Origin of the sequence: Micromonospora sp. NPDC049101 (assembly GCF_040648675.1) — a bacterium.
Lineage (GTDB): Bacteria > Actinomycetota > Actinomycetes > Mycobacteriales > Micromonosporaceae > Micromonospora.
This window is the reverse complement of the sequence record NZ_JBEZED010000004.1, coordinates 1-114,732: the sequence shown is the minus strand read 5'-3', so window position 1 is coordinate 114,732 and position 114,732 is coordinate 1. Positions and strand designations below refer to the sequence as shown.

Genomic DNA, 114,732 nt, shown 5'->3' with positions numbered 1-114,732 from the left:
GGCCAGGATGGCCACGTGCGAGCAGAGCCGCTCGACGACCTCCATCACGTGACTGGAGAAGATCACCGTGCCGCCACCTGCCGCGTAACGGGTGAGGATGTCCCGGATCAGCGCGGCGGAGACCGGGTCGACCGCCTCGAACGGCTCGTCCAGCACCAACACCCGAGGGCCGTGCAGCAGCGCGCAGGCGAGGCCGATCTTCTTCTTCATGCCCGCCGAGTAGTCCACCACAAGCGTCCGGCCGGCATCGCCGAGCGCCAACACGTCAAGCAACTCCGCGGCCCGCTGGTCGACCACCGCCGGGTCCATTCCCCGCAACAACCCGTTGTACGCCAGCAGCTCGGCCCCGGTCAGCCGGTCGAACAGGCGGACACCGTCGGGCATCACGCCGAGCAGCCGCTTGGCGGTCACCGGATCCTGCCAGACGTCGTGCCCGAGCACCCACGCCGAGCCGGCGTCCGGCCGCAACAGCCCGACCGCCATCGACAGGGTGGTGGTCTTGCCGGCGCCGTTCGGGCCGAGCAGGCCGTAGAACGAGCCGGCGGGGACGTCCAGGTCGACGCCGGCCACCGCGATCGTGCCGTCGAAGCGTTTGGCCAGGCCACGTAGTGCGAGCGCGGGGTGCTCAACAGTCATGTGCCGACGTTATCCGTCGATCGCCACTTCCGCCCTCCGGCGCCAGACGGACGCGCGATCATCCGGTAGTCGCATCCGCCGTCGCGACGAGCTACAGGCGGACGGTCTCGGGGGTGTGCAGGCGCAGCATCGTGGCCGCGACGTCGGCCGGGGCCCGACGTCGGGTCGCCATCGACACCACGACCATCACGGTGAACGCCAGCGGCACCGTCCAGGCGGCCGGCTGGGTGGTGAGCGTGGCCGGCCAGCCGGACAACGGCGGCCCGAGCACGGTGACCAGCACCGCCCCGATCGCCGCGCCACCGCCGACCACCACACCGGCGGCGGCGCCCACGTCGGTCAACCCACGCCACCAGATGCCGAGCACCAGCAGCGGGCAGAAACTCGACGCCGCGACCGCGAAGGCCAGCCCGACCACCTGCGACACGTCAAGTCCGGAGACGTGCAGCGCCAGCAGCGTCGGCACCGCTCCGGCGAGCACCGTGGCCAGTCGGAAGCCGCGTACCGAGCCCTGGCCGAGCACATCCGTCGAGATCACGCCGGCGACGCTTGTCAGCAGCCCGGACGAGGTGGAAAGGAACGCCGCGAACGCGCCCGCCGAGACCAGCGCGGCGAGCAGCCGCCCCACTGCCCCGTCGCCGAGTGCCGCACCGGGCAGCAACACCACCACCGCGTCGGTCTGCCCGCTGACCAGCAGTTGCGGCGTGTAGATCCGGCCGAGCACCCCGTAGAGGGTGGGTAGCAGATAGAAGACGCCGACGAGGGCCAGCACGACCAGGGTGGTCCGGCGTGCCGCCGCGCCGTCGGGGTTGGTGTAGAAGCGGACCAGCACGTGCGGCAGCCCCATGGTGCCGAGGAACGTGGCCAGGATCAGCGAGTACGTGGCGAACAGCCCCCGGTCGTCGTTGCCCGCGGCGCTGGGCAGCAGCCAGTCGCTGGCGCCGGTGGCCACCCCGGACACGTCCGGCACCGGGTCACCGGCGGCGAAGGTCAGCTCGTCGCCGGGGCGTACCTCCCGAATGTCACCATCGGGCAGGGTGAGGGTCGCGCGGTGCTCGACCACGACGGTGGTCGCGGTCCGGAACGTCGGCCCGTCGGGCGGCGTCACCGCCGGGCGGCCGTCGGCCTGCCACTGCAACGCCAGGAAGATCACCGGTACGGCGAGCGCGGTCAGCTTGAGCCAGTACTGGAACGCCTGCACGAAGGTGATGGCCCGCATCCCGCCCAGCGCCACGTTGGCGGTGACCACGGCGGCCACCAGCAGGGCACCGACCGGGTACGGGGCGCCGGCGACCGTGGCCAGGGTGAGCCCGGCACCCTGGAGTTGTGGCACCAGGTACAGCCAACCGATGAAGATCACGAACGCGGTGGCCAGGATGCGCAGCCGACGGGACCCCAGCCGCAGCTCGCAGAAGTCGGGCAGGGTGAACGCACCCGAGCGGCGCAGCGGCGCGGCCACGAACAGCAGCAGTGCCAGGTAGCCGGCGGCGAAACCGACCGGATACCAGAGCACGTCCACGCCGTACTTGAGGACCAGACCGGCGATGCCGAGGAAGCTCGCCGCCGACAGGTACTCCCCGCCGATGGCTGCGGCGTTCCAGGTTGGGCTGATCGCCCGGGACGCCACCAGGAAGTCGGACGTGGTCCGCGCCAACCGCAGCCCGTAGAAGCCGATCCCGACGGTGACCAGGGTGACCGCGACGATGGCCGGGACCACGAAGTCGTTGCCCACCTCAGTGCTCCGGCCGCTGCACCAGATCGGTGAAGTCCTGCTCGTTGCGCTCGGCCAACCGCACGTACGCCCAGCCCACCCCGATCAGGAACGGGAACGAGGCCACCCCCAGCAGCAACCACGGCAGGTTGACGCCGACGACTGTGGTCCGGCCGAGCGAGGGTGCGATGGCGAACAGCCACGGCAGCCCACCCAACCCGATGACCACCACCAGGGAGAGCCGCAGCGCCAGCGCGAGCTGGGCCCGGACCAGGCCGCGGACCAGCGCCTCGCCGACCTGGGTCTGCTGGGCCAGCTCGGCGCGGGTCCGCTCGGCGCGGGTGTCCTGCCGGCTGATCTCGGCCAGCACGATCCGGGCCCGCCGGGGCGGCGGTACCGCACCGCCCGACCCCACGTCAGGGAGTTGCTTGGCCACCCCGGCAGTCTTGCCCGCCGCGCGCGATTGTCAAGCGGTGGCCCTCACCAGCGTCGCGTACCGGGGCAGTCGGTCACATCGGTGACTGTCGGGATCGTGGCGAGGTCCCGTCGTGCCCTCGCCCGGCCGAGGTTCGCCCCCCACAGGCCATCGCGGGGCAGCTCGGCGGCGATCTCCCCCAGTGCGCAGACGCGCATCGGCTCGGGCAGCCGAGCCAGGGCCGGTACGGCGTCCGCCGACAACCCGGACAGGTAGCTGACGTCCAACCGGCCGGTCTCCAGGTACCTGTCGACGTTGCGGTCGGCGATCAGCCGGTCTGGGTTGACCAGCGCCAACCCGAGCAGCGCCAGCACCGCCGTGCCGACCACCAGCCGGGGCAGCCAGGCGGCCCGCAGCCGCACCACCGCCACCCCGACCAGGACGAAGAGCAGCCCGAGCCAGAGTTCGACTGTCGTCACGAAGAGCCGGAGCCGGGTCGCGCCGTACGCGTCGGCGTAGACCTGCATCCGGTAGAGCGCGGAGGCGACGACCACCAGGCTCAGCGCGGCGAGCGTGCCGAGCAGTACGCGAACCAGCAGCCGGTCCGCTCGGGTGGCCGTCGGTGCCCGGCGGGCGGCGATCGCGATCACCAGCAGGGTGAGCGCGGTGACGGCGAGCAACTGCCAGAAGCCGCCCCGGGCGTACTGGGCGTAGGTGAGCCCGGCCGTCCGCAGCACGTGCCCCGCGCCGCCGAAGAACACCGTGAGCTGGACCAGCACGAACGCGGCGAACAGGGTGTCGAGCAACACCAGCGGCAGGGTCCACTCCAACCGGTGGGCCGGTCGGGACGGCCCCGGCCGCAGGCCCTCCAGGTCGGGCGGACGACTGACCAGGTACGCGGCACCGAGCAGACCACCACCGATCAGCCCCAGACGCACCAGCCAGCCAACGACACTGGCCGCCGAGATGTCCGGCAGGAGACCGGTGACCAGATCGGCGAAGACCGCGTCGGCGGAGGAGAAGAGCAGACCGAACAGCAGCAACAGACCGGCGGAGATCGCCAAGCTGGTCAGGATGCGGCCGAACCCGATCCCCGCTCCGGCCGGGCGGGTGTCGCGCAGTCCGCGTACCGCCCAGGGGAGCGCCCGTACCGTCGCGGCCGGCGGCAGCGTCGCGGCGACCAGCATCCCGAGCGGGCTTCGCCCGCCGGTCACCGCGAGTGTCCCGGTCACCGCCGCCGCGACCAGGCAGAGCGCGAAGAGCCAACCGGCCGCGCGGACCGTGCCGACGGCGACCAACGCGATCGTCGCGGCGGCCCAGACGACCTGTGCCGCCCGCCCCGGTGCCCCCGTGGCACCGGGACGGTCAGCCGCCCCTGCGGTTGGCGGTGCGGTCGCGGTCACGGCCGACGTGCTGCTCGCTGGCGCTGCTGGCGCGGTCGGCGCACCCGGCGCGGTCGGCGCTGTTGGCGAACCTGGCGCGGTGACGCCCGCTGGCGGGGACGGCGTCCGGGAACGGGCGACGCTGGCGCTGACCAGGGCGGCGGTGCCGGCCAGTGTGGCCACCAGCCAGCCCAGGCCGGGACGAACCATCGTGAGCGTGGCGGCACCGACGACCGCCGCCATCGCCACCGCCGCCAGGACCAGCGGACGGGCGGCGCCGGACGGCCCCGGCCAGCGACGCTCGAACAGTGACGGTGGCCTGGGCTGGGCCGGCGCGATCGGCCACGGTTGGGGCTGACCGACGGCCGGGCCCGGTCTGACCGGCGGATTGACCTGCGGTGCGGTCGGTCCGCTGGCCGGAAGCGGGGTGGAGCCAGGGCTGGTCATGCGACCTCTTTCCGGTGTGACCCGTCGCTGGGGATGGTGACCTGGATGCGGCAGCCGGGCCGATCGACCCGGTGCGGTGGTGTGACGGGGTCGAGGACGGCGATCCGACCGCCGTGCAACTCGACGACCCAGCGGGCGATGGCCAGGCCGAGCCCGGTCCCGCCGCCGGCGGATCGATCGCCTCGGGTGAACCGTTCGAAGACCCGGGACCGCTCGCTCGGCGAAATGCCCTGGCCCTCGTCGCTGACCTCGAAGCGGAGCTGGTCGGCGTGTTCCTCGGCGCTCAGTCGCACCGTGCCGCCGGGTGGGCTGTGCCGTGCCGCGTTGTCGAGCAGGTTCGCGAAGACCTGGTGCAGCCGCCAGGGGTCGGCGTAGACGGTCAGCGGAGCCGGCAGTTCACGGAGCTGGAAACGCACATCCAGTGCGGCGCCGACCGCGCTGGCGGTGGCATGCTCCACGGCCTCGTCGAGGAAGTCGTTCACGTCGATCTGTACCCGGCGCAGTGGCACCACCCCGGCATCGAGGCGGGACAGGTCGAGCAGGTCGGCGACGAGGTGCCCGAGCCGTTCGGTCTGGGACAGCGCCGAGCGCAGCGCGGCCGGTTCGGGATCGGCCACCCCGTCCACCATGTTCTCCAGCACGCCCTGCAGTGCGGTGATCGGCGTACGCAATTCGTGTGAGACGTTGGCGATCAGTTCACGTCGACGCTGGTCGGCGGCGTGCAGATCCTCGGCCATCTTGTTGAACGCCTGAGCCAGCTCGCCGACCTCGTCGCGGGACGTGGCGCGTACCCGTCGGGTGTAGTCGCCCCGGGCCATCGCGCCGGCGGCCGCCGTCATCTCACGCAGCGGCGAGGTCATCCCGTGGGCGAGCACCTGCGAGGTGACAAGCGCGATGCCGATGCTGGTGATCGCCGTGCCGGGCGGGAGCCAACCGACGCCGTACCAGAAGTAGCCGATGGCCACGGCCCAGGAGGCGACAAGCAGGACGCCGAGCTTCATCTTGATCGAGCGGACCGGGTCCAGTGGACGGGGTAACACCCGGTCCAGCCAGCCCAGCAGCCGACCGGTCACGCGGGCACCTCCAGGGCGTACCCGACGCCGTGGACGGTCCGGATCAGGTCGGCGCCGAGCTTGCGCCGCAACGCCTTGATGTGGCTGTCCACCGTGCGGGTGCCACTCCCGTCGACCCATCCCCACACGTCGGCGAGCAGCCGTTCCCGGGGAAGCACCGTGCGGGGTCGACCGGCGAGGTGGACCAGCAGGTCGAACTCCGTCGGCGTGAGGTGCACGTCCGCGCCGGCCCGGCGAACCCGCCGCTCGGCCTCGTTGATCTCGATGTCGCCGAGGTGGATCGCGGGCGGTGCCGGGGTGGCGGCCCGCTCCACCCGCCGCAGCAGGACGTGCACCCGGGCGGCCAGCTCCCGCATCGAGAAGGGCTTGGTGAGGTAGTCGTCCGCGCCGACCGCGAGCCCCACCAGCAGGTCGGTCTCGTCGTCGCGGGCGGTGAGCATCAGCACCGGCACCGGCCGGTCGGCCTGGATCCGGCGGCACACCTCCAGGCCGTCGAAGCCGGGCAACATCACGTCGAGTACGACGAGATCCGGCTGGCCGGTGCGGAACTGCGCGACGGCGCTGGGCCCGTCCGCCGCGACCTGCACCGTGAAGCCCTCGGCGCGCAGTCGGGCGGCGATGGACTCGGCGATGGTCCGTTCGTCCTCGACGACCAGTATCCGGCGTTCCTTCATGGGTCCCGACTGTAGGGAGCCGCCGTGGAGATCAGTGGGTCACGTTGTGAATAACCTGTGGAGAACCGTTCACGCCTGTGGATAACTCCGCCACCGTGCCGGCTGGCGTGGGTGAACTCCCGAGGCTCGTTGTGGACGACCGGGTGAGCTGTCAGGGTGGTCCGGTAGAGAGGAGGTGTGACGGTGACGAACCCTGCCCGGCCCGGCTGGGGCGACGCCTGGACGGTGGACGACCTCCAGAGCCTCCCCTCGGACGACCAGGTCTACGAGATCTTCGACGGGAGTCTGCTCGTGTCCCCCCATGCGGACGTCTTCCACGGCGCGGTCGCCAACCGCCTTCGCCGGCTCCTCGACCGGCAGGCCCCTGCCGGTGTGCTCGTCGGTCAGGACATCGGCGTCAGTGCCAAGCGCTCGTCGTACTTCGTGCCGGATCTCTTCGTCGCCGGTGAGAGCGCACTGGACAGCGGCGGTGCCGCGCTCGACCCGGCCGACGTGCTCCTCGTCGTCGAGGTGATCTCACCGAGCAATGCTGGTCGAGACCTGGTGCTCAAACGTCACGAGTACGCGGCCGTCGGCATTCCCCTCTACTGGCTGGTCGAGCCCCGGAAGCAGACTCTGACCGTGCTGCAGAACGGCACGGGCGGTTACCGCGAACAGGCCGTTGTCCCGGTCGGCGAGGTCTACCGCACCGCGCAGCCGTTCCCTCTCGCCCTGCCGCTGGCCGACATCTTCTGACCGGACGTGAAGCGGGGCCGGTGGCAGCGCCACCGGCCCCGCTGCTTGAACCCGTCAGCTGGTTGGCACGACCAGGTCCACGGTCACGCTGCCGCTGGCCGGAATGGTGAACCGGGCCAGCTTGCGGGTGCCGTCCGGTTGGGTCACCAGGTAGCGGCCGTCGAACTGCTTGTCACCGAGGGTGACGTTGTAGGTGAAGAAGATCCGCTGCGGCCCCTTGACGCGGATGCTGTACCGCCCGTCGGTCAGCCAGGTGCTGCCCGCGATGTCACCGGTGTCGACGTTGCGAGCGATGACGAACCCACTGGTGAACGGGGTGCCGTCGGGCGTGCGGAAGGTGCCGGTCAGCTCGGCGCCCTGGTCGAGCTGGACGTTGTGCGTGGCGGCCGCACCGGCGGTCACCGGCACCGGGGTGGCGGTGAACCGGCTGGGCTTGTCGCCGGACCACTCGCTCGCGTACGGGTTGGCGCCGACCACCACCGGCCAGGCGTACGGGCCGAGCCGTTCGAGGGTGTAGACGCCGTGCTCGTCGGTGGTGGCGTCCTGCGCGCCGACCCCGGGGTGGGCGGTCAGCACCGACACGTTGGCGTTCGGCACCGGCTTGCCGGCCGGGTCGGTGACCGTGCCGGTGACAGTGCCGGCCCGGTCCAAACTGATCTGCGGGCCGGTGGCGACCTGGCCGACGGTCGCGGTGACGACGGCTGCCTCCCGCTCGTCGCCGGTGCCGCCGTTGACGCCCACCCACTGGCGGCCGTAGTTGCTGTCCCGCGGCACCGCGAAGAGCTTGTAGTTGCCGGCGTCGAACGGCCCCACCGTGATCTTGCCGGTCTGGTCGCTGCAGTAGCCGTAGCCGTCCGAGAGCTTCGCCTGCTTCGGTAGGAACGTGTCCAGGCAGATGTCCGGCACGGGCCGGCCGCTCTGCCGATCGAGGACCGTGGTGCTGATGAGCGCGCCGGGACGCATCTTCACGGTCAGCTTGGTGTCGCCGTCCGCCTTCACCCTTACCCCGGTCACCTCGCGGTTGAAGTGCAGCCGGTCCGGCACGTCCAGGTAGATGGTGTGGCTGCCCTGCGGCAGGCCGGTGACGGTCACCGTGCCGGTGCCGTTGCTGCAGACCGACTGGGCGCAGAAGTTGGCGATGGGCGCTCCGCTGACCGAGTCGACCGCTCGCACGGTGACCGAACCGGTGCCGAGCAGGCTGTCCGTGATCCTCGTCTGCTGCCCGCCGCGTACCTCGACGGGGTCGGCTTCCTCGGAGATCAACTTGCCGCGGTAGTACTGATGGCGATCACCGGCGTACAGGCCGACGAGGTACGAGGTCGGCAGTAGTTGCACGGTGAACTCACCGTTCGCGTCGGTCTCCGTGTACGCCCCGACGCCGCCGCCGCGGGTGTTGATGCTCACCTGGGCATCGGCGAGCGGGGCACCGGCGGCGGTGGTGAACCGGCCGCTGAGGGTGCCCGCCTGCAGCGCTGTCTCGTTGACCACCGTCGCCTCGTCCGCCTTCACCTGGAAGACCGTGGCGCTCTCCTGATCGAGCTTCCCGGGCACGTACTGCACCTGGTCGATGCCCTCGATCGGCTGGAGGCTCAGCACGTAGCGGCCCGGCCGGGTGGCGAAGGTGTACCGACCCTGCTCGTCGGTCAGGCCCCCGGTCACGGCGCCCGTGTCGACCTCGCGGGCGTTGACGGGCAGGTTCGGCATCGGGTCGCCCGCGGTGTTGACGATCCGACCGGTGAAGGTGCCGACGGCGAAGAGCTGGTCGTCGGCCCGGGCGGTGCCACCGGCGGTGACGGTCACCGGGTCGGCGGTCCAGATCGTCGCCTGCTGGCGGTAATACTGCCCCGGCTGTTCGAGCGGGAAGTAGCCCACCAGGTACGGGCCGGCGGGCAGCCCGGCGACTGTGAAGTTGCCGTCGGCGTCGGTGTTGGTGTCGTCGACGTAGTTGTAACTCTCCGGGTCGTAGACGAGCACCTGGACCTCGGCGGCGGCGGCCCCGGTGCTGGTGGTCAGTCGTCCGCTGACCGCACCGGTGGCCGCGGCCTGGGCCGGGGTGGCGCCGGACAGCACGAGTGCCGCCACGAGGGCACCGGCCAGCAGGGCGCGGCGAGCTGTGGTTAGCTGCATCGATGTCCCAATGTGAGGGTGGTGGGGCGACCTGAGCAGGCTTCGCCCACACCGACCCTGCGCCCCGTACGGAATCGGCAACCGGAGGATAGGCGATCGGCGATATCTGTCGGCAGGGCCGGTCGGGCGGATCCGCCCGACCGGTCATCCCTCCTCAGGGGACTGTCACTCCAGGCCGACGCGCTCCGGCCGGGCCGAGGCGGAGCCGAGCCAGGTGTGCGGGTTGCCGTACCAGCACCAGCCCAGCTTCGGTGCGCCCTGGCTGATCCAGAGCGCCGGCACCCGCTTGTCGCCGCAGCGGGAGCCGACGAGCGAGAAGCACCTGTTGCTCGCCAGCGCCGCCGGGTGCAGGGTGATGAACGCGAGCCCCTCGTCGATGCTGAGTGGCAGCCGACCCTGGGCGGTGATCCCCTCCATCGCGGTGACCGGGGGCAGGTTGCGGAACTCCTCGCCCCGATCGACGTCGAAGAGCAGGTACGCCGGCCCCGCCGGCACCTCCAACTCCTTGATCGGGTCGAAGCGGGGCAGGTCGTCCTCGGCGTAGTTGCGGTCAACGACGCCGGGCTTGCGCTTGCCGGCCAGGGTGGTGCGGCCCACTCGTTCCGGCACCCCGACCAGGTCCCTGGTGATCACCAGCAGGAACGGCACCCGGGCGTCGGTGGGGTCGGGCAGGCCGACGGTGCCCTCGACCGCCCTGGCCCGCAGCGGCGCGACCAGGTCCCGGAAGGCGCTCTCGGACAGCCCGGCCAGCTCCGGGTAACCGAGTTGCACCAGGTGGTCGAGTTGACTGTCGAACTCGGTGGCGGCGTCGAACACGGCGGCTCCATTCGTCGTCCAGCAAACGTACCGTACGACGTACGGGGAGTCGGGGTTATTCCCGCCGCGGCAATCCGGCTCAGCGGCCCCAGTCCTGCTTCGCGGCCCGGACCAGCTTGTCCTTCAGCTCCCGGGTGTGCCGCCGACTCACCGGCAGCTCGGCGGCGTCGATCACCACCACATAGCCGGAATTGACCAACCGCAGCTCCGCGATCAACTTCAACTGCACGAGGTACGACCGGTGCACCCGGACGAAACCGGCATCGGCCCACCGTTCCGCGAGCGTGGCCAGCGAGACCCGTACCAGGTGCGACCCCTCCGCGGTGTGCAGCCGGGCGTAGTCCCCCTGCGCCTCCACCCACCGCACCGCCGACCGGGGCAGCATCCGGGTAGTGCCGGCCAACTCGATGGGGATGGTCGGGTCCTCCTCGGCGCGGGCCAGCGCCGCCGGGTGCGACGGCACCACCCGCGAGCCGATCACCCGGCGCAGCGACTCGGCCAGCCGATCGGCGCGCACCGGTTTCCGCACGTAGTCGGTGGCACCCAGGTCGAAGGCGTCCACCGCGCCGTCGTCGTACGCGGTGACGAACACGATCGCCGGTGGCCGGGCGAAGCGGCGCAGCACCCGCGCCAACTCCATGCCGTCCAGGCCGGGCATCCGGATGTCCAGGAAGACCACGTCCACGTCACCGTCGCGCAGCAGCCGCAGCGCCTCGGTCGCGTCCCCGGCGGTGTGCAGCCGGGCCACCCGAGGGTCGGCCCGCAGGTGGTACGCCAGCTCGTCGAGCGCGGGCGGTTCGTCGTCCACCGCGAGCACCCGGAGAAAGGCAGCAGTCACGAGCCTGCCCGTACCCCGGGATGGAACTTCGGCACCCGCATGCTCACCTTCGTACCCGAACCCAGCCCGGTCTCCACGACCAGGCCGAACCGGTCCCCGAAGACCGACCGCAGCCGCTCGTCGACGTTGGAGAGGCCGACGTGCTGGCCCGTGTCGTCGCCCGGATCGGCGGAGCCGCGGGCCAGCTCGGCGATGCCGGCGGTCAGCGTGGCCGGGTCCATTCCCACTCCGTCGTCCTCCACCGTGATGTGACACTCGGCACCCGCGTCCCGGGCCTCGATGCTCACCATGCCCGTGCCCGGCTTGCGGGACAACCCGTGGCGGACGGCGTTCTCCACAAGTGGCTGGAGGCAGAGGAACGGCAGCGTCACCGGCAGCACCTCCGGGGCGATCTGCAAGCGCACCTGCAACCGGTCGCCGAACCGGGCCCGCTCGATGGTCAGGTAGCGGTCGATCGAGCGCAGCTCCTCGGCGAGGGTCGTGAACTCCCCGTGCGCCCGGAACGAGTACCTGGTGAACTCCGCGAACTCCAGGATCAACTCCCGGGCCCGCTCGGGATCGGTGCGGACGAACGAGCCGATCGCGGTCAGCGCGTTGTAGATGAAGTGCGGACTGATCTGCGCCCGCAACGCGCGGATCTCGGCCCGGGCCAGCCGCTCCCGGGACGAGTCCAACTCCGCCAGGGCGAGCTGGTTGCCGGCCCAGTGCGCGGTCTCCAGGGTGGCCTGCACCAACCCCGGGGCCGGCGGACTGTCGGCGACGGCCACCAGCGCGCCGACCACCCGGCCGTCCGCCCCCTGCAGCGGGGCGACCACCGCCCCCCGGATCGGGCAGTCGACCCGGTCGCAGTGCAGATCCTGCTCACCCAGCACCGCCGAGCGGCCGCTGTGCACCGTCCGCTGGGCCGCCGCGAGCAGTTGCCCGCCGTGGTGCGTGCCGCGCCCGTCGAGGGCCAACAGCCGCTCGGCGTCGGTGAGCGCCAGCCCGACCGCGCCCACCAGGGCCCGCAGATGACGTACGGCCTTCGCCGCGCCCGCCTCGCTCAGCCCGGCCCGCAGCGGCTCGGCCGCCAGGCCGGCGGTGTGCAGCACCTCGTAGGTGGCCCGCTGGGTGGCGGTGGCGATGCCCCGGCGAGCCCGCAGCCGCAGCACCGCCAGCAGCGCCGCCGTCAGCGCGGTGACGAGTGAGACGACGCCGACCACGGCGGAGAGGTTGGCAGCCACGCAGCGATTAGTACGCGCCCTTGCGGGCGAGCACCACCCCGACGGTGCGCCACAGGATGCTCAGGTCGTACGCGAGCGACCAGTTGTCGACGTAGTAGAGGTCCAGTCGGACCGACTCGTCCCACGACAGGTCGGAGCGGCCGGAGACCTGCCACAGGCCGGTCATGCCGGGGCGGACCAGCAGCCGCCTGCGGACGTCGCCCAGGAAGTCGCCGTCGTCGGCCGGCAGCGGGCGCGGCCCGACCAGCGACATCTCACCCCAGAGCACGTTGATCAACTGCGGTAACTCGTCCAGCGAGGTGGCCCGGAGGAAACGTCCCACCGGGAAGACCCGGGGATCCTGCTTCATCTTGAACAGCATGCCGTCGGTCTCGTTCCGGTCGACCAGGCTGGCCAGCCGGTCCTCGGCGTCGACGTACATGGTCCGGAACTTCCACACCCGGAACGTACGCCCCTCGTGCCCCACCCGCGGCTGACGGAAGAAGACCGGCCCACGGTCGGAGATCCGGATCGCCACGGCGATGGCCAGGAAGAGCGGGACCAGCAGCAGCAGGCCGAGGCCGGCGGCGACCCGGTCCATCAGGTTCTTGGCCAGCAGCGCCGGCCCGGAGAGGGTCGGCTCCTCGACGTGCAGCAGCGGCAGACCCTCGATCGGCCGGATGTGCACCCGGGGCCCGGCGATGTCGGTCAACTGCGGGGCGACCACCAGGTCGACACCGGAGCCCTCCAACTGCCAGGCCAACCGGCGCAGCTCGCCCGGCTCGGCGCTGGCCGAGCCGCAGACGGCGATGGTGTCGCCACCGACCTCACGGACCAGGGCCAGGACGTCGCGTCCGGCGTACACGGGGACGGGGGTCGGCATGCCGCGGGCCGCCGCGTACCCGTCGGTGATGTGGATGGCGACGGGCATCAGCCCGGCGGCCGGGCTGCGGGTGACCGCCGCGTAGACCTCCAGGCACTCCGGCAGGGTGCCGACCAGCACCATCCGGTGCGCGGCCTGGCCGGCCCGCCGCCGGATGTAGTGCAGCGCCCAGCGGGCCACGAACCGGCCCCAGAGGATCAGCAGCAGCGCCCCGAGCAGGGCCGTGCCGACCGTCCAGCGGGACAGTTCGGTCTTGGTGGCGAAGGCGAGGAACGAGACACTCGCGGCGACCGTCACCCCGGCCCGGATCACCCGTTTGAACTCGTCCGGACCCAGCCCCAGGTAGCGCCGGTCGTACCCCCGGTTGCTCCAGAGGATGACCACCCAGCCGAGCGGCAGCAGCAGGTAGGAGACGGTGTGGAACCAGGTCGGGTCCTGCTGGGTGCCGGAGAACCCGGAGGCGGCCTGATCGAACAGTTGGATCGCGATCCAACTGGCGAACGCCGCCGCGCCGAAGTCGAGCAACAGCAGGGTGGCGATGTACGGGCGGTGCCAGCGGGAGACCCGGCGGCGCGACCTCGTCCACGCCGACCGAGGAACGCCGTTGTGAGACGGCGGCGTCGGCGGCTGGATCTCGAAGCTGTCGACGTGCCGCACGAGTCTGCTCCGGCCTTCGTTGGATACCGGGCGCTGGAGGCTTGCCGTCACCTCACCCATGTCCTCCCGCATGACACGGGCCGCTCACTCGGCGTGAGGGCCCGGGTCGCCCACCGTCCCAGTCTCCCACGCGGGCTCCGACCGGTCGCCGCCCCGAACGAGATTGGCGACCGATGGTGCCGGTGCGATCTGGCCGGCTCCGCACCATTTCAGAAGCCGGGGACCGGGCCACTATACCGATGGATGCGCGCATGGCCAGAACGGCGGACCGGAGGTTCCGCTCACTGTGGGCGATTCCGCTGCGTAGTCGTGAAGTGGAATTACTCACCGTACGAGTCGGGACAACCGACGGTCAGCGAGGGGCTTTCCACCGGTCTGGCATGTTGCGCAGTACTGGAGGCTGGAATCGGCGAACGAGACCTCCCGCACGGTGTCCCCGCAGACGGGGCAGGGCAGCCCGGTGCGGGCGTGCACCTTCAACCCGGAGCGCTTCTCGCCCTTCAACTCCGCGGCCCGCTGACCGAGGGACCGCTCCACCGCGTCGCCGAGCACCTGCCGGGTGGCCGCGTGCAGGCCGGCGAGTTGGTCGTCGGTGAGCCGGTCGGTGATCGCGAACGGGGACAGCTTCGCGGCGTGCAGGATCTCGTCGGAGTACGCGTTACCCACCCCGGACAGCACCGACTGGTCGGTCAGCACCCCCTTGACCTGCCCCCGTCGACTGCGCAGCCGCTCCGCGAAGGTGGCCAGATCGGCAGCGAGCGCGTCCGGGCCCAGCTTGACCACCCCGGGCACCGCCGCCAGGTCGGTCACCAGGTACGCGGCGAGCTTCTTCTGGGTGCCGGCCTCGGTGAGGTCGAACCCGGAGCCGTCGTCCAGGCGTACGCGCAGCGCGATCGGACCCTTGCCGGGGCGCAGCGGGGCGGTGGCCGGGAACGCCTCCCGGTAGTGCAGCCAGCCCGCCCGGGCCAGGTGCACCACCAGGTGCAGGTCGCCCTCGAAGAGCACGTCGAGGAACTTGCCGTGCCGGCTGGCGTCGACCACCGCCCGGCCGGCCACCGCGGTCGGTGCCGGTTCGTACGTCTTCAGGGCGCTGATCGCGGCGATCTCCAGTCGATCGACGCGCCGGCCCACCGCGCGCTGTCGCAGGTAACCCGCGAGCGCCTCAACCTCCGGTAGTTCGGGCACGACCCAACGGTAGCCTTTCTTCCCGTGAGAATCGTGGTGGCGCACAACCGGTACCGGGAGGCCCAACCCTCCGGTGAGAACACCATCGTCGACTCGGAGATCGCCCAGCTCACCGCCGCTGGCGTCGAGGTGCTGCCCTTCCTCCGCAGCTCGGACGAGATCCCGTCGATGTCGAAGGTGGCGAAGGCGCTGCTGCCGATCTCGCCGATCTGGGCTCCGCGCGCCCAGCACGACCTGAGCCGGCTGCTCACCGAGCACCGGCCGGACGTTCTGCACCTGCACAACCCGTACCCCCTGCTGTCGCCCTGGGTGGTGCGGACCGCGCACCGCCACGGCGTGCCAGTCGTGCAGACGGTGCACAACTACCGGCAGGTCTGCTCGTCCGGGATCTACTTTCGCGACGGCGTGATCTGTCAGGACTGCAAGGGTCGGGCGCTGGGAGTGCCGGCGATCAAGCACCGCTGCTACCGCGACTCGGCGGCGCAGAGCGCGCTGATGGCGACCACCCTGGCCGTGCACCGGGGCACCTGGCGCTCGGTCGATCGGTACGTCGCGCTCACCTCGGCGATCGCCGACCACCTCCGCGACTACGGCATTCCGGACGAACGCATCGTCGTGAAGCCGAACTCCGTCCCCGACCCGGGTCGGCCGGCGCCGCTCGGTGACGGGTTCCTCTACCTGGCCCGGCTCTCGCCGGAGAAGGGCGTCGACCTGCTGCTGGACGCCTGGCGGCGGCACCCGGTGGGTGCCCTGGGCACGCTCCGCGTGGCGGGCGACGGGGAGCTGCGCCCGCTGGTGGAGGCCGCCGCCGCCGAGCGACCCGACGTGGTCTACCTCGGCCAGCTCGACCGGGCCGGGGTGCGCGCGGCGGTCGAGGCGAGCGCCGTGGTGATCGCCGCCTCCATGTGGCACGACGTACTGCCCACCGTGATCATCGAGGCGATGGCGAGTGGCCGGCCGGTGCTCGGCACGGCGTTGGGCGGCATTCCGTACCTGGTCGGGGCCGACGCCCCGCACGAACCCGCCGGCACCGGCCCTGCCGAGGTCGCCTCCGCTGTCGTCGGCGGCGGGTCGCCCATGCCTTCCGGCATCGAGGTGGGCGAGGCCGGCTGGGTCGTCGCACCGGAGGCGGCCGCGCTGGCCGCCGCCCTACCGGTCGCCCGGGCGGGTGCGGCCGGGCTGGCCCTGGCCGCCCGCGCCCGCTACGAGCGCACCTTCCACCCTGACGTGGTCACCAAACAGCTCATCGACATCTACGCAGGCGTAGCCCGAACCCCCAACCGAGTCTGACCCCGTGCCGGGCGGCCCTGCGCTGCCCCACGGCATGACAGAACGCCCGCCACCGCCCCGTCGCCCGCCACTGCCCCGGCGCCCGCCACTGCCCCGGTCGCCCGCCACTGCCCGGTCGATCATGGAGTTGTGGTGGGCGACAAAGCGCTCGTATAGCGTCAAATCAGGCACCACTACTCCATGATCGACGAGCCCGAGGTTCGCGCGGGGGCGGGGGCGGGGTTAGCGGGGGGAGGCGCGGGCGGAGAGGGCGATGCTGGCCAGCAGGAAGCCGCCGTTGACGATGCGGACGGACGTGACCTTCCCCGGGCCGCTGGACCGGGCCGGGGTGCGCGCCGCCCTGAACGGAGCCGGGGCTGCTGCGTCTAGGGTTCGCAGAGCGTTCGTTTCGGGAGTGCATCACCTGGGCGGCGGTGACGCCGGGCGGACACGACCCCGTCCAGCTCGTGATGATCGCGTCTCGGACCGGGCCTGGTTCCGTTGCGGCGGCCTGGAACAGCGCACCTGTTGACCGGAGGTGGGCGGCCAGCTCCGCCGGGCCGTTGGCTTGAATGGCAGCCCGATCGACGCGAGCCGGAGCGTATGCCATTCAGCGGTGTCCGGCGGCGCGAGCCACCGGCAGGTCCCGTCCGGCTGGTCGGTCCGGATGCCGGGCGGCGGCCCGCCTGTGCCGAAAGCATTGACAGGAGGTTTTCCCTTACCGGCCCTCCGCCCGTTGTTGGCGGAGTTGTTCGAGGATGGCGCTGTCGGCTTCGAGGTCCGGGTGGTCGACCTGCCGGTCGAGGTCAACGACGTGTTCGAGTTCCTGGATCGCCTGGTCGAGGTCACCGCCTGCCCGGTGGGCCATCGCGATGTTGTACCGGGTGACGGCTTCGCCGGCCCGGTTGCCGACCTCCCGCAGGATGGGGAGGGCTTGGTGGTAGTGGTCGAGGGCCTGCTGCCGGTCCTCTAAACCGTCGTACACGTGGCCGATGTTGTTGAGGGTGGTGGCTTCGCCGGCCCGGTCGCCGACCTCCCGCAGGATGGGGAGGGCTTGGTGGTAGAGGTCGAGGGCCCGCTGCCGATCCCCCAACCCGGCGAACACGTGGCCGATGTTGTTGAGGGTGGTGGCTTCGCCGGCCCGGTCGCCGACCTCCCGCCGGATGGGGAGGGCTTGGTGGTAGTGGTCGAGGGCCTGCTGCCGGTCCCCTAAACCGTCGTACACGTGGCCGATGTTGTTGAGGGTGGCGGCTTCGCCGGCCCGGTTGCCGACCTCCCTCAGGATGGGGAGGGCTTGGTGGTAGTGGTCGAGGGCCTGCTGCCGGTCCCCTAAACCGTCGTACACGTGGCCGATGTTGTTGAGGGTGGTGGCTTCGCCGGCCCGGTCGCCGACCTCCCTCAGGATGGGGAGGGCCTGGTGGTAGTGGTCGAGGGCCTGCTGCCGATCCCCCAACCGGTTGTACGCGCTGCCGATGTTGTTGAGGGTGGCGGCTTCATTGGCCCGGTCGCCGGCCTGCTGGTACATGGTCAGGGCCTGCTGGTAGTCCTCCAGTGCCGGCCAGGGCCGACCGGTCGACGCCCGCGCCCAGCCACGCTGATAGAGGGCACCGGCGTCCGGGCCGAGGGTCAGGGTCGCGGTGGCCATGGCCTCGACCGCGACGAACCGCGAGGTACGCAGCCACACCCGACACACCCGGTCACCGAGGTCCCGGGCGATCGCCGGCTGCTGACCGGCGACAGCAAGCCGATGCACCTCGACCCATCGGGCGAGCTCCCTTGGGTCAGTGGCCATCGGCGGCGGCGGGGTCGAGGACCCAGAGTTGATAGAGGGACTGGGCGGCGGCGGCGCAGGCGTCGGTGTGTTCGTCGTCGGTGAGCAGGGGGCGGACGAGGGGGTGCAGGATGTTGGAGACGTAGTAACGGGGCTGGCGGCTCTCGGGGTCGATGCCCTCTTCGAGCAGGCCGAGTTGGACGGCCCGCTGGATGTGCCGGGTGGCGTCGGGGTGTTGGTGCAGGGCGTGGACGGTGGCGGCGGGTACGGGTAGCTCGACGACGTTGATCCTGGCGAGCATCCGGCGGAGTTCGAGGGGCTGGGAGTCGAGCAGGTTGTCGGCCAGGACTGTCTCGCGGCGGAACCGGTTGGCTTCGTTTTCGATGGCGGTGAGCAGGCCGTCGATGTCGAGGGTGGCATCGTTGACGATTCGGTTGAGCCAGTCGAGCAGCCGGGGGTTGCCAGCCGCGGCCTTGATCGCCCGGTCGCGGATGGCAGTGTCGATCGTGGATTCGGGGCGCAGGTTGGTCAGGTTGGCGATCTTCTTGGTCTGCTCGACGAGGGTGAGGGTCTCCAGGGCCTCGACGGCGATGGTGGTGCCGGCCGGGGCGGGGAAGCGGTAGCGGCTGGTGATGATGACGCGGCTCGGGCTGCCGGTGTCGCGGATCGCGGTGAGCAGGGCGGGCAGGATCTTGGCCATCGCCGGGGCGAGCACGCGGCTGCCGTCGTCGCGGGTGTCGAGGTTGCCGGTTTCGAAGTCGTCGAACACGAACAGGCAGGGTGTCCCACCAAGTAGCCCGTCGGCGTCGAGCAGGTACCGCAGCCGGGTCAGGAGCGGAACCTGCTCGTTGTCGAGAATTTTGCCGGCCTCTTCGGACTGCTCGACGCTGTCGAAGCGGATCTTGCTGGTCAGCTCACGGAACTTGATGGCGTCGACCCGGCCGTACCAGACGGCGTGCTGGTGGATGGGCATGCGTTCCAGGAGCCGGGAGGCGAGGCTGCTCTTGCCGAGCCCACCCATGCCGGCCAACAGCAGGCCCTGCGCCGCGCCGGGGGTGTCGGCGGGTTGCCGGAGGGCGCGCAGGCACCGTTGGATGAGTCGACGCCGGCCGACGAACTCGGCGCGGGAGGCGACCCGGGACAGTTGGGTCTGCGGGTCCAGGAACTGCTGGTCGACGGCGCGTACCTGCGACCGTCTGCGGCCCCGGGTGTGCAGCGGGGTGACCATGGGCGTCAGCGGGGACCGGTCGGCGTAGACCCGGAGCAGATGCCAGTAGCTGCTCTTCCTGTCGTGGAACAGGTGACGGCGGGCCTCGACGACGGCCCGGTCCAACGATTGGCCGTCGGCCAGGGCCTGGTAGAGCGCGGCGGCGAAATCGGTGGCGGAGGCGTCCCCGACCGGCAGCGCCCAGCCGAGCACCGCAGGAGCACCAGCCTGCACCAGGCTTTCGCTCATCGACGGGAAAACCCCACCGTCGGGGGCGTCAGCGGTCAGGCAGCCGGAAACGAACACCAGCCGCGGCCAGTGCCCCTGCATCGCCTCGGCGATCTGGTCAGCCGTCGCACTCGAGGGCGCGCCGAACTCGTCCTCCACCACGAAGACCGGCTCCCCGCCGTCGGTGGTGGCGTGCCCGCTCAGGTGCAGCACGTCGAAGTGACCGGGCCCGTAGTCGCGGCTGAGGAACCGGAGCCCCTCCAGGGTGCCGCTCTCCTCGACCACCAGATCGGTGCCGGTCCGTCGCGTCGCGGCCAGGATCGCGGCCTCCTCGGCCTCGAACTTGAGCACCGGCTCGACGCCTTCGGGCGAAGCCGCCATGAACAGCACCCGCAACGGCCGGTTGCCCGGCGTGACCGGGCCGGTCAGCGCCGCGTGGGTGCCGACCGCACGGACCGGCAGCAGCGGCGCCCGCCCGGCCACGGTCAGGAACGCGCCGTCCCGCGCGAGCAGTTCCCAGGGCAGGTGCCGCAGCCGCTGCTCGGCGGTGATCCGCAGCACCGCCCCGGCCGGATGGGCCAGCATCGAGGTCAGCCACCGCTGGTCACCGTCGAGGAACTCCGCCAGCCGCGCCCCCAGCTCAGCCAGCCGGACCGCGCCGTACACCTTCTGCGCGGCGGCGTCGGTGCTGTAGTCACGCCGTACCAGCGTGATCAGCTCATCGACCGCGGCCCGGTCCAGACCGCGGGTCCGGGGCGGCTCGCCGTCGGCGGACAGCCGCAGCTCGTAGTAGTTCGAGGTCTGCGCGAAGACCTCCAGTTCGAAGGTGCCCATCTGCCCATCCCGTCGTGGCGGTCAGTTCAGTGCGGCCCGGTGCCGTCCGGCCGCATGGCGATCTCCAGCCGCGCCTGGCTGCCTTCGGCCAGCTCGATCCGGGTGCCGTCCGGCAGCAGCACGGTGACCCCGGCGCCGTCCCGGCGGCGGGCACTCCACCACTCGGTGATCGTCTTGGCCACCTCGACCCCGGAGAACACCAGCCCGATCACCGCGATCACCATCTCGGCCGACCGCTGCACCTGAACCGGCGACACGCTGTCGTCCGGCCCCACGGCCCCGACCAGCGCCGCCCGCAGCTCCGCCGCCCAGCTCGCGGCCTGCGCCCCGGACACCTCCACCGTGGCGTTTCGCATCGCCCGCACCCTCCCCCGACACGCCCGGTCAAGCCGGCCCAGGACCGCCCATCTCTGGCCCAGGCCACGCGATCAACGGGTGGACCTTGGCGGCCACTGTACGTTTCATTCGCGTCCCGGGACCGCTCGGTGAGCCCGGCTCAGGTGACGGGTTCCCGACTCGCTGACCGCATCCCGGCCATCGTGGGAAGAACAATGACGGCCGATGCCACCGCCGTACGCCGGTGGTGCCACGGTCCGACCCTCGGCAACCGCCGCGTCGGCACCGGGAGTAGCAGGAAGAACGAGGTGGATCGGGCATGGAGGATCGGGAACCGCCGGGACCGCGCGCCGTCGCCCCCGCTGCGGCGACCACCATTGCCCGACACGTGGAGGTGCATCGGCTTGCTGTCGCCGGTCAGCAGCCGGCGATCGCCCGGGGCGTCGGTGACCGGGTGGGTCGGGTGTGGCTGCGTACCTCGCGGTTCGCCGCGGTCGAGGCCATGGCCACCGCGACCCTGACCCTGGGCCCGGATGCCGGCGCCTTCTATCAGCGTGGCTGGGCGCGGTTGTCGACCGGTCGGCCCTGGCCGGCGCTGGAGGACTATCAGCAGGCCCTGACCTTGTACCAGCAGGCCGGCGACCGGGGCAATGAAGCCGCCACCCTCAGCAACATCGGCGGCGTGTACCACGGTTTGGGGGACCGGCAGCGGGCCCTCGACCACTACCACCAGGCCCTCCCCATCCTGAGGGAGGTCGGCAACCGGGCCGGCGAAGCCACCACCCTCAACAACATCGGCAGCGCGTACAACCGGTTGGGGGATCGGCAGCAGGCCCTCGACCACTACCACCAAACCCTCCCCATCCAGCGGGACGTCGGCGACCGGGCCGGCGAAGCCGCCACCCTCAACAACATCGGCCACGTGTACGCCGGTTTAGGGGACCCGCAGCGGGCCCTCGACTACTACCACCAGGCCCTCCCCATTACGCGGGACGTCGGCAACCGGGCCGGCGAAGCCGCCACCCTCAACAACATCGGCAGCGCGTACGCCGGGTTGGGGGATGGGCAGCGGGCCCTCGATCACTACCATCAGGCCCTGCCCATCCATCGGGAGGTCGGTGACCGGGCCGGCGAAGCCGCCACCCTCAACAACATCGGCCACGTGTACGACGGTTTAGGGGGCCGGCAGCGGGCCCTCGACCACTACCACCAGGCCCTGCCCATCCATCGGGAGGTCGGTGACCGGGCCGGCGAAGCCACCACCCTCAACAACATCGGCCACGTGTACGACGGTTTAGAGGACCGACAGCGGGCCCTCGACCACTACCACCAAGCCCTGCCCATCCGGCGGGAGGTCGGCGACCGGGCCGGCGAAGCCGTCACCCGGTACAACATCGCGATGATTCACCGGGCGGGCGGTGACCTCGACCAGGCGATCCAGGAACTCGAACACGTCGTCGATCTCGACCGGCAGGTCGACCACCCCGACCTCGAAGCCGACAGCGCCATCCTCGAACAACTCCGCCAACAACGCGCGGAAGACAGCGGTTCTGAACCGCCTGCGGGACCGTGAGGGCAGCGCTGCCGACGACGAAGGCGAGATGCCCTGATGCCAACGGGTGGCGTTCCGTCGACGCAGGGCCCTTACAGGGAGGCGCGGGCGGAGAAGGCGATGCTGGCCAGCAGGAAGCCGCCGTTGACGATCGTGAAGGCGACGAGCACCCAGAGGACCAGCGCGGGGGCCACGGCGAGCACCAGGGCGGCCACGAAGATCACCGCGCCGTAGTCGCGGACCAGCTTCACCAGGCGTACCGGCAGTGAGGTCGAGGTGACCATGCTGGCGGCGTTGGGGCCGGCCTGCATCACCGAGGTGACCAGGTTGACCATCCAGGTGCCGGCGAAGGTCGCCACCAGCCAGGTCGGGGTCGACGGCTCCTGCGCCACGGCGGTGGCGGCGAGCGCGGCGACCAGGGCGATCTGCGCGGCCACGTCGCAGAGCACGTCGACCCGGGCCCCGGCCGCACTGCCCTGGCCGGTCACCCGGGCGAGCTGCCCGTCGGCGCAGTCCAGGGAGTACGCCACCTGCCAGCCGACCAGGGCGAGCAGGCCGACCACCCAGGCTGGTACGTCCCCGTCGGCGACCGGACCGGCGAGTGCCACCACGGTGACCGAGGTGGCCAGCCCGAGCACCAGGTTGGTGATGGTCAGCGCCGTCGGTCGCAGGCCGAGGCGCTGGGCGACGAGCGCGAAGACGGCGCCCAGCCACTGGCTGATCGACTCGCTGAACAGGCCGCCGCCCCGGTTCACCCGGTGGAAGTCGGCGATGGTGGGACGGGGGTCAGCCAAGCTGGTCGCGGATTGCACCGGCGTAGTCTGCCAGCCGGTCCCGGGTCTCGGTAGGCGACAGCGCCAGGTGTTCGAGGATGGTGTACCGGTCCGGTCGGGTACGCGGCGCGAACTGCACCGCCTCCACGAACTGGTCGTCGCTGAGCGCCACCTCGGCGGGGAGCCGGGGCAGACCGTGCCGGGCCAGGCAGGCCGACATCTCTCCGAAGCGGCGCAGGTCCCCGCGCAGCCAGGTGCAGAACAGCGCGCCCAGCCCGGCCAACTCGCCGTGTGAGGCGGTGCCGGGGAAGAGCGCGTCGACGGCGTGCATGATCTCGTGGCAGCCGCCACTGCACGGGCGGCTGGTGCCCTCGATGGCCATGGCCAGGCCGCTGGAGATCAACGCGTCGGCCAGCACGGTGACGAAGGCGTCGTCGGCCATGTCGCCCGGGTGGTTGAGCACCGCTTCGGCACCCGCCCGGGACAGCGAGGCGGCGAGCCCGTCGAACGGTTCGACGCGTACCCGGCGGGCCAGCTCCCAGTCGGCGAGCGCGCTGATGTTGCTGATCACGTCGCCGATGCCGGCCCGGTTGTGCCGGTCCGGGCCGCTCTCCACGAAGTCCAGGTCGACGATCACCGCGATCGGGATGTGCACGCCGTAGGAGCCCTTGAGCCCGTCGGTGATGAGGCTGGCCACCGGGGAGGCGATCCCGTCGTTGGCGAGGCTCGTCGCCACCGACACCATCGGCAGCCCTCGGCGGGTCGCCGCGTACTTGGCCACGTCGATGGTCTTGCCGCCGCCGATCCCGACGACCGCGTCGTACGAGCGGGCACGGAGTTTGCCGCCGAGGTCGTCGGCGGCGTCCAGGGTCCCCCCGGAGACGGTGAACACGTCGGCCGTTCGCAGGGACGGTCGGATCAGCTCCGCGATCTGGGTGCCCTGGCCCGGGCCGACCACCACCGCGACGTCACCGCCGGCGGAGATCCGCCCGTCGGAAAGGATCGCCGCCAGGTCGGCCACCGCCCCCCGTCGCACGTCGATGTGCAGCGGGGTGAGGACGCTCCGAGCTAGTAGCGGCACGCGATCTCCCGCGCGCGGGCCAGGTCGGCGTGGTTGTCGACCTCGACCCACGGGACGTCACCGATCGGCGCCGCCCGCACCTCCCCGCCCCGGTCGGCGAACTCCTGGTAGCCGTCCTCGTAGTAGAGGTTCGGGTCCCGTCGCCAGGTCGCCTCCAACGCGTCGGCGAGGGCGTCGGCGACCTGCGGTTCGATGAGCGTCGCGCCGATGTACTCTCCGTACGCCTCGCCCGGGTCCATGATCTTGGTGATCCGGGTGAGCTGGCCGGCCGCGTCGAAGGTGGTCTTCATCTCCTCCTCGGCCAACGCCTTCAGCGTGTCCACCGCGAGCAGGATGCCCGGCCCGCGCTCGGCGAGCAGGGTCTTCTCCACGCTCACCGGGTGCACGGTGTCGCCGTTGACGAGCAGCACCCCACGGGCGAAGTACTCCCGGGCCAGCCAGAGCGAGTAGGCGTTGTTCCACTCCTCGGCCTTGTCGTTGTGCACCAGGGTCAGCGTGACCCCGTACTTCTTCTCCAGGTCGGCCTGCCGCTCGCGGACCGCGTCCGCCGCGTAGCCGACCACGATCACGATGTCGGTGAGCCCGACCTCGGCGAGGTTGCCCAACGCGATGTCCAGGATCGTGGTCTCGCCGTCCACCGGCACCAAAGCCTTGGGCAGGGTGTCGGTGTACGGGCGCAGCCGTCGTCCCGCCCCGGCCGCGAGCACCATTCCGATCATCGCGACATCCTCCCTAGTCCTGCTCCCCGTCACCGCTGGAGGATAGCGCCGGCTGACCTCGCCGCTGGGGCCAACCGGGTCAGCCGGGCAGTGCGGCCAGGTCGGCGAGCATGGTCAGCCGCTCGTCCGCGCTGAGCACGGAGTACGGGCCGGCGGCCCGGCGGTCGGTCTCCAGCTCGATGGCGAGCCGTTCGGGGCCGGCCGGCAGGGCGGCGACGCTCGACGCGGTGTGCCCGGCGGCGGCCCAGGCGGCGGCGTGCGCGTCGGCCCGGTGGTAGCGCAGCGTGCCGAGCCGGTTGAGCAGCAGCACGCCCGATCCGGTGCCGTCCGGCTCGTGCGGAGGCGCCAACGCGGCGAAGGCCGAACCACCCCGGTCGCCCTCCTCGTCGGCCAGCACCAGCGCGTACGACAGCAGTCGACCGAGCACCGCGACCAGCCGGGACACCCGCTCGTCGTGCCCGGCCCACAGCTCCTCGGTGACCTCGGCGTGCACCTGGTACAGCTCGGCGAGGAAGGCCGCGCCCCGCTCGGTGGCGGACAGTGCGCCGTCCGGGCCGCGGTGCAACATCCCGTGCGCCACCTGCTTGTCCACCGTCCGGCGGACGACGACCGGATCTCCGTACCGGGTGATCGCCGCGAAGCCCGGGGCGTCGACAGTGCCACCCGGCGCCGCCAGCCGGGTGCGCAGGTCCACCAGGAAGCCGCTCGCGGTCGGCCCGCCGTACCGCTGGCTCAACTCGGCGCCTCCGCCGTCGCGGCCGGCCAGCATGCCGGCGCGGAAGACCCGGTCCACGGCCGGGGCGAGCAGCCCGGCGACGCGGTGCGGCGCCAGCTCGACGGTGTTCACAGACCGATCGACCGCAGGACGGCGAAGCCCTCCTCCGCGATCCGCCGGATCAGCCCGTCGTTGACGTCGCGGTGCTCGTCCAGCGCTGTCACCTCGTGCTCGGCCAGCCAGCGGTACTCGGTGTGCTTGCCGACCTCCAACGTCGGGCGGTCGAGGTCACCGTCGACACGGACCAGAAAGTCGTACTCGATCCGGGCCAGGCCGTCGTCGCCCACGTAGGCGTATTCGCCCACCTGGCCCAGGACGTGGGAGAGGACCCAGCCGGTCTCCTCGGTGATCTCCCGACGGAGTGCCTCGTCGATATCCTCGCCCGGCTCCAGGTGGCCGCCCACGATGTCCCAGCAGTTGGGGAAGAGGCGTCGGTGCGGTGAGCGGCGCTGGAAGAAGATGCGGCCGTCGTGGTCGACGATCAGCGCGCCGGCGCAGCGCAGGGGCTCGGTGGACACGATCCGACAGTAGCGAGCGGCCGGCGGTACGGCGACGTTCGGTCTTGTCCCGGAAACATCCACGGACGACCATGTCCGTACCGGGGGCCACCGTCCCAAAGGAGTGATCTGTGATGCAGGTACGGGATGCCATGTCCAGCCAGGTCCTCGTCGTCGGTCCGGAGCACACGCTGCGCCAGGCGGCCCGGATGATGTCGGCCCGCGGTGTCGGGTCGGCGGTCGTGATCGACCCGGATTCCGAGGGCGTCGGGATCATGACCGAACGCGACGTGTTGAAGGCCATCGGCGCCGGCCTGGACTGCGACGTGGAACGCACCAGCGCTCACCTGACCTGGGACGTGGTCTACGCGGGCCCGGAATGGACGGTGGCCGAGGCCGCCGCCGCGATGGCCCGGGGCGGGTTCCGGCACCTGGTGGTGCTGGACGGCCGCGAGGTGGCCGGGGTGATCTCGGTGCGGGACATCATGCGGGTCTGGGCGGACAGCCAGGTGGCCGCCAGGACCTGAGCCGCGCAGGTGTGGCCGGCCGGATCGACGGGTAAGGATCCCCTGCGGGCACGGAGATGCCGTGGTCCGCGGGGGAGGTCTCCGATGCGTGACGCGGAGCAGCTGGTCGAGCAGCAGTACGCCATGCTCCTGCGTCGGGACGTGGCCCGTCTACCGGATCTCTACGCCCCGGAGGCGTTCTACGCCATGCCGGGCGTGACGGTCCGCCCGATCGAGCTGCCCGCGCTCCTGCGCACCTGGACTGGCGCCTTCGGGGACCTGCGGGTCGACCCGCTGGGCGCGGTCCGCACCGGCGGTGGCGCCGCCGTGGAGCTGCGTCTGACCGGCACCCACACCGGCACGCTGCATTCGCCGTACGGCACCGTCGCGCCCACCGGGCGGCTGGTGAGCTGGGAGGTGGCCGACGTGGTCCGGGCTCGGCACGGCCGGATCACCGCCTGGCGCTCCTACTTCGACTGGAGTCAGCTTCTCGACGCGATCGGCGTGCAGTTTGAGGGACTGTCCCGGGTGGCGCACCACGACGCGCTCGCCCTTCCGGTCTGATCTGCCGCCGACCGGTGGAGTCGGGTCACCCGTCCGGTGGCTCAGGATGCGGACATCGCCGTGCCGTCCGCGCGTCCCCCGCCGCCGCCCGTACGCTCAACATCCATGACCGCCGAGCAGTTGATCTCCTTTGCCCGTGGGGCTCCCTCGCTGGACATCGTCGATGTCGAGGGGCTCAAGGCCGCAGCCGTCCGCGCCTTCGACGCCGACCCCGCGGGGGTCACGGCGTACGGCACCTCCGTCGGTTACCTTCCGCTGCGGAAGTGGATCGCCGACAAGCACGGCGTCCAGGCCGACCAGGTGCTGGTCACCAACGGGTCGCTTCAGGCCGACGCGTTCCTCTTCGACCACCTGGTCCGCCCCGGCGACGCGGTGGTGGTGGAACGCCCGACGTACGACCGGACGCTGCTCAATCTCCAGCGGATGGGCAGTGAGCTGCACTCCATCGCGGTCCAGCCGGATGGCCTCGACACCGCCGAGCTGCGCAAGCTGCTGGAGTCCGGGGTCCGGCCCCGGCTCGCGCACGTCATCCCGAACTACCAGAACCCCGCCGGCATGACGCTGTCGCTGGAGAAGCGTCGGGAGTTGCTCGACCTCGCCGCCGAGTACGAGTTCACGATCTTCGAGGACGACCCGTACGCGGACGTCCGGTTCCGGGGCGAGGCACTGCCGTCGATGCTCTCGCTGGACACCCGCAACGTGGTGGTGCACGCGTCGAGCTTCACCAAGACCGTCTGCCCCGGCGTCCGGGTCGGTTACCTGGTCGGCCCATCGGATCTGATCGCCGACATCGCCAAGAACGCGACGAGCCTCTACATTTCGCCGGGCATGGTGTCCCAGGCGATCGTGCACGAGTTCTGCGTCTCCGGTGACATCGACCGCTCGATCGAGACGGTACGAGCGGCGCTGGGTGAGCGGTCCCGGGTGCTCGCCGAGTCGTTGCGCCGGCACCTGCCGCAGGCGCGGTTCGTGGAACCCGACGGCGGCTACTTCCTCTGGGTCGAGTTCCCGGAGGACGTGCTTGTCGACCGGCTCGCCCCGGCGGCCGCCGAGCGTGGGGTCGCGGTGGTCAAGGGCAGCGACTTCGTGCTGGACGGTGGGCGGCACGCGCTCCGGTTGGCCTTCTCGGCGGTGACCGCGGACAAGATCGACGAGGGTGTCCGTCGGCTCGCCGAGGCCGTGGAGGCGGTCCGCAGCTGAGTTGACTGTCGGGTTCCCGACAGAAAGGCGACGTCGGCCGCCTCGGGACTCCCGCCCGGGCGGTCGGCGGCCCACAATGCTGCGAGCGTCACCCTTCAGCTGTTGCGGACGTCACCGCCCGGTCTCCGGGCTGGCCGCGAGTGGGGTGACGCGGCAGCACAACCTCCCGCCCCCACAGGTGCCGGGTGGGCCGTGTCGTCCCCGCACACCCCCCGATGCGGCCCGGCCCGCCCGGCGCCGCCCCACGCGACCGCCGTCACAGGCGTCCCGGAGCCCGGTCGGCGTAGCCTGCAAGCCGCAGCCGAGCGTGGGAGGTGACGCGATGACGGATCGGACAGAGCGGGACCGGACGGCACCGTCGTCCACCGGCCGGGTGTTGCGACCTCGGGCGTGGCCCTCCCCGGTCCGGGCGATGACCCGGATCCTCAACGCCGACGGTTCGCCGCCTGCGCCGACCCCCAGCGGCACCGGCCGCAGCGCGGTGGTCGACTGCGCGCTCTACGTCGACGGCAAGCGGCAACCCGGCGACTGGACGTACGCCGAGGCGCTGACCGCGGCCCGCCGGGAGGAGCACGGCTTCGTCTGGATCGGTCTGCACCAGCCCGAGTTGGCCGAGATGACCGCCATCGCGGAGACCTACGGGCTGCACGAGCTCGCCGTCGAGGACGCGGTGAAGGCCGAGCAGCGCCCCAAGCTGGAGCGGTTCGGCGACGTCGTCTTCCTGGTGCTGCGGACCGCGCGGTACTGCGAGCACGCCGAACTGACCGAGAACTCCGAGGTCGTGGAGACCGGGCAGGTGATGCTCTTCATCGGCCCGAACTTCGTGATCAGCGTCCGGCACGGGGACGCCTGCCGGCTCGCCCCGATCCGCGCCGACCTGGAGACCAAGCAGGAGTTGCTGCTGCACGGCCCGTGGGCGGTGGCGTACGGGGTGACCGACCGGGTGGTCGACCTCTACCTGGAGGTCGCCGACCAGATCGAGGACGACCTGGACATGCTGGAGGCCGAGGTCTTCGATCGGCAGGGCCACGGGCGGATCCAGCGGATCTACCAGATGAAGCGGGAGTTGGTGGAGTTCAAGCGGGCGGTGGTGCCGCTGCAACGGCCGCTGATGACGCTGACCTCGCAGGTCAACCGGGACGTGCCCAAGGAGATCCGCAAGTACTTCCGGGACGTGCAGGACCACCTGAGCCGCACCGTGGAGCAGGTGAACTCCTACGACGACCTGCTGAACTCGATCCTCCAGGCGCGGCTGGCCCAGGTCACCGTCGACCAGAACAACGACATGCGCAAGATCGCTGCCTGGGCCGGTATCGCCGCGGTGTGGACCGCCATCGCCGGCATCTATGGGATGAACTTCGACAACATGCCCGAGCTGAAGATGACGTACGGCTATCCGGTGGTGCTGGCCCTCATGCTCGGCGTCTCACTGGCGCTCTACCGGTGGTTCCGCCGCAACGGGTGGCTCTGACCGCGCGGCGACAGCACCCGGACCACTCCGCCGCCCGACCAGCGCGCGGTGATCCACTCGCCTTTCAGGAAGTCGCGGCATCCCGCGCACCTGGACACCCCGACTTCCTGAAAGCCGAGTCGATCATGCAAGGGCCCCCGCGGAAGCGCCGCGCCCGCGGAAGCGCCGACGAGCGGGGGCAGCCCGCTCGTCGGCGCTCGATGCGCTGTCGCTGTGGTCAGCGGCGGCCGTTGGTGCGGGCGGTGTCCTTGTCCTTGCCCAGCGCCTTGGTGAGGTCGTCGGTCGGCCGACCGGAGACGTCAGTGGCACCCTCGGCGACCGACGGGACCTTGTCCGTCGGGCGGATGCCGGTCTGCTTGGCCGGGCCGGTGGTGCTCGCGCTGGTGCCGCCGGCCACCGCCGAACTGCCGGCGCCGGTCATCCCCGCGGCGCCGGTCATGGCCGCCCCGTCGCTGCCCTTGGTGGCGGACGGCGTGCGCACCTCGATCGAGTCGACCTCGTCACGCATCGGTTCGAGGCTGCCGCGGGTCGGGTCGTACTCGGCCCACTCCTGCTGCTCCCGGCGGCGACGCAGGGCCACCGCGCCGGCCAGGCCGGCGACGACACCTGCTGCCAGCAGGCCGGTCATCATCGAGCCGCGACGGCGCGGCTGCTTCTTCTTACCGGTGATCCGCATGGTCTTCGACTTGGCCTTCCTGGTCAGCGGCCCTGCCTGCGCGGCGCCGTCACGGGCCGCCACGGCCAGCGGTGCCAGCGTGGTGAGTGTCGTCCCCCAGCCGGTCGACGCCTGGTCGCGAACCCTCGCCGCGGCCGGCCCCACGTAGCCCCGGGCCACCTGGACCCGCGGGCCGACGGTCGCTCCGGCACCCTTCGCGGCGTGGTTGGCTGCTTGCATCAGGTGGCTGATGCTCTGGTTCAGCTCGGCCTTTGCCAACTGCCCCTGGGACTTACGCCGCCCGAATCCAAACACGGTCCTACCTCCTGGGAGTTGTTCCTTCGTCATCCTCCACCAACGGATGCCTCCGCGATGCCAGATCGGGCACATGGGAGGATCCGCATGGAACTGACCAACGAGTGAGGAGTACCCGTGGCCGAGGCTGTCTACGCCACCCTGCACACCAACGCTGGCTCGATCCGGCTGGAGCTCTTCCCGAACCACGCGCCGAAGACCGTCCGCAACTTCGTCGACCTGGCCGAGGGCAACCGTGAGTACACCGACCCGCGCACCGGTCAGCCGGGCAGTGGGCCGTACTACGACGGCACCATCTCGCACCGGGTGATCAGCGGTTTCATGGTCCAGATGGGCGACCCGACCGGCACCGGTCGGGGCGGGCCGGGCTACAAGTTCGCTGACGAGTTCCACCCGGAGCTGCGCTTCGACCGGCCCTACCTGCTGGCGATGGCGAACGCCGGACCGGGCACCAACGGTTCGCAGTTCTTCATCACCGTGTCCCCGACGCCGCACCTCAACAACCGGCACACCATCTTCGGCCAGGTTGCCGACGAGCAGTCGGTGAAGGTCGTCGACTCGATCGCGAGCACCCCGACCGGCCCGAGCGACCGTCCGCTGCAGGACGTCGTCATCGAGCGGGTCGAGATCGAGCGGTCTGCTTCCTGACCGACCGGCGAGGTACCTTTGCTCGCATGATTGAGCGCTCCGGAGCACCGCACCGGCCGGCGTCGGTGGATCGCGCGTCGGTAAATGGCGCGTCGGTGGACGGAGGGTCGGCCCGGTGAGTGAGTCTCCGCCGACCGCCCCGGTCTGCTACCGGCACCCGGGTCGGGAGACCTACGTGCGGTGCACCCGCTGCGACCGGCCGATCTGCCCGGACTGCATGCGGGAGGCGTCCGTCGGGCACCAGTGCCCGGAGTGCGTCGACGAGGGACGTCGCAGTGTCCGGCCGGCGCGTACCGCCTTCGGTGGCGGTATCGCCGGCCGGCACGGCTACGTCACCAAGGCGCTCATCGCGCTGAACGTGCTGTTCATGGTGCTGTCCATCGCCTCGGACCGGGGCGGGGACGCGGCGGCGGGCGGTTCCGGCTTCGGCGGTCTGCTGGGCGGTGACACGCCGCTGACGCTGTGGGGCGGTGTGCTCGGCTACGCCTCGTACGTCCCCCTCGGGCCGGTGCACGGGGTCGCGGCCGGCGAGTGGTATCGGCTGATCAGTGCGATGTTCCTGCACTACGGCCTGCTGCACCTGCTGCTCAACTCCTGGGCGCTGTGGGTGATCGGCCGGGAGTTGGAGGCGGCGCTCGGTCGGTGGCGATTCCTCGCTCTCTACCTGATCGCGGGCTTCGGCGGCAACGTCGCGGTCTATTTGTTCAGTGCGCCCAACCAGCCGCCGACAGTCGGCGCGTCGACTGCCATCTTCGGCCTCTTCGCCGCGATGTTCGTGATCATGCGACGCCTCGGTCTCGACACCTCGTCGATCGTGCCGGTCCTCGTCGTCAACCTGGTCTTCACGTTCGCCGTGCCGAGGATCTCCATCGCCGGGCACCTCGGTGGGCTGGTGATCGGGGCGCTGACGGCGGTGGTGCTCGCGTACGCGCCGCGTGGTCGACGCACGTTGGTGCAGGTCGTCGGCTGTGCGGTGATCGTGCTGCTCCTGCTCGGTGTGGCCGTCTTCCGCACCGTCTACCTGCTCGGCTGACTCAGCCGGGCGAGGTCGGCCGGGCGGCCCGCAGCGCGGCGGCCACCTCCTCCGGGGTCGCGCCGAGGTCGTACCGACCGAACAGGTGCAGCGAGTCGCCCGCGTCGATCTCCAGGGTTTCGCTTGTCAGACCCAGCCGTGGCCGCCGGTCCACGGCGATCTCCTCGACCGCCGACCAGGGCAGCAGCCGTCGGCCCGCGAATCCGTGGATGACGGTGAGCCCCGCCGGGTCCACCGCCAACCGGACCGGCGCGACCAGGTCGCGTACCGCCCAGCCGGCCAGCGTGGCGGCGGCCAGGACGGCCACCACCAGGCGGACCGGGTCGCCGTCGGCGAAGAGCAGGCCGAGCGCGACAAGCAGAACCGCGCCGGCCAGCTTTGCCGCCGGCAGGGTCGCCGGCACCCGCCACTGCCGCACCGGGGGGATCTCATCCACCCGCCCAGCATGCCAGCGGCGGCCGGGTGTCGGGGGTACGGGCATCTCGACGCCTGCCCGGATGAGCGAGCCGTGGACGACGTAGGATCGGGACAGCCCACGTTACCGGGGAGTAAACATGAGTGACGCGGTCATCGTCGGCGCGGTGCGCACCCCGGTCGGACGGCGCAGGGGCAGCCTCGCCGAGGTCCACCCGGTCGACCTCTCGGCGCACGTGCTGCGCGCCCTCGCCGAGCGCACCGGGATCGACCCGGCCCAGGTCGACGACGTCTACTGGGGCTGCGTGTCCCAGGTCGGCGAGCAGTCGTGGAACGTCGCCCGCAACGCCGTGCTCGCCGCCGGCTGGCCCGAGACGGTGCCCGGCACGAGCCTGGACCGGCAGTGCGGCTCCAGCCAGCAGGCCCTGCACTTCGCCGCCGCGACTGTGCTCTCCGGCCAGGCCGACCTGGTGGTCGCCGGCGGGGTCGAGTCGATGACCCGGGTGCCGATGGGCTCCAGTGTGGCCGGCGGCATGCCGTTCAGTGACCAGCTGCGCGCCCGCTACCGGGGCGTCGAGGGCTTCGCCGACGATGCGCCGCTGCCGTTCAACCAGGGGGTCGGGGCCGAGTTGATCGCCCAGCGGTGGCGGCTCTCCCGTACCCAGCTGGACGAGTTCGCGCTGGCCAGCCACGAGAAGGCGGCCGCCGCGCAGGACGCCGGCGCGTTCGACCCGGAGCTGACCCCGGTGCCGCTCGCGGACGGGGGCAAGTTCGCCGCCGACGAGGGCATCCGCCGGGAGACCTCCCTGGAGAAGCTGGGCGAGTTGGCCACCCCGTTCCGTGCCGAGGGCGTGGTGACGGCCGGGTCCGCGTCCCAGATCTCCGACGGCGCCGCCGCCCTCGCGGTGACCACCTCCGACTGGGCCAGCCGGCACGGCCTGCGCCCGCTGGCCCGGATCCACACCGCCGTGGTCGCCGCCGACGACCCGGTCACCATGCTCACCGCGCCCATCCCGGCCACCGCGAAGGCGCTGCGCCGCGCGGGGCTGGGCATCGAGGAGATCGGGGTGTACGAGGTGAACGAGGCGTTCGCCCCGGTGCCGCTGGCCTGGCTGGCGGAGACCGAGGCGGACCCGGAGCGGCTCAACCCGCGTGGCGGGGCGATCGCCCTTGGTCATCCGCTCGGCGGTTCCGGTGCCCGGATCATGACCACCATGCTCCAGCACATGCGGGACAACGGGATCCGCTACGGCCTGCAGACCATGTGCGAGGGCGGCGGCATGGCCAACGCGACGATCGTCGAGCTGGTCTGACTCCCCCGACGCCGTAAACGCGCTCGCGTCGGCGCGGGCGGGCCGCCTAGGGTGCCTTGCGTGACGACGAACGCTGATCCGCACGCCGCGCCCTGGTCCACGGAGCAGTGGCAGGCGAGGGCCCGGTCCTGGGTCGACGCGCGGCTGAGCGAGTCCGGCCGGCGGGTGACCGGGCCGGTGGAGCCTCGGGTGCGCCCGTGGTCGCTGGTCTGGCGGGTGCCCACCGACGACGGCCCGGTCTGGTTCAAGGCCAACAATCCGGGCACCGTGCATGAGGCGGTGCTGATCGCGACGCTCGCCCGGTGGACGCCGGCACGGGTGCTGACGCCGATCGCGGTGGACCCGGCGCAGGGCTGGTCGCTGCTGCCCGACGGTGGCGAGTCGTTGCGGGACGTGCTGGCGCGCGAGCCCGATCTGGCGCACTGGGAGCGGGCGCTGCCCGGGTACGCGGCGCTCCAACTGGCCACCGTGCCGCATGCCGACGAGTTGGTCGCCCAGGGCGTGCCGGACCACCGCCCCGAGGTGCTGGCCGGGCTGTTCGCCGAGCTGCTCGATGATCGCGAGTCGCTGCTTGTCGGTGCCGAGGGTGGGCTCAGCCCGGATCTGCACGAGCGGCTGCGGGCGGAGCTGCCGTCGTACGCCGAGCGGTGTCGACGGCTCGCCGACATCGGCATTCCGGCCACCGTGCAACACGACGACCTGCACGACGGCAACGTCTTCGCGGCCTCGGACGGCTACCGCTACTTCGACTGGGGCGACGCCTCGGTGGCGCACCCGTTCGGCACGTTGCTGGTGACCCTGCGGTCCATCCGGTACGCCGAGTCGTTGGCGGCCGACGACGCCCGGTTGGCTCGGTTGCGGGACGCCTACCTGGAGGCGTGGACCGACAGGTACGACCGCCGGACTCTCGTCGAGGCCGTCGACCTCGCGATCAACCTGGGGGCGGTGAGCCGGTCGCTGTCCTGGCGTCGCGCCCTGGACACCGTCGACAGCTCCCGCGCCGAGTACGCCGATGCGGTCCCCGGTTGGTTGGCGGAGCTGTTCGCCGCCAGCCCTCTTCAGCCTGATTCCTGACCATGATCCGTCGACGTCGGAAATCGGACAGCCAGTGCGACCCCCGGCGTGGAACTTCCAAAATTGCATCGTGACCCACGTCACCCCGCCGGGGAGGTCGTTGGGCAGGTCATGGACGTCTTCTCCCGAACGTTCCTTCCGGCCGCCACCGAGGCTGGCCTGGCCGTGCAGACCGTGAGCCGGCACATGCCGGTCTTCCGGCGCTGCGTCGGCTCCGGTGACGCCACCATCCTGGTCACCCGTTGCAGCCGCCCCGACCGTCCGGTCACCGGCGACTACCTGTTGCTGCTCACCCACCGTCGACTGGTGGTGACCCAGCAGACCCGACTACTGCACCGTCTGCGCCTGCATCTCAACACCGAGTTGCGCGAGCTGAGCAACGTCACCTGGAGCCCGGACCCGCGACTCCAGTCGGTCGAGATGGCGGCCACCGCGATCGACGGGATCCGTGAGCGGTTCCTGATCCGCACCAGCCACCCGAAGCAGGTCTGGCAGCTCGACGCGCTGCTCAACCAGGCGTTCCGGAGCCGCCTGCGGCCGCCCGGCGCGCGGGTCGTCGCCAGCATCGGCGACGCACCGGCCGGCGCGCGGCCCGGGATGTTCGCTCCGTCCTGGTGACCTGACACCCGGCCACGCCTTGCCGCACCTTTACCGAACTCGTACACACACCGATCGCGTCGAGCGTTCGCCGTCGGCAATCATGGGCCGGTGACCGTCGAACCGCCGCACCGCGGGCTCGTCCTCGTGGTCGAGGACGAACCGGCCATCGCCGACCTGGTCCGGCTGTACCTAGCCCGGGACGGATTCGGCGTCCACCTGGAACGGGACGGTGCCGCTGGCCTGAGTGCCGCCCGCCGGTTGCGTCCGGTGGCCTGCGTCCTGGACATCGCGTTGCCGGGCCTGCCCGGCACCGAGATCTGCCGTCGGCTGCGCGAGGTCGGCGACTGGACCCCGGTCATCTTCCTCACCGCCCGGGACGACGAGGTGGATCGGATTGTCGGCCTGGAGTTGGGCGCCGACGACTACGTCACCAAGCCGTTCAGCCCTCGCGAGTTGGTCGCCCGGGTGCGCGCGGTGCTGCGCCGGGCCGCCGGTGGCCCGGAGGGCGCGGACCGGCCGCGTGTCGTCGGCCCGGTGACGCTCGACCCGGGCCGCCGCACGGTCACCGTCGCGGGCGCGCCGGTGCAGCTCACCTCCACCGAGTTCGACCTGCTGGCCCACCTGATGGCCCGGCCCGGTCGGGTCTTCACCCGGGAGGAGCTGCTGGCCGGGGTCTGGGGTTACGCGGCACACGCCGGCACCCGCACCGTCGACGTGCATGTCGCCCAGGTGCGGGCGAAGCTCGGCCCGACCAGCGTGATCCGCACCCACCGCGGCGTGGGGTACGCGGTCGATGCCTGATCATCCCGCGCGCGTCGAGTCACCGACCATGTTCCTGCCGGTGGTCGGTGCCGGCCCGTCGGCGGCCCCTCGTCGGGGCCGGTTCGGCCGCACCCTGACCGCCCGGGCGGTGCTGGTGACCTGTGCGGTGGCGTTGGTGTCGGTGCTGGTCACCGCGATCGTCGCCGTGCCGTTGGCGATCCGCGGTGCGGAGCGGAGCGAGCAGGAGGCGCTCGCCGCGCAGGCCCGGCTCGCCGCCGAGGTGCTGCGGACCCGCCTCGACCGGGGCCGCACCGCGGACGAGGAACGCCTCGTCCAGCAACTGCGTGACCAGGGCATCAACGCGTACCTGATCCGGCGTGGTGCGGCCGACCGGCCGGGTCTGCCGGCCCGGGTGGTGCAGCGCATCGGGCAGGGGCGCAACGTGTCGGCCCGGCGCGCCGTCAACGGCGAGCGCGCCCTGGTCGAGGGCCGGGCGTTGGCCGGCGGCAACGGGGTGGTGCTCTCCCGTCCCCTGGCGAACGGGCTGTGGGCCCAGGTGCTGCGCAGCCTGTGGCTGCCGCTGCTGGCCGGGTTGGCCGCCGGTGTGGTGGCCGGGCTGCTGCTGGCCCGCCGGCTGGCCCGGCCGATCCGCGTCGCGGCCACCGCCGCCGCCCGGCTACGCGCCGGCGATCGCGCCGTCCGGGTGCCGGTCGAGCCGCCGGACGAGGTCGCCGACCTGGCCGAGGCGTTGAACGGACTGGCCGGCGCACTGGCCACCAGTGAGGGGCGGCAACGGGAGTTCCTGCTGTCCGTCTCGCACGAACTGCGCACCCCGTTGACCGCGATCCGGGGGTATGCCGAGGCGCTCGCCGACGGGGTGCTCGGCGCGGACGACACCGTCGACACCGGCCGGACGATGCTGGCCGAGGCCCAACACCTGGACCGGCTGATCGGTGATCTGCTGGCGCTGGCCCGGCTGGAGGCCGCCGACTTCCCTCTCGAACCGGTGTCGGTGGACCTGACCCGGCTGGCCCTGGACGCCGAGCCGACCTGGGCCGGTCGGTGTGCGGCGGTGGGCGTGCCGTTCCGGGTGGAGACGCCCGGTCAGCCGGTGCCCGCGTACACCGATCCGGGGCGCATCCGGCAGGTGCTGGACGGGCTGCTGGAGAACGCGCTGCGGGTCGTACCCCCGGGGTCGCCGGTGGTGCTCGCGGTCCGGCCGGCCGGTGCGGACCCAGCCGCCGGCGGCGTGTTGGAGGTCCGCGACGGCGGGCCGGGCTTCACCGACGACGACCTGGCGGTGGCGTTCGAGCGCGGCGCGCTGCACCAGCGTTACCGGGGGGTGCGCAAGGTCGGCAGCGGGTTGGGGTTGGCGCTGGCGGCCGGGCTGGTCCGGCGGCTGGGCGGGGAGATCGCCGCCGGGCACGCGCCGGAGGGCGGGGCCGCCTTCACGGTCCGGCTGCCCGGCGATCCTTACCTGGCTCGAACATCGGCCTGACGCTCCGCTCGTCGTCGCGGGAGAGGCTGGGACCTCCACGGACGAGAGGAAAAGCCATGCCACGTTGGGGATTCGCCACCGGCACCACGGCGCTGCTCGCGGCGGTCGCGCTCGGTGTCAGCGGCTGCGGTGCGGCCGAGGTGGCCAGCCAACCCGCGCGGGAGGCCGCCGTCGAGGTCGCCGCCGCGATGGGCGTCGAGGGCCAGGCGCTCACCGCCATGGGCTTCGACGCGGACGACCTGGACGTGCGGACCATCGCCGCGCCGGCCACCCCGACGCCCGGCGCCTCGCCCACCGCAAAGGACAAGGCCCGGGAGAAGCGGGGCGAGGAGCTGCGCAGGCGCCACCAGGCCCGCGTGCAGTTGCGCAAGAACACCCTGCACGGCGAGGCCGTGGTGAAGAACAAGGACGGCGGTACGCAGACCGTCGCCGTGCAGCGCGGCGAGGTGACCGCTATCGACGGTGACTCGATGACCGTCAAGTCCACCGACGGCTTCACCATGACCTGGACCTTCGGCGACGACCTGCGAGTCGTCGAGCGGCGCGCCACGGTGCAGCCGAGCGAGGTCAAGGTCGGCGCGACGCTCGGCGTCGCCGGCGCGAAGGACGGCGACAAGGGCGTGGCCCGGCTGATCCTCATCCCCCGCGCCAAGTGAACGAGGGGTCCCCGGTCGACTCGGGGACCCCTCCATCCGTCAGTAGACGCGGGAGCCGATGAAGTCGTCGTGCCCGTAGCCGACCGGGTTGGCGGCGGTACGGGCCTCGTACGACCACTGCTGTCGGGTACTGCTTCCGCAGGTGGCCAACCGCAGGCGGGAGCTGCCCAGCAACGGGTTGTCGAACGCCACGCAGAGGTTGCTCGCCGCCGCCGGCCGGAGCTGGTTGCCGACGAACACGAACTGCTGGGCGCCGGTGCCGTTGCAGTCGTAGATGTTGATCGCGGTGCCGGCGGTCATCGAGCTGTTCGACACGTCCAGGCAGCGGTCGTGGGACAGCTCCGAGTGCAGCGACCGCCGGGTCGAGTCGTACCAGAAGCCCTGGTTACGCCCACCGTGGCAGGCGTGCGGCTGCTGGACTGTGCCGTTGCGGGAGTCGTAGCCCCGGCCGTCGACGCAGGTGCCGGTGGCCAGGTTGCGCAGTTGCCTGAACTCCAGCAGGCCCGGGTAGAGCACGCCGCCGCCGGTGCTGGCCGGGTCGACGCAACTGGCCCGCTCCTGGCCGGAGTTCCAGAACTGGGTGATGCACTGGGCGAACATGCCGTGCCCCCGGGCGTTCGGGTGGAACGACTGGCGGGCGGCGTTCTCGTTCCAGATCCCCACCTCGATGAACAGGCCGCGGACCGAGGTGTTGTCGGTGCACACCTCGTGCCCGTGGAAGAGCCGGCTGGCGTCCAGGTAGCGGGTGCCGGTCGCGGTGGCGGCCGCGCGCAGCGCCGACTCGAACAGCGGCACCGCCTTGTTGCGGGCGAACGCCGCGTCGGCCAGGTAGAGCAGACAACCACCGGAGTACCAGCCGGGGAAGTTCGGGTTGTCCTCCACGTCCGGGCTACCCGGGCTCGGGTACGACATGAGCACCAGTTCGTAGTCCGAGCGTAGGTAGCCGGCGTTGGTCATGGTCTGCCGGATGTCGGTGAGCGCGTCGGTCACGGCCTGCCGACTGCCGTCGGTGCGGATCGTCCACTGGTCGGTGTAGGTGGGATAGCAGGCTCCCTGGAAGAACACCCGACGGATGGCGCAGTCGGTGGCGACCGGGCCGAACTGGATGGTGCCGTCACCGTTCGCGCCGACCACCACCCAGATCAGCTTCACGTGCGTGTTGCGCGCCTTGATGCCCAGGTAGTCGCCCTGGTTCAGCTCGTTGTGCTGGGTCGGGCCGCCGGCGATGAGGTTCCACGGGGTGGCACCGGAACAGGCGATGTTGTACTGCGTGTCCGACGGGATGCCGGTGCGGAAGACCGCCTGGTCGTACGAGCGGTCACACCAGTTGCCGTCCTGGTGGGTGCCGGGGACGTAGTTGCCGACACCTTCGCCGGAGATCTCGCTGTCGCCCATGGTGACCAACGCGGTGCGGCGTTGCTCGATCGGGCGGATCGCCGGGCTGCCGTAGAGGGCGGTGGCCTCGGCAGCGCGGACGGCCTCGAGGTTGGCGGGGAGTGGTTGGACGGCCGGTCGGTCGGCGGCGGGGGCGGCCGGTCGGTCGGCGGCGGCGGGGGCGGCAGGTCCGGCGAGCATCGGTAGCACGAGAGCGGCGACGGCGACGACCACGGTGCTGGCCCGTCGTCGGGTCGCGCGTTCGGGCCTGGCGGGGATTGCAGGCATCGACGCACTCCTTTCGGCTCAGTCGCGGGACGTCGACTGAGTTACCAGACGGTAACGTGCGGATCAACCGATGTGAATGCGTCTCGGATCCTTGCGCGCGGGCTGCCGAACCGCCCGGATCGGACGATCCGGGCGCCGGCCGCCTGGCGGTGCGGGTCCGGTCCGAGTGTCCGGCCGGATCAGCGGCCGGGTGGCAACGCGTAGCCCACGTAGTCGCGGAACTCCAACCGCCAGCCGGCCGGAACGAGCTTCGCGCAGGCCGCCTTGGCGCCGGTGCAGACGATCGCGTCCACCGAGGTGGGGTCGGCCGGCGGCCGTTCCGGCAGCACCGACTGCAACGACACCAGCTCCGGCGAACGGCCGTCCGGCTGGCGCAGCAGCAGCCACCACGGGTACTCCCAGTTGTCGTTCTGCTCCACCAGCCCGATCCGCCGCGCGCCGCTGTCGCGGACCGCCCCGGCAGCCCAGCGGAACTCGTCGGCCCACTGCGGGCGGCGCAGGAACCGGGTGTCCCAGTCCGAGGTGGTGAAGACCGAGCCGGAGCCGACGAGTCGGCGCGGGAAGCCGTACGACAGTGCGAGCATCCCGGCCAGCGCCGAGGTGACCAACACGACGACCACCGTCAGGGTGGCCAGCGACCGTCGCCGCCCACCCGGGCCGGCCGTGTTCGTCACGTTCCGGGCGGCGCTGGCGCGGCGCCGCAGGAGCGCGTCCAGCCACAGCCCGGCGAGCGGCACGGCCAGCACCAGGGCGTAGAGCAGTAGCCGGTTGCCCCACGGCTGCCATTTGATCATCGCGGTGTGCAGCAGGACTGTCGCGAGCACCACCACCGCGTACGCGCGCAGCGGTCCGACCTGCCCGCTGTCGATCCGGCGCGGTCGGGCCAGCGCGACCACCGCGCCGATCAACGCCAGCGCCCCGGCGATCGGGAACGCCACCCGGTCCTCGTCCGGGTACCAGGCGGGTTCCGGGAAGATCTCCCGGCCGAACGTGATCGCCCGGTCCTGGGGGTCGACCCCGATCGCGTCCGCGCCGCCGATGATCGCCTTCCCGCCGACATCACGCAGCGGCGCCAGCGGCGTGTCGAACGCGGTGTGCCCGATCCGCAGCGCGTTGACCAGGATCGACGGCGGGTCGTGCCGTTCCATCGGGATCGACTCCCGCAGCCGGGGCGGGCCCAGCGGATGCCCGAACTCGGCAGTGACCCGGGCCAGGAACGGGCCGACCACCACGGCCGCGACCAGCAGGATCAGCACGGAACCACCGATGACGCGCGCCGCGCCGGCGACCGGGCGGGCAGTCGACCCCTCGGCAGCCGGTGCCCGGCTGGCCAGGGCCAGTCGGAGCTGCGCCAACCCCCAGAGCACGAGCAGTGGACCCACCGCGATCAGGCCACTGGTCTTCGTCACCGCGGTCAGCCCGGTGGCCGCCCCCAGCCCGAGCAGGGTGCCCCAGCCGGTCCGCCGACGCAGCCCGTCCAGCACCAGCGTCGCCGCGCAGGCCACCCAGGCCGCGCAGACCAGGTCGGTCTGCGTGCTTGTCGCCTGGAGCACCACCATCGGCGTGGTGGCCAGCACGAACGCGGTCAACAACTGAGCCCGCCGGCCGCCGCCGAGTTGCGCGGTGATCCGTGCGGCCACCAGCAGGCAGAGCACCCCGGCGGCCCACTGCACCAGGTTGTGCAGGTGGTCCCCGGCGGTCAGCAGGCGCAGGTGCAGCAGCAGGTACTCGGCTCCGGGCGGGATGGTCACCTGCCGGTGGATGGCGGTGGGCCAGAAGTCCAGGTCGCCCTGGGCCACCCAGTGCTCCACCTTCGGCAGGTGGTACGTCTGCGAGTCGAAGTTGTTCGGCTCGGCCAGCAGCGCGACGAGCAACTCCACCAGGACCAGCCCGCCGACCGTGCCGGCGAGCAGGCGCTCGCCCCGCCCCGCCGTACGCCACCTGTCCAGTGCCCTGGCGAGCAGGCCGCCGCGGGACCGACCGACCGGCCGGTCCCCGCGCCCGGCTGGGCCCTCGTCGATGCTCGGCGCGGGCAGCTCCGGACCGACGCCGGCGGCCACCGCCGCGCCGACCGGCACCCGTCGGGGTGTCGCGGCGGGCTGCCGCGCGGCGGTGGCGTTCCGGCGCCAACGCACCCGTGCCGCCGCCGCGCAGGCGAGCAGGAAGAGCAGCCAGGCGGCGACGAACGCCGGCCGGGTCAGCGCGTGCGACGCGCCGAGCACCTCGACGACGAGCACCGCGTACGCCCCGCTGAGCAGGGCGGCGCGCACCACGGCGAGCCGCAGCGGTGCCACCCCGGCGGCCCCGCGCGGCCTCGTCACGACGGTGAGCAGGAGCACCGCGGCGGCAGGCACCACCGCGAGCAGGGAGCCGGCAGCCGACATGGCGGGAAGTAAACACCATCGGTCTGGGACTGCCACGTCGACTGCCCGGCGGTGGCGGCCACCGTCGCGCTGACCAGCCGGGCTAGGCTATGCCCGACGTGTCGTCGCCACCGTGGAGATTCCCGTGAAGCTCTCGATCCTCATGCCGGTCTTCAACGAGGAAGAACGCATCGCGGATGCCCTCAAGCAGGCATTGGCGGTGGACTACCCGTGCGAGATCGAGCTGGTCGTCGTCGACGACGGGAGCCGGGACGGCACCGGCGAGGTCCTCGGTCGCGCCGACGACGCACGCCTGCGGGTCATCACCCACCAGCGCAACGCCGGTAAGGGTGCCGCCATCAAGACGGCCGTCGACAGCGCCGAGGGCGACTACATGGTCATCCTCGATGCCGACCTGGAGTACGACCCGCAGGACATCCCCAAGCTGCTCGACCCGGTGCTCGACGGGCGCGCCACAGTCGTCTACGGCAACCGCACCTTCGGCAGCCACAGCGCCTACAGCTTCTGGTACGTGATGGGCAACAAGGGCGTCACGATGGCGGCCAACGTGCTGTTCAACTCGTACATCGGTGATCTGGAGACCTGCTTCAAGCTGATGCCGGTGGCGCTCTACCGGTCGCTGGACGTGCGCTCGCGCGGCTTCGGCATGGAGGCCGAGGTGACCGGCAAGCTGCTGCGTCAACGGATCCGTCCGTACGAGGTGCCGATCAGCTACCGGGCACGTGGCCGGGAAGAGGGCAAGAAGATCACCTGGAAGGACGGCGTCGAGGCGATCTGGATCCTCGGCCGCGAGCGCGCACGCCGCCGTCCCGCCAAGTCAGCCGCGCGTTGAGCCCAGGAACGCGCTGATCGACCGCCGCAGACCGGCGGCGTCCAGGCCGTGCCACCGGGTGTGGTCGGCCGGGCTTCCGTAGCGTCGCAGGTCGGTCCGACCCACCCCGAGCGCGAGCAGCCGATGCGGCACGTCCGCCATCGCCCGGCTGACGAGGGCGCTCGACGTGCCCGCCAGGTACGGCTCGACGAGCACCACCTCGGTCCCGGCGAGCGCCCGTAGCCCGAGGGTGTCGAGCGGCCGGGGCGTGTGGGTGTACGCGACTGTCACGTCCATCGCCTCGGTCGCCGCCAACGTGGCATCGAGCATCGGCCCGACGGCCACCACCAGCGGCGCGCCCGGCCCGCCCCGCCGCAGCACCCGCAGCCGGTCCGCATCCGGGTACGCCTCGGCGTTGCGCTGCTCACTGAGCCGCAGGTAGATCGGGTCGTCACCGGTCGCCGCGTGCCGGAGCAGCGGCGCGACCTCGTCCGGGTGGCCGGGCACCCGCACCGTCCAGCCGTCGCCGAGCGAGTCGAAGAGCGCCACGTCCCCGGGCGACTGGTGGGTCCGGCCCTCCGCCGACCCGTCGTACGACGCGCCGATGCTGACCAGTACCGCGCCCATGCCCTGGTGGTCCAGATCCAGCTTGATCTGCTCGTACGCCCGATCCACCAGGAACGTCGCGTACGAGTGCACGATCGGGCGGAGCCCGGTCAGGGCGAGCCCACCGGCCACACCGATCATCAGTTGTTCCCGGATGCCGACGTTGAGCACCCGGTCCGGGTGCCGGTGACCGGCCGCCGCGAACTGGCTGGCCGAGATGTCGGCCACCACGAGTGCGGTACGCGGGTCCTCGTCGAGAAGGGCGGCGGTGGTGTCGATGAAGGCGTTACGCATGACTGTCATCCCCTGCTCTCGACCCGGGCGACCACCAGGTGCGGCAGTCGTGGCCGGTGCCCGGTCAGCGCCGCGTACAGGGCGGTGTGGTCCCGGCCGTCGACGGTGTCGGCGGTCCAGCCGTTGACGGTGAACCGGCTGGCGATCCCGCCGGCCCAGCCGTGCGTGGCGGACGAGTTGTCGACGACGATGGCGGTGAGGCTGTCCAGGCCGGTCGCCCCCGCGTACGCCATCGCCTCGTGGTTGGCGCCCTCGTCGAGTTCGGCGTCGCCGAGCAGCACATACACCCGGGGGGTGCGCAGCCCCTGGGCTCGCAGGCCGAGGGCGGTGCCGACGGCCAGCCCGAGCCCGTGACCGAGTGAGCCTGAGCCGATCTCGACGCCGGGCACCAGCACCCGGTCCGGGTGGTGGCCGAGCCGGCTGTCCGGCCCGGCCAGGTCGTCGAGCCAGGCGTCCGGGATGAAGCCGTGCGCGGCGAGCACCGCGTAGTAGGCCGCCGGCCCGTGCCCCTTGGAGAGCAGGAACCGGTCCCGCTCCGGGTCGTCGGCGGTGTCGGGGGTGACCCGCAGCACCCGGTCGTAGAGCACCTGGAGCACGTCGATGGTGGAGTGCGCGCTGGGCGCGTGCTTCTCGTCGCCGGTCAGTCGTCGGATCAGCCCGGGAAGCCGGGCGCCGGTGTCGGTGGTCAGTGTGGTGGTCATGCCACTACTGTGTGACTTGAAGTGGACTTCAACTCAAGGGCCTGGTGATGCAGGATCTACTGACCATCGGCGAGTTGTCCGCCCGCTCCGGTGTGGCGCCGTCGGCGCTGCGCTACTACGAGCGACTCGGGCTCATCCGCGCCGACCGTACCGGCGGCAACCAGCGCAGGTACGCCCGCGCCGAGTTGCGCCGGGTCGCCTTCATCCGGATCTCCCAACAGGTCGGCGTCTCGCTCGACGAGATCCGGGCGGCGTTGGAGTCGCTGCCCGAGGCCCGCACGCCCAGCCCGCAGGACTGGGCGCGGCTCTCCGCGAGCTGGCGCGGCCGGTTGGACGAAAAGATCCGGCTGCTCACCAACCTCCGCGACGACCTGGACGGCTGCATCGGCTGCGGCTGCCTGTCCCTGCAACGCTGCACACTCAACAACCCGGGTGACGCGCTGGCCGGCGAGGGGCCGGGCGCCCGTCTGATGCTGCCCCGCCCGGCGGACGACACGCTCGTCTGATCACCCGCGGGTGAGCAGCACCTTGCCGAAGTGGTCGTTCGACTCGACGAGCCGGTGGGCCGTCGGCGCCTCGCTCATCGGCACCCGCCGGTCCACGATCGGTCGGACCGTGCCGGCCTCGATCAACGGCCACACCTCGTCCCGTACGCCCTGGACGATCTCCGCCTTCTCGGCGAGCGGTCGGGAGCGCAGTGACGTCGCCGCGACGCTGGCCCGCTTCGTCAGCAGCGCGCCGAGATCCAACTCGGCCTTGCGCCCACCCTGCATCCCGATCACCACCAGCCGGCCGCCGGTGGCCAGCGCGGAAACGTTCCGGCCCAGGTAAGACGCACCCATGATGTCCAGGACGACATCCGCACCCCGACCGTCGGTGACCCGCCGGACCTCCTCGACGAAGTCCTGCTCCCGATAGTCGATCGTGTGGGCCGCGCCCAACTCCCGCAGCCGGGCGTGCTTGGCCTCCCGCGCGGTGGTCAGGACCGTCGCGCCGAGAGCCGCCCCGAACTGGACCGCGAACGTGCCGATCCCGCTGCCCCCGCCGTGCACCAGCAGCGTGTCACCCGCGCCGAGCCGACCCACCTGGATCAGGTTCGACCAGACCGTGCAGGCCACCTCCGGTAGCGCCCCGGCGTCCACCGGGTCGCAGGCCGGCACCGGCAACAACTGCCCGGCGGGAACCGCGACCCGCTCGGCGTACCCCCCACCGGCCAGCAGCGCGCACACCTGCTGCCCGACCGCCCACCCGGAGACCTCCGACCCCACCTCGGTGACCACCCCGGAGCATTCCAACCCGGGGTACGCGGACGCACCCGGCGGCGGCGGGTAGTGCCCCTGCCGTTGCAGCAGGTCAGCGCGGTTGACCCCGCTGGCCCGCACATCCACGATCACCTCGTCGGGGCCCGGCTCCGGGTCGGGCACCTCGGCCCAGACCAGCGCGTCGGGTCCACCGGGCTGCGGAATGGTGATGGCTCGCATGAGCCCAGTCTTCCCGATCTCGTCGGGTGCCGCAGGCGCACCCGTTGAGCCCACTGTGGACGGCCGAGATGGCCTGGTCGCCGCGTTGGGGGAGGGACGCCGGGCCGACCGGCGGGAGTCGTGGCAGACTGTGCGTGGCCGTACACCCGCGGGTGGCGGCCCAGGAGGGTTCGCCTAGTGGCCGATGGCGCTGGTCTTGAAAACCGGTAAGGCAGCGATGTCTTCGTGGGTTCGAATCCCACACCCTCCGCCCCTCTGGACAGCAAAAACGCTCCCTGACCAGCGCGAACCCTGGCCAAGGGGCGTGTCTATGTGCGGTGAGTCGGTCTCACTTCGTCCCGCTCGGGGCCGTCCTCCAGCCTGCTGGCGAAAGTGTCCCGGAACGGCAAGGGCCTTCGCTGGTGCCGCTTTTGCGGATTTCTGGCACGGTTGACTTTGACGTTACGTCAACCTCTAACCTTCATTTCACACCGACGAGTTGACGGGGTGACTGAGGTGGATTGGTCGATCCAGGACATCGCGCGCATGGCCGGAACGACCAGTCGCACCCTGCGCCACTACGGCGACGTCGGTCTGCTTCGGCCGAGCCGGATCGGCCGCAACGGGTACCGGTACTACGACCAGGAGAAGCTGCTCCGGTTGCAGAGGATTCTGCTGTTGCGGGAGCTCGGCCTTGGGCTGCCCGCAATCGCCGAGGTGCTCGACGGGAGCCAGCACACAGTCGAAGCGCTGCGCACCCACCTGAAACTGCTCGAGCAGGAGCGCGAGCGGATCGGGAGGCAGATCGAGTCGGTGAAGACGACCCTGCACAAGACGGAAGGAGGTGAACCACTCATGCCTGAGGAGATGTTCGCCGGTTTCGACCACACGCAATACGAGCAGGAGGTCACCGAACGGTGGGGCCGCGAGGCCTACGCGAAGGGTGACCGGTGGTGGCGCTCACTCAGCCCGGCTGAGAAGCTGGCGTTCCAGCAGCGCCAGGTCGAGATCGGGCGGGACTTCGGCGCGGCGCACCGCGCCGGGGCGGCGGCCGACAGCGACCAGGTGCAGGCGACCACCCAGCGGCTGTACGACTGGCTGTCGGGGACGTCGACGACCCCGACCAAGGAATACTTCATTGGGCTCGGCGAGCTGTACGTGTCCGACGCGCGCTACACGGCCGTGTTCGACAACGCCGAGAACACCGTCGGCACCGCGACGCTGATACGCGACGCGATGCACGTTTACGCCGAGCGCAACCTGTAACAGGTGAGCGGGGCTGCAGACCCGCTCACTGTGCCCCGCCGTTCGTCGCGGATCGCCTGGTCCACGCCTCGTAGCTGAGGAGGGCGACGAGGAACGCGGTGAGCAGGCCGAGTGCGGCCAGACCGGGCAGGTATCGACCGACGGGCAGCAACAGCAGCGCCAGACCGGGCGCCACATACTGCTCCAGCCGCACCGACTGGCCGCTGAGACCCAGGAAGATCGCCCTGCCCACGAGGTACAGGGCGGCCCCGCCGAACAGCGCGATGGCCGGGACCCAGTTCAGGGTGGCGTGGGATTTCTCGTGCGCCAGGGCGGCGAGCACCTCCTCGACTCCCAGCGCCACGTAGATCGTCCCGGCGAGCAGCGGGAGGTGGGCGACGCTGTAGGCGTTGCCGGCCACGAAGCCCCGTCGCAGCCCGGGCGCCATCGTCAGCGCTCGTTCGGCGTGCGCCGTGTTCGCGGAGTACAGCCAGTACAGGCAGATCGTGAGGACGAGGGTGAGCAGCGCCGCCACCAGGGTCGGCGTGCGGATCATCCGAGTGCCGATCCCGGCACCGACCGAGATCAGGGACTCACCGAGCGCGATGATCACCACGAGGCCGTGCCGCTCCACGAAGTGACCGGGGCTGCGTACCGGCCACCCGCTCACCAGCAGGGCGAGCACCCCACCGCTCATGTCGACGATGAGTGCCGCCGCCCAGAGCAGGAGCTGCGCGGTGCCGCCGAGCACGGCCCCGAGGACGAGCGGTAGCCAGGACAGCGCGCTGGTGAGGGCGTAGAGACGAACGGTGCGGCTCAGTCGGGGGTCGTCCGCCGCCGCCCAGTGGAAGAGGGCGGAGTCGATCACTCGCACCACGACGTACGCCAGCACCAGGATCAGACGTGGTTTCGTCGTATGCGGGCCGGTCTGCCAGGCCTCGGGGATGACAAGCGCGATGAGGAAGACAGCGGCCATCGCCACGGTGACGCCGGCCCGGGTGAGCCCGACGTCGAGCCGGACGTAGTTGCCCAACCAGGCGTAGACCAACCAGGAGTTCCACAGCAGCACGAGGACGAGGAGCCCCTGCGTCAGGGTCTCCGACGAGGGCCGCTCGCTCATGAACGTGGTGACCCGGATGAGCCCGAAGACCAGCACCAGGTCGAAGAAGACCTCGAACAGCGTCGGTCGGTGCTTCTCCGCCGTGACTACCGGCCGCGGCCAGGAGATCCACCCCATCGGGTCATCTTGACTGTTCGTCCCGAAGCGGCTCGCCGCCTCGCGTCCCGGTCACTCTGGCGGGTTCGCGGCCCGCCGCTCCTCGCGGATCGTCTCGTCGGCCAGCCGCTCGACCGCACGTCGCCGTTCTCGGGCGAGCGACTGCTCGTCCGGCTTGCGCAGCGCGGTGACGACGGCGATCAGGAAGTCACGCCAGATGCTCAAGAATTTCCCCCGTGGACTGTTGCGGCGATGATCGTATCCGCGCGTCGTTCCCCGGCAGCGCCCAACCGGTCGTCGGCGGCCCCTCGACGGGGTAAGAAGAGGCGGAAAGCTCCGCACACCGGAAGGACGCGTCCCGATGACCCTGGAACGACCGATCGCCCCGGACCCGTACGAGCTGCTGCCGACGCTGCCCTCGTTCACGCTGACGAGTGACGACGTGCAGAACGGTGAGCCGATGGACGCCCGGCACGCGCATGGCAGCACCGGGGGTGACAACGTCTCGCCGCAGCTCACCTGGTCGGATTTCCCCGCCGAGACGAAGAGCTTCGCGGTGACCTGCTACGACCCCGACGCGCCGACCGGCAGCGGTTTCTGGCACTGGGTGCTCGTGAACGTGCCGGTCGAGGTCACGCAGTTGCCCAGCGGCGCCGGTGGCGCGGCCGGCACCGACCTCGGCGGGGCGTTCGCGGTCCGCAACGACTACGGCGACCAGGGCTACGGCGGTGCGGCCCCACCCCCCGGCGACCGCCCGCACCGGTACGTCTTCGCGGTGCACGCGGTAGACGTCGACCGCCTGGACCTGACCCCGGACGCGAGCCCCGCCTACGTGGGCTTCAACCTCACGTTCCACACCCTGGCCCGAGCGGTGATCCGCCCGACTTACCAGATCAAGGAGTGACCCGTACCCCGCGGTCTTGCACTTTCTGCCCCGACGATCTCCGCGTAAAGGGACGTTTGGGCGACCGGAAGTGCAAGATCGCGGGGGCGGGGCGCGTGGGGGTTTAGGACGGTACTCGGGCTACCGCGAAGACGGACTGGCCGAACGGGGGGCGTACCAGTTGCTCGGCGGCCTTGGTGGCGGGCAGGACGACTGTGTCGTACACCTTGACCATCGGGCCCTCCTTCGGCATCAGCCGGAAGACCTTGGTGGCCATGAAGTAGCCGATCAGGCCCAGCGCGTTGGCGTAGTGGATCTTCTCGACGGTCAGGCCGGCATCGGTCATCGCCGCGTGGAGGGTCTTCTTCGTGTAGCGGCGGACGTGCCCGGTGGCGACGTCGGCCGGGCTCATCGCGAACTGGAACGCCGGCACGATGATGATCACGGCACCGCCGGGTCGGACCAGGTCGCGCATGCTGCTCAGCGCACCCACGTGGTCCTCGATGTGCTCCAGGACGTTGTACGAGACCGCAGCACTGTAGTTGCCCCGGTCGCTCTGCGGCAGCAGCATCTGCCGGACGTCGATGTTGGGTCGGTCGGCGAGGCGCTCCTTGAGCTGCACCAGCCGGTCCGGGTCAGCCTCGGTGGCGGTGAACCGGGGCAGCAGCTCGGACCACTCCAGCGCGTAGTCACCGAGGCCGCTGCCGATCTCGATCGGGTCGTCGCCGAGGTACGGCACGGCCAGCTCGATGAACCAGCGCCGGTGGTTGACAGCCGTCGCGAGGCCTTCCAACACCTCGGACTGAACGCGCTGATCCCCAGTGATTTCTGCCATGCGTCGATTCCTCACGATATGAACTCGACCCGTGCCTGGACCGACAGAGTGAATCATCCGCTGGGACGGCAGAAGAATCGGGGCATCGGGGGTGGCCGAATTATGGTCGGGGGTGGGCTCGTGATCGGCGGTCGGCGAACCCGGCACATAGTACGGCAGTACCCGGAAACATGTCACGGCAGCGTCAGGCCCTGACTACCCTGTGAATTGTCATGACTACTCCTGAGTCGGCCCCGCCCAGCGGCAGCGACGGGCCGGCCGCCGCGTCGTCGGCGCGGGGGAGCCCTGGTCGTGCCCGGCCTTCCCGTGGGGGCAGGCGGACGGACCTGTTCGCCGTGCTGAGCTTCGTGCTTCTCGGCCTGTGGGTGACCGCTCGGCTCTGGTTGGAGCCGGGCAGCGGCGTGCGGGACAACCGGTCCGACCAGTCGCAGTTCGAATGGATGATGGCGCACGGTGCGCGAGTCGTGACGCACTTCGCGTACCCGTTTCATTCCAATCAGATGAACGTTCCGGACGGCGTCAATCTGATGGCCAATACGTCCGTATTATCCATTTCTCTGCCACTGGCGCCGGTCACCCTGCTCCTGGGGCCACGTGTGGCATTCCTGGTCTTTCTCACCCTCGGCATGATTGCCACCGCCACCGCCTGGTATTTCCTGCTCTCCCGGGTGCTGATCGGCAGCCGGGGGCCGGCGTGGTTGGGCGCCGGCTTCTGCGCGTTCGCGCCGGCCATGGTGTCGCACGCCAACGGGCACCCGAACATCGTGTCGCAGTTCGTCGTCCCGTTGATCATCTGGCGCACCCTGCGACTCGGCGACCCGGGCCGCTGGCTGCGCAACGGGATCCTGCTCGCGCTCGTGATCGTCTGGCAGGCCTTCCTCAACCTGGAGATCCTGCTGATGACCGCGATCGGGCTCGGCGTGATCGTCGGCGTGCTCGCCGTCGGTCGGGCGGATCTGCGCTCCCGCGCCCGGTCCTTCCTCGCCGGTCTCGCCGTCGCCGCCGGGGTCGCCGCGCTGCTGCTGGCGTACCCCCTCTACGTGCAGTTCTTCGGACCGGACGCGTACTCCGGGTTGTCCCGGCTGATCCGCGGCTACTCCAGCGACCTGGCGTCGTTCGTCGCGTACTCCCGGGAGGCACTCGCCGGCAGCCCGCGCACCGCCGCGGGCCTGGCCAAGAACCCGACCGAGGAGAACAGCTTCTTCGGCTGGGCGCTGGTGGTGCTGGTGGTCGGCCTGGTCTGGTGGCTGCGACGCTCGGTCGTGGTGCTCGCGCTCGCCGCGCTCGGGCTGCTCTTCGCGGTGCTCTCGCTGGGTCGGGAGGTCCGCTTCGACAACCGGGGTACGGGCGTGCCGGGCCCCTGGGCGGCACTGGAGAACCTGCCGATCCTGCACTCGGTGGTGCCGACGCGGTGGGCGTTGGCGATCACACCGATCATCGGGCTGCTCCTCGCCTACGGCGCCGAACGCGCCCGCGAACTGGCCGACGCGCACCCGGCCGCCCGGGGGCAGGTCCGCATCGTCACCGCCATCGTGCTCACGATGGCCCTGTTGCCGATCGTCCCCACTCCGCTGCCGGTGACCCGTCTCGACCCGGTCCCCACCTTTGTGACGAGTGGTGCCTGGCGTCCGTACGTGATGGGTGGGCGCAGTGTGGTGACCCTGCCACTGCCGGACACCACCTACGCGGAGCCACTGCGGTGGTCCGCGGCAACCCGGCTGGACATGCCGCTAGCCCGTGGCTACTTCCTCGGCCCGGACACCCGCCCGAACGCCGAGGCCCCGCGCGTCGCGCTGTTCGGTGCGCCGCCCCGCCCCACCAGCAGCTTCTTCGCCACCATCCGGCGTACCGGGGCGGTGCCGCCGATCACCCCGCAGGGGCGGGTTCGCGCGGTCGACGACCTGCGCTTCTGGCGGGCGGGTGTGGTCATCCTCGGGCCGCACGAGCACGAGGCCGCGCTGCGTCGGGGGATGACCGAGCTGACCGGGCTCCAGCCGAGCTTCACCGGCGGCGTGTGGGTGTGGGACGTCCGGTCGTTCACCGACTGAGCCGACGAGTGGCTAGCGGACGCAGCAGCCCTGGCAGACCTTCGGACGGGGCAGGGTGAAGGCGAGGCAGCAGGTGCGCCGCTGCACGGTCGGCTCACCGGTCGGCCCCGGCACCAGCTCGATCAGATCGGCCAGGTCGAGCGCGCCGAGCAGGGTGTCGATGGTCTGCACCGTCGAGCCGGGCAGACCGTCGGCGGCCCGCAGGATGCCGTGCGCGATGCCGGATGCGACCGAGCCGAGCAGCGTCCGGGTGCCCACCCGGACCTCCGACTGGATCGCCGTGATGAGCGGTGCGAGGTGGGCGTCGAGCAGGGAGGCGCGCAGTGCGCCAAGCAGCTCCGCCTCGTCGGCGACGACCCGCACCTCCGACAGGCCGGCGAGCGCCAGGGGGTCGTTCGGCAGCACCGCGACTGTGGTGCCACGACGCAGGCCCATGGTGAGCAACGGCCGGTGGTCCTCGAAGTGGATCAGCACGTCGGCCGGATCGAGCAGCGGCACCCGTCGGGCGGAGGCCCAGCCGAGCACGACCGGCAGCGCGGTCCAGTAGCTGTACGACTTCCAGGCCAGCGCGGCGCAGGCGTGCGGGGTGCCACCCCAGCGGACGGCGGCGCCGCGCAGCAGCTCCGGCAGCCGACTGCCGTCGAGCAGGGTGGTGGCGGGCGCCCAGCCGAACTCGTCGTCGACGACCAGGCCCGGGGCGAGCCCGGGAACGTCGTCGGTGCCGAACATGGCCCGCAGCGCTGCGGTGACGGGGGCGAGTGGCGTGGCGACGGCGCCCCGCCTCGGCATCACCGCTGTCACCTGAGTCATCCCCCGTCTGCGTGACCGAGGAGTACGCCCCGGCGGACGAGCCAGTGCCGTCCTGAGCTAAGGCTAGCCTAACCAAGCTTGCCGGGATACCCGAGTGGCTGTAATTCGAGCGACACATGCTGCCGGATTCCGGCAGACGGGGAGGCCCCGGACCGCGTACCGCGATCCGGGGCCTCGTAAACGCGACTCAGTCGTTCAAGCCGCAGTCCTTCGCCGGGGTGGGCTGGCAGGGCAGCTTCCGGTAGTCGGCCGGAGGAGTCACCGTGACCTTCGCCAGGTTCGCCTCGCTGCGGGGCAGCCACTCGTAGTCGCTGGTGGTGGTGCCGGTGAACAGTTTGTTGATCACCCGCACCGGCCGGTAGGAATCCGCGTCGACCCAGATCTGCATGGACTCCTCGGCGGCCTTCGCCGCGTCCATGGCGCTGTCCGGGCCGCCCAGCCACTGCAGGTGCAGGGTCTGCCTGCCGTTCAGCTGCTCCTTCCCGACGAGCGTCACCTTCCCGCTGTCGACCGCGCGGTTCAGGTCGGCGGGGTTGAGCGACGGCGGCAGGTGCTGGACCTGGTTGGTGTCGAGGGGCTTGAGCGAGCTGATCTGGTAGGTCCACCACTTCTTCTTGTCGTGGTTCAGCTCGACGGCGGTGGAGCCGTCCAGCGCCAACGTGTACGAGCGGACGTCGCCGAACAGGATCTTGTTGTCCTGCCGATCCCGCTTGGTGGAGGGGTCGGCCCAGAGTTCGATCGAGCTCGCCGGCTTGCCGTCACGGCCCTGGTGCTGGGCGGTCTCGTGCTGGACGTACCCCGGAAGTTCACTCAGGGCGGTGGCCGTCTGCTCGGCGACGTAGCCGACGGTGATCATGTCCGGCCTCTCCGCCGTGGTGCCGCCGCCTCCGGTGCCGCCGGGAGTGAGGGCCAGCGAGGCCCCCAGCGCCACGGCGGCGATCACCGGCGTGGCGACGGCGAGGCCCAACGCCCGGGTACGGCGCCTGTTCCTGCGGTGCAGGGTCTCGGTGAGATCTGCTGGTGCGGTCATCGTGTACATCTCCTCGTGGAGCCGGTCGCCCAGCAACCGGCCAAGCTGTTCGTCGTCGAGAGCGGTCATCGCAAGGTCCTTGCCTCTTCGGTCTCGTGAAGGTCGCCGAGTAGTTCGCGCAGCCGCGCCAGCGCACGGGAGGTGTACGACTTGACCGTTCCGATCGAGCAGCCGATCAGCTCCGCCGTCTGCTCGATGGAGAGGTCTTCGAAGTAGCGGAGCACGATCACCTGTCGCTGCCGCACGGGAAGTTGTGCGAGCGCGGCGGCGACCGTCTGCCGCTCCCCGATGCCGTCGAAACCCGCATCTGTGGAACGGAACGCATCGGGGTTGTCCGGCAGCACGGTCTCGCGTGGCCGCCGCAGGAGATCCCTGATCCGGTCCCGGGACAGGTTGACCATGACCTGCCGGACGTACGGCTCAGGTGCCTCGCGGGCCTTCGACCAGCGACGCATCGTGCGGAGCAGGGCGGTCTGCAGCAGGTCCTCGGCGTGGCCCCGGTCCCCGGTGAGGAGGTACGCGAGCCGCAGGAGCGCTGCCGACCTCTGCTCGACGAAGCTGTCGAAACTCGGATCAACTCTCACGCGGATAAGGACTCCGGACGCTCGACGGGGGTTGCCATGAACAGCCACTGTCACAACCGACGTTCGCCGGTGAACTGTCAAGTGATGTGTCGAAAACATGCCAGATATGTGTGCACTTGGCCACGGAACGTGAAACTGATACTCCCGGCCGCGAGGAAGCCGATGACGACCTCACCCCTCGAACGGGCTGCCGAGTCCTTCGCGGCCGAGCTTGCCCGCCAACGCACCGGGCGCGGGCTGTCCAAGAAGCAGTTGGCCGTCCTCATGGGGTTCGACCCGTCCTACGTGAGCCACGTCGAAGGGCGCCGGCACCGCCCGACCGAGGACTTCGCCCGCCGTGCCGAGGCCGTCCTCGAAGCCAACGGCGCGATCTGGCAGCGCTTCCGGGAGTACAACGACCTCCGGCACGCCCGCAGCGGTCAGCCGCACCGCGAGTCGTACCAGCCCGGGCAGTGGCTGCCACCCGGCACCGGCCTCGTCGTGGAACGGGAGCTCGCCACCCTCACCCACACCGACGCCGGCTACCGGTGCGTCATCCACCGTGAGCTGTACAACGCCGGGACCGAGCCGGTCACCCGTTACCTGGCCCGGGTCGCCGTCGACCGCTACCCGAACGATCCCGGCCGCTCCAACCGACACCACCGGGAGCACCAGCTCACGTTCGCCGAGCTGCAACTACAGGCCCGTCGAGACGACGGCAGCGGCGACCCGGAGCCGATGCACTGGCGAGCCAAGCACGACCGGGACGCGTTCAAGGAGATCTGGCTGCTCTTCGAGAACGGGGAACGGCGCTTCCCGCTCTATCCGGGCGACCGGGTCACCATCGAGTACGAGTACAGCGTCGGGCACGAGAAGTGGGGCCCCTGGTTCCAGCGGGCCGTCCGGCTACCCACCCGACACCTCGCCGTCCGCCTGGACCTGCCCACGGCGCTCGACCCACAGGTCTGGGGCGAGGAGACCTCGCTCTCCGCCGAGGAGGGCCCGCTGCGGACGGCACCACAGCGGCACGACGAGGGTGACCGGGCGATCTACGAATGGCAGACCGACGACCCGCCGCTGAACGCCCGCTACCGGATGCAGTGGCGCTTCCGTGCCCGCCCCGACACCGAACCAGACCCCGGCCCCGGTGGTGTCCGGGTGCGGCCCAGCGACCGGATGCGCGGCCTCGGCATCGTGCAACGCGGCGCCGACCTGCTCCGCCAACACACCCGCCCGTTCGACCTGCCAGCGGAGGAGCAGGTCGCGCGGGACGTCGTCGACCGGCTCACCACGACCCTGGCCCGACTCGACGAACTACACCCGTTCAACAAGGGGGTCGGCGTCGCCGCCCCGCAGTTCGGCATCGGCCGGGCCGCGGCAGTGGTGCGGCCCCCGGACCGCTCGGCCGAGCCGGTCGTGCTGCTCAACCCCCGGGTGGTCGACGCCGCCACGGACACCGACGAACAGTACGAGGGCTGCCTGTCCTTCTTCGACCACCGAGGTCTGGTGCCCCGGCCGCTGCGCCTGGACGTGGAGCATGCCCAGTGGGACGGCAGCCGGATCATCACGTCGTTCGAGTTCGGCATGGCTCGGCTTGTCGCACACGAGATCGACCACCTGGAGGGCCGGCTCTACGTCGACCGGATGGCACCCGGCGTGCCGCTGGTGCCGGTCGAGGAATACCGGGAGACCGGGCACCCCTGGCGCTACTGACCAAGAAGGGACCGGGGCGCGTGCCCCAGGGGGCGGGGGCACGCGCCCCGGTGTGGGGGGAGGAAGGTCTAGAGGTCACCGAAGGTGTCGTAGCGGATGTGTGGCGGTGGCACCTCGTCCGCGGCAAGCACCCGCAGGGTGGACCGGACCATCCGCGCCGAGCCGGAGACGTAGCAGTCGTGCGTGGTCCACGGGCCGTACCGGGCCACCACATCCGGGATGTCGCCCAGCTCACCGTCGAAGTCCGGGTCCTCGCTGCACGCCGCGGTGACCGACAACCACGGGTGCGCGGCGACCAACTCCTGCAACCCGACCAGGCCGTACAGGTCGGCTGCCTGCCGGGCACCGTAGAAGACGTGCACCCAGCGGGTGCGGTTGCAGGTGGCCAACTCCTCCACCAGCGCCTTGATCGGTGCCAGGCCGACCCCGCCGGCCACACAGAGGATGTCCCGTTCCGAGGAGCGGTCCAGGATCATCGACCCCATCGGCGCCGCCAGGCGGAGCAGGTCACCCGGCCGCACCCGACGCACCAGCGCGCCGGACACCCAGCCAGCTCCCGGCGACCGCACGTGGAACTCCAGCACGTTGTCGTCGTTCGGGGCGTTCGCCACCGAGTAGTTCCGCCACTCCCGGGGGTGGTGGCGCGGCACCTCCAGGCTGACGTACTGCCCGGCCTTCCAGCGCAGTGGATGCTGCAACGCCCGGCAGGTCAGCACGGCGGTGTCCGGGCCGTACCGTCTGTGGGTCAGCACCTCGGCGTGCCAGAACGGCGGGCCGTCGTCGTCGGTCGCCCCGGCCACCATCAGCGCGGCGACCGCACCGTACGCCTCCCGCCACGCCTGGTCGTACTCCAGGTTCCAGCCGTCGCCGGCGGTGCTGCGCAGCGCGTCCAGCAGCGCGACGCCCATCGTGGCGTAGTGCCGATCGTCGACGTGGTACTTCCGGTGGTCGCGGCCCAACGCCCGGAGAAACTCGTCGAAGCGCTCCGGGTCGTCGACCGAGTGGATCGCCGTGATGATCGCTTCCAGGAGCCGGTCGCCCTGGCCGCTCATCTGCACCGGGAAGAGGTGCCGCAGGGCGGGGTCGAGCAGGAACACCCGGGCGTAGAAGTGGGCGCTCAGCCGAGCCCGATCGTCCTCGACCAAGGTCCAGCTCTCCTTCAGCAACCGTGCGAGGTTGTCCACGGGGCGCTCCTCCTCCAGTCGGCAGCGGATCGGGCGCCCATAGAATCTCCACGGAGAGTGTCGACTGGTCGCACAGAATGTGCGATCCGCTCATGCTGGCTGGTCAGTCGTGTCACAGGTGCCGGTCGTCGGGCAGAGTGGTGCGGTGACAGTTGAGCTGACCCGCCCGGTGTCCCGCCGTGTGCTGGGCACCGAAACGCTGCTGGTCCTCGGCCTGTCCCTCGGCCAGTCGGCGGTCTACGCGCTGGTCTCGATCATCGCGAAGTTGACCGCCGAGGGTCCGCTCTCCAAACAGACCGCCTCGCTGAACACCTCAGCGTCGCCGCGGCCCTGGCTGGACCTCACGTACCAACTGCTCGGCATCGTGTTCGCGCTGCTTCCGGTGCTGCTCGCCGTACACCTGCTCAGCCGGGACCCCGGCGACCCGGCACGGACCCTCGGCGTGGACGTGCGGCGGCCCGGCCAGGATCTGGCCCGTGGCGCCGGCCTGGCCGCGCTGATCGGCCTACCCGGGCTGGCGCTGTTCTTCGTCGCGGCCCAGCTCGGCCTCAACGCCACGCTGGTGCCGGCCGCGCTGCCACCGGTCTGGTGGGCGATCCCGGTGCTGATCCTCGCCGCCGTGCAGAACGCCGTGCTGGAGGAGGTGATCGTGGTCGGCTACCTGGTCACCCGGCTGCGCCAACTCCAGTGGCGGCTCGCCGCGATCATCGCGGCCAGCGCGCTGTTGCGCGGCTCGTACCACCTCTACCAGGGCTTCGGCGCGTTCGTCGGCAACGCGGTGATGGGCGTGATCTTCAGCCTCTTCTACCTGCGAACCCGGCGGGTGCTGCCGCTGATCATCGCGCACACCCTGCTCGACGTGGTCGCCTTCGTCGGCTACGCGGCACTGCCCCGGGAGTGGTTCGACTGGCTCTGACCGGTCAGCGCGGCCGGTAGACCGCCACCGTCCGGGCCGCGAGCCGGTCGGCCGCCGCCGCGTCACCAAGCGCCGCCGCGAGCACCGCCGCGCCCGGCAGTAGCCGGGCCACCAGCCGCAACGCCACCCAGCCACCAGCCTGCGCGGTGAGCGGCGCGGCCAACCGCCAGGCCGCCTCCGCCGCCCGCGGCCAGGGCCCCTCGACCGGATCGCCCGCCGTCTGCGCCGCAGTCAGGGCCTCCCGTGCGCTGGCCGCGTCCGGATGCACCTGGGTCAGCACCAGCAGCTCGACGGCTCGATCGGGATGTGCGGGATCCTTGCCGTACACCGCCGCCAGGTGCAACACCAGGTTCGCCTGCGTCCACAGCACCGAGGCCAACTCGGCGAGCGGCGCGAAGAACCCGGCCAACGCCGCGGTCGCCCCACCCGCCCCCGCCGCCCGCACGTACCGCCGGGTCACCAGCCGGGCCAGGCCGTCCGCCGGAGCGTCCGGATACCTGTCGCGCAGCCGCGCGACCCAGTCGGCCGCGCCGGGCCCGAGCGACCGCACCGCCGCCAGAGCCAACAGCTCCGGCGCGAAGCCCGGGTGATCGAGCACGCGCGCGGCGACCGCCCGCAGCTCCGATTCCGGGGTACGCCCCGGCACCGTTTCACCGACCAGCGCCGGGGCCGCCGTGGGTTGTGGTGTTGGGGTGCTCTGGGGTGGGGGCGCTGCGGTCGGTGTTGCTGGAGTGGTGTCGGTGGGCGCGGCGTGCTGCGGCGGGGTCGGTGTTTGGGTGGGTTCCGTGCGCGCGGGGCCCCGGGGCGGCGTCGCCGCGAGTTGTGGTGCCGGGGTGGTTTCCGTGGGGGCGGCGCTCCGGCGCGGGGTCGCGGCGCGCTTGGCGGCCGAGGCGGTGCGCCTGGCCGGGGTGGCGGCCTGCGTCGTCGGGTTGGTCGCCTTCTCGGTCGGGGCGGCCGCCCTGGTGGGCGCGGCTCGCTTGGCCGGGGTGGCTTTCCTGCTCGACGCGGCCCCCTTGACCGGGGCGGTCGTCGTGCTGACCGGGGTCGTGGGTTGCTCGCCCGGGGTTGGCGCTTGTCCGGCCGGGCCGTCCGTCGTGCCGGCGACTGCGGGGTCGGCCGGGGCTGCGGCGGTCGACGTCGCGGTCTTCCGAGCGGTGGCCTTACGAGGTGTGGCGCGGGCCGTCGGCGTGCGTGCCGGCGGTGCGGTGGATGGTGGCCGGCTGCCTGCCGGTGGGCCGCCCTGGTCGGCTGCGGGTGGGGTCGTTTCGGGTGGGCCGCCCTGGTCGGCGGGCGTGGCCTCGGCGGGCGGACCGGCCTGGTCGGCGGCGGGTGCGGCGCTTCGCGAGGACGACGAGCGGGCCGGCTGCCGAGGCAGCGGGCGGTCCGGCTCCGGTGGCTGGAAGAGCACCGCCGGGGCGGCCTTGGCCCGTCGAGGGCGCGGGCTCGCCGGGGCGGCCGCCGGTGGTGCCGCCGTCTCCCCGGGCTGCTCGGCGGCGGTCGGCGGTGTGAAGGTGGGCCGCGGGGAGCGCCGACGCGCCCGTTCAGCAGGCTCTCGACGGGTCGACTCGCTCGGCGGCTGCTCCTGCATATCGATGGAGCGTAGTCCCGATCACGCCGCCGCACAGCGTCGAAACACGGGGGCGGGCGGCTGCGGTGGGCGTACCCCGGAAGTCGTTTTGCTCCCGGCGGGGGGCGACCTGTATTCTCGGGCGCGGTGGTCTGCGGATCACCAGGGAGACTTCGCCTAGTCTGGTCTATGGCGCCGCACTGCTAATGCGGTTGGGGTCTTAAAGCCCCTCCCGGGTTCGAATCCCGGAGTCTCCGCGCGAAAGCCGGGTGTGTAGACTGGCTGAGCACGAGCGCCCGTAGCTCAATGGATAGAGCATCTGACTACGGATCAGAAGGTTAGGGGTTCGAGTCCCTTCGGGCGCACAAGATCATCAGGGGTCCGACCCGCGGTTGAGCGGGTCGGGCCCTTTTTGCTGTCTGGCTCTTCGCGACCGTGGCTGTCACGTGGGTGTGCTGTGGGTGTCGTCGTTTGTGCTGGCCTGCCACCGCGCTTCGGCGTCTTGACCTGCGACTTCGTGCCGTGAGCGGGGAGTGGCTGGGGTAGGGGCACCTGTTTCGGTCGGGGGTTCGGCGATGGTGGCGAGATGGACAAGGCCTAGCGGAGCCGGCCTCTGAGCCCGGATCGCCTGCCCGACGGCGCCGACGTGAGGCCGCCAACCACCCACCGGTAGCAGCACAGGGCTCGGGACTTCGCCCGGTGGCACTCCAAGCGGTCAGGGAGCGAATCGACCAACATCTGCGGGTCCCATGCCACGTTGGCCTCGGTGTACGACTCTCGGCTGGCTGGCCGGGCACGTCGTCCGGCCCACCCGGGAAGGCATCCCAGGTGGGCCGGACAGCGGCTATCCGTGCGTTAGGGGACAGTGACCTGGACGCTGCGGTTGGACCCGGAATGCTCGGTCACCCGGACCGTCACGCCGGCGACGGTGACGGCGTGGTTGACGGCCGTGAGGGTGGCATTGGCGAGTTCGGCCGCACGCGCGTCGCAGCCCGCGATCGTCGAGTTGGGCAGCCTGTCGGCGACGCGGATCGGTCGCGGACCGCCCGGGACGGGGGTGTTGCTGCCCGGCGGGATGCCGCCCCCGCCGACCTTCGTGGTCACCTGGTACACGAGCACCCCCGGCTGGAAGCAGGAAGAGCTCACATCGAGCTGGCTGACCTGCCGGTTCTCGACCACGACCGCGTCGCGCTCGCCAGTACGGACCACCAGCGCCTTGGTGCCGCCGCTCGCGCCCAGCGGCGTCAGCGTGGCGGTCGTGCTACCCGAGCCGGCCTGGCAGACGATCTGGTTGTCGGCCAGCCAGCCGAGCTTCCACTTGTGCCAGGCGAGCAGATCGGGCGCGGGACCGGAGATGAGCCCCATCAGGTCCCAGCCGCCGGCCGCCTGGTGCTGGTCGGCGGCGTACGAGTAGAGGTCCGGCAGCCCGAAGACGTGGCCCGTCTCGTGGTTGAGGACCTTGTAGCCCCAGTGGGACAGGTCCTGGCCGAACGTGGCCCCGTGTCGCAGCTCGACGCCGTCGGCCCACGCACCCCAACCCACGTTCGCGATGAACGACGGCGAGTTGGGTATCGACGACGCATTACTCGGGGCCACCACGTAAACGAGGTCGTACTGGCTGAAGTCGATCGCCGCGTTTGCGACATTCACCGCGTCCTGCACGTACGCCCGTTGGGCGTTGAAGTCCACGTTGTAATCGCTGTACGCGGTCTGGGAATTCGGCAGCTGACGCCACACCGTGTCGAAGGTGAGTTGGAGCGTCATCCCGCCGTACGAGGACTGGCTGAACCAAGCCGGCGCACCCGACAGCAGGCTCGTCCGCTGCGCCAGCTCGCCGGCGGGCGGAGTCACACCAGGAAACCGCACGAACAGCACGATCCCCCGCAACGTACCGGTCGGTTGGAGCCAGCGTCCATAGTCGGTCGGTCCCTCATGCTCGTTGTAGACGTCGGCAGCGGGTAACAGGCAGTCCGCCGGCGACGCCGGAACCGCCGCGGCCTGGTTCGGCACGGCCGGGCGGGCTGTGGGCGGGGCCGATTCCGCCGGGGTCGCCGTGATTACGAGGGCGACGGCGACCGCCGCCGAGACGCCAGCGACCGCTCTCGATCGGAGAGACATTCGCATCCGGATCCTCCTATGCGTAGCGCTAACTGCTCACAGAGCCGATCCTGCCAACGGGTTGGCGGGTTCGCGTCGGCAGAAGTTGCCTAGTTATTGGGGCGGCTGCGGTCGTGTTTCGTTCGGACGCCGACGCGGCAGCAGGCGGGCCGGTATGTCTCGGCGCTGGCCTGTGGGGCGCCCAAGCGCAACGGGTGGGCCATCGCGGAGCAGGTCGGGACCGCGGGTCGCGTCTACGCGGCTGTGACCGACTTCGACACAGGCTCTGGCCGGAGATCAGGGCCTCGAAGCTGGTCGGGCGCCGTTGTCAGTCGAGGACCGTCGAGCGAGCGGCGACCAGGGGCGCGCGGAGCAGTGTTGAAGAGCCACGTTGCGGTGTGGGGGCCTGCGCCCTAGCGTGTACGACAAAGATAAACAGGAGTCAATGCTCGGGGGCGTGAATGCGTGCGATAGCCGCTGTCGTTGTCGCTTGCCTGGCCATGACCGTCGCCCCAGCCCCAGCCCCAGCCCCAGCCCGAGCGGCCAGCGGGGCGACCCTCGCGTGGCGGGCCTGCCCAGGTGTCGATGACACGCGCCTGCGCTGCGCCACCGTCCAGGTGCCGCTCGACCACGCGCGGCCAGCCGGCCCAACGATCGACATCATGATCTCTCGGCTCCCCGCGACCGACCCGGCGCTTCGCCGCGGTGTGCTGATGACCACGGGCGGCGGGCCGGGTGGTGCCGGTGTCCCCGAGCCGCTGAACCTCGCCGCCATCGTCGATCCCGCGGTGCGTGCCCGGTACGACATCGTCGGGTTCGACATGCGCTTCGTCGAACGCAGTACTCCGATCACCTGTGGCCAGCCGGAGGAGGAGCCGGGCGGCTACTGGGTGCGCACCGCGACATACCAGTCCCTGAAGGACACCGCCGCGCAGGCCCGCGAGTACGCCCGCGCCTGCGCCCGGCACGCCGGCTGGGCGCTGCCGTTCGCCACGACCGCACAGGCCGCCCGCGACATGGACGTCATCCGGGCAAGCCTCGGCGAGCGGAAGCTGTCCTTCCTCGGGGGCTCCTACGCGGCGATGCTCGGCGTCGCGTACGGCACACTCTTCCCGCACCGGGTGGACCGGTTCGTGCTGGACAGCCCGGTCAACTACGACCTCGCCTGGCGTCCCTACGAGCTGAACCGGATCCCGGCCTTCGAGGAGAACTACGCCGCTTTCACCGCGTACCTCGCCGAGAACAGCGCGGCGTTCGGGCTCGGCGCGACGCCGGCCGAGGTCGTGGAAACCCTGAGCCAGGCTCTCGCCGAGGCGGCGATCGAGCCGATCGTGGCCGGGGATCACGCCTGGACCACCGGCGAGCTCGGCTCCCTGATGGTCATCGCGACGTACTTCGAGCAACTGTGGCCGGTGGTCGCGACCAACCTGGCCGCCATCCTCGCCCGCACGCCGCCGCCGATCCCGCTCGACCCGCGACCGGCCGCCCTGCCCGGGACCCCGGGCGTGCCGCCGGACAACCACACCGCGGTCAACATGGCCTTCCGCTGTGGCGACAACGCGTGGCCGCGCGACCTGGCGACCTACCGCCACGACTTGGCCCACCTCGGCACCCGCTATCCCGTCTTCGGCCCCTCGATCGCCAACCTCAACCCCTGCGCCTCCTGGTCGGTGAGCCAGGACAACACTCCGCCGCTTGCCAGCAACCGGGCGCCGCCGGCGCTCGTCGTCGCCGCGCTGCGCGACGCCTCGGTGCCGCCGGCCAACTCGATCGCGACGGCCCGGTCCATCACCGGCTCCCGGCTGGTCACCGTGGACAGGCAGACACACGTGCCTCTGCTCAGTGGTCAGGCCAACGCCTGCCTGACCGGCACGGTCACCGCGTACCTGGTGCACGGGCACCTACCGAGGCGGAACACCGCCTGCTAGGCCGCGTGTCGGAGGCGGGTGCGCTGGTGGGTGCGTGGAGCCGCGTCGGTGGGCGCCGGTCAGCTGGCTCGGGCCGGCCAGCATGAACTCGTCCGCGTCGGCCCCGGACGATCCAGGCCCCGGTCGTACCCATCTTTATATTTCCGTTTGTCGATGTTAGCGTTAACTTCTGTCGTCGTCTGCCGGCCTGCGTGATCTTCGGCGGAGGGCCTGTGGGATCGGAGAACGCTTATGACCACGTCCGGCAGGATTCTCCGGGTGCGCTCGGTGGCGGCGGTGACGGTGTGCGCTCTCGCCGCCGCAGTTCCGATGGCCTCTGCCGCGTCCGCGGCCGCGACCATCACCGTGGCCGCCGACGGCAGCGGCAACTACACGACCGTGCAGGCGGCGATCGACAGTGTCGCGGCGAACAACGGCGTCCCGGTCACCATCACCATCAAACCCGGCACCTACCGGGGCGTGGTCACCATTCCCGCCAACAAGCCCCACCTCACGTTGGCCGGGGCCGGCGGCTCCGCCGCCCAGGTGGTGATCGTCGAAGGACACGCGTCCGGCCAGACCAAGCCCGGTGGCGGCACGTACGGCACGTCCGGGAGTGCCTCGGTCTTCGTCAACGCCAACGACACCACGATCAAGAACCTGACCATGTCGAACGACTTCAACGAGGCCGCCAACAACCTCGACGCCGAGCAGGCCGTCGCCGTGCACACCTCCGGTGACCGGGTGCAGTTCGACACCGTCCGGATCCTCGGCAACCAGGACACGCTGCTGGTCAACGCACCGAGTGTCAGCGCGGTCCGGCGTCTCTACGTCCGGAACTCCTACGTGGAGGGCGACGTCGACTTCATCTTCGGGCGGGGCACCATGGTGTTCCAGAACGGCACCGTGCACTCGCTCACCCGGGGCTCCTCGTCGAACAACGGCTACGTCACCGCCGCGGCCACCGACATCAACAACAAGTTCGGCTTCCTGTTCTGGGGAACCACACTGACCAGCAACGCTCCCGCCAGGACCGTCTATCTGGGCCGGCCCTGGCACCCGAGCGGCGACGTCAACGCCCGCGGTCAGGTCCTCTACCGGGGCGTCGCGATGGGCGCACACATCCGCACCGATCCCTGGACCGACATGTCCGGCTTCTCGTGGAAGACCGCCCGGTTCGCCGAGTACGGCAGCACCGGGGCCGGTGCCGGCATCAACGCCAACCGGCCCCAGATGAGCGCCTCCACCGCCACCCAGTACACACCCACCGCCTACCTGGCGGGTTACGACGGCTGGAACCCGATCCGATGACGAAGATCCGCGCCCTCGAACCGGGTCATCGTCTGGTGCGCCCGCGCACCAAACTCGGGACATTGGTGAACGCGCTGACGAGGACACGTACCGCGGCGCTCATCGCGGTCGCGGCCGGGGTGCTCGCCGCAGGTCTGCCGGTCCTCAGCGCCGAGGCCGCGGTCGGTGACGGCACACCGACCGACTCGAACATCAGCTTCGTCGGCCGGTGGAACAAGACGAACACCTCGGCGTACGTGCCCTACTGGGCCGGCGCCTACCTGCGGGTCGGATTCACCGGCAAGACGGTGAAGATCAGGCAGCGCAACACCATCCAGCTGTGGGCCAGCATCGACGGTAGGGCGTTCACGTCCTTCACCGGTTCCGGCACGATCAACCTGACGCCGACCGCCCTGGCCGCCGGCAACCACACGTTGATCGTCAGCTACCGGCAGGTGGCCGGCTCCTACACCGGTGACGCGGTCTTCCAGGGGCTGATCATGGATTCGGGCGCGCGAACGTTCCAGCCGCCGGCCCGCCCCAAGCTTGTCGAGTTCGTCGGTGACTCGATCACCGCAGGCGCCACGAGCAGTCAGCTCGCCGTGACGGACTACGGCTTCAAGGTCGGTGAGAGGCTCGGCTACGACCACACCCAGATCGCGATCGGTGGCATGTGTCTGGCCGAGACGACCGATGGATGCTGGGCGCAGTCGACGCGCTACTGGATGTCGTCCGGTGGCCAGGTCGGCACCGACCAGTGGGACTTCTCCCGCTACACGGCCGACGGCGTGGTGATCAACCTGGGCACCAACGACAAGAGCCACGGCGTGAGCGCCGCGGCCTTCCAGGCGACGTACACCACCTTCCTCACGAGGATCCGGGCCAGGTTTCCGAACGCCAAGCTCTTCGCCATGCGGACGTTCATCGGTCGTTATGCGGCGGAGACGGAGGCGGCGGTGCGGGCACGAAACGCCGCGGGCGATGCCAACGTGTTCTACGTGGACACCACCGGCTGGCTGCCGTCCGGCGGTCTGAGCGACTCGGTGCACCCGAACGACGCTGGCCACCAGGCCATCACCGACCGGCTGGCCCCGGTCCTCAGCGCCGCACTGAACACGACCCCGTCCCCCACGCCCGCGCCGACCAGTCCCGCGCCGACCACGCCCGCGCCGACCAGTCCCGCGCCGACCAGTCCCGCAGGCGGAGACTGCGCGGTCAGCTACCGCAAGACCGGTGACTGGGGTACGGGTGCCCAGTTCGACGTGACGCTCAGCAACACCTCCACCGTCCCGGTCGACGGTTGGACACTGACCTGGTCCCTGCCGGGCAGTCAGCGGATCACGCAGTCCTGGAATTCCACGGTTACCCAGTCCGGCGCCGCGGTCACGGCGGTGAACGTCTCCTGGAACGCGGTGATCCCGGCCGCCGGTTCGACAAGCTTCGGATTTGTCACCGACAGCCCGCTCGGCGGAGCCACAGGTTTCGCCCTCAACGGCTCCCCGTGCACCGCCGCCACGTGATGGCGAGCTCTCCGATCAAGGCAGGAGTGACCCGATGAAGGTTCGCCGATCGCGTCTCGTGGTCCTGGTGGCAACGGTCCTGACCGTCGTGGCCGGCGGGCTCGGCTTCGCCACCGCCCAGGCCGCCACCCCGGCGTGCGATGTCGCCTACCGGGTCACCAGCCAGTGGACCGGCGGGTTCGGAGCCGATGTCGTCGTCACGAACCTCGGTGACGCGGTGACCAACTGGGCCGTGGGTTGGAGCCTCGCCCCCGGGCAGGGAGTGACGCAGGCGTGGAACGCCGCCGTCACGGTCACCGGCACGGCGGTGACCGCCACCAACGTGAGCTACAACGGTGCCATCGGCACTGGCGCCTCGGTCAACTTCGGCTTCACCGGCTCGTGGAGCGGCAGCAACCCGGTGCCGTCGTCGTTCTCGTTCAACGGCGTCACCTGTGCCGGTCCACCGACGCCCACGCCGACGCCATCGCCGACGTCGACGCAAACACCGACGTCAACACCAACGCCGACGGCAACGCCGTGCCCCAGCCCGAGCACGCCACCGGTGACGCCCTCCGACTCACCGGCACCCGCGCCGGTCAAGGTGTGGATGGCCGGCGATTCCACGATGATGAACGCCAGTTCCTGTCCGATCGGCTGGGGCAGCCAGTTCGCGTCCTACCTCACGTCGAACGTCACAGTGCAGAACAGCGCCGTCGGCGGTCGCAGCATCCAGACGTGGCTGTACGAGGGCAACGTGACAGCCACCAAGAACTCGGCCGGCGAGTGCACGCTCAGCTCGACTGCCTACAGCGCGCGGTGGGCGGCGATGCTGAACAACGACAGCGGCTTCAAGGCCGGCGACTATCTGATCATCCAGTTCGGCATCAACGACGGTGACTCGGCCTGCCCGCGGCACGTCGGCACCAACCGCTTCAAGGAACTGCTCGGCGTGATGGCTACGGCTGCCAAGGCCAGAGGCGTGAAGCCGATCTTCGTCACCCCGGTCGCGGCGATCACCTGCAGCGGCAGCACCGCCGTCGGCAATCGCGGTTTCGTCACCGAGACAACGGCTGCGGCCGCCGCCAACGGCGTACCGGTCATCGACCTGCACGCGAAGAGCGTGGCGCTCTACAACACGCTCCGACTGTGCCCGAACAACGGTAACTACTCGACGGGCGCGGTCGGTGCGTTCTTCTGCAACGACCACACCCACTTCGAGGCCGCCGGGGCCAGACAGATCGCCGGCCTGATCGCCACCGCCCTCCGAGCGCAGAACATTCCGCTCGCCGCCCACCTGAGGTGACAGCCACCCCTCCAGCCATGTGACCCGGCCGCACGACGTGACCCTGCCATCATCGGGGCCATGGGCGACTGGGAGCAGTTCCGCCACGAGGTTTCATGGTTCCTCCGACCCGGAGAGAGCGTCGCGGTGGATAGAGGTGTGCGCCGCGACATGGCACCAGCAGTAGGCCAGTGCGGGAGCCGACACGCCGAGTGAGAGCACTACTGCCGATTCCACGCGATCACGGTCGTCCGGCCAAGCCCTGGACGGCTGGTCGGCGAGATCACCCGGGCAGGCGACCCTGCGCTAACGGCACAGCTGCGCGTGCAGGGTGTCGTATACCCACTGCTCCCAGCGGTCTGGAAGCCAGCCTCGGTCGCGGATGAACAGCAGGTACAGCTGCGGGCTCAGCAGGCCGTAGAGCAGGTCGGCGGCGTGTTCGACGGTCAGGTCTGCCGTGGCGCCGGGCTTGGCGACGAGGCTGCGCGCGGCTGCGGTCTGGACTTCGAGGCGCGGATCGGTGTCCTGCTGCCACATCCCGGCCAGACTTGGGTCCTGTGCTCCGGCAGCGCGTAGGACATCCATGATCGGTGCCACCCGCTGAAGCACCTCGCAGGTGCCGGCCACATGTGCCCGCAACTGCGCCTCGGCGGTGTCAGCCGCCAGAGCGTCGCGGAACCAGGCCCGCTGCATCGTGGGAATCGGCTCGTCGTCACCGGCGATGGTGACGTCAACCAGCTCCTTGAGCAGCGACGGCTTGTTGCCGAACGCGAAGTAGATGGTCTGCACCGCGACACCGGCCCGCTCCGCGATGCCCTGGAGCGTGGTGGCCCCGTAGCCCTGATCGACGAACAGCTCGTACGCAGCCTGCAGGATGCGCCGCCGAGTCTGCCGCGACTTCTCGCCCTTTTTGCCGGTGCTCTTGACCAGTGGCATGACTGCACTGTAACACTAGAGCTCAACTCTAAAAATGAGCTCTATAGAAGGGGTGCAGCAATGTCTCTCATCCGGACCACCCGGTTCACCGCCGACGCAGCGGAGGCCGACCTCGTGCTGGAACGGCGCGGCCAGCTCATCGCGGCGATCAGAGCGCAGTACGGCGGCCCGACCGAGACCAGGCTGATCCGCGTCGACGAGCGGACCTGGGTGGACATGTGGCGGTGGGACTCGCCGGAAATCCTGAGCGCGGCCCTGGCCGGCGCGCCGCACCTGCCGGAGGCCGCCGCCGCCTTCGCCGTCGCCCGCGATGTCACCGCGGAACAGGGCGAGCTGGTCGCCGAGGACGGCTGGACCCGATGACCAGTTCCAGCCCGCTCGCCGTCGAAGCCACCGGCCTGGTCAAGACGTTCGGCGGCACGCGCGCTGTCGACGGCATCGACCTGAACATCCCCGCCGGCACGGTACATGCGGTACTGGGCCCCAACGGCGCCGGCAAGACGACCACCATCCGGATGCTGGCAACGCTGCTGCGCCCGGACGAGGGCACCGCCCAGGTGTTTGGCCACGACGTGGTCCGCCAGGCCGCCGCCGTACGGGACCGGATCAGTTTGACCGGACAGTACGCCTCGCTCGACGACGGCCTCACCGCCCGCGAGAACCTTGTCCTGCTCAGCCGGCTGCACGGTTACTCCCGGGCGGCCGCGGCGAACCGGGCTGAGGAGCTGCTGGCCGCATTCGCCCTGGCCGAACCGGCTGACCGGCTGGTCAAGACGTACTCGGGCGGCATGCGGCGCCGGCTGGACATCGCCGCCGGCCTCATCATCACACCCGACCTGCTGTTCCTGGACGAGCCCACCACCGGACTGGACCCACGCAGCCGCAACGACGTGTGGACCATGATCCGCGGCATCGTCGCCGAAGGCACCACCGTTCTGTTGACCACCCAGTACCTCGACGAGGCGGACCGGCTCGCCGACCGCATCGCCGTCATCGACCACGGCGGGCTCGTCGCCCAAGGCACCAGCGGCCAACTCAAGGCCGCGGTCGGTGGCGGCACGCTTCGGGTACGACTGGCCGAACCTGGCGTCCGGCCAGCCGCCGAACAGGTGCTGGCACGGGCGTTCGGTGACTGCGTAGCGCTGGACGCCGACCCGGTCGCCCTGACCGCGCTACTCCCGGAGGCGGGCCCTGCGGGCGCCGCGTCCGCAGCACAGGCGCTGGCCGAACTGTCCCGGGCGCAGATCGAGGTCACCGAGTTCACCCTCGGCCAGCCGAGCCTCGACGAGGTGTTCCTCGCGATCACCGGCAACCCGACCAGTGTGGACACCAGACCGACGGGAGATCCCGAATGACCACGATCGACACCGTCACCGAGGCCCGCCTGTCCGGTGCGGTGCTCACCCGCGCACGGCCGGCCCGGCCCAACACAGCGACGGCCAGCCTGACGTTCGGCCGCCGCGCCCTGCTCAAGATCAGGCGTACGCCCGTCCAGATCTTCGACATCGCCGTCCACCCGGTCGTGTTCACCGTGATGTTCACCTACCTGTTCGGCGGCGCCGTGGGCGGATCGACCGGCGAGTACGCCGGCTACCTGGTCCCCGGAATCCTCGTGATGACACTGCTGGTGACCACCGGCACCACCGGCGCCGCGCTGAGCATCGACCTCGCCAGCGGCGCGTTCGACAGGTACCGCACGCTGTCGATCCGGCCCGCCGCCCCGCTCATCGGCGCGATGCTCAGCGACGCCGTGCGATACCTGCTCGCCTCCACGGTGGTGATCGGGCTCGGCCTCGCGCTCGGGTTCCGCCCGGACGGCAACGCCCTCGGCGTGGCCGCCGCGGTGCTCCTGGTCGTCCTCTTCAGCATCAGCCTGTCCTGGCTCTGGACCACGCTGGCGTTGGCCATGAGGTCGCCCGGCGCTGTGCTCGGCCTGACCCAGGCGCTGCTGTACCCGCTGTCGCTGTTCAGCAACATCTTCGTCGACCCGGCCACCCTGCCCGGATGGCTGCAAGCGTTCGTCGACGTCAACCCGGTCACCCACCTGGTGACCGCCGCCCGGGACCTCATGTCCGGCGGCACGCCCGGCGGCGAGGTCGGCTGGCTCCTGCTCGCCTGCACCGCGCTGACGACGATCTTCGGGCCGCTGTCGGTGCGCCTGCTGCACACCAGATAGCGATCAGGAGAGGACCGAACCGATGATCGACACGACAACCGCCAAGCAGCGTTGGCTCGACGCCCGCTGGCCGTTCGTGCGCGCCCACCTGCCACCGGCACCGGCCCGCGTGCTGGAGATCGGATGCGGCCCGGAAGGTGGCTTCGTCCCGGCCATGCGGGAGCAGGGCTTCGACGCCGTGGGCGTGGACCCGGTGGCACCGTCCGGACCCGGATACCACCGGACGGAATTCGAAGAGCACCAGCTGAGCGGGCCGGTCGACGTGCTCGTCGCCTGTACCTCGCTGCACCACGTCACCGACCTGGACGAGGTCCTGGATCGGGCCGCCGCGGCGCTCACGCCGGGCGGCGTACTCATCGTCGTCGAGTGGGCCTACGAGAGGTTCGACGAGGCGACCGCACGCTGGAGCTTCGACCGGCTGCCCGACAACGGCGAGCGCGGCTGGCTGCACAGCCACCACGAGCAGTGGCGCACCTCCGGGCAACCCTGGCACGACTACCTGGAAGGCTGGGCCGGGCGGGAGGGCCTGCACCGCGGCGACGCGATCAGCCAGGCGCTCCAGGCCCGCTTCCACACCAGGCTGCTCACCCACGCACCGTACTTCTTCCCCGACCTGCACCCCGTCAGCGAAGCCGACGAACAGGTGGCCATCAACGCCGATCGGATCCGGGCCACGGGCATCCACTACGTCGCGACCTGGGGAACAGCCACGGCTGGTGGCTCGGTGACCGGCCGAGGATCACACGGTCAGGGGCTGCGTGACAGGTATCCGGACGGTGAAGGTCGACCCGACGCCGAGGGTGCTGTCGACCGAGATCGTGCCGCCGTGCGCCTCGGTGAGTTTGCGGGCGATCGCCAGGCCCAGTCCGCTGCCGCCGGTGCTCCTGGCGCGGGAGCTGTCCGCGCGCCAGAACCGGTCGAAGATCTTGGGTGTGTCGTCGGGGGCGATGCCAGTGCCGGTGTCGGCGACCTCGACCGTTAGTTGGCCGTCGGTGACCCGGGAGGCGATGGTGACGGTGCCACCGACGGGAGTGTGTCGGATGGCGTTGGACACCAGGTTGCCGACGAGTTGGCGCAGCCGTACCGGGTCGACGACCACCTCCGGGTCGCCCTGCGCCTCGGTGCGCAGACGTACGCCGGCGGTGTCGGCGGAGCCACGGTGGGCGTCGGCGACCTGACCGAGTGCGTCGTTCAGGTAGACCGGTTCGGGGTGCATCCGCAGGGTGTCCGCGTCCGCGGACGCGAGATCACGCAGGTCGTCGATGATGTGTTGCAGTTGCACGGTCTCGTCCAGCAGGAGGGCCAGCAGTTGCGGGTCGGCGGGGGCGAGGCCGTCCTGCGCGGCCTCCAGCCAACTGCGCATGTTCGTCAGCGGGGTGCGTAGCTCGTGGGCGACGTCGCTGACCATCGCCTTGCGTTGCTGCTCGGTACGCTCCCGGCGCTGCGACAGGTCGTTGAGTGCGGTGGCGAGGTAGCCGATCTCGTCGTTGGTGGTGACCGGCACCCGGGCCTGGTCCTGGACCGGTCGGCGGGCCGCCTCGGTGAGTGTGCGCAGCGGGCGGACCAGACGGGCCCCGACCAGGATCGTGACCAGGATTGCCAGCAGCAGGACGGCGCCGGTGACCGTGGCGATCCGGATGATGTTGGGCCGGGACAGGTTGAACGTCGGCTGTGTCGTGCCGTTGGCCGGGTCGGTGACGAACAGCAGCGCGGGCGGGGCGACATACGGTTGAAGTTGGGTCTGGCGCGACTTCAGCACGCAGGCGTTGACCTCGCGGCCACGGGTGACGCTGCCGCGCTTGCCGACCTCACCGAACGTCGGCGTGAAGTCCGTCTCGATGGCCAGTTTCGCCTCCGCGGGATCGGCTCCCAGGCAGGCCAGGGTCATGTCTCTCAACGTGGACAGGGCGACCTGTTCGGTCCTGGTCAGATCATCGAGTGTCTTCTCGTTGCCGCAGGACAGCGAGGTTGTCCGTGGTTCGCCGTCCGGCCAGCGGACCGCGGACCGGCCCGTCGCCGTCTCGACCACCTCTGCGGGCACCCCTTCGACCCGCAGGCAGGAGGCCAGCCGGTCCGCGGCGGCACGTAGTTCCCGTCGCTCGGCACTCTTCAGCCGGTAGGGACCGACCGCGCGGGGATCGATGCGCTGCGTGCCGCCGGCCAGTTTCGGATCGAGGCGCAACGGGTCCACGGTCGCCGAGGGTCGGGCCGTGTCCAGCGACGGCCCGTCGGCCGAGTCGGCGATGACCTGCCGGTCTTCGGTGGTCAGGGTGATCCGGCGGCCGAGTTTGTGGGCCTGCTCGTCGACGATCGGCCCCACCCCGGACCAGTCGGTGTGGGTCGCGGCGTAACCGAGCAGCACGTCGTAGACGCTTGTGTCGTCGGACAGCGACCGGCCCTGCTCCTGACGGACCGCCCGGGTGGTCGACTGCACCACGAGCCACGCGGTGGTCACGGTGGCGCAGACCGCCACCAGGATCGAGGTGGCCAGCAGCCGGACGATCAGGCTCCGGCGCAGGGGTACGCGGTGGGCACGCATCAGGTCGGGCCGCTGGTCAGCTTGTAGCCGATCCCGTACACGGTGAGCAGTTGGGCCGGGCGTCGCGGATTGGCTTCGATCTTGCGACGCAGATTCATCACGTGCACGTCGATGGTCCGTTCCGTGGAGTCGCGGTCCAGGCCGCTCGTGTGTTCCAGGAGCTGGCCGCGGGTGAAGACCCGATCGGGTTGCTCGGCCATGGCGGCGAGAAGGGCGAACTCACCGGGGGTGCAGTCGACCCGTACCCCACCGGCGGTCACCTCGTGGCGATGCGGATCGATGCTGAGGCGGCCCACCCGGCGTATCCCCGCCGGGTTCGGGGCACGCCGGGCCCGGCGCAGCAGGGTCCGGACCCGGGCCGTCAGCTCACGAGGACTGTAGGGCTTGGTGAGGTAGTCGTCGGCGCCGAGCTCAAGACCCAGGATCAGGTCGTCCTCGCTGGAGCGGGCGGTGAGCATCAGCACCGGCACCTCGGATTCGCCGCGCAGGATGCGGCACACGTCGAGGCCGTCGAGGTGCGGCATCATGACGTCCAGCACCACCAACTCCGGTTGCCGGGCTCGAACCTGGTCGAGCGCGGACCGCCCGTCGTGCACCACGACCGTGTGGTGCCCGTCGGCCTGGAGATACCGGCGCAGCACCTCGGCCTGGCGATCGTCGTCCTCGGCGACCAGCACGTATGCGCACATGCGGCCGACTATAGGACGGGGGCGGTGCGGATCTCGCCGCCCGAATCGTGGCCGAGGCCTAACAGGTTCCTCACAGTGCGCGGCCATGATCGCCGCCATGTCGAAGACAGTACGGACCTGGCTGGCTGCCCTCGTGGCCGTCGCCGGACTGGCCGGCGCAGCGGTGGTGTGGGCCGGACGGCCAGCCGCGACCAGGACGCCCCACGACAGGCCGGTCGCCGTTGACACCACACCGATCGTCAGGACGGACCTGTCCACCGCCGAGGCGTTGCCCGGCGATCTTGGCTTCGGCACCGCACAACCGCTCAAGGGTGTGCGGGACGGCATCGTGACGTGGCTGCCATCCCCGGGAACGACGATCACGCGCGGCAAGCAGCTCTACCGCGTGAACAACCGGGCGGTGCCGCTGTTCTACGGTGCGATGCCGCTGTTCCGGACACTCGGTGAGGTCAACACCGTCGGGCCCGACGTCCAGCTGGTCGCCACCAACCTGCGGGCGCTGGGTTACGCGATCGGTGCGCAGCCGCGTACCGGCGCATCGATCGTCGTCGCCGACGCGGACCCGCAGCCGGCCCCCGCGGCGGGTGGCGAGCCTGCGTCGCGGCCGTCCACCTCCCCGAGCACCTCGGCGGCCCTGCCGCCCACGACCAGGCGGGTCGTCGTCGGGGCGGACGATGACGTACTGACCACCGCGATGACCAGTGCGATCCGGCGCTGGCAACGCGACAACCGACTGCCGGTCACCGGCCGCATCGACGTCGGGGACGTCCTGGTGCTGCCCGGCGCGATCCGCGTCGACTCGCTCGCCGTGCAGCTCGGTGATCCCGCCCAGGCCCCGCTGATGGCGGTCACGCCGACCGCGAAGGTGATCACCGTGCCGGTCGAGGCGGCCCGGGCCGCCACGATCAACCGGGGTGACACGGTCACCGTCGCCCTGCCGGAGGGTGCCACCACGGGAAAGGTCACCGCCGTCGGCACCGCGCTGAAGGTCGAGGAGGGCGGCTTGGACGGGGCGCCGCCGAAGCTCACCGTCACGGTCACGGTCGACGACCCGGGAAAGATCGCCCGCCTGGACTCCGCGGAGGTGCCTGTCGACTTCGTGGGCGAGACCCGCGAGGGGGTGTTGGCGGTGCCGGTCGGTGCGCTTGTCGCGCTCAGCGAGGGCGGGTACGCCGTTCAGGTCGCCGGCGGCACCCTGGTCGCGGTCGAGACGGGCATGTTCGCGAAGGGGCTCGTCGAGATCACCGGCGAGGGCCTCACCGAGGGGACGAACGTGGTGACCACCTCATGAGAACGGCCGGGATGCGCGGAGACGCCGTACGTCTGACACCCCTGGACCTGCTCGGCCTGGGCCTGCTCGGGCTGCGTACCCGCAAGACGCGGGCGGCGTTGTCGGCGCTGGGCATCTCCATCGGCATCGCCACGATGATCATCGTCACCGCCATTCCGGCCTCCAGCCAGGCGGCCCTGATGCGGGAACTCTCCGCCCTGGGCACGAACACGCTGCAGGCCGTGGGCACCCCCAACCAGGACCCGCCGGTGTTGCTGCCGAAGGAGTCGGTGGGCATGGTCGCCCGGATCGGCCCGGTCACCCGGGTCAGTGCGGTCGCCAACACCCACACGCTGGTACGTCGCTCCGATCGCACCGATCCGCGGGACGGCTCCGGGCTGACCGTCCTCGCCGCCCGCCTCGATCTGCTGCCCGCCATCAACGCCCGGGTCCAGATCGGGCAGTGGCTGACCACGGTCACCGAGAAGTTCCCGACCGTGGTGCTCGGCTCGGTGGCTGCGGCCCGCCTCGGAATTCCCGACGTGCCCCGGGGTGGACCGGGTCCGCAGGTGATGATCGGCCGTACCTGGTTCACCGTGGTCGGCATCCTGGCCGCCACCCCGCTGCTGCCGGACATCGACAGGTCCGTGCTTGTCGGCTGGCCGGCCGCCGGTGAATTTCTCAGCTTCGACGGCCACCCCACGGTCCTCTACATCCAGTCGTGGGAGGCGTCGCTGGAAGCGGTACGTGCCGTCCTGCCGGAGACGATCCATCCCGAGCAACCCGGGCAGGTGCAGGTCAGTCGCCCGTCGGACGCACTCGCCGCGAAACGCGCCACCGAGAACGCGTTCTCGGCGCTCTTTCTGGGCCTGGCCGCGGTGGCGCTGCTGGTCGGCGGGATCGGCGTGGCCAACACCATGGTCATCTCGGTGCTGGAACGTCGCTCGGAGATCGGCCTACGCCGGGCGCTGGGCGCCACCCGTGGTCAGATCCGCGGCCAGTTCCTCACCGAATCGGTGGCACTGGCCACCCTCGGCGGCATCGCGGGCACCGCCCTGGGCGTGCTCGCCGCGGCCGGCTACGCCGCCTACCACGGGTGGCCGGTGGTCGTCCCGCTGTCCTCGACGGTGGCCGGCCTGGCCGGCGCGGTCCTGGTCGGCGTCCTCGCCGGTGTGTACCCGTCGATGCGTGCCGCCCGACTGACGCCGACCGAAGCGCTGGCCACCACGTGACCAGCGCTCCGGCGGCACAGGCCCTAACTCTGCGCGGCGACCTCGCGCTCGCAGTCGTCCAGCAGATCGCCGGTCATCGAGATGGAGCCCGCGTCGTTGCCCGCGCCGCCAGCGGCGACACCGACACCGCCCGGTGCGGCCTCGACCTCCTTGACCCCCTTGCCCTTCAGGCACTTCACCACATCACGCGTGAAGTCCTTGGCCTGCGGGTTTGCCGAGTCCAGCTCCCAGGGCGGCAACGGCCAGTAGGTCTCGCAGGCTTTCTGCGCCCTGAGCTGCTCCTTCGGAGCGCCGTCACCGCTGGCCCATCCCGACGTCCCCTTCTCGTCGGTGATGCCCTGAGCCTTCATGCACTTCTTGTACGGCTGTAGGAGCGCCTGATAGTCCGCTTCGGTGTCGTCGAGGCGCTGCCGGGGGCGTTCCTTGGCAGGTGCCGACGCGGATGCGGACCCGGCGGCGGAGGTCGAGGGCTTGGCGCCGGTGGCCACCTGAGGCGGTCGCGCCTCAGGCTCCCCGCCGGAGCAGCCACCGAGACCGAGGACTGCGACAAACGTCAGCAGACCGAGGCCCGCAGATCTCACCGTCACTGTTTCTCCCTTGCTGAGCGTGAACGTGCAGCAAGGATCACGAAGAGTTGTCAGAAAGCTGTGAGGCCCGGAAACCCGTGGTCAACCTCGGGACCGGGGACCACGGTGGGTGGCCACGGGCAGCGGGACGACTGGTGTGGTTCATGCGCCGACCAGCAGCGCGGCGACCGCCTCCGGGGCCTCGCGCATCGCGTCGTGGCCGGTCGGCAGGTCGTGGACCTGCCAACCGGGATCAGTGCTGAGTCGAGCACGGAGGTCAGCGAAGGGCGTCCGGTCCCAGCCGGAGCAGTAGACGAACTCGCGTCTCGGGACCTCGGCGACAGCGCCGGTGAGCCGGATCGTTTGCAGGAACGAGGCGAGAGGGTGGGGGCGGCGCCGGGGATCACCGCCCTCGGGTGGGCGGACCGCGTAGCCGGTGGCCGCGGCGCCGGCCGCGAAGACTTCCCGGAAGTGCTCGCTCGTCGCCGACCAGCACGACTCGCCGTCGAGCGGTACGTAGGCGTCGAGATGCACCAGTCGTGAGACCCGGCCGTCAGCGCGGTCCGCCGCGGCGGCGATCACCATCCCGGCGTAGCTGTGGCCGACGAGCGTCGCGCTGGTGATGTGGGCGCGATCGAGGTGTCGCAACACGTCGTCGGCGTGCGTGTCGAGGTTGGCGGTCGCGACCGTCGCGTTGTCGTCGTCGGGCCGCAGACCGGTCAGGGTCAGGGCGTGCACGGTGTGACCAGCCCGCTCCAGCAGCGGAACCACCGCCTCGAACGCCCAGGAGCCCTTCCACCCGCCGGGCACGAGGACGAACGTCGCCATGGGGTTCTCCTTCTCTTGAGCTGCGGCATCGAGGTACGCCGCATCGATGCCGGGTGGCTCGGTCCGGCGTCCTCCGCGGCGCGGAACCACGGCCCGAGGATAGTTTCGCCGCACCTGGCGTGGGTGGACGGCATCGACGGGGTTTGGTGGGTGGGCGATAGGCTGCGGGCGGCGTCCGAGTGACCTAAGGGGTACGGGTGATAGGCGGAACAGCTCGCGCGGCGGTCACGGTCTGCGGGCAATCGACGTGAGCGACGGCTTGCGTCGCGGGGACCCGACCCGCCTCGGTGGGTACGACGTGCTTGACCGGCTCGGCGACGGGGGCATGGGCACCGTCTTCCTGGCCCGGTCGCCGCAGGGACGGCGGGTGGCGGTCAAGGTCGTCCGTCCGGAGTTCTCGCATGACGAGGAGTTCCGTGGTCGGTTTCGCAGCGAGGTGAACCGCGCCCGCCAGGTGCCACCGTTCTGCACTGCCGAGGTCCTGGACGCCGACCCGGACCACAACCCGCCGCACCTGGTGGTGGAGTACGTCGAGGGCCCCAGCCTGGCCCAGGTGATCCGGGAGCAGGGGCCGCTGGGGGCCGCGCAGGTGCACAGCATCGCGGTCGGGGTGGCTACCGCGCTCACCGCCATCCATGGCGCCGGGGTGATCCACCGGGATTTGAAGCCGGCAAACGTCCTGGTCGCACCGGGCGGGATCAAGGTCATCGACTTCGGCATCGCCCGAGCGTTCGAGGCCACGAGCCAGCACACCCGGACCAACCAGGTGGTCGGGACCGTCTCGTACATGGCCCCGGAGCGGTTCGACGCGACGTCCGGCCACCCGGTGGGCCCGCCGGCGGACATCTTCGCCTGGGGTGCCCTTGTCGCTCACGCCGCGACCGGCCGCAACCCGTTCGGGGGCGATTCCCCTACCGCCACCGCGATGCGGATCCTCACGCAACCGCCGGACCTGGCCGGCCTCGGCGGTGCGTTGCGGGAGTTGGTCTCCCGGGCCCTGGAGAAGGACCCCGCTGCCCGGCCCACCGCCCGGGAACTGCTCGACGGACTGTTGACCGTGGCGAATCAGGGGGGTGCCGCCGGGGCGGCCCAACGTCTGGCGGAGATGTCGACGGTGCGCGCGGCGAGCGCTGGCGGTGGTGCTGACCAGGGGCAGCGGTCGACGCCGTCGGCCGGAGGCGCGGGCTCGGGACGGCGTGGCTGGCTCATCGCTCTGGGGTCGGTCGCCGCGGTGGTCGCGGTGCTGGTGCCGGCCTTCGTGTTCGGCCCGAAACTGCTGGACGACCAGGCCAAACCAGGCCCGACCGGTTCGACGGCGGCGGGGAGCCCGGCAGCCGGCGGTGCGTCGGCCGCCGCGTCCACGCCGGCAGCGGCCCCGTCGACCGGGTCACCGTCGGCCGCCGCCGACCCCACCCAGGCCATCCTTGCCGGGCAGCGGCGAATCCTGCTGCACGTGGTGGAGATCGACCGCGACCTGTCGCTGCCGTCGCACGGCGAGCTTGAGGTCGGCGACGGGACCGGCAAGGAGGCGCTCTTCGTGCTCGAACCGGTCGGTGTCGACTTCATGATCAAGTCGGTGAACCCGGAGATCGCCCACCGACCGTGCCTCGGCGTCAAGAGAGACGGCGAGGGGGAGAAGTCGCTCGTGGGAGCCGACTGCCGGCCGACCAAGGCCACCCTGTTCTCGATAACCCGCGAGGGCAGGGACGACAAGGGGCGCACCTCCTACGCCATCGTCAACGAGGAGTACGGCCCGGTGCAGTGGAGCCCGACGAGAAAGGTGATCTACGTCGAGTTTCTCGGTGACGCCCCGCTCGACACCACCTTCAGCATGGTCGACCGGGGCGCGGTCTGACGACTGGGAAGACCCGACCGTCGCCGAGAGTCGGCGTCGCATTCCGCCATTGCCGGCCGTGGAAATCCGGCACCGAATGGGCCGTCGGCCGGTGCGGCCCGGCCGCAGTGATCTATAGTTCGCCGCGGTCACGCAGCCAGTCGAAGATCAGCCCGTCCACTGGGGATGACTTCTCCCTGTCGGAGTAGTCGAGCCAGGACATCTCCTCGATCTCCCAACCCGGCGTGAGGTCACCCTGGTAATCGGCGCGATAGCAGGTCATCCGGACGATGACGCCCTCGGACTTTCCGTGCGCCTGGGCCTCGAAGACCTTCATCGGCTCGATGGATTCGCTGATCAGCTCGACGCAGAGCTCTTCTCGGATTTCGCGCTTGAGGGCCTCGTGGTCCGTCTCGCCCGCTTCCCGCTTGCCGCCCGGAATGTACCAGGCATCTTTGCCGTACGACCTGGTGCTCAGGATCTTGCCCTCTATCACGTGCACCCACGCGAGTTTGTCGATGACCTGCATTCTCACCTCTCGCCCATGTGGTCGACCATTGACTTGATGCGGTCGCGGTGGGCACAGCATTGCTGGATCAGTGCCAGCTCGTTGGCGAATTCCGCGCACAGTGCGGCCCAGTGACCGAGCAGGCCACGATGGCGCTCGGCTGGGGAAACTCCCGCAGGCCCCAGCGTAGACGCCGCATCGTTCCAGCCGGGCGATCGGGTCGTGGACAGAGCCGACCCGGAACTCCGATTCACCAATGCGGCGCACACCGGACCCTGCCCAGGTCGAAGCGACGGTAATCGTGGTCGGCGCGCTGCGAGACGGAAACGAACGACGTCGGGTCCGGCGAGGACGGTCGGGGCCGGCGCCCACCCGTCCGTGCAAAATTCGGCGAAACATTGATCGGTCTGCGCATTCTGTCCGTGCATAAGGAAAGTGGGTGCGGATGCGCCCCTTGGAGCGGAGGAATCGCATGCTCAGCACGTCTCACTCTCGGGTCCGGGCCCTCGCGGTCATCGGCATGGCCGGTGTCGTGGCGGCGATCGGCGCGGTGACCCACCAAGCGTCCGCCACCGAGGTGGCCGCGCCGGCAGCCGTGGCCGCGCCGGCAGCCGTGGGCGCCGACGCACGCCGGGTCGACATCCCGCGCATCGCCTCGGCGATCAAGCCGCCGGCGGGGGCGCGCCCCGTCGGCGCGTACGTCGTCACGCGCGGAACGCAGACCTACACGTGTGCCGGCGGTGTGTTCACCGGCGCGTCCGTGCCGGAGGCTCAGCTCCTCGGCACGGGCGGCCGGGTCCACCACTTCGGGGGCCCGAGTTGGCAGTCCGAGCGGGACGGCTCACTGATCACGGCGAAGAAGACCGCGGAGAGCCCGCGGCCGGGGACGATCCCCGAGCTGCTGTTGACCGTGGACACCCACAGCGGCACCGGCATTCTCGGCAACGTCGCGTACATCAGCCGTCTGTTGACCTCGGGTGGCGTCGCCCCGGCCGGCGCCTGTGTCGACGGCGCGACGGCGGCCGTGCCGTACGGGGCGGTCTACGTCTTCTGGGCAGCGAAGCGCTGACGGCCGCGTCCCGATGCCGCCGAACGTGGTGAGCCAGGGATCGTGCCTCATGGGTGGCCATCGATGTTAACGTAAACGATCGGTGGTCTTCAACGGGCCGGCCGCAGTCCTGCTCCGACGGGTTGGGTGGCGGTCTGTGGTTGATCAGTGCGAAGTCATCGCGCCCTGGGTCGCGGCGCGCCACCGCCTGATGTTCCCAGCACGTTACGTCTTGACGAACGACATGTTATCGCTCACAGTCGATGGCTAAGGACGACGACACCTTCGGCTTGCCGGGCAAGCCTGCTTCGTCGACCTCGAACCAGGCGTGCGTCAGGGTGTGCAGGTGTCTTGTTAGCGCTAACTTCCTCGACGCATGCACCCGGGCACGTGTCGCGGTGCGCCCATCTCGGGCAGGCCGTTTGGCTTTGGTCACTGAAGGAGGATCATGTCTGCCCTCGATAGGTCTCCATCGATCGCGCCGCCGACGCGGCGGCGTTGGTGGTTGCCCCGCATTATCGCCGCTGGCGCGGCGGCGATGCTGGTCGGCGCTGCCGCAGTAGCGGTGGTGTCGTCGCCCGCTGCCGCAGCGACGGTCGACACGAGCGCGTGGTACGTGCTGATCAACCGCAACAGCAACAAGGCCCTGGACGTGTACAACCTGGCCACGAACGACGGTGCCCGGATCACCCAGTGGACCCGCAACAACGGCAACCAGCAGCAGTGGCAGTTCGTCGACTCCGGCGGTGGCTACTACCGGGTGAAGTCGCGGCTGTCCGGCAAGGTGCTGGACGTCTCCGGCCGCTCGACCGCCGACGGCGGGCCGATCGTGCAGTGGAGCGACAACAACGGCACCAACCAGCAGTTCCGGTTGGCCGACTCGGACAGCGGCTACGTCCGGCTGATCAACCGCAACAGCAACAAGGTGATGGAGGTGCAGGGCGCCTCGACCGCCGACGGCGGCAACATCGTGCAGTACGCCGACTGGAACGGCACCAACCAGCAGTGGCAGCTCGTCCGCGTCGACGGTGGGAGCAACCCCACCACGCCGCCGCCGACGTCGCCCCCGCCGGGTGGCGTGTGCGACCTTCCCTCGACGTACCGCTGGTCGTCGAGTGGCGTGTTGGCGACTCCGAAGTCGGGTTGGGTGTCGCTCAAGGACTTCACCGTGGCCCCGTTCAACGGCCAGCAGCTGGTCTACGCCACCACGCACGACTTCGGCGACAGCTGGGGTTCGATGAACTTCAGCCTCTTCTCGAACTGGTCGCAGATGGCCTCGGCCACCCAGACCGGGATGAACTCGGGGACCGTCGCGCCGTCGTTGTTCTACTTCGCGCCGAAGAACATCTGGGTGCTGACCTACCAGTGGGGGGCCGGGGCGGCGTTCCACTACCGCACCTCGACCAACCCGACCAACCCGAACGGCTGGTCGGCGCCGCAGCCGATGTTCACCGGGAGCATCACCGGTTCGGGTACGGGGCCGATCGACCAGACGGTCATCGCCGACGACACGACCATGTACCTGTTCTTCGCCGGCGACAACGGCAAGATCTACCGGACCAGCATGCCGATCGGGAACTTCCCCGGTAACTTCGGCAGCAGCTACACGACCATCATGAGTGACACGCAGAACAACCTGTTCGAGGCTCCGCAGGTCTACAAGCTGCAGGGTCTGAACAAGTACCTCATGATCGTCGAGGCGATCGGTTCGACCGGCCGCTACTTCCGCTCGTTCACGGCCACCAGCCTGAACGGTACGTGGACGCCGCAGGCCGCGAGCCAGAGCAACCCGTTCGCCGCCAAGGTCAACAGTGGTGCCACCTGGACCAACGACATCAGCCACGGTGAGCTGCTGCGCACCAGCGCCGACCAGACCATGACTGTCGACGCCTGCAACCTGCAGTTGCTCTACCAGGGTCGTTCGCCCAGCTCCGACGGCACCCCCTACGGCCTCCTGCCGTACCGGCCGGGTCTGTTGACCCTGCAGCGCTGACCCTGCCTGACCGCGAAACGGGCGGGCTCGGCGTTACGCCGAGCCCGCCCGATCGTGCGTCGGCCTGGCACCACTCGGAGGTTTCGGCCCACTTCTGGCGGGGCCGGCCCGCACTTGCGAGACACGCCCGGAGTCCGGGACCCGATCGTCGCGCACCGCGCTTCCCACCCTCGGGGTGCGAAACGCCGAAGTCGTCCCGAGGGACGGACGCTGACGGCAGAGTTTGGGATGATGCGCCGGTCTAACTGCGACATCACCTGAACTGAAGGGATTCCCCCGATGGCACCTGTCATCTCCACGCTGTTCATCTCGGCCGACGGTGTGGCCGAGATCGACCCCGACTGGCACTTCCCCTACTTCGACGACAACATGGGCCGCGCCGTCACCGAGGACTACGACACCGCCGACGTGCTGCTGATCGGCCGGGAAACCTACGACAGCTTCGCCGGCGCCTGGCCCGGCCGGGAGGCCGCGGGCGGGGAGGACGCGCCGTTCGCCAAGCAACTCGGCGACATGCGCAAGGTCGTCGTCTCCCGCCAACCACTGGAGTTCTCCTGGCGCAACTCGGAGCTGATCGCCGGTGACCTCCTCGACGCCGTCCGGTCGCTCAAGGCCGACGACGGGGTGCGCGGCATCCTCATCCCCGGGTCGATCTCCGTCGTGCAGCAGTTGCTCGCCGCCGGGCTGGTCGACGAGCTGCGGCTGCTGGTGCACCCGGTGGCGGCGCGCAAGGGCCGCAGGCTGTTCGACGAGGGTGACACGGCGTACCACCTGCGGGTGGTGGCGACCGAGGTGTTCCCGACGGGTGTGCTCCGGGTGATCTACGCCCCGGGCGCGGCGCCGGGTGCGGTCGGCTACGACGACGTCAAGGACCAGGTGCCGGCCGGACAGTAGCCGCCCTTCGCGAAGAGCGTCGTAGGCCCGTGTGACGATCGGCGTCGTGACTGGATGGACGTACAACGATCGCCCCGAGGGCGCCAAATTCCTGACCGACCGGATCCCCGAGCCGGGCCGCGCCGCGATCGAGGCCGAGCTCTGGGCCTGGATCGTTCGTGGTGAGGGTGACGCCGCCGAGTTCGTCGACGTCTTCGACGATGAGGAGGAGCGCCGCGGCAGCACGGACGAGGAGCTCACCGCGGCGTACGAGAGGGCGCTGGCCGTTCGGCGGGCGCAGCAACGGGAGTGGGGCGAGGTGCGGGGGAACCTCACCCGCGCCTTCGCCGAGCTCAACGAGCGGGGTGTGGTGGCCCGGGAGAATTTCAGCTGCTGCGGCACCTGCGCGAGCGCCGAGATCCACGACGAGCGCGACGACTCCCGGCACTGGCACGGCTACGTGTGGTATCACCAGCAGGACACCGAGTCGTTGCTCGCCAGCGAGGACGGGGAGGTCTACCTCGGCTACGGCGCCTATCCTCCGGCCGACTTCGACGAGGCCGCCTACGAAGAGCTGTCGGAGGCCGAGCAGCAGGCCCGCTACCAGGTCGACCTGGAGCGGCTGCTGGACGACGTCGTGTTCCCGGTGCTGCGCGAGCACGGCATGCGGGTCGAGTGGGACCGCAAGCAGTCCAGGCGGGTCCGGGTCACCGGCGCGCAGTGGTATGCGCCGGTGGGCTGAGCACCACCGCGTCATCCCACACCTCGGACCAGCATTTAGTGAGGCTCATCGATATTGACGTGCGGCGTCGGCGGCGACAGGATCTCGGCACCACCACCGTGATCCCCTCTGGGAGGCGTCATGACCCGTCCCCGCCTGCCCCGCCTACGGGCAACCACCCGGCTGGCCGCACTCGCCGTGGCCACGGTCGGCGTGCTGCTCACCGTCGCCACACCCGCCAGCGCCGCCGTGCCCACCGGCCGATACGTCGCGCTGGGCGACTCGTACACGGCCGGCCCGCTGATCCCCACCCAGGTCGACCTGAACTGCCTACGCTCCAACCGCAACTACCCGTCGCTGGTGGCCGCCTCCGCCGGCTCGTCGTCGTTCGCCGACGTGAGCTGCTCCGGTGCCACCACCGACGACATCCTCTACGGTGGCAGCGGCCAGTTGGGCAGCACGCTGCCACCGCAGCTCAACGCGGTCACGTCGGCCACGGCCCTGGTGACGGTGCAGATCGGCGGCAACGACATCGGCTTCGCCGACATCATCGGCGACTGTGCGCAGGCGAGCCTCAGCAGTCCGCTCGGGTCACCGTGCAAGAACCGGTACACCGCCGGGGGTGTCGACCAGTTGCAGGCGCGGATCGTCGCCGCCACACCGAAGGTGACAGCCGTGCTGCAGGGGGTCCGTCGGGCCGCGCCGGGCGCGCGGGTCGTGGTCCTCGGCTACCCGGCGATCCTGCCGGACACCGGTTACGGCTGCTGGCCCGTCGTCCCGATCGCCTACCAGGACGTGCCGTACCTGCGCGGCGTCGAGAAGTCCCTCAACGCGATGCTGGCCAGCGCCGCGACCGCCAACGGCGCCACCTACGCCGACGTCTACGCCCCGTCGATCGGGCGCGACGCGTGCAAGGGCAGCGGCACCCGGTGGATCGAGGGGCTGGTGCCACAGAATTCGGCCGCCCCCTTCCACCCGAACGCCCGGGGTGAGCAGGGCATGGCAAACGCCCTGCTCAGCACCTTGGCCAGCTGACCGGCCGGAAAGTGCTCGACCCGGCCCCGTCGCGCCGCGCGGGGCCGGGTACGGCGAGAAGGCGCTTGGGATCTGCGGATCCGGGGTACGGGAGGCTTTATGCCGAGTATGGGGCAACTCGTCGGAGACCGTTACCGCCTGGTCGAAAGCATCGCCAGCGGCGGCATGGGCGACGTGTGGCGGGCGGTCGACGAGACCCTGGACCGCTGCGTGGCGGTCAAGACGCTGCAGGCTCGGCTGGTCAACGACGCCGGCTTCGGCGAGCGGTTCCGCCGCGAGGCGCGCGCGATGGCGGCCCTGCGTCACCCGGGCGTCGCCCAGGTCTACGACTACGGCGAGGTGTCCCGCCCCGGAGGGCCGGTCCTCGCCTACATCGTGATGGAGTGCGTGCAGGGCCAGCCCCTGTCGGAGCGGATCGCCGAGGCCGGCCGACTGAGCGTGGCCGAGACGATGTCGATCGCCGCGCAGACCGCCCGCGCCCTCCAGGCCGCCCATGACGCCGGCGTGGTCCACCGCGACGTCAAACCCAACAATCTGATCATCGAGCCGGACGGGCACGTCGTACTCGTCGATTTCGGGGTTGCCGTGACCCAGGAGGCGGCGAGCCTGACCGGCACGAACCAGGTCGTCGGCACCGCCCTGTACATGGCGCCGGAGCAGATCTCGAAGAACGAGATCGGCCCGCCGATCGACATCTACGCGCTGGGCGCCGTCGTCTACCACTGCCTCTCCGGGAGGCCCCCGCACCAGGGCGAGAACGCGGTCGCGGTGGCGCTGCGGCACCTTGAGGAGGATCCGGCGCCGCTGCCCGACGGCACCCCGGCGGCGGTGCGGGGGTTGGTCGCCACCGCGATGGCCAAGGAGCCCGCCCAACGATTCCCGACGGCGGCGGCCATGGCCACCGCGGCGCAGGCCCTCGCGGACCCGTCCGACCACCTGGTCCGGACCGCCGCCGGGGCGACCTCGATCGGGGCACGAGACGAGCGGACGGCCGCCCTCCGGCCGGGCCACGGCGGTGCGCCGGGTCGGTCGGGGAGTTCCGGGGCTCGGGCCCTCGCGGTGCTGCTCGGGACGGTGGCCGCCGCGGCTGCCGTCCTGGTGTTCGGCGACCCCACCGGGATGCTGCCCGGCCCGACCGGGCGACCCTCGACGCCGCCCGCGGTGTCGCCCTCGGCGCCGGTCGATGGCGGCATCGACACCGCAACCGACACCGCAACCGACACCGATACCGGCACTGACACCGGCATCGACGCCGGTCCGGGTGTTGGTGGTGGCCAACCGGCCACCACCGGCCCCGGGGGCCTGCCGGTCCGGGCATCCGGATCCCCGACTCCGACGGCCTCTGGTCCCGCTGCGGGGCCCGACCAGTCCGCGCCGTCCGACGACAGCGGTGGCGACACCCCGGCCCCCGCCACCTCCGAGAGCGCCGACGAGGACCCGACGGCAGATCCGACGGGCGCACCGACCGCGGCGCCGACGGAGGAGTCGACGGAGCCGGCGGCGGACCCGTCCGGAGGGCCGGCGGAGGAATCGAGCGGGGAACCGACGGCGGGGACGACCGAGGGGACCGCCGCGCCACGAGGCTGAAGGACGACGGCGGAGGCCACGAACACGCCACCGCCGCGCCCAGGGGGAGTGGCACGCGGACGCAGACTGGCGTGGCGGCCGGAGCCGCCACGCCAGTGCCGCGGTGTCAGACGTCGATCAGGTTCAACTGGTACGGCAGGTGACTGTCGGCCAGTTCCAGTTGCCGTTGGCCATGACCGTTATCCCGAAGTTGTTGCCGTTGCCGTTCGGTGTCGCGGTGACGGTGCCGCTGCTGCCGCTGACCGAGGCGTTCCAGCTGTTCTGGATGCTCTGGCCGCCGCCCAGACCGAGGCTGACGACCCAGTTGTTGGTGCCGCTGACCGCGACGTTGAGGTTGAACCGGTCACCCCACTGCTGGCCGGCGGAGAGCGTCGCGGTGCAGTTGCCGCCCCCCGGGTTGCCGGTGGTCGGCCCGGAGGTGGGGTTGCTGCCACCGCCCTCGCGGACGGTGACGTCGGAGCTGCCGCTGCTCTGGTAGCCCTCGGTGGCCATGATCTGGTAGGCGTGGTTGGTGCCGAGGTTCAGGCCGGCGCGGGCCCAGGCGTCGAAGTGGTTGGCGGTGGTGATGGTGCCGCTGGAGCGCTTCTGCTGGCGGACGCTCCAGTACTGGTAGAACGTCTGGTTGCCGTCGATCGAGGGGGCGTTGGTCCGCAGGCTGCGCAGGATGTCGTAGGTGCCGCCGTCGGTGGTGACCGTGCCCAGCCGGGTGGCGCCGTTGCTCGGGTTGTAGCTGCCGAAGTTCTCCACCACGTAGTACTCGATGAGCGGGTTGCGCGTCCATCCGTACAGGGCGAGGTAGGTGTTGTTGTTGCCCGGGTTGTAGGTGGCCGAGTAGCTGACGGTCCGCCGGCTGCCGGTGGCCCAGCCCTTGCCGCCGACCCAGTTGTTGGTGCTCCGGTCCCAACTGCTGGAGTAACGGCCGTCGGCGCGCAGCGTCATGCTGGCGTTGCCGCCGTCTTTCCAGAAGGAGAAGTAGTAGCCGTTGTGCGTGCCGGTGAGGCTCGAGGTGAGCGTCCGGTCGGCCTCGGCGTACGCGTTGGTGGCCGTCATCGTGCCGGTGACGGCCAGGACGACGGCGCATGCGGCACCGAGGAGCAGCCGCATGCGGCCGCGCCTTCTTGGTGTGGTGTGGCTGGTGTCGGTCATGTAACTGGTGCCTCCTCGTGACGGCTGGCGGGGGCCAGCAGCGCGGTACGCCTCGGCAGGCTGCCGGTGGTCAGGTAACGGCCACGGCGTTGTACCGCTCGGTGGTGGGCCGGTCGTCCTGCACGACGACCGCAGGAGTGGATAGTGGTGGTTGGTGCTGACGGCGATTGAATGCCGTCGATGGCGACCGTATTGACCCAGTCGTCAACTTGTCAACAATTCCCGGAAACCTGGTGGCAACAGTGCCCTCCTCGCCGAGGGGGATCCATCCAGGTCAGTAGTCGATCAGAGTCCAGGGTGGTCATCCGCGGAGTGCTCGGGACAGATCGAGGCCCGAGTGACGGTCGCCGAAATTTCCGGAGACTTTCCGGACCTCGCCGGCCGGCTGTGCGCTGCGGCGGCAGGGGTCGGGTGTCACCGCGACCTGACCGGTCAGCCACACCGAAGCGTATTGAGTCGGGCGGCCTGGCGGGTCAGGTGGTCGCGCTCGGCGAGGTTGGGGGCCTTCCGGGCCGCCTCGGCGTACAGCCGTGCGGCCGTCGCCACGTTGCCGTCGCGCTCGTGCAGGTACGCCGCCACCGCCGTGTGGCGGGGCAGCGAGTCGTCCAGGGCGGTGAGCGCGGCCAGGCCGGCGCGGGGGCCGTCCGCCTCGCCGACTGCCACCGCGCGGTTGAGGCGGACCACCGGGTTGTCGGTCAGGCGCACCAACTCGTCGTACCACTCGACGATCTGCACCCAGTCGGTCTCCTCGGCGGTGGGCGCGTCGGCGTGCAGTGCCGCGACGGCGGCCTGGGCCTGGAACTCGCCCAGCCGGTCGCGGGCCAGGGCCGCCTGCAGGATCCGGACTCCCTCGGCGATCAAAGTGGTGTCCCACCGGCGGCGGTCCTGCTCGGCCAGCGGCACCAGGCTGCCGTCGGGCGCGGTCCGGGCGGCGCGTCGGGCGTGGTGCAGCAGCATGAGGGCGAGCAGCCCGGCCACCTCGGGATGGCCGATCGAGGCCGCGAGCTGCCGGGTGAGCCGGATGGCCTCGGCGGCGAGGTCGACGTCGCCGGAGTAGCCCTCGTTGAAGACCAGGTAGAGGACGCGTAGCACGGTGGCGACGTCGCCGGGCTGGTCGAAGCGCACCCCGGAGACTGTGCGTTTGGCCCGGCTGATGCGCTGCGCCATCGTCGTCTCGGGCACCAGGTAGGCCTGGGCGATCTGGCGGGTGGTCAGCCCACCGACGGCGCGCAGCGTGAGCGCGACCGCCGACGCGGGGGTCAGCGACGGGTGGGCGCACAGGAAGTAGAGCTGGAGGGTGTCGTCCACCGCGGGCGCGGGGCCGGGCATCGGCTCCTCCTCGACGACGTCTTCCCGACGGCGGCGGGCCGCGTCGGCGCGTGTCGCGTCGAGGAACCGGCGCCAGGCCACGGTGATCAGCCAGCCCTTCGGGTCCCGCGGCGGGTCGGCCGGCCAGGTGCGGACCGCCTCGAGCAGCGCGTCCTGCACGGCGTCCTCGGCCGCCGCGAAGTCAGCTCCGCGGCGGACGAGGACGGTGAGCACGCTCGGCGTGAGGCTCCGGATCAGGGCCTCGTCCATCAGACTGTCACTCCGTGATGGTGGGCGGCTCGGTGAGGAACGGGCGCAGCTCGAGCCACTCGTGGATCGGCCTGCCGTCCTTGCCCGGGGCGGCGGACAGCTCCCCGGCCAGCTCGACGGCGCGCTCGTAGCTGTCGACGTCGATGGTCATCCAGCCGGCGATGAGGTCCTTGGTCTCGGCGAACGGCCCGTCGGTGACCGGCGGGCGACCCTCACCGTCGTAGCGGACCCAGGCGCCCTCGGGGGCGAGGGCCTGGCCGTCGACGAACTCGCCGGTCTGCTCGAGCCGTGCCGCGAAGTCCCGCATGTACGTCACGTGCGCCGAGATCTCCTCCGGCGTCCACTGGTCCATGGGTACGTCGTTGACCCCGGCCGGGCCGCCGCGGTAGTGCTTGAGCAGCAGGTACTTCGCCATCGTGTTCTCCTCGGTGCCGGTGCGACCGGTCAGGTGTGGTCGCGCTCACCTCGGGGACGGAGCCGCCCACCGGGTCTCGACATGGTTGCCCGGACTTTTTCCGCCGCCGGGTGAACCGGGGGTGAATGGTCCGCCACGCCGGCACGCGGAAGGGCGTAAAACTTGATCCGTTCCAGAATAGTGAGCTAGTGTTCGCCAGGTGATGTCCGACTTCGAGGCGCAACTGCGGGCCGCCTCGCTGCGCGTCACCCGGCCCCGACTGGCGGTGCTCGCGGCGTTGCGCGACCACCCGCACGTCGGCACCGACGCGGTGATCGCGCTGGTTCGGGCGGATCATCCCACGGTCTCCCATCAAGCGGTGTACGACGTGCTGCGTGTACTCACCGACGCTGGCCTGGTGCGGCGTATCCAGCCGGCCGGAGCGACCGCCCGCTACGAGTCCCGGGTCGCGGACAACCATCACCATGTCGTGTGCCGCTCCTGCGGCGCGATCGCCGACGTCGAGTGCGCCGTCGGTCACGCCCCCTGTCTCACCGCCTCGGTCGACCACGGTTTCGTGATCGACGAGGCGGAGGTCGTCTACTGGGGCATCTGTCCCGACTGCGCGACCGAACGCACGCCCCAGAGATCCGCAAGCTCGGAAGGAAGTTCATGAGCGACACCCAGGACAACGGCCCCACCAGTGCGCAGGGCGTGGATCAGAAGGCAGCCGCCGGCTGCCCGGTCGCGCACGACTCGGTGACCGCGCACGGCAGCGAGAGCGAGAACCCGGCGATCGACTCGCCGACCCCGAAGACCGGCGGTCGTCCGCGCACCAACCGGGACTGGTGGCCCAACCAGCTCGACCTCTCGGTGTTGCACGCCCACTCGTCCAAGGGCAACCCGTTGGGTGCGGACTTCAGCTACGCGAAGGAGTTCGCCAAGCTCGACGTCGAGGCCCTCAAGCGGGACATCACCGAGGTTCTCACCACCTCGCAGGACTGGTGGCCGGCCGACTTCGGCCACTACGGCGGCCTGATGATCCGGATGAGCTGGCACGCCGCCGGCACGTACCGCATCGAGGACGGCCGGGGCGGTGCCGGCGACGGCGGCCAGCGGTTCGCGCCGCTGAACAGCTGGCCGGACAACGCCAACCTGGACAAGGCCCGCCGGCTGCTGTGGCCGGTCAAGCAGAAGTACGGCCAGCAGATCTCCTGGGCCGACCTGCTCGTGCTCGCCGGTAACGTCGCCCTGGAGTCGATGGGCTTCAAGACCTTCGGCTTCGGCTTCGGTCGCGAGGACGTCTGGGAGCCCGAGGAGATCTTCTGGGGCCCGGAGGACACCTGGCTCGGCGACGAGCGCTACGCCTCCGAGAAGGAGATGGCGACCGGCGTGGGGTCGACCGAGATGGGCCTCATCTACGTCAACCCGGAGGGCCCGCGCGGCAACGCCGACCCGGCCGCCGCGGCGCACTTCATCCGCGAGACCTTCGGCCGGATGGCCATGAACGACGAGGAGACCGTCGCCCTCATCGCCGGTGGCCACACCTTCGGCAAGACCCACGGTGCCGGTGTCGCCGACAACCACGTGGGCCCGGAGCCCGAGGGTGCCCCGATCGAGGCGCAGGGCCTGGGTTGGCTGAGCAGCCACGGCAGCGGCAAGGGCGCCGACACGATCACCAGCGGTCTCGAGGTGACGTGGACCGACGTGCCGACGCAGTGGAGCAACCGCTTCTTCGAGATCCTGTTCGGCTACGAGTGGGAGCTGACCACCAGCCCCGGTGGCGCGAAGCAGTGGGTCGCCAAGGACGCCGAGGCGATCATCCCGGACCCCTTCGACCCGGCGAAGAAGCACCGGCCCACGATGCTCACGACCGACCTGTCGCTGCGGGTCGACCCGGCGTACGAGAAGATCTCCCGCCGCTTCCTGGAGAACCCCGACCAGTTCGCGTTGGCCTTCGCCAAGGCGTGGTACAAGCTGTTGCACCGCGACATGGGCCCGATCGAGCGTTTCCTCGGGCCGTGGGTGGCGGAGCCGCAGCTCTGGCAGGACCCGGTGCCGGCCGTCGACCACGAGCTGGTGGGTGACGCCGACATCGCCGCGCTCAAGGCGAAGGTCCTGGACTCCGGTCTGAGCACCGCCCAGCTGGTCTCCACCGCCTGGGCGTCCGCCGCGAGCTTCCGGCACACCGACAAGCGCGGTGGCGCCAACGGTGCGCGGATCCGTCTGGAGCCGCAGCGCAGCTGGGAGGTCAACCAGCCGGAGCAGCTGGCGACCGTCCTGACCGCCCTGGAGGGCATCCAGCAGGACTTCAACGCCGCCGGTGGCGCGAAGATCTCGCTCGCCGACCTGATCGTGCTGGCCGGTTCGGCAGCCGTCGAGAAGGCGGCGCGGGACGCCGGCGTCGAGGTGACCGTGCCGTTCCGGCCGGGCCGCACCGACGCCACCCAGGAGCAGACCGACACGGACTCGTTCCGGGTCCTCGAGCCCCGGGCCGACGGCTTCCGCAACTACCTGCGGGCGGGCGAGAAGACCCAGCCGGAGGTGCTCCTCGTCGACCGCGCCTACATGCTCAACCTCACCGCGCCGGAGATGACGGTCCTCATCGGCGGTCTGCGGTCGCTCGGCGCCAACACCGGCGGCAGCCAGCACGGCGTCCTCACCGACCGGCCGGGCGTGCTCAGCAACGACTTCTTCGCCAACCTGCTCTCCCCGGGCACCCGGTGGAGCGTGTCGAAGTCCGATGAGCACGTGTACGAGATCCGTGACCTGGCCACCGACGAGGTGAAGTGGACCGCCACCGCGGTCGACCTCATCTTCGGGTCCAACTCGCAGCTGCGCGCGCTCGCGGAGGTCTACGCCAGCCAGGACGCCCGCGACAAGTTCGTGGCCGACTTCGTGACCGCCTGGACCAAGGTCATGGAGCTGGACCGGTTCGACATCGCCTGACCAGCTCGACACCGACGAGCCCCGGTCGATCCCGCGAGGGACCGGCCGGGGCTCGGCCGACTCCGCGGCAGCGCCGTCGCACCCTCGAAGCCGGCGACGCTATCGACGGGCATCCCGTGCGGCGGCTAACCTGTGGCCCCACCGACCATCGATGTGAGGAGATGCGATGGCGCGCCGCACTGGCCGGCCCTCCTACCTGTCCGACAACCCCGACGTGCGTCGTCGCCGCACCTCCCGGGTCGTGGCGGTCGCCGGGGCGATCGCACTTGTCACCGCCCTGCTGGGTGGGCTGATCGGCTACCAGGTGGGGCGTCCGGACGCCACCGAGGCGTCCATCGCGAGCATCAAAGAGGCCGACGCGAAGCGGGACGCGCAGCAGATCGTCGAGCTGACCGAGACGGCCCGCCGCGTCAGTGCCCAGATCGCCCCGATCCTGACCACCCTCAAGGCGGACACCGCAGCCGGGCGCGCGCCGGATCCGGCGCAGGCCCGGCGGTGGCAGGAGAGCATGCGGGAAGCCGCCAAGCCGTTCGCCGACCCGCCGTCGGGGAGCACCGCCACGAACGTGGCGCGAGGCGGGCTGCGCGGGGCCATCCAGCAGGCCGGTCTGGCCGTCGACTCCTACGCGCTGGCCGCCAGCGTGCCGGCGGCACAACGCGCGGCCCTGCTGGACCTCACCACGCGGCAGGCGGTCGAGGCCGTGACGAGCTGGTCGGTCGCCGCGACCCAGCTCGACCAGGTCAGCGTCGACGCCGGCCACGGCCACCAACACGTGTTCCTCACCACAGATCCCGAAGGATCGGCCTTCACCCCTGACGGGGAGGCCGAGGGCACCGGCGGTTGAGGGCTCGTTGCTGCCCGGTGTCGGGTTTGCCCACGGGTGCCGGCGGACCACCTCGCGGGGACGGCCGCGGCGTGATCTGGGAGCGACCCGCCGGGATCGGGTACGGTCGCTTATCGCAAAGTCTATGAACCAGATTGGCTTTCTATGCAATGGAAGCCGAACCGGAGGGACACAGCCGTGAGGTTCCACAGCGCCGCCCGTCAGGCCGGCCTCGTCGTGGCGGTCGCCGCCCTCGCGCTGAGCGCGGGATGCGCCAAGAAGGACGACAGCGAGGTCCAGGCGAGCGGCGTCAAGCTGGTCGAGGCGGGCAAGCTGACCGTCTGCACCCACCTGCCGTACCCGCCGTTCCAGTCGAAGGACGCCAGCGGCACGGTGACCGGCTTCGACGTCGAGATGTTGGACCTGGTGGCCAAGGATCTGGGCGTCCAGCAGACGATCATCGACACCCCGTTCGAGGGGATCAAGTCCGGTCAGGATCTGAACACCGGCAAGTGCGACGCGGCGGCCGCCGGCATGACGATCACCGCGGAACGGCAGAAGGTGATGAACTTCTCCGACCCGTACTTCGACGCCACCCAGGCGATGCTGGTGAAGACCGGCAAGTCGTACAAGACGCTGGACGACCTGCGGGGCAAGAAGCTCGGCGTCCAGGCGGCCACCACCGGCCGTGACTACGCCAAGAAGTTCGAGGCGGAGAAGGGCCTCAAGCTTGTCGAGTTCGAGGATCTCGCCGCCCAGCAGCAGGCCGTCGCCAACGGCCAGGTCGAGGCCGCCATCAACGACCTGCCGGTCTGGTCCGAGTACCTGAAGAAGAACCCGGGCGGTTTCCAGGTCGCCGCCGAGTTCAACACCGGCGAGCAGTACGGCTTCTCGGTGAAGAAGGACGGCAACCCGGAGCTGCTCAAGAAGATCAACGAGGCGCTGGCCAAGGCCAAGCAGGACGGCACCTACGACAAGATCTACGAAAAGTGGATCGGCAAGCGGCCGAGCGCCTGAGCCGCAAGGCGGCCCAGCGCCTGAGCCGCAAGGCGGCCGAGCGCCTGAGCGCCTGAGCCGCAGCGCAGTACCGGAGGGCGCGCGTCCCGCGCGCCCTCCGTGTCGGTTACCTCCGGGAAGGCAACGAGCGAACGTGAAGCTGCGACGCCGCCAGCGGGAGCGGTTGTTCCTCGGGCTCCAGTACCTGGTCTTCATCGCCGTCATCGCCGTGGTGCTCTTTGCCGCGGACTGGGACCGGCTGGCCGACGCGTTCTTCCGCGTCGACATCATCAAGTCGATGTTCCCGACGATCATCACCGTCGCGCTGCGCAACACCGTCCTCTACACGCTTGGCGCGTTCGCCTTCGGTCTCGTGTTCGGCACCATCCTCGCGCTGATGCGGCTGTCCCGGGTGGCGCCGTACCGCTGGCTGGCGACGGCGTACATCGAGCTCTTCCGGGGTCTGCCCGCGCTGCTGGTGCTCTTCCTCGTCGGGTACGGCATCCCCATCGCGTTCCCGGAGCGGGAGATCCCGGGCGGTGTGTTCGGCTCGATCGCGATCGGTCTCGGGTTGACCGCCGCCGCGTACATGGCGGAGACCATCCGGGCCGGCATCCAGGCCGTCCCCAAGGGGCAGATGGAGGCGGCCCGCACCCTCGGCATGTCGCACTTCACCGCCATGCGCACGATCGTCATTCCGCAGGCGTTCCGGATCGTGATCCCGCCGTTGACGAACGAACTCATCCTGCTCACCAAGGACTCGTCGCTGGCGTACGTGCTGGGTGTGACGGCGCAGACCATCGAGGTCACCAAGTTCGGCCGGGACATGCTGAACGACCGGGTGAACGCCACCCCGTTGCTGGTGGCCGGTCTCGCCTACCTGATCATCACCCTGCCCCTGTCCCAGGTGGTACGCCGCCTCGAACTCCGCTACGCCAAGGCCCGGTGACCCGTATGACGAGCACTGCACCCCGCCCGGCCGTCGAGATCCGGGACCTGCACAAGTCCTTCGGGCCACTCGAGGTGCTCAAGGGCATCGACTTCGAGGTCGGCCAGGGCGAGGTGGTCTGCGTGATCGGGCCGTCCGGGTCCGGCAAGTCGACACTGCTGCGCTGCGTCGACCTGTTGGAGGAGCCGACGGCCGGCAGGATCTGGGTCAACGGCGTCGAGATGACCGACCCGGACGTCGAGCTCGACGCGGTCCGCCGTGGCATCGGCATGGTCTTCCAGTCGTTCAACCTGTTTCCGCACCTGACCGTGCTGAACAACCTCACCATCGCCCAGCGCCGGGTGCTGCGGCGCGGCCGGGCGGAGGCCGAGCGCGTCGCCCGGGCCAACCTGGACCGCGTCGGGCTGACTGACAAGGCCGACGCCTTCCCGGCGCAACTCTCCGGTGGGCAGCAGCAGCGGGCGGCGATCGCCCGGTCCCTGTCGATGGAGCCGAAGCTGATGCTCTTCGACGAGCCGACCTCCGCGCTCGACCCGGAGTTGGTCGGTGACGTGCTCACGGTCATGCGCAAGCTGGCCGAGGACGGCATGACGATGATGGTGGTGACGCACGAGATGGCGTTCGCCCGCGACGTCGCCGACCGGGTGGTGTTCATGGACGGGGGAGTGGTGGTCGAGCAGGGGCCGCCGCAGGAGGTGCTGGGCAACCCGCAGCACGAACGGACTCGCGCGTTCCTCTCCCGGGTCCTCGACCCGACCCGTGTCGCCCCACTCGGTCAGCCCGACCAGTCGCCGGAGCCGCCAGCGGCGCCGAGCCTGCCGGCCGACGACCGCCACCGCCTCTGACGACTCCTCCCGTACGTCTGCCCGCCGGGCTGCCCCATCGAGGGCAGCCCGGCGCTGTGCGCTGTGGGCTGGCCCGTGTCAGGATCATGTCAATCGACGGACGTCGTAATGTCAAGGTAATCTTTTTGCAACCAGACCTGGACTTTCGTCGATGGACTACATAAGTTGCAGACATCCACCGAAAGCTCTGAGTCTTCCGAGCAAAGTCCGCGACGAGCCTCACCTCAGTCGTGCTGCCGCCCCGTGTTCGGCGGTCGTTGCACCCTGCCCTCGTCGCGTCTTCGCCCGGTCGGGAACGGAGACCCATGGACGAGCACGTCGTTGGCTCCCCACGCCAACTGTCCCGCAGATCCCTGATCGCCACCGGGGCGCTCGCCGCCGGTGCGCTGGGCGCGGCCGCCCCCGCGATCGGCACCGCGTTCGGCGGTACCCCCGCACAGGCCGCCGCCGGCGTCACGAAGAAGGTCACCATCTACGCCGAGCAGTTGCCCGGCGGTCTGTTCGGCTACGGCCTGGCACCCGGCCAGGCCACCGTGCCGGGCCCGCTCCTGGAGATGTACGAGGGCGACACCCTGGAGATCACCCTGGTCAACACCACAAGCCAGCGGCTCTCCATCCATCCGCACGGGGTGGACTACAGCACCGACTCCGACGGCAGCCCGTTCAACGCCTCGTTCAACAATCCCGGTGAGACGCGGACGTACGTCTGGCGCTCGCACGAGATGGTGGCCGCGGCGGGTCGGCGGTACATGCCGGGCAGCGCCGGCTACTGGCACTACCACGACCACGCCATGGGCACCGACCACGGCACCGCCGGGGTCGCCAAGGGTCTCTACGGGGCGCTGATCGTCCGGCGCCGGGGCGACATCCTGCCGGAGAAGCAGTTCACCGTGGTGTTCCACGACATGACGATCAACAACCGGATGGCACCGGAGACGCCCATGTTCGAGGCGAACCTGGGCCAGCGGGTGGAGTGGATCAACATCGGCCACGGCAACCTGTTCCACACCTTCCACCTGCACGCCCACCGCTGGGCCGACAACCGCACCGGAATGCTGGAGGGCCCGAGCGACCCGAGCCTGGTCATCGACAACAAGGACCTCAACCCGGGCAGCTCGTTCGGTTTCCAGGTGCTGGCCGGCGAGGGCGTCGGGCCCGGGGCGTGGATGTACCACTGCCACGTGCAGAACCACTCCGACGGCGGCATGGCCGGGATCTTCCTGGTGCGCAACGCCGACGGCAGCATGCCGCCGGGCGCCGAGGACGCGATCCACCGGTTCCAGGGCCACACCCACACGCACGGAAGCTGACCCAACCGAAAGTGGGGACGGGGATGACCAGACAACCACGACGAGTCCTTGCCGCGATGGCGGCCTTCGCGGCACTGATCCCGGCATCGACGGCGGCAGCCGCGCCGAGATCGGCAGCGGCACCACGACCGGCAGCCGCACCGGCGGCGCAGCCGCAGAAGGCCGCGGTCCTCGTGTTCCACGGGCCGGTGGCCGAGCAGCAGGACCCGGTGTCCCGTGCGGTGGACACCATCAAACAACTTGGTGCCGGTCATGACATCGATGTCACGGCCACCACGGACCCCGGCGTGTTCACCGCGACCGGGCTGTCCGCGTACCGCAGCGTGGTGTTTCTCTCCGCGACGGGCGCCGCGCTCAACCGCGACCAGGAGTCGGCGCTGCAGGGCTACATGAAGGCCGGCGGCGGCTTCGTCGGCATCGCCGACGCCGCCCGCGCCCAGGTCGACTCGGCCTGGTTCACCGGCCTGATCGGCACCCGCCCGGCGGGTGCCATCCCGGTCGCCGAGCCGGTGGCCGCGGTGACCGCCAGCGGTGAGAACCCGCCGACCGAGAGCAAGGAGAAGCTGACCGACGGCGACGCCAACACCAAGTGGCTGGTCCGCACCCCCACCGCGTGGGTGGCCTACCAGCTGGCCGCACCCAAGCGGATCACCGGGTACGCGCTGACGTCGGCCAACGACTTCGTCGGACGGGACCCGAAGGACTGGACCCTGCAGGGCTCGAACGACGGCCAGAACTGGTCCGATCTGGACCGGCGCACCAACCAGAGCTTCGCGGAGCGGTTCCAGACCCGCCGGTTCGACATCGCCACGCCGCAGGAGTTCACCCGCTACCGGCTGAACATCACCGCCAACAGCGGTGAGCCGCTGATCCAGCTCGCCGACCTGCGCCTGTTCACCGGCACGGCCACCGCGCCGCCGCCGACCCCCGTGAACCGGGCGGTGGTCGACATCCTGGACCGCAAGCACCCGGCCACCGCGTCGTTGCCCCTGACGGTCACCCGGTCCGACCGCTGGGACAACTGGGACCCGAACCCGATCGGCACGGTGCACACGCTCGCCCAGGTCGAGGAGCGGCACTACGACCCGGGGCCGGGGGCCAACGGCCCGTTCCACCCGGTGTCCTGGTGCCGGGACTACGACGGTGGCCGGTCGTTCTACACCGGCATGGGCCACACCGAGGGCAGCTACGGTGAGGAGGCGTTCCGCGCACACCTCGCCGGGGCCCTCAACTGGACCACCGGCCGCGTACGCGGCGACTGCCAGGCCACGATCGCCGCGAACTACAAGGTGGAGCGTCTCACCGCGGCCAACCAGACCGGGCAGTTGGACCAGATCGGCGAGCCGCACGGGCTCACCATCGCGCCGGACGGCACCGTCTTCTACGTCGGCAAGGCGGCCTGCCCGAGCGGCCCGATCGAGAACTGGACCGACCCGAAGGTCGGCCTGGGCTGCGGCACCATCCACTCCTGGGACCCACGGACCAAGCAGGTCAAACTGCTCACCACCCTGGAGGTGATGGGCAACCGGGGCAGCGGCTCCGAGTTGGTGAAGAACGAGGAGGGCCTGCTCGGCATCGTGCCCGACCCCGCGTTCGCCCAGAACGGCTGGCTCTACGTCTACTGGATGCCGCACGAGTCGATCGACCGGGTGCAGCGGGTCGGGCAGCGGACCGTCTCCCGGTTCACCTACGACCGCGAGCAGCAGAGCATCGACCAGGACACCCGCAAGGACCTGCTGAAGTTCCCGGTGCAGATCCACAGTTGCTGCCACGCCGGCGGCGGCATGGCGTTCGACGCGAAGGGCAACCTCTACGTCGGCTCCGGCGACAACAACTCCTCAGAGGGGTCGCAGGGCTACTCGGGCAACAACTGGACCCAGGAATACCAGGGCATCTCCTTCCAGGACGCCCGCCGCACCTCGGGTAACACCAACGACCTCGCCGGCAAGATCATCCGGATTCACCCGGAGGCCGACGGGACGTACACCATCCCGCAGGGCAACCTCTTCCCGCCGGGCACCGAGAAGACCCGGCCGGAGATCTACGTGATGGGCGTGCGCAACATCGCCCGGTTGCAGATCGACCCGGAGCACCAGTGGCTGACCGCCGGCTGGGTCGGCCCGGACGCCGCGTCGCCCAGCCCCACGCTCGGCCCGGCCAAGTACGAGACCGCCACCATCATCACCTCGGCCGGCAACCAGGGCTGGCCGTACTGCATGGGCAACCGGCAGCCGTACCGGGACCGCAGCAGCACCGACGCGAGCGTGCTGACCGGCTGGTACGACTGCGACAACCTGAAGAACACCTCTCCGCGTAACACCGGACTCGTGGACATCCCGGCGGCCCGGGACAACATGATCTGGTATTCGCCGGACGGCGGCGGCCCGGTCTTCCCGAAGCGCACCGACGGCAGCGACCTGCCCACCTACGTCGCGGCCGACGCCACCTACACCCAGCCGTACCTGCGCGGCGGCGGGCAGGCCATCATGTCCGGCCCGACCTACCACCGCGACCGGGTCGACCCGAACAGCACTGTGGCGTGGCCGGCGTACTGGGACGAGAAGTGGTTCATCGGCGACCAGTCGAACGCCGCCAACCGGGTCGCGGTCACCGTCGATGAGGCCGGGGTGCCGACGGCGGCCCCACCGGTCTACGCGGAGTCGCTGCGCGCCATCATCCCCAGCGGCAACGGCGACACCCGACTGCAGAGCTGGATGGACGCCAAGTTCGGCCCGGACGGCGCGCTCTACCTGCTGGACTACGGAGGCGGGTTCTTCAGCCTGCACCCCAACCAGAAACTCATCCGGATCACCTACACCGGCGGCGCACCCACCCCGGCACCGGCGGCGAACGCCGTCGCCGTGCAGCACAAGCCCCTGACCATCGCCTTCGACGGCGCGCGCTCCGGCGGCGTCAGCCACCGGTGGGAGTTCGGCGACGGCACCACGTCGACCGAGGTGAACCCCCGGCACACCTACGCCAAGGTCGGCACCTACACCGCGAAACTGACCGTCACGTACGCCGACGGGGAGACGGCGACGGTGCAGACCACTGTCACGGTGGGCTGCGCGGTGCCGGACGACCGGCAGAACGTGTGGCTCGGCGACACGGACACCGGGGTGCCCAGCCGCACGGTCGGGCAGGGCTGCACGGTCAACGACCTGATCGACGACGAGAGCACCTGGGCCGACCACAACAGTTTCGTCCGCCACGTGACGGCGGTGACCCGCGCGCTCCAGGACGACGGTCTGCTCAACGCCCGGGAGAGCGGCACGCTGACCCGGTTGGCCGCCGCGTCCGAGATCGGGCGCACCGGACACACCGGGTACGAGCCGCTCTTCGACGGCACCGCCGAGTCGCTGCTCGGCTGGCAGCAGGCCCCGACGGGATCGTTCAGCATCCAGCCGGACGGGTCGCTGCGCTCCAGCGGCGGCCTCGGCATGCTCTGGCACACCAAGGAGCTGGGCGACTTCTCGCTGAAGCTGCAGTTCCGGGACATCGCCCCCGGCACCGGACGGGCCAACACCGGCGTCTTCATCCGCTTCCCGGACCTGCGAACACCGCTCGACCAGCGACCGGAGGGCAGCTGCGGCACCGTCGGATCGGCCCGGACCTCGCCGGCCTGGATGGCCATCTACTGTGGACACGAGATCCAGATCTACGACGGTGAGACCGGGGAGCCGCAGAAGACCGGCTCGGTCTACAACTTCGACCCGGTGCCGCTCGCCCAGGCCGGCGTCACCCCGAAGAACGAGTGGAACGACTACGAGATCCGCGTGGTCGGCCAGCACTACACGATGATCCGCAACGGCGTGGTGATCAACGAGTTCGACAACACGCCGGGCAAGCAGTCCTCCCGTGCCGGCGATCCGCCGACCGACCTGCGGCAGTTCCTCCGCGGCTTCATCGGTTTGCAGAACCACGGTGACAACGACCTGGCCGAGTTCCGCAACATCCGCGTGCGGGAACTCTAGGAGAAACGATGACCCGACGACTCATGGCCGCGCTGTCGGCGCTCCTGCTGACGGTGGTCCCGTTGGCCGCGACGCCCGCCTCCGCCGCCCCACGTGCCGCCGCGGACCAGGTGTTGACCTGGACCGCCGACGACAACACCACCCGCTACAAGTCGACCCCCGCCCAGGCGGTGGCCGGCGCCACCACCATCATCTGGGAGAACAGCGCGGCCACCGGCAACACCACCGGGATGCCGCACACGCTGACCTTCGACACCAGCACCGAGGGCTACAACCACGACGTCACGCTCAACATCCTGGCCAGCCCGTTCGACGCCAACGACGGCCGCCACCAGGCGACGGTGAATCTCACCCCGGGTCGGTACCGCTACTTCTGCGCGATCCCGGGGCACAGCCAGATGGTCGGCGAACTCGTCGTCACCGACGGCGGAGGTGGCGGCGACACCACGCCGCCGACCGTCGACGCCACCGTCTCCGGTGACCGCGACGCCGACGGCAACTACCTCGGTGCGGCCACGGTGACCGTCACGGCCACCGACGCCGACTCCGGTGTGCAGACCGTCGAATACCAGGTCGACGACACCAGCTTCCAGCCGTACACCCAACCGGTGCCGGTGACCGCGGTCGGCGACCACTCGGTGCAGTTCCGCGCCACCGACGAGGCCGGCAACACCAGCGCGGTCGGCTCGGTGTCGTTCCGCGTCGTCGAGCCGACCGAGGAGGACACCACCGCGCCGGTGGTCACGGCCACGCCGGCCGGCGAGCAGGACGGCGACGGCAACTACATCGGTACGGCCACCGTCACGCTGACCGCCACCGATGCCGGGTCCGGCGTCGCCACCATCGAGTACGCGCTGGACGGAGGCGCCTTCACCGCGTACACGAACCCGGTTGTCGTGACCTCGGTGGGCATGCACATGCTGCACTACCGGGCGACAGACGTCGCGGGGAACACGTCGGCCGAGCAGATGGCCCACTTCACCATCGTGGAGCCGCAGGCCGAGGACACCACCCCACCCACTGTCGCCGCCACGGTGGCCGGTGACCAGAACGACGGCGGCGCGTACGTCGGCGGCGCGACGGTCACCGTCACCGCGACCGACGACGGCTCCGGCGTGGCGTCGATCGAGTACGCACTCGACACCGGTGGCTGGACCACGTACGCCAGCCCGGTCGTCGTCCGGGCCCTCGGCGCGCACACAGTGCGGTACCGGGCCACCGACACCGCCGGAAACGCCTCCACCGAGCAGTCCACGACCCTCACGGTGGTGGCCGACGGCACCGACGGCTGCCCCGCGTCGGACACCCGGGCCACGGTGATCATCGACGGTGACGACACCGGAGTGGCAAACGTCGACACCGGCGACGGCTGCACCGTCAACGATCTGATCGACGAACACGCCGACTACCCCGGCCATGCCGCGTTCGTCCGGCACGTCGAGGCGGTCACCGCCGCGCTCGTGACCGGCGGCACGCTCAACCGGCGGCAGCAGGGCGCCATCGTCCGGGCCGCGGCCCGATCGGACGTCGGCGCATGAGTCCTCGAACCTCATCGACAGGGAGTACAACGATGCCCCGACGTACCGTCGCCAAGCTCGCCACCGTGAGCGCCGTCGTCGCCGCCTCGGTGTTCGCGGTGGCGCCCACCGCACACGCCGACCTGGTCACCCACTGCATCGGCACCGGCGGTGCCGTGACCGTGCCCAACGACCTGCTCGTACCGGCCGGCGAGTCCTGCGCGCTGACCGGCACCACGATCACCGGCAACGTCACAGTCGCGGCCGGGGCCAACCTGGTGGTCGCCGGGGGCCGGATCAGCGGTGAGGTACGCGTCGCCGCGGACGGCTACCTCGACGCCACCGAGACGAGCGTCGACGGCCAGGTGGTGCTGGCCGCCGGCGGGTACGGCCTCTTCTTCAAGGACGCCCGCAGCGGCAACGTGACGGTGCGGCCGAAGGGCACCGCGACAATCGACAGCTTCCTGTTCGTGGAGCAGTCGACGATCGCCGGGACGGTCACCGCAGGCGCCGGTGAGGTCCGGATCGACCGTGGCACCCAGGTGCAACGCAACGTCAGCAGCACCGGCACCTACTACACAGACGTGCACGACTCGTTCGTCGACGGCACGCTGTCGGTGCTGAACAGCGCCACCGGCAGCGTGGTGTGCGGCAGCGCGGTCCGGGGGCGCGCCACCTTCGCCGGCAACCTCGGTGGTGTGCAACTCGGCCCGAACGGCACGCTCGACAGTTGCGCCTCCGGCGGCTACTGGGGCGCGGACGTCAGCGTCACCAGCACCACCGGCGGTGTCACCGTCGACGACAACATCATCAACGGTGGGTTGACCGTCACGTCCAACGACCCGGTCGCCCAGGTTGCCGCGAACAACCGGATCCGTGGCGGCGTGACCGGCGAGCAGGCGGCGGCGAGCAGCAACCGGGCGGCCCGGGTGGCAGCTCCGGACCGGGAGGACACCGGCGACCAGCGGGCCGAGATCCGTCGTACCTCGGCCGTCCAGGAGGCCACCGCGGCCGGTGCCGCCCGGCTCTAGCGACTTCGCGTCGGGCCGGACGCCAGTTGGTGTCCGGCCCGACGCACCGTGCGACTCAGGCACACGGGGGTTCGGTCGTGCCGTTGTGCCGTTTGACCACGTCCAGTTCGGGGCCGTCGTAGGGGCGATCGTTGAGGGCACACAAGCTGCCCATCCACAGGCCAGGCTTCAACAACACCGAACGGGTCTGCCCGGAGCTGGACAGCGTCAGGAGGTCGCCAGTCAGGTTCCAATTGGCTGGCTGGACCGCCGGCGTCAGAGTGGCCAGCAGATTTCCGGTCTGGTCGTCCCACAGCTGGGCACTGGGTTTGTCGTCGGACGAGGACAGGGTGAGCAGCCTGCCATCGGGGGTGAACCCGAGCAGCCCCTGGACAACCCCGGTTGCGATCGGTCGGCCGTCGACTCGTTTTTCGTCAACATTCAGGATCTTGACCTGCTCGTTCTCCGCACGAACGGCGAGGCGGGACCCAGTCAGGTCGAAGGTAACCCCGCCCTGCTGCGACACCGCGAAGACCGCGAAAGTCGCGATGGCTCGCCGCTGGCCGATACTCCAGATCTCCACGTCACCACCGGCTTGGATAACAGCGACCTCACCGGGGTGGCCCGGCCTGGGAAGTGGTGCCATGGTCGCCAGCAGTGCCGAACGCTGCTGCGCCGCGCGCTCCGTCCTCAGCGCAAGCGGGGGGTCCGTCATCGCCCCCGTCGCGATATCCCAGCGGGTGAGCATGCCGGCGTGCAGAACGATCACTCGACCGTCCTCGTCGGCCGCCACCGAACTTGCCCACGCGGACAGCCCTGGATTGCGGGGCGGCTTTCCGATCTCTGGCTGGACTGGTAGTCGCATCCGGCGTTCGACGGCCAGCCCTGGCACCGAGTAGGCGACCAGTTGGTCACCCTCAACCATCAGGAAACGTGTGCCATCGCGGGTAAAACTATACCAGATGCCATTGAATGACACTTTTGCGGCGAGCGTCGTCGGCGTGCCGGTGGTGCTGGCCATCGTCCGTCGCGTCTCGGCGTCCACCAGGTCGATACGGCCGGTCTTACCGTTGATCGCCACCTCCCATCGGTCATCGGGGCTGCCCAGGCTGATCGATCCGAGTTCTGGAGCGTCCGCCTGCCGCAGCCCCTGACCCGTGAGCGGCGCCGGTCGGGCCGCTGCCAGCCGGTAGCCCTGGTTTCGGTCGGCCACCAGGGCGCTGAGGCGGTCATCTGCCGCACCGAACAGGGCGATCTGGCGAGGCCCATCCAAAAGGTCGTAGTCGATGGGTGGGGTGATGAATCGATATGTCTGGCCGGTCCGTAGCTGGGTGACGCTGACCTCGGAGTTCGAGTCGGTGGCCCTCAGCCGACTGGCGGAAATCAGGTACGGAGGACCGTCGGCGGTCAGGGTCGGCAGCACGCATGAGGACACCGGGATTGTCCGCAGATCTGCACGGGTCGCCAGATCGATGACCTGCACGTGCCCTGCGTCGCACACGGTCAGGAGCTCTCCGTTGGCGGCGGGCTGCGCCTCATCCGAGTCCGACATCGGCATGGCCCAGATCAGGCGTCCAGTCTGAAGCTCGTGAAGGCGTGCGCCACCCCATCCGGCGAGCAGGATGGTGTCGGGTCGAGGACCGAAAGACACCGAGGTGAGGATGCCGCGGGGAAACGCCGGGTGCGTTACTCGGACCGGCTGACCATCCCCGACGCCCCAGACCTGGATCGTCGATGCGTCCGTCACCATCCCTCGTGACCACACCATCAGCCGGCTGCCGTCGGGCGAGAACGACACCGAGCGGTCAAGCTCGTTGACGCTCATATCGTCGCGGGTCGTATCCGGTGCAAGATCGACCGGCCCGCTGCGTTGCGCGATGTCCCACAGTGCGACGCCGCCGAGGCCGCTGCTGTAGCCAAGGTGACGGCCGGAAGGGCTGAGCGCGAAGGTGCCGCCCACCCGGATCCGACCGCCAGTCGGCAGCCGCCACTGCTGGGGATCGTCGCCGTTCATGCCGGTCCACACCGCGGGCAACCCCGACTTGTTCACGAACACCACTGTCGAGCCGTCCGGGCTCGCGAGGACGTGTTCCAGGTCACCGTCCCACGCATCGCGATAGACCTGCTCCACGAACTGCAACGCGGCGTACCAGGAGAAGGTCGTGCTCCCTGCCTCCGCCGATCGGTCGTGGTGCCAAGCCGCCTGTGCCAACTGCAACGACGCGCGAGGATCGGTGCCGCGTACTCGGTTGGACTCGTCTGCCAGCGCTCCGGACGCCGCGGTGCGCAGCCGGGCGTCGGCCTGCGCTGTCTGCCGGGCCGCGACCACCGCAAGGCCGGTGGCGACCAGGGCCAGGGCCGAGATCACGGCCACCACCGACCGGAGGATCCACGCCCTGCGTCGCTCACCAGCCCGGCTGGACCGGATGAAGACGTGCTCGGCCGGCCCGATGTCCTCCGGGTGGTCCCGCGACCACCTGTCCGCGGTGACCAGCGCGACTCCGCGCAGCAGGCCGCCGGTGTCCCGGCCGGTGTCCTCCCAGGCCGCCAGGTTGACCCGCAGGCCCTCCTGCCAGCCGCGGAAGTCACGTTCCCGGGCCAGCCACTCCCGCAGCCTCGGCCACTGCCACACGAGTGCCTGATGAGCGAGGTCGGCGACCTCGGTGCCATCGGCGGCTCTGCTGACCACGACCAGTCGGCTGGCCACGAGCCGTCTGAGGACCGGCCGCAGGTCGTCGTTCAGGTCGGCGAGCCGGACCGGCCGGCGCAGGAAGTCGTCGCCGCCGTCGGGTCGGGCCAGTTGGATGAAGAGCCGACGGGCGGCCGGGCGCTCGGTCGGCGGCAGGGTGTCGTACACGTCGTCGGCGTATCTGGTCAGCGCGCCGGACACGCCACCCAGGTCCTCGTACGCACCGTGCGTCAACATCCGGGCGTTGCGTCGTCGCCAGAGCTGCGCCAGTGTGAACTCGACTAGCGGCAGTTGGCCGGGCTCGGTACCGGTGTCGTCGATGATCCGGTTCACCAGCCCGGGCTCGAAGTCGACGTCGGCGGCGGTGACCACCTCGTGCAGCTGGGCTCGGCTCATCGGCGGAACCAACACCATCCCGACCGTGGCCTCCCGCACGGTCTCCTCGGTGACGAGCAGATCCAGTGAGCCCGATCGCATCGTCAACACGGCGTGCAGCCTCGGCGCACCGTCCGGTCGAGGTGGAGCGACGCGGAGGAGGTCGTGCAGGAGCCGCCACAGTCGCTGCGCGTCCTCGGTCGCCAACTCCTCGAACTGGTCGCAGAAGAGCACGAGGCCGTCATCGCCGGCTTTCTCGACCAGTTGGCTGGCGAGCCAGGGCAGCGTGTGGGTCGGTGTGGCGTCGAGCCGGTCCGCCAGCGCTTCGGCCTCGCCGTGCTGATCCACCTCGCCGAGCCTCGGATCGAGGACACCGATGATGGCGTTGGCGAGCAGCGAGGTGGATCGCGCCCCGGCCAGCGGGCGGAAGCTGGTGATCAGCATGCCCCGTTTTCGCAACTGTGGTGTCACCCCGGCGTACACGAGGGAGGACTTGCCGCTTCCCGACGGCCCGACGAGGGTCACCAGCGGATGCCGCTCGACCTGTGTGATCACCCGCTCGGTCAGCGCTTCCCGACCACGGAAGTACGCCGAATGCTCCTCCAGGAACGGCTCCAGGCCGCGGTAAGGGGAGGTTTCGGCCGGGTCCGGCGCGGCGATGTCGGGGTGGGCCTCGACCAGCGCCCGGACGGGTATCAGGTACGCCGTGGTGTTGTCGCGTTCGGCCGCCACCACCATGCCGATGATCCCGCCGGCTGCCGGGCTCCATACCGGGGAGCCGCTGAACCCGGGGCCGATTCCGCGCTGGTGCGGTGGTGACTCGACCTGGAGCCAGCCGGCCCCCTGCCGGGCGCGCAACTCGGCTTCGACCCAGACGCCGTACTCGGCGCCGAGATCGGCGGGGAAGCCGAACACTCGGACCTTGTCTCCCCACGCGGACTCGCCCAGGGTGAGACGGGCCGGATGGGTGCCGTTCGGCGGCGGCCGGTCCAGTCGCAGCAGCGCGGTGTCGCCGCTGCCGTCGAGCCGTGCGGGCCACCATCCGACCACCACAGCCTGAAACGCGGCCACTGGCGCTTCGCCGTCAACGAGCGGAAACTCGACGGTCACGGTCTCCGCTGGTGCCTCGCCGTCGCAGTGGTCGATGTCCAGGGCCGCGCTGACGACGTGAGCGCAGGTGATGACGAGATCAGCGGTGACGAGAAAAGCGGTGCCGACCACCTGGCCGGATCGCCCTCGCAGGCGCCCGAGCGCGGCAGCCGGCGAGATGCCCTTGGTCATGGTGCTCCCATGTCGGTCGGACAAGCGGTCGAAGCAGTAGCCCGCCTGCCATCGATGCTACCGATTGGACGCACCGCCAGTGCCCGGCGTGGGGGACGTGTTGTGCGACGGTTTGCCGACGGTGCCGAGCTTGAACGGCCGACGGCGGCGGACGGTTACCCCGGTGTCGGGGTGAAGCGTTCCGCCGCCGGCGGCCGACGTGAAAGAACTAGAAGTTGCCTGCCGAGTTGCATTTCACGCCCTGGTCGAGGCAGTTGCGCACCCGTGCGGCGAGCGCCTCGTCCTTCCAGGCGTTGAAGAAGTCCGCGTGCATGGAGAACGAGGTGCCGGACGCGAGGGTGATGCCGTCCGTGTTCGCGCTCAGCGGGTACGAGATCACGAACGACACCGAGGGGACCGGCACCGGGTGGCTCTTCGGGCAGGCCCCGGTGTGGTCACCGTTGGCCATGTGCGCCTTGTGGTCCGGGCTGTCCAGGTGCTTGCCGTCCCAGCAGTCCGGGAAGGTGATCTGCCGGACGATGTTCGCGGTCTTGGCGCAGACCGGGAAGGTCTTGTCGGCGCTGCGGCCGATTTCGCCACCGATGCCGGCGCACCAGAAGTGGTTGCCCTGCTTGTCCGGGGTGTCGACCTGATTCTTGGCGTTACCGGTGATCATTCGCAGGCCGAACGGGAAGGGCTGGGTCCTACTCGGGTCCTTCAGACGCGAACCGTAGTAGACGGTCACCTCCGTCGGGTCCACGACCTTGCCGTTCTGGTACATCGTGGGCACCCAGTAGGCGGACTGGTCGTCGGGCGAGTTGCAGGTGGTCGCCTTCGACGCCCGCAGCGATTCGGCTGTCGAGTTGGCGTCGGTCGACGTGTTGCCCCAGAACGTGTGGTTGTGCGAGGCCCCGACCAGCTTGGGCAGCACGATCGGGTCGTCGCTGTTGTGGTGGCTGGTCTTGCAGCCGACGTTGAACTCGGGCACCTTCACCGGGTCGCCGGTCACCGGCTTGGGCTTGCGCGCGAAGAACGCACTCGTCGCGGCGGCCTGCGCGGCCGGGTCGATGGTGATCCAGCCGCCGACCGTGGTCGGCGGGGCGGCGCTCGTCGACGGGGCCGACGGCTTGCCCGAGGCGGACGGGGTCGCCGAGGCGCTCGGCGTGCCCGGCGTGCCGGACGCGCTGCCGGGGGCACCGGGCGTCGGTGCCTCCGGGCCGGGCGAGCCGATGCCGGCGTCGCTCGATGGACTGGACGCACCGGGGGTGCCCGGGGCCTCCTTGCATCCGCCGGCGAGCGCCACGCTCAGCAGCAACAGGGCGGTGACGGAACGACGCCGTCCAGGGGTGGGTCGCAGATTAATCAACGGGGTGCACCTTTCTTCCGAGCGAAGAATACGAGCGCACCCCCGGCCGACTTCCTGCCGAGACGATTAAGTCTCCCTTAAATATCGCTGTGCGATTGCGTGAGCAGCATTGCGGAACCACCCGGCTGTCGTATTAGTCTCGTTTCCCGATCTTTTCTCGAAAAACTGTAATCGGCGGCTCCGCTGTCACTCCACACGATCGAGTGGCAGATCGTCCCGGTGCGGATCGCGCTTCCAACCCCTTGCGCCGCCGCCCACACCGTTTGCCACCGCTTCCTATCCTCCGGGTTATGGCATACGAGCCGATGATGGTGCCCAGCCCGAAGCCCAACCGGACAGCTCGGACGGTCCTGATCGTCGTCGCCGCGTTGCTGTCGGTGTGCTGCGTGGTCGGCGTCTGCGCCGGCTTCTGGATCTACCGCGGCGTCCGGGACAACGTCGAACCGGCCCGGGCCGCCGCCACGGCGTACGCCGACGACATGCAGGCGGGCAACTATCCGGCCGCGTACGGGCGGCTGTGCGCCGAGGTGCGCAAGAACCTGACGCCTGAGGATTTCGCCCGGGTCCAGGCTGCGCAGTTGAAGTTCAGCAGCTACAAGATCACCGGCCTGATCGTCAACAACTACAACGGCCGGGTCACCGCGACGGCCACCGTCGAGGTGGTCCAGGAGGCCACGGGCGCGCGGTTCACGCAGAACATGGTGCTGGTCGAGGAGGACGACGAGTGGGTCGTCTGCCAGTGACGTCCCGCGCTACTGCCCGGTCGGCTTGTAGAAGTCGCTCGGGTCGTTGGCCAGGGACGCTTTGATGTACGCGCTCCACTCGTCGGCGAGGACCTCGATCCGGTCGGCCTCGATGCCGTCCAGGGCGAGGCGTACGACGTCGGCGGGGTTCATCTTGTCGCCGTCGAAACCGGCACTCATGTCGGTGTCCGCCATGCCCAGGTGTAGGCCGGTCACGAGGGTCCCCTGGTCGGCGAGTTCCAGTCGGATCCCGTTGGTCAGGCTCCATTCGGCTGCCTTCGCCGCCGCGTAGGCGTTGGCCCCGTGGTAGGAGAACCATGACAAAGCCGACAGAACGTTCAGGATCCCCCCGCCGCCGTTGGTGCCGAGCACCGGTGCGAACGCCCGCACCATGCTCAAGGTGCCGTAGAAGTGCGTGTCCATCTCGGCCCGGATCTTGCCCAGGTCGCCGGTGACCAGGTTCGTGGAGGTGGAGATCCCGGCGTTGTTGACCAGCAGGGTGACGTCGGAGGCGATGGAAGCCGCCTCCTCGACGGAACGGGGGTCGGTGATGTCCAGCCGCAGCGTCTCGACGCCGGGGATGTCGATCCGCTCCGGGGTGCGGGCCGTGGCGTACACCTTGGTCGCCCCGCGTTCCAGCAGTTGTCCGGCGAAGTGCCGGCCGAGGCCACGGTTGGCGCCGGTGACCAGCGCGATCGAACCGGTGATCTTCATGATTGGTGCCTCCTGGCAGGTTCAGTGACGAGCTGTACGCGAGCTACGCTAAAACCTGACGTTGACGTGAGAGACAAGGTCGTGTGGCTGGCGTCACCGACCGGGGGAGGGGCCATGCGCATCGGTGAACTGGCCACGCAGACCGGGGTGTCCGTGCGAGCGCTGCGCTACTACGAGGAGCAGGGGCTTCTCGCGGCCGGGCGAAGCGGCGGCGGCCAACGCCACTACCCGGACAGCGCGGTCGACCGGGTGCACCTGATCCAGATGCTGTACGCCGCCAACCTGTCCAGCCGGACCATCCTGGACCTGCTGCCCTGCGTCGACGCGAATGTCAACACCCCGGAGTCCCGGGCCCTGCTGCGCGCCGAACGCGACCGTATCGATCAGCAGATCGCCCAGCTCCGGCAGGCCAGAGACCGGCTCGACGCGGTCATCACGCTCAGCGAGAGCCCGGCCAGCGGCTGCACCCACGCGGAGGTCGACGCCCTCGTGTCCTAGAAGGTGTCCGCGAGGTGCACCAGCGATCGAGGTGGTGACGGTGGCCTGACCCGATGTCGCGCTCCCCGCGCCCCCCGGTAATGGCCCCTGCGGGCGCTGCCTCCGGCAGGTCCGGATTGTTCCGCCATCTCACCATCGTCGGATCTTGCCCTTGCCCTGAGAAAGATCTAGGACTGAATTCGACGTCGGAGTTCGTCCTGCGTCTATGTTCGATGAGTCGTGCGGCTTGTTGGCGTGGACACGGGGAGGTCCGGCGCGATGGCTGAGTTTCCGGGGCATCTGTTCAAGATGGATGGTGATCCGTCGGCGGTTCGGTCGTCGGCGTCGCGGTGGCAGGGCTTCGGTTCGGCGGCAACGCAGGCCGCCGCGCAGATCACCGGTTTGGACACGAGTCAGTTCGTGGGTCCGGAGGGGGACCTGTTCCGGGAGGGCCTGAACGCCCAGATGCCGGGGCATTTGCGGGTGACTGGTGATGCGTTCGGGCGGGTGTCGTCGGGGTTGACGGCGTTTGCGGGTTCGTTGTCGTCGTTGCAGGATCGGATGCGTCCGTTGGCGCAGCGTGCGCCGGGTTTGTGGGCGGCGTTGCAGGCGGCGCGGGGGCGGGCGGATCGGGCGAAGCAGGCTGATGAGCGTCATGAGCAGGAGGTCGCCGACCGGCCACCGGACGCGGAGCCGGAGCCGGATACGTACCGCTCGGATGCGGGGGCGGCGGGTTCGGCGTTGTCGCAGGCGCAGCGGGACTGGGACGAGTGCGTGGCGCAGGCGGGTGCGTTGCGGGGTGAGTTGGCTACGGCGGTGCGTGACTGTGTGCGGGTGGTGAATGATGCGAAGGGTTTGCGGTTCAAGGAGAATCCGAAGTGGTGGGATCTGAAGGGTCAGTTCACCAACTTCGTGCGGGATAACCAGGAGTTGTTGGCGCAACTGTCGGGTGCGTTGAAGATCGTTTCTCTGGTCGCGGGGTTGTTGTCGTTCATTCCGATTCTTGCGCCGATCATGGGTCCGATCGCGATCGCTGCTGGTGCGGCGGCTTTGCTGATCGATGCGTCGTTGTATGCGGCGACCGGTAAGGGCAGTCTCACCAATTTGTTGATCGATACGGTGTTGACGGTTGTGCCTATTGGGCGGTTGGCGATGCTCGGCAGACCGGTGTTGGCGTTGGCCAAGCGGGGGTTGCCGGCGCTTGCCAGGGGGCTTCCCAAGGTGCGTGCGGCGCTGCCGAGGAT

The 114,732-nt window shown here is 70.6% G+C and carries 99 protein-coding genes, 3 tRNA genes and 1 pseudogene (1 of these 103 only partly in view); 55 read left to right on the top strand and 48 right to left on the bottom strand.

The features are described from left to right. From AB0B57_RS06595 to AB0B57_RS06570, 6 genes are all read right to left on the bottom strand, one after another. Positions 1–636, bottom strand: the 5' portion of a protein-coding gene (locus AB0B57_RS06595; protein ID WP_357065893.1) for an ABC transporter ATP-binding protein. It extends 129 nt beyond the left edge of the window; 636 of the gene's 765 nt are visible here — the first part of the coding sequence; its start codon is at positions 634–636; the stop codon falls past the left edge of the window. 91 nt (positions 637–727) lie between these two features. After that, complete coding sequence (locus AB0B57_RS06590) at positions 728–2,368, bottom strand: cation acetate symporter (RefSeq protein WP_357065890.1); 1,641 nt, start codon at positions 2,366–2,368, stop codon at positions 728–730. A gap of 1 nt (position 2,369) precedes the next feature. Beyond that, on the bottom strand, positions 2,370–2,783 hold the full coding sequence (locus AB0B57_RS06585; RefSeq protein ID WP_357065888.1) for a hypothetical protein: 414 nt from the start codon (positions 2,781–2,783) through the stop codon (positions 2,370–2,372). A gap of 44 nt (positions 2,784–2,827) precedes the next feature. Further along, positions 2,828–4,591 (bottom strand): DUF4173 domain-containing protein, encoded by a 1,764-nt coding sequence (locus AB0B57_RS06580; RefSeq protein WP_357065885.1) that lies wholly within the window; start codon positions 4,589–4,591, stop codon positions 2,828–2,830. Beyond that, positions 4,588–5,592, bottom strand: a complete 1,005-nt coding sequence (locus tag AB0B57_RS06575; RefSeq protein WP_357066533.1) for a HAMP domain-containing sensor histidine kinase — start codon at positions 5,590–5,592, stop codon at positions 4,588–4,590. Before AB0B57_RS06575 ends, AB0B57_RS06580 begins: the two co-directional genes overlap by 4 nt. A gap of 68 nt (positions 5,593–5,660) precedes the next feature. Beyond that, on the bottom strand, positions 5,661–6,338 hold the full coding sequence (locus tag AB0B57_RS06570) for a response regulator transcription factor (protein ID WP_357065882.1): 678 nt from the start codon (positions 6,336–6,338) through the stop codon (positions 5,661–5,663). Positions 6,339–6,521: 183 nt separating this feature from the next. Between AB0B57_RS06570 and AB0B57_RS06565 the strand changes: the two genes are divergently transcribed. Continuing rightward, complete coding sequence (locus tag AB0B57_RS06565) at positions 6,522–7,073, top strand: Uma2 family endonuclease (RefSeq protein WP_357065880.1); 552 nt, start codon at positions 6,522–6,524, stop codon at positions 7,071–7,073. A 54-nt stretch (positions 7,074–7,127) separates the two neighbouring features. Here AB0B57_RS06565 and AB0B57_RS06560 read toward each other — a convergent pair whose 3' ends face one another. The 6 genes from AB0B57_RS06560 to AB0B57_RS06535 all read right to left on the bottom strand — a co-directional run bounded on the left by AB0B57_RS06560 (position 7,128) and on the right by AB0B57_RS06535 (position 14,781). Further along, positions 7,128–9,200 carry a carboxypeptidase-like regulatory domain-containing protein gene (locus tag AB0B57_RS06560; RefSeq protein WP_357065877.1) on the bottom strand — a complete coding sequence of 691 codons (2,073 nt, stop codon included), beginning with the start codon at positions 9,198–9,200 and terminating at the stop codon, positions 7,128–7,130. Between the two features lie 165 nt (positions 9,201–9,365). Continuing rightward, the gene (locus AB0B57_RS06555) at positions 9,366–10,016 is read right to left on the bottom strand and encodes a DUF5701 family protein (RefSeq protein ID WP_357065874.1); all 651 of its coding nucleotides are present in this window, start codon (positions 10,014–10,016) and stop codon (positions 9,366–9,368) included. Between the two features lie 79 nt (positions 10,017–10,095). Then, positions 10,096–10,854, bottom strand: a complete 759-nt coding sequence (locus AB0B57_RS06550) for a LytTR family DNA-binding domain-containing protein (protein WP_357065871.1) — start codon at positions 10,852–10,854, stop codon at positions 10,096–10,098. Then, a complete protein-coding gene (locus AB0B57_RS06545; RefSeq protein WP_357065868.1) occupies positions 10,851–12,077 on the bottom strand; it encodes a histidine kinase in 1,227 nt (408 codons plus the stop codon). Before AB0B57_RS06545 ends, AB0B57_RS06550 begins: the two co-directional genes overlap by 4 nt. A 7-nt stretch (positions 12,078–12,084) precedes the next feature. Further along, the gene (locus AB0B57_RS06540; RefSeq protein WP_357066531.1) at positions 12,085–13,656 is read right to left on the bottom strand and encodes a sugar transferase; all 1,572 of its coding nucleotides are present in this window, start codon (positions 13,654–13,656) and stop codon (positions 12,085–12,087) included. A 264-nt stretch (positions 13,657–13,920) separates the two neighbouring features. Beyond that, complete coding sequence (locus AB0B57_RS06535; protein ID WP_357065865.1) at positions 13,921–14,781, bottom strand: DNA-formamidopyrimidine glycosylase family protein; 861 nt, start codon at positions 14,779–14,781, stop codon at positions 13,921–13,923. Between the two features lie 24 nt (positions 14,782–14,805). On the opposite strand from AB0B57_RS06535, the gene AB0B57_RS06530 reads away from it, so the two are divergent. Continuing rightward, positions 14,806–16,071, top strand: a complete 1,266-nt coding sequence (locus AB0B57_RS06530; protein ID WP_357065862.1) for a glycosyltransferase family 4 protein — start codon at positions 14,806–14,808, stop codon at positions 16,069–16,071. A 697-nt stretch (positions 16,072–16,768) separates the two neighbouring features. Here the strand turns inward: AB0B57_RS06530 and AB0B57_RS06525 are convergent. From AB0B57_RS06525 to AB0B57_RS06515, 3 genes are read right to left on the bottom strand one after another with little or no spacing between them, the layout of a single operon-like run. Beyond that, positions 16,769–17,803 carry a tetratricopeptide repeat protein gene (locus AB0B57_RS06525; protein WP_357065858.1) on the bottom strand — a complete coding sequence of 345 codons (1,035 nt, stop codon included), beginning with the start codon at positions 17,801–17,803 and terminating at the stop codon, positions 16,769–16,771. A 28-nt stretch (positions 17,804–17,831) separates the two neighbouring features. After that, entirely contained in the window at positions 17,832–20,090 is a 2,259-nt protein-coding gene (locus tag AB0B57_RS06520; protein ID WP_357065855.1) for a CHAT domain-containing protein, read from the bottom strand. Positions 20,091–20,116: 26 nt separating this feature from the next. Continuing rightward, on the bottom strand, positions 20,117–20,446 hold the full coding sequence (locus tag AB0B57_RS06515) for a hypothetical protein (RefSeq protein ID WP_357065852.1): 330 nt from the start codon (positions 20,444–20,446) through the stop codon (positions 20,117–20,119). A 299-nt stretch (positions 20,447–20,745) separates the two neighbouring features. On the opposite strand from AB0B57_RS06515, the gene AB0B57_RS06510 reads away from it, so the two are divergent. Continuing rightward, complete coding sequence (locus AB0B57_RS06510; protein ID WP_357065849.1) at positions 20,746–21,999, top strand: tetratricopeptide repeat protein; 1,254 nt, start codon at positions 20,746–20,748, stop codon at positions 21,997–21,999. Positions 22,000–22,070: 71 nt separating this feature from the next. Here AB0B57_RS06510 and AB0B57_RS06505 read toward each other — a convergent pair whose 3' ends face one another. The 5 genes from AB0B57_RS06505 to AB0B57_RS06485 form a co-directional block, all read right to left on the bottom strand. Continuing rightward, on the bottom strand, positions 22,071–22,790 hold the full coding sequence (locus AB0B57_RS06505) for a CDP-alcohol phosphatidyltransferase family protein (protein WP_357065846.1): 720 nt from the start codon (positions 22,788–22,790) through the stop codon (positions 22,071–22,073). Next, on the bottom strand, positions 22,765–23,832 hold the full coding sequence (locus AB0B57_RS06500; protein ID WP_357065844.1) for an iron-containing alcohol dehydrogenase family protein: 1,068 nt from the start codon (positions 23,830–23,832) through the stop codon (positions 22,765–22,767). Before AB0B57_RS06500 ends, AB0B57_RS06505 begins: the two co-directional genes overlap by 26 nt. Further along, positions 23,820–24,551, bottom strand: a complete 732-nt coding sequence (locus AB0B57_RS06495) for a phosphocholine cytidylyltransferase family protein (protein ID WP_357065841.1) — start codon at positions 24,549–24,551, stop codon at positions 23,820–23,822. The genes AB0B57_RS06500 and AB0B57_RS06495 overlap by 13 nt, the downstream gene beginning before the upstream one ends. 79 nt (positions 24,552–24,630) lie before the next feature. Further along, on the bottom strand, positions 24,631–25,398 hold the full coding sequence (locus AB0B57_RS06490; protein WP_357065838.1) for a hypothetical protein: 768 nt from the start codon (positions 25,396–25,398) through the stop codon (positions 24,631–24,633). Then, positions 25,395–25,844 carry an NUDIX domain-containing protein gene (locus AB0B57_RS06485; protein WP_357065835.1) on the bottom strand — a complete coding sequence of 150 codons (450 nt, stop codon included), beginning with the start codon at positions 25,842–25,844 and terminating at the stop codon, positions 25,395–25,397. Before AB0B57_RS06485 ends, AB0B57_RS06490 begins: the two co-directional genes overlap by 4 nt. A gap of 113 nt (positions 25,845–25,957) precedes the next feature. Between AB0B57_RS06485 and AB0B57_RS06480 the strand changes: the two genes are divergently transcribed. The 4 genes from AB0B57_RS06480 (at position 25,958) to corA (ending at position 29,564) form a co-directional block, all read left to right on the top strand. After that, positions 25,958–26,350, top strand: a complete 393-nt coding sequence (locus AB0B57_RS06480; protein WP_357065832.1) for a CBS domain-containing protein — start codon at positions 25,958–25,960, stop codon at positions 26,348–26,350. Positions 26,351–26,434: 84 nt separating this feature from the next. Next, entirely contained in the window at positions 26,435–26,893 is a 459-nt protein-coding gene (locus tag AB0B57_RS06475) for an ester cyclase (protein WP_357065829.1), read from the top strand. A 105-nt stretch (positions 26,894–26,998) separates the two neighbouring features. Then, on the top strand, positions 26,999–28,093 hold the full coding sequence (locus AB0B57_RS06470) for a PLP-dependent aminotransferase family protein (protein ID WP_357065827.1): 1,095 nt from the start codon (positions 26,999–27,001) through the stop codon (positions 28,091–28,093). Positions 28,094–28,415: 322 nt separating this feature from the next. Then, positions 28,416–29,564, top strand: a complete 1,149-nt coding sequence (gene corA / locus AB0B57_RS06465; RefSeq protein ID WP_357065824.1) for a magnesium/cobalt transporter CorA — start codon at positions 28,416–28,418, stop codon at positions 29,562–29,564. 217 nt (positions 29,565–29,781) lie between these two features. Here corA and AB0B57_RS06460 read toward each other — a convergent pair whose 3' ends face one another. Beyond that, complete coding sequence (locus tag AB0B57_RS06460; protein WP_357065822.1) at positions 29,782–30,567, bottom strand: hypothetical protein; 786 nt, start codon at positions 30,565–30,567, stop codon at positions 29,782–29,784. An 84-nt stretch (positions 30,568–30,651) separates the two neighbouring features. Between AB0B57_RS06460 and AB0B57_RS06455 the strand changes: the two genes are divergently transcribed. After that, a complete protein-coding gene (locus AB0B57_RS06455) occupies positions 30,652–31,182 on the top strand; it encodes a peptidylprolyl isomerase (protein WP_357065819.1) in 531 nt (176 codons plus the stop codon). 115 nt (positions 31,183–31,297) lie between these two features. Beyond that, a complete protein-coding gene (locus AB0B57_RS06450; protein ID WP_357065817.1) occupies positions 31,298–32,215 on the top strand; it encodes a rhomboid family intramembrane serine protease in 918 nt (305 codons plus the stop codon). A 1-nt stretch (position 32,216) separates the two neighbouring features. On the opposite strand, the gene AB0B57_RS06445 is transcribed toward AB0B57_RS06450, so the two are convergent. Further along, entirely contained in the window at positions 32,217–32,651 is a 435-nt protein-coding gene (locus AB0B57_RS06445; RefSeq protein WP_357065814.1) for a PH domain-containing protein, read from the bottom strand. 118 nt (positions 32,652–32,769) lie between these two features. Here AB0B57_RS06445 and AB0B57_RS06440 point away from each other — a divergent pair, with 118 nt between their 5' ends. The 6 genes from AB0B57_RS06440 (at position 32,770) to AB0B57_RS06415 (ending at position 38,532) form a co-directional block, all read left to right on the top strand. After that, the gene (locus AB0B57_RS06440; RefSeq protein ID WP_357065811.1) at positions 32,770–33,942 is read left to right on the top strand and encodes an acetyl-CoA C-acyltransferase; all 1,173 of its coding nucleotides are present in this window, start codon (positions 32,770–32,772) and stop codon (positions 33,940–33,942) included. Between the two features lie 60 nt (positions 33,943–34,002). Further along, positions 34,003–35,016: an aminoglycoside phosphotransferase family protein gene (locus tag AB0B57_RS06435; RefSeq protein ID WP_357065808.1), complete on the top strand. Its 1,014-nt coding sequence runs from the start codon at positions 34,003–34,005 to the stop codon at positions 35,014–35,016. 111 nt (positions 35,017–35,127) lie between these two features. Beyond that, the gene (locus AB0B57_RS06430; RefSeq protein WP_357065805.1) at positions 35,128–35,634 is read left to right on the top strand and encodes a hypothetical protein; all 507 of its coding nucleotides are present in this window, start codon (positions 35,128–35,130) and stop codon (positions 35,632–35,634) included. A 90-nt stretch (positions 35,635–35,724) separates the two neighbouring features. Beyond that, on the top strand, positions 35,725–36,417 hold the full coding sequence (locus AB0B57_RS06425) for a response regulator transcription factor (protein ID WP_357065802.1): 693 nt from the start codon (positions 35,725–35,727) through the stop codon (positions 36,415–36,417). Beyond that, positions 36,410–37,876, top strand: coding sequence for a histidine kinase dimerization/phospho-acceptor domain-containing protein (locus tag AB0B57_RS06420; RefSeq protein ID WP_357065799.1), 1,467 nt, complete (start codon positions 36,410–36,412; stop codon positions 37,874–37,876). Before AB0B57_RS06425 ends, AB0B57_RS06420 begins: the two co-directional genes overlap by 8 nt. A 56-nt stretch (positions 37,877–37,932) precedes the next feature. After that, positions 37,933–38,532, top strand: a complete 600-nt coding sequence (locus tag AB0B57_RS06415) for a hypothetical protein (RefSeq protein ID WP_357065797.1) — start codon at positions 37,933–37,935, stop codon at positions 38,530–38,532. A 39-nt stretch (positions 38,533–38,571) separates the two neighbouring features. Here the strand turns inward: AB0B57_RS06415 and AB0B57_RS06410 are convergent, their stop codons facing one another. Beyond that, positions 38,572–40,194, bottom strand: coding sequence for a ricin-type beta-trefoil lectin domain protein (locus tag AB0B57_RS06410; protein WP_357065795.1), 1,623 nt, complete (start codon positions 40,192–40,194; stop codon positions 38,572–38,574). A 179-nt stretch (positions 40,195–40,373) separates the two neighbouring features. Beyond that, positions 40,374–42,578 carry a glycosyltransferase family 39 protein gene (locus AB0B57_RS06405; RefSeq protein WP_357065792.1) on the bottom strand — a complete coding sequence of 735 codons (2,205 nt, stop codon included), beginning with the start codon at positions 42,576–42,578 and terminating at the stop codon, positions 40,374–40,376. A gap of 124 nt (positions 42,579–42,702) precedes the next feature. Between AB0B57_RS06405 and AB0B57_RS06400 the strand changes: the two genes are divergently transcribed. Then, complete coding sequence (locus tag AB0B57_RS06400; protein WP_357065789.1) at positions 42,703–43,410, top strand: glycosyltransferase family 2 protein; 708 nt, start codon at positions 42,703–42,705, stop codon at positions 43,408–43,410. Here AB0B57_RS06400 and AB0B57_RS06395 read toward each other — a convergent pair. After that, positions 43,396–44,289, bottom strand: a complete 894-nt coding sequence (locus AB0B57_RS06395; protein WP_357066529.1) for a transketolase — start codon at positions 44,287–44,289, stop codon at positions 43,396–43,398. The genes AB0B57_RS06400 and AB0B57_RS06395 overlap by 15 nt on opposite strands. Positions 44,290–44,294: 5 nt before the next feature. After that, complete coding sequence (locus AB0B57_RS06390; RefSeq protein ID WP_357065786.1) at positions 44,295–44,990, bottom strand: transketolase; 696 nt, start codon at positions 44,988–44,990, stop codon at positions 44,295–44,297. A 47-nt stretch (positions 44,991–45,037) separates the two neighbouring features. Between AB0B57_RS06390 and soxR the strand changes: the two genes are divergently transcribed. Beyond that, on the top strand, positions 45,038–45,496 hold the full coding sequence (gene soxR, locus AB0B57_RS06385) for a redox-sensitive transcriptional activator SoxR (protein WP_357065783.1): 459 nt from the start codon (positions 45,038–45,040) through the stop codon (positions 45,494–45,496). Here soxR and AB0B57_RS06380 read toward each other — a convergent pair whose 3' ends face one another. Beyond that, positions 45,497–46,471 carry an NAD(P)H-quinone oxidoreductase gene (locus AB0B57_RS06380; protein WP_357065780.1) on the bottom strand — a complete coding sequence of 325 codons (975 nt, stop codon included), beginning with the start codon at positions 46,469–46,471 and terminating at the stop codon, positions 45,497–45,499. It abuts the gene before it with no gap. 163 nt (positions 46,472–46,634) lie between these two features. Between AB0B57_RS06380 and AB0B57_RS06375 the strand changes: the two genes are divergently transcribed. After that, positions 46,635–46,721 (top strand) — tRNA-Ser (locus AB0B57_RS06375). Between the two features lie 236 nt (positions 46,722–46,957). Beyond that, entirely contained in the window at positions 46,958–47,716 is a 759-nt protein-coding gene (locus tag AB0B57_RS06370; protein WP_357065777.1) for a TipAS antibiotic-recognition domain-containing protein, read from the top strand. A 25-nt stretch (positions 47,717–47,741) separates the two neighbouring features. Here AB0B57_RS06370 and AB0B57_RS06365 read toward each other — a convergent pair whose 3' ends face one another. Beyond that, positions 47,742–48,932, bottom strand: a complete 1,191-nt coding sequence (locus tag AB0B57_RS06365; RefSeq protein ID WP_357065774.1) for a low temperature requirement protein A — start codon at positions 48,930–48,932, stop codon at positions 47,742–47,744. A 51-nt stretch (positions 48,933–48,983) separates the two neighbouring features. After that, complete coding sequence (locus AB0B57_RS06360) at positions 48,984–49,136, bottom strand: hypothetical protein (protein WP_357065771.1); 153 nt, start codon at positions 49,134–49,136, stop codon at positions 48,984–48,986. 136 nt (positions 49,137–49,272) lie between these two features. On the opposite strand from AB0B57_RS06360, the gene AB0B57_RS06355 reads away from it, so the two are divergent. Next, the gene (locus AB0B57_RS06355) at positions 49,273–49,815 is read left to right on the top strand and encodes a YbhB/YbcL family Raf kinase inhibitor-like protein (protein WP_357065769.1); all 543 of its coding nucleotides are present in this window, start codon (positions 49,273–49,275) and stop codon (positions 49,813–49,815) included. A gap of 103 nt (positions 49,816–49,918) precedes the next feature. Here the strand turns inward: AB0B57_RS06355 and AB0B57_RS06350 are convergent, their stop codons facing one another. Further along, positions 49,919–50,629, bottom strand: coding sequence for a class I SAM-dependent methyltransferase (locus AB0B57_RS06350; protein ID WP_357065766.1), 711 nt, complete (start codon positions 50,627–50,629; stop codon positions 49,919–49,921). Positions 50,630–50,841: 212 nt separating this feature from the next. On the opposite strand from AB0B57_RS06350, the gene AB0B57_RS06345 reads away from it, so the two are divergent. Further along, positions 50,842–52,677: a hypothetical protein gene (locus AB0B57_RS06345; RefSeq protein WP_357065763.1), complete on the top strand. Its 1,836-nt coding sequence runs from the start codon at positions 50,842–50,844 to the stop codon at positions 52,675–52,677. Positions 52,678–52,689: 12 nt separating this feature from the next. Here AB0B57_RS06345 and AB0B57_RS06340 read toward each other — a convergent pair whose 3' ends face one another. From AB0B57_RS06340 to AB0B57_RS06330, 3 genes are all read right to left on the bottom strand, one after another. Beyond that, positions 52,690–53,466: a hypothetical protein gene (locus AB0B57_RS06340; RefSeq protein WP_357066527.1), complete on the bottom strand. Its 777-nt coding sequence runs from the start codon at positions 53,464–53,466 to the stop codon at positions 52,690–52,692. Positions 53,467–53,674: 208 nt separating this feature from the next. Next, positions 53,675–54,586 carry a hypothetical protein gene (locus AB0B57_RS06335; RefSeq protein ID WP_357065761.1) on the bottom strand — a complete coding sequence of 304 codons (912 nt, stop codon included), beginning with the start codon at positions 54,584–54,586 and terminating at the stop codon, positions 53,675–53,677. Next, positions 54,583–55,107 carry a SigE family RNA polymerase sigma factor gene (locus AB0B57_RS06330; protein ID WP_357066525.1) on the bottom strand — a complete coding sequence of 175 codons (525 nt, stop codon included), beginning with the start codon at positions 55,105–55,107 and terminating at the stop codon, positions 54,583–54,585. Before AB0B57_RS06330 ends, AB0B57_RS06335 begins: the two co-directional genes overlap by 4 nt. 156 nt (positions 55,108–55,263) lie before the next feature. Here AB0B57_RS06330 and AB0B57_RS06325 point away from each other — a divergent pair, with 156 nt between their 5' ends. Continuing rightward, the gene (locus AB0B57_RS06325) at positions 55,264–56,793 is read left to right on the top strand and encodes a peptide deformylase (RefSeq protein WP_357065759.1); all 1,530 of its coding nucleotides are present in this window, start codon (positions 55,264–55,266) and stop codon (positions 56,791–56,793) included. A 68-nt stretch (positions 56,794–56,861) separates the two neighbouring features. Here the strand turns inward: AB0B57_RS06325 and AB0B57_RS06320 are convergent, their stop codons facing one another. Further along, positions 56,862–57,977 carry a globin domain-containing protein gene (locus AB0B57_RS06320; protein ID WP_357065755.1) on the bottom strand — a complete coding sequence of 372 codons (1,116 nt, stop codon included), beginning with the start codon at positions 57,975–57,977 and terminating at the stop codon, positions 56,862–56,864. Positions 57,978–58,122: 145 nt separating this feature from the next. On the opposite strand from AB0B57_RS06320, the gene AB0B57_RS06315 reads away from it, so the two are divergent. Then, a complete protein-coding gene (locus tag AB0B57_RS06315) occupies positions 58,123–58,893 on the top strand; it encodes a CPBP family intramembrane glutamic endopeptidase (RefSeq protein ID WP_357065752.1) in 771 nt (256 codons plus the stop codon). Between the two features lie 4 nt (positions 58,894–58,897). Here the strand turns inward: AB0B57_RS06315 and AB0B57_RS06310 are convergent, their stop codons facing one another. Beyond that, positions 58,898–60,481: a hypothetical protein gene (locus AB0B57_RS06310; RefSeq protein WP_357065749.1), complete on the bottom strand. Its 1,584-nt coding sequence runs from the start codon at positions 60,479–60,481 to the stop codon at positions 58,898–58,900. 145 nt (positions 60,482–60,626) lie between these two features. Between AB0B57_RS06310 and AB0B57_RS06305 the strand changes: the two genes are divergently transcribed. Next, positions 60,627–60,717 (top strand) — tRNA-Ser (locus tag AB0B57_RS06305). A 35-nt stretch (positions 60,718–60,752) separates the two neighbouring features. After that, positions 60,753–60,825: transfer RNA gene (locus AB0B57_RS06300), tRNA-Arg, on the top strand. A 490-nt stretch (positions 60,826–61,315) separates the two neighbouring features. Here AB0B57_RS06300 and AB0B57_RS06295 read toward each other — a convergent pair. Beyond that, complete coding sequence (locus AB0B57_RS06295; protein ID WP_357065746.1) at positions 61,316–62,326, bottom strand: M6 family metalloprotease domain-containing protein; 1,011 nt, start codon at positions 62,324–62,326, stop codon at positions 61,316–61,318. An 893-nt stretch (positions 62,327–63,219) separates the two neighbouring features. Here AB0B57_RS06295 and AB0B57_RS06290 point away from each other — a divergent pair. The 4 genes from AB0B57_RS06290 to AB0B57_RS06275 all read left to right on the top strand — a co-directional run bounded on the left by AB0B57_RS06290 (position 63,220) and on the right by AB0B57_RS06275 (position 68,559). After that, the gene (locus AB0B57_RS06290; RefSeq protein WP_357065743.1) at positions 63,220–64,485 is read left to right on the top strand and encodes an alpha/beta fold hydrolase; all 1,266 of its coding nucleotides are present in this window, start codon (positions 63,220–63,222) and stop codon (positions 64,483–64,485) included. Between the two features lie 258 nt (positions 64,486–64,743). After that, positions 64,744–65,775 (top strand): pectinesterase family protein, encoded by a 1,032-nt coding sequence (locus AB0B57_RS06285; protein ID WP_357065740.1) that lies wholly within the window; start codon positions 64,744–64,746, stop codon positions 65,773–65,775. Further along, a complete protein-coding gene (locus tag AB0B57_RS06280; RefSeq protein WP_357065738.1) occupies positions 65,772–67,274 on the top strand; it encodes a cellulose binding domain-containing protein in 1,503 nt (500 codons plus the stop codon). The genes AB0B57_RS06285 and AB0B57_RS06280 overlap by 4 nt, the downstream gene beginning before the upstream one ends. A 34-nt stretch (positions 67,275–67,308) precedes the next feature. Then, positions 67,309–68,559 carry a cellulose binding domain-containing protein gene (locus tag AB0B57_RS06275; protein ID WP_357065733.1) on the top strand — a complete coding sequence of 417 codons (1,251 nt, stop codon included), beginning with the start codon at positions 67,309–67,311 and terminating at the stop codon, positions 68,557–68,559. A 285-nt stretch (positions 68,560–68,844) separates the two neighbouring features. Here AB0B57_RS06275 and AB0B57_RS06270 read toward each other — a convergent pair whose 3' ends face one another. Further along, the gene (locus AB0B57_RS06270) at positions 68,845–69,474 is read right to left on the bottom strand and encodes a TetR/AcrR family transcriptional regulator (RefSeq protein ID WP_357065730.1); all 630 of its coding nucleotides are present in this window, start codon (positions 69,472–69,474) and stop codon (positions 68,845–68,847) included. A gap of 60 nt (positions 69,475–69,534) precedes the next feature. Between AB0B57_RS06270 and AB0B57_RS06265 the strand changes: the two genes are divergently transcribed. From AB0B57_RS06265 to AB0B57_RS06250, 4 genes and pseudogenes are all read left to right on the top strand, one after another. Beyond that, positions 69,535–69,837, top strand: coding sequence for a hypothetical protein (locus AB0B57_RS06265; protein ID WP_357065729.1), 303 nt, complete (start codon positions 69,535–69,537; stop codon positions 69,835–69,837). Further along, positions 69,834–70,829 (top strand): ATP-binding cassette domain-containing protein, encoded by a 996-nt coding sequence (locus AB0B57_RS06260; RefSeq protein WP_357065726.1) that lies wholly within the window; start codon positions 69,834–69,836, stop codon positions 70,827–70,829. The genes AB0B57_RS06265 and AB0B57_RS06260 overlap by 4 nt, the downstream gene beginning before the upstream one ends. Beyond that, complete coding sequence (locus tag AB0B57_RS06255; protein ID WP_357065722.1) at positions 70,826–71,650, top strand: ABC transporter permease; 825 nt, start codon at positions 70,826–70,828, stop codon at positions 71,648–71,650. Before AB0B57_RS06260 ends, AB0B57_RS06255 begins: the two co-directional genes overlap by 4 nt. 22 nt (positions 71,651–71,672) lie before the next feature. Beyond that, positions 71,673–72,092 (top strand): annotated as a pseudogene (locus AB0B57_RS06250) (class I SAM-dependent methyltransferase); the annotation flags it as partial. Between the two features lie 297 nt (positions 72,093–72,389). On the opposite strand, the gene AB0B57_RS06245 reads toward AB0B57_RS06250, so the two are convergent. After that, entirely contained in the window at positions 72,390–74,189 is a 1,800-nt protein-coding gene (locus AB0B57_RS06245) for a HAMP domain-containing sensor histidine kinase (RefSeq protein WP_357065719.1), read from the bottom strand. Beyond that, a complete protein-coding gene (locus tag AB0B57_RS06240; protein ID WP_357065716.1) occupies positions 74,189–74,878 on the bottom strand; it encodes a response regulator transcription factor in 690 nt (229 codons plus the stop codon). The genes AB0B57_RS06245 and AB0B57_RS06240 overlap by 1 nt, the downstream gene beginning before the upstream one ends. Before the next feature lie 97 nt (positions 74,879–74,975). On the opposite strand from AB0B57_RS06240, the gene AB0B57_RS06235 reads away from it, so the two are divergent. Both AB0B57_RS06235 and AB0B57_RS06230 read left to right on the top strand, forming a co-directional pair. Further along, positions 74,976–76,169: a peptidoglycan-binding domain-containing protein gene (locus tag AB0B57_RS06235; RefSeq protein ID WP_357065714.1), complete on the top strand. Its 1,194-nt coding sequence runs from the start codon at positions 74,976–74,978 to the stop codon at positions 76,167–76,169. Further along, on the top strand, positions 76,166–77,380 hold the full coding sequence (locus AB0B57_RS06230) for an ABC transporter permease (protein WP_357065711.1): 1,215 nt from the start codon (positions 76,166–76,168) through the stop codon (positions 77,378–77,380). Before AB0B57_RS06235 ends, AB0B57_RS06230 begins: the two co-directional genes overlap by 4 nt. A 23-nt stretch (positions 77,381–77,403) precedes the next feature. On the opposite strand, the gene AB0B57_RS06225 is transcribed toward AB0B57_RS06230, so the two are convergent. Together AB0B57_RS06225 and AB0B57_RS06220 are read right to left on the bottom strand one after the other, a co-directional pair. Beyond that, positions 77,404–77,868: a hypothetical protein gene (locus tag AB0B57_RS06225; protein WP_357065708.1), complete on the bottom strand. Its 465-nt coding sequence runs from the start codon at positions 77,866–77,868 to the stop codon at positions 77,404–77,406. 240 nt (positions 77,869–78,108) lie between these two features. Further along, positions 78,109–78,774 (bottom strand): alpha/beta hydrolase family protein, encoded by a 666-nt coding sequence (locus AB0B57_RS06220; protein ID WP_357065705.1) that lies wholly within the window; start codon positions 78,772–78,774, stop codon positions 78,109–78,111. Positions 78,775–79,021: 247 nt separating this feature from the next. Between AB0B57_RS06220 and AB0B57_RS06215 the strand changes: the two genes are divergently transcribed. Then, a complete protein-coding gene (locus tag AB0B57_RS06215; RefSeq protein ID WP_357065703.1) occupies positions 79,022–80,629 on the top strand; it encodes a serine/threonine-protein kinase in 1,608 nt (535 codons plus the stop codon). 112 nt (positions 80,630–80,741) lie between these two features. Here AB0B57_RS06215 and AB0B57_RS06210 read toward each other — a convergent pair whose 3' ends face one another. Beyond that, entirely contained in the window at positions 80,742–81,137 is a 396-nt protein-coding gene (locus tag AB0B57_RS06210; protein ID WP_357065700.1) for an NUDIX domain-containing protein, read from the bottom strand. Positions 81,138–81,588: 451 nt separating this feature from the next. Here AB0B57_RS06210 and AB0B57_RS06205 point away from each other — a divergent pair, with 451 nt between their 5' ends. From AB0B57_RS06205 to AB0B57_RS06180, 6 genes are all read left to right on the top strand, one after another. Next, positions 81,589–82,185 (top strand): DUF3455 domain-containing protein, encoded by a 597-nt coding sequence (locus tag AB0B57_RS06205; RefSeq protein ID WP_357065697.1) that lies wholly within the window; start codon positions 81,589–81,591, stop codon positions 82,183–82,185. 427 nt (positions 82,186–82,612) lie between these two features. Then, positions 82,613–84,157, top strand: coding sequence for a non-reducing end alpha-L-arabinofuranosidase family hydrolase (locus tag AB0B57_RS06200; RefSeq protein ID WP_357065695.1), 1,545 nt, complete (start codon positions 82,613–82,615; stop codon positions 84,155–84,157). Positions 84,158–84,436: 279 nt separating this feature from the next. Beyond that, positions 84,437–85,051, top strand: a complete 615-nt coding sequence (locus AB0B57_RS06195) for a dihydrofolate reductase family protein (RefSeq protein WP_357065692.1) — start codon at positions 84,437–84,439, stop codon at positions 85,049–85,051. 46 nt (positions 85,052–85,097) lie between these two features. After that, a complete protein-coding gene (locus AB0B57_RS06190; RefSeq protein WP_357065689.1) occupies positions 85,098–85,772 on the top strand; it encodes a hypothetical protein in 675 nt (224 codons plus the stop codon). A gap of 120 nt (positions 85,773–85,892) precedes the next feature. Continuing rightward, entirely contained in the window at positions 85,893–86,786 is an 894-nt protein-coding gene (locus AB0B57_RS06185) for an SGNH/GDSL hydrolase family protein (RefSeq protein WP_357065686.1), read from the top strand. A gap of 99 nt (positions 86,787–86,885) precedes the next feature. Further along, entirely contained in the window at positions 86,886–88,373 is a 1,488-nt protein-coding gene (locus tag AB0B57_RS06180) for a protein kinase (RefSeq protein ID WP_357065683.1), read from the top strand. A 123-nt stretch (positions 88,374–88,496) separates the two neighbouring features. Here the strand turns inward: AB0B57_RS06180 and AB0B57_RS06175 are convergent, their stop codons facing one another. The 3 genes from AB0B57_RS06175 to AB0B57_RS06165 form a co-directional block, all read right to left on the bottom strand. Then, positions 88,497–89,519, bottom strand: coding sequence for a glycoside hydrolase family 11 protein (locus AB0B57_RS06175; RefSeq protein WP_357065681.1), 1,023 nt, complete (start codon positions 89,517–89,519; stop codon positions 88,497–88,499). Positions 89,520–89,951: 432 nt separating this feature from the next. Next, positions 89,952–91,097 (bottom strand): DUF6596 domain-containing protein, encoded by a 1,146-nt coding sequence (locus AB0B57_RS06170; RefSeq protein WP_357065678.1) that lies wholly within the window; start codon positions 91,095–91,097, stop codon positions 89,952–89,954. Positions 91,098–91,104: 7 nt separating this feature from the next. Continuing rightward, entirely contained in the window at positions 91,105–91,512 is a 408-nt protein-coding gene (locus AB0B57_RS06165) for a YciI family protein (protein WP_357065676.1), read from the bottom strand. A 199-nt stretch (positions 91,513–91,711) separates the two neighbouring features. Between AB0B57_RS06165 and AB0B57_RS06160 the strand changes: the two genes are divergently transcribed. From AB0B57_RS06160 to AB0B57_RS06115, 10 genes are all read left to right on the top strand, one after another. After that, positions 91,712–92,167: a Fur family transcriptional regulator gene (locus tag AB0B57_RS06160; protein WP_357065673.1), complete on the top strand. Its 456-nt coding sequence runs from the start codon at positions 91,712–91,714 to the stop codon at positions 92,165–92,167. Beyond that, a complete protein-coding gene (gene katG / locus AB0B57_RS06155) occupies positions 92,164–94,440 on the top strand; it encodes a catalase/peroxidase HPI (protein WP_357065670.1) in 2,277 nt (758 codons plus the stop codon). Before AB0B57_RS06160 ends, katG begins: the two co-directional genes overlap by 4 nt. 166 nt (positions 94,441–94,606) lie before the next feature. After that, positions 94,607–95,284: a hypothetical protein gene (locus AB0B57_RS06150; protein ID WP_357065668.1), complete on the top strand. Its 678-nt coding sequence runs from the start codon at positions 94,607–94,609 to the stop codon at positions 95,282–95,284. A gap of 177 nt (positions 95,285–95,461) precedes the next feature. Further along, complete coding sequence (locus tag AB0B57_RS06145) at positions 95,462–96,280, top strand: basic amino acid ABC transporter substrate-binding protein (RefSeq protein WP_357065665.1); 819 nt, start codon at positions 95,462–95,464, stop codon at positions 96,278–96,280. Between the two features lie 133 nt (positions 96,281–96,413). Continuing rightward, positions 96,414–97,208: an amino acid ABC transporter permease gene (locus tag AB0B57_RS06140; protein WP_357065661.1), complete on the top strand. Its 795-nt coding sequence runs from the start codon at positions 96,414–96,416 to the stop codon at positions 97,206–97,208. Between the two features lie 5 nt (positions 97,209–97,213). Then, positions 97,214–98,053: an amino acid ABC transporter ATP-binding protein gene (locus AB0B57_RS06135; protein WP_357065658.1), complete on the top strand. Its 840-nt coding sequence runs from the start codon at positions 97,214–97,216 to the stop codon at positions 98,051–98,053. 305 nt (positions 98,054–98,358) lie between these two features. Further along, positions 98,359–99,363: a multicopper oxidase domain-containing protein gene (locus AB0B57_RS06130; RefSeq protein WP_357065655.1), complete on the top strand. Its 1,005-nt coding sequence runs from the start codon at positions 98,359–98,361 to the stop codon at positions 99,361–99,363. Between the two features lie 23 nt (positions 99,364–99,386). After that, on the top strand, positions 99,387–103,337 hold the full coding sequence (locus tag AB0B57_RS06125; protein ID WP_357065653.1) for a ThuA domain-containing protein: 3,951 nt from the start codon (positions 99,387–99,389) through the stop codon (positions 103,335–103,337). An 8-nt stretch (positions 103,338–103,345) separates the two neighbouring features. Then, complete coding sequence (locus AB0B57_RS06120; RefSeq protein WP_357065650.1) at positions 103,346–104,875, top strand: plastocyanin/azurin family copper-binding protein; 1,530 nt, start codon at positions 103,346–103,348, stop codon at positions 104,873–104,875. 32 nt (positions 104,876–104,907) lie between these two features. Further along, positions 104,908–105,885 carry a hypothetical protein gene (locus tag AB0B57_RS06115; protein WP_357065647.1) on the top strand — a complete coding sequence of 326 codons (978 nt, stop codon included), beginning with the start codon at positions 104,908–104,910 and terminating at the stop codon, positions 105,883–105,885. 55 nt (positions 105,886–105,940) lie between these two features. Here the strand turns inward: AB0B57_RS06115 and AB0B57_RS06110 are convergent, their stop codons facing one another. Beyond that, positions 105,941–110,209: a trypsin-like peptidase domain-containing protein gene (locus tag AB0B57_RS06110; RefSeq protein WP_357065644.1), complete on the bottom strand. Its 4,269-nt coding sequence runs from the start codon at positions 110,207–110,209 to the stop codon at positions 105,941–105,943. Positions 110,210–110,417: 208 nt separating this feature from the next. Continuing rightward, positions 110,418–111,554, bottom strand: a complete 1,137-nt coding sequence (locus tag AB0B57_RS06105; protein WP_357065641.1) for a DUF1996 domain-containing protein — start codon at positions 111,552–111,554, stop codon at positions 110,418–110,420. 290 nt (positions 111,555–111,844) lie between these two features. On the opposite strand from AB0B57_RS06105, the gene AB0B57_RS06100 reads away from it, so the two are divergent. Beyond that, the gene (locus AB0B57_RS06100) at positions 111,845–112,297 is read left to right on the top strand and encodes a hypothetical protein (RefSeq protein WP_357065637.1); all 453 of its coding nucleotides are present in this window, start codon (positions 111,845–111,847) and stop codon (positions 112,295–112,297) included. A 9-nt stretch (positions 112,298–112,306) separates the two neighbouring features. Here AB0B57_RS06100 and AB0B57_RS06095 read toward each other — a convergent pair whose 3' ends face one another. Beyond that, positions 112,307–113,011 carry an SDR family oxidoreductase gene (locus AB0B57_RS06095; protein WP_357065634.1) on the bottom strand — a complete coding sequence of 235 codons (705 nt, stop codon included), beginning with the start codon at positions 113,009–113,011 and terminating at the stop codon, positions 112,307–112,309. A 114-nt stretch (positions 113,012–113,125) separates the two neighbouring features. Here AB0B57_RS06095 and AB0B57_RS06090 point away from each other — a divergent pair, with 114 nt between their 5' ends. Together AB0B57_RS06090 and AB0B57_RS06085 are read left to right on the top strand one after the other, a co-directional pair. After that, positions 113,126–113,509: a MerR family transcriptional regulator gene (locus AB0B57_RS06090; RefSeq protein ID WP_357065631.1), complete on the top strand. Its 384-nt coding sequence runs from the start codon at positions 113,126–113,128 to the stop codon at positions 113,507–113,509. 258 nt (positions 113,510–113,767) lie between these two features. After that, positions 113,768–114,732, top strand: a 965-nt coding sequence (locus AB0B57_RS06085) for a putative T7SS-secreted protein (protein WP_357065629.1), incomplete at its 3' end; no start/stop codon positions are given.

Bases quoted from the DNA above. Each gene is read 5' to 3' on its own strand.
- AB0B57_RS06480 (WP_357065832.1), top strand. From the start codon at position 25,958: ATGCAGGTACGGGATGCCATGTCCAGCCAGGTCCTCGTCGTCGGTCCG.
- AB0B57_RS06560 (WP_357065877.1), bottom strand. From the start codon at position 9,200: ATGCAGCTAACCACAGCTCGCCGCGCCCTGCTGGCCGGTGCCCTCGTG.
- AB0B57_RS06355 (WP_357065769.1), top strand. From the start codon at position 49,273: ATGACCCTGGAACGACCGATCGCCCCGGACCCGTACGAGCTGCTGCCG.
- AB0B57_RS06350 (WP_357065766.1), bottom strand. From the start codon at position 50,629: ATGGCAGAAATCACTGGGGATCAGCGCGTTCAGTCCGAGGTGTTGGAA.
- AB0B57_RS06100 (WP_357065637.1), top strand. From the start codon at position 111,845: ATGGCATACGAGCCGATGATGGTGCCCAGCCCGAAGCCCAACCGGACA.
- AB0B57_RS06270 (WP_357065730.1), bottom strand. From the start codon at position 69,474: ATGCCACTGGTCAAGAGCACCGGCAAAAAGGGCGAGAAGTCGCGGCAG.
- AB0B57_RS06235 (WP_357065714.1), top strand. From the start codon at position 74,976: ATGTCGAAGACAGTACGGACCTGGCTGGCTGCCCTCGTGGCCGTCGCC.
- AB0B57_RS06365 (WP_357065774.1), bottom strand. From the start codon at position 48,932: ATGGGGTGGATCTCCTGGCCGCGGCCGGTAGTCACGGCGGAGAAGCAC.
- AB0B57_RS06380 (WP_357065780.1), bottom strand. From the start codon at position 46,471: ATGCGAGCCATCACCATTCCGCAGCCCGGTGGACCCGACGCGCTGGTC.
- AB0B57_RS06205 (WP_357065697.1), top strand. From the start codon at position 81,589: ATGCTCAGCACGTCTCACTCTCGGGTCCGGGCCCTCGCGGTCATCGGC.
- AB0B57_RS06195 (WP_357065692.1), top strand. From the start codon at position 84,437: ATGGCACCTGTCATCTCCACGCTGTTCATCTCGGCCGACGGTGTGGCC.
- AB0B57_RS06495 (WP_357065841.1), bottom strand. From the start codon at position 24,551: ATGATCGGAATGGTGCTCGCGGCCGGGGCGGGACGACGGCTGCGCCCG.
- AB0B57_RS06280 (WP_357065738.1), top strand. From the start codon at position 65,772: ATGACGAAGATCCGCGCCCTCGAACCGGGTCATCGTCTGGTGCGCCCG.
- AB0B57_RS06230 (WP_357065711.1), top strand. From the start codon at position 76,166: ATGAGAACGGCCGGGATGCGCGGAGACGCCGTACGTCTGACACCCCTG.
- AB0B57_RS06220 (WP_357065705.1), bottom strand. From the start codon at position 78,774: ATGGCGACGTTCGTCCTCGTGCCCGGCGGGTGGAAGGGCTCCTGGGCG.
- katG (WP_357065670.1), top strand. From the start codon at position 92,164: ATGAGCGACACCCAGGACAACGGCCCCACCAGTGCGCAGGGCGTGGAT.
- AB0B57_RS06135 (WP_357065658.1), top strand. From the start codon at position 97,214: ATGACGAGCACTGCACCCCGCCCGGCCGTCGAGATCCGGGACCTGCAC.
- AB0B57_RS06410 (WP_357065795.1), bottom strand. From the start codon at position 40,194: ATGCCTGCAATCCCCGCCAGGCCCGAACGCGCGACCCGACGACGGGCC.
- soxR (WP_357065783.1), top strand. From the start codon at position 45,038: ATGCAGGATCTACTGACCATCGGCGAGTTGTCCGCCCGCTCCGGTGTG.
- AB0B57_RS06415 (WP_357065797.1), top strand. From the start codon at position 37,933: ATGCCACGTTGGGGATTCGCCACCGGCACCACGGCGCTGCTCGCGGCG.
- AB0B57_RS06210 (WP_357065700.1), bottom strand. From the start codon at position 81,137: ATGCAGGTCATCGACAAACTCGCGTGGGTGCACGTGATAGAGGGCAAG.
- AB0B57_RS06420 (WP_357065799.1), top strand. From the start codon at position 36,410: ATGCCTGATCATCCCGCGCGCGTCGAGTCACCGACCATGTTCCTGCCG.
- AB0B57_RS06390 (WP_357065786.1), bottom strand. From the start codon at position 44,990: ATGACCACCACACTGACCACCGACACCGGCGCCCGGCTTCCCGGGCTG.
- AB0B57_RS06130 (WP_357065655.1), top strand. From the start codon at position 98,359: ATGGACGAGCACGTCGTTGGCTCCCCACGCCAACTGTCCCGCAGATCC.
- AB0B57_RS06245 (WP_357065719.1), bottom strand. From the start codon at position 74,189: ATGCGTGCCCACCGCGTACCCCTGCGCCGGAGCCTGATCGTCCGGCTG.
- AB0B57_RS06310 (WP_357065749.1), bottom strand. From the start codon at position 60,481: ATGCAGGAGCAGCCGCCGAGCGAGTCGACCCGTCGAGAGCCTGCTGAA.
- AB0B57_RS06290 (WP_357065743.1), top strand. From the start codon at position 63,220: ATGATCTCTCGGCTCCCCGCGACCGACCCGGCGCTTCGCCGCGGTGTG.
- AB0B57_RS06095 (WP_357065634.1), bottom strand. From the start codon at position 113,011: ATGAAGATCACCGGTTCGATCGCGCTGGTCACCGGCGCCAACCGTGGC.
- AB0B57_RS06520 (WP_357065855.1), bottom strand. From the start codon at position 20,090: ATGGGCACCTTCGAACTGGAGGTCTTCGCGCAGACCTCGAACTACTAC.
- AB0B57_RS06395 (WP_357066529.1), bottom strand. From the start codon at position 44,289: ATGCGTAACGCCTTCATCGACACCACCGCCGCCCTTCTCGACGAGGAC.
- AB0B57_RS06570 (WP_357065882.1), bottom strand. From the start codon at position 6,338: ATGAAGGAACGCCGGATACTGGTCGTCGAGGACGAACGGACCATCGCC.
- AB0B57_RS06120 (WP_357065650.1), top strand. From the start codon at position 103,346: ATGACCCGACGACTCATGGCCGCGCTGTCGGCGCTCCTGCTGACGGTG.
- corA (WP_357065824.1), top strand. From the start codon at position 28,416: ATGACGGATCGGACAGAGCGGGACCGGACGGCACCGTCGTCCACCGGC.
- AB0B57_RS06430 (WP_357065805.1), top strand. From the start codon at position 35,128: ATGGACGTCTTCTCCCGAACGTTCCTTCCGGCCGCCACCGAGGCTGGC.
- AB0B57_RS06335 (WP_357065761.1), bottom strand. From the start codon at position 54,586: ATGACCGCTCTCGACGACGAACAGCTTGGCCGGTTGCTGGGCGACCGG.
- AB0B57_RS06275 (WP_357065733.1), top strand. From the start codon at position 67,309: ATGAAGGTTCGCCGATCGCGTCTCGTGGTCCTGGTGGCAACGGTCCTG.
- AB0B57_RS06580 (WP_357065885.1), bottom strand. From the start codon at position 4,591: ATGACCAGCCCTGGCTCCACCCCGCTTCCGGCCAGCGGACCGACCGCA.
- AB0B57_RS06440 (WP_357065811.1), top strand. From the start codon at position 32,770: ATGAGTGACGCGGTCATCGTCGGCGCGGTGCGCACCCCGGTCGGACGG.
- AB0B57_RS06200 (WP_357065695.1), top strand. From the start codon at position 82,613: ATGTCTGCCCTCGATAGGTCTCCATCGATCGCGCCGCCGACGCGGCGG.
- AB0B57_RS06180 (WP_357065683.1), top strand. From the start codon at position 86,886: ATGCCGAGTATGGGGCAACTCGTCGGAGACCGTTACCGCCTGGTCGAA.
- AB0B57_RS06125 (WP_357065653.1), top strand. From the start codon at position 99,387: ATGACCAGACAACCACGACGAGTCCTTGCCGCGATGGCGGCCTTCGCG.
- AB0B57_RS06260 (WP_357065726.1), top strand. From the start codon at position 69,834: ATGACCAGTTCCAGCCCGCTCGCCGTCGAAGCCACCGGCCTGGTCAAG.
- AB0B57_RS06540 (WP_357066531.1), bottom strand. From the start codon at position 13,656: ATGGGTGAGGTGACGGCAAGCCTCCAGCGCCCGGTATCCAACGAAGGC.
- AB0B57_RS06325 (WP_357065759.1), top strand. From the start codon at position 55,264: ATGACGACCTCACCCCTCGAACGGGCTGCCGAGTCCTTCGCGGCCGAG.
- AB0B57_RS06510 (WP_357065849.1), top strand. From the start codon at position 20,746: ATGGAGGATCGGGAACCGCCGGGACCGCGCGCCGTCGCCCCCGCTGCG.
- AB0B57_RS06460 (WP_357065822.1), bottom strand. From the start codon at position 30,567: ATGACGAAGGAACAACTCCCAGGAGGTAGGACCGTGTTTGGATTCGGG.
- AB0B57_RS06340 (WP_357066527.1), bottom strand. From the start codon at position 53,466: ATGCCGAGGCGGGGCGCCGTCGCCACGCCACTCGCCCCCGTCACCGCA.
- AB0B57_RS06255 (WP_357065722.1), top strand. From the start codon at position 70,826: ATGACCACGATCGACACCGTCACCGAGGCCCGCCTGTCCGGTGCGGTG.
- AB0B57_RS06405 (WP_357065792.1), bottom strand. From the start codon at position 42,578: ATGTCGGCTGCCGGCTCCCTGCTCGCGGTGGTGCCTGCCGCCGCGGTG.
- AB0B57_RS06575 (WP_357066533.1), bottom strand. From the start codon at position 5,592: ATGAAGCTCGGCGTCCTGCTTGTCGCCTCCTGGGCCGTGGCCATCGGC.
- AB0B57_RS06185 (WP_357065686.1), top strand. From the start codon at position 85,893: ATGACCCGTCCCCGCCTGCCCCGCCTACGGGCAACCACCCGGCTGGCC.
- AB0B57_RS06470 (WP_357065827.1), top strand. From the start codon at position 26,999: ATGACCGCCGAGCAGTTGATCTCCTTTGCCCGTGGGGCTCCCTCGCTG.
- AB0B57_RS06150 (WP_357065668.1), top strand. From the start codon at position 94,607: ATGGCGCGCCGCACTGGCCGGCCCTCCTACCTGTCCGACAACCCCGAC.
- AB0B57_RS06345 (WP_357065763.1), top strand. From the start codon at position 50,842: ATGACTACTCCTGAGTCGGCCCCGCCCAGCGGCAGCGACGGGCCGGCC.
- AB0B57_RS06115 (WP_357065647.1), top strand. From the start codon at position 104,908: ATGCCCCGACGTACCGTCGCCAAGCTCGCCACCGTGAGCGCCGTCGTC.
- AB0B57_RS06265 (WP_357065729.1), top strand. From the start codon at position 69,535: ATGTCTCTCATCCGGACCACCCGGTTCACCGCCGACGCAGCGGAGGCC.
- AB0B57_RS06175 (WP_357065681.1), bottom strand. From the start codon at position 89,519: ATGACCGACACCAGCCACACCACACCAAGAAGGCGCGGCCGCATGCGG.
- AB0B57_RS06170 (WP_357065678.1), bottom strand. From the start codon at position 91,097: ATGGACGAGGCCCTGATCCGGAGCCTCACGCCGAGCGTGCTCACCGTC.
- AB0B57_RS06515 (WP_357065852.1), bottom strand. From the start codon at position 20,446: ATGCGAAACGCCACGGTGGAGGTGTCCGGGGCGCAGGCCGCGAGCTGG.
- AB0B57_RS06110 (WP_357065644.1), bottom strand. From the start codon at position 110,209: ATGACCAAGGGCATCTCGCCGGCTGCCGCGCTCGGGCGCCTGCGAGGG.
- AB0B57_RS06165 (WP_357065676.1), bottom strand. From the start codon at position 91,512: ATGGCGAAGTACCTGCTGCTCAAGCACTACCGCGGCGGCCCGGCCGGG.
- AB0B57_RS06475 (WP_357065829.1), top strand. From the start codon at position 26,435: ATGCGTGACGCGGAGCAGCTGGTCGAGCAGCAGTACGCCATGCTCCTG.
- AB0B57_RS06240 (WP_357065716.1), bottom strand. From the start codon at position 74,878: ATGTGCGCATACGTGCTGGTCGCCGAGGACGACGATCGCCAGGCCGAG.
- AB0B57_RS06090 (WP_357065631.1), top strand. From the start codon at position 113,126: ATGCGCATCGGTGAACTGGCCACGCAGACCGGGGTGTCCGTGCGAGCG.